At 62.3% G+C, this 112540-nt stretch carries 113 protein-coding genes and 2 tRNA genes (1 of these 115 cut by a window edge); 32 read left to right on the forward strand and 83 right to left on the reverse strand.

What is annotated here, in order from left to right; genetic code table 11:
* The 14 genes from F3K02_RS02025 to F3K02_RS02090 all read right to left on the reverse strand — a co-directional run.
* A partial coding sequence (locus tag F3K02_RS02025; protein WP_177132807.1) for a DUF4347 domain-containing protein occupies positions 1-1897 on the reverse strand: 1897 nt, incomplete at its 3' end.
* Between the two features lie 206 nt (positions 1898-2103).
* Positions 2104-2553 (reverse strand): dihydroneopterin triphosphate diphosphatase, encoded by a 450-nt coding sequence (gene nudB, locus F3K02_RS02030; protein ID WP_177132809.1) that lies wholly within the window; start codon positions 2551-2553, stop codon positions 2104-2106.
* Between the two features lie 11 nt (positions 2554-2564).
* Entirely contained in the window at positions 2565-2879 is a 315-nt protein-coding gene (locus tag F3K02_RS02035) for a YqjK family protein (RefSeq protein ID WP_177132811.1), read from the reverse strand.
* Positions 2880-2928: 49 nt separating this feature from the next.
* Entirely contained in the window at positions 2929-3303 is a 375-nt protein-coding gene (locus F3K02_RS02040) for a phage holin family protein (RefSeq protein WP_177132813.1), read from the reverse strand.
* 11 nt (positions 3304-3314) lie between these two features.
* Positions 3315-3635: an ElaB/YgaM/YqjD family protein gene (locus F3K02_RS02045; protein ID WP_177132816.1), complete on the reverse strand. Its 321-nt coding sequence runs from the start codon at positions 3633-3635 to the stop codon at positions 3315-3317.
* A gap of 157 nt (positions 3636-3792) precedes the next feature.
* Positions 3793-5595, reverse strand: coding sequence for an aspartate--tRNA ligase (aspS, locus tag F3K02_RS02050; RefSeq protein ID WP_177132818.1), 1803 nt, complete (start codon positions 5593-5595; stop codon positions 3793-3795).
* Positions 5596-5643: 48 nt separating this feature from the next.
* On the reverse strand, positions 5644-6324 hold the full coding sequence (locus F3K02_RS02055) for a DUF502 domain-containing protein (protein ID WP_177132820.1): 681 nt from the start codon (positions 6322-6324) through the stop codon (positions 5644-5646).
* Positions 6325-6335: 11 nt separating this feature from the next.
* Positions 6336-6698 (reverse strand): FmdB family zinc ribbon protein, encoded by a 363-nt coding sequence (locus tag F3K02_RS02060; protein WP_177132822.1) that lies wholly within the window; start codon positions 6696-6698, stop codon positions 6336-6338.
* A 191-nt stretch (positions 6699-6889) separates the two neighbouring features.
* Positions 6890-8455 (reverse strand): ubiquinone biosynthesis regulatory protein kinase UbiB, encoded by a 1566-nt coding sequence (gene ubiB / locus F3K02_RS02065; protein ID WP_177132824.1) that lies wholly within the window; start codon positions 8453-8455, stop codon positions 6890-6892.
* Complete coding sequence (locus F3K02_RS02070) at positions 8452-9108, reverse strand: ubiquinone biosynthesis accessory factor UbiJ (RefSeq protein ID WP_177132826.1); 657 nt, start codon at positions 9106-9108, stop codon at positions 8452-8454. The genes ubiB and F3K02_RS02070 overlap by 4 nt, the downstream gene beginning before the upstream one ends.
* Before the next feature lie 49 nt (positions 9109-9157).
* The gene (locus F3K02_RS02075) at positions 9158-10120 is read right to left on the reverse strand and encodes a Tim44 domain-containing protein (RefSeq protein ID WP_177132828.1); all 963 of its coding nucleotides are present in this window, start codon (positions 10118-10120) and stop codon (positions 9158-9160) included.
* Positions 10121-10157: 37 nt separating this feature from the next.
* Entirely contained in the window at positions 10158-10889 is a 732-nt protein-coding gene (gene ubiE / locus F3K02_RS02080) for a bifunctional demethylmenaquinone methyltransferase/2-methoxy-6-polyprenyl-1,4-benzoquinol methylase UbiE (RefSeq protein ID WP_177132829.1), read from the reverse strand.
* A 14-nt stretch (positions 10890-10903) separates the two neighbouring features.
* Positions 10904-11323: a gamma-butyrobetaine hydroxylase family protein gene (locus tag F3K02_RS02085; RefSeq protein WP_177132832.1), complete on the reverse strand. Its 420-nt coding sequence runs from the start codon at positions 11321-11323 to the stop codon at positions 10904-10906.
* 26 nt (positions 11324-11349) lie between these two features.
* On the reverse strand, positions 11350-15243 hold the full coding sequence (locus F3K02_RS02090) for a DUF3683 domain-containing protein (protein WP_177132834.1): 3894 nt from the start codon (positions 15241-15243) through the stop codon (positions 11350-11352).
* A 176-nt stretch (positions 15244-15419) separates the two neighbouring features.
* On the opposite strand from F3K02_RS02090, the gene ugpB reads away from it, so the two are divergent.
* From ugpB to ugpQ, 5 genes are all read left to right on the forward strand, one after another.
* Complete coding sequence (ugpB, locus tag F3K02_RS02095) at positions 15420-16736, forward strand: sn-glycerol-3-phosphate ABC transporter substrate-binding protein UgpB (RefSeq protein ID WP_177132836.1); 1317 nt, start codon at positions 15420-15422, stop codon at positions 16734-16736.
* 95 nt (positions 16737-16831) lie between these two features.
* On the forward strand, positions 16832-17719 hold the full coding sequence (gene ugpA, locus F3K02_RS02100) for a sn-glycerol-3-phosphate ABC transporter permease UgpA (protein WP_177132838.1): 888 nt from the start codon (positions 16832-16834) through the stop codon (positions 17717-17719).
* On the forward strand, positions 17719-18570 hold the full coding sequence (ugpE, locus tag F3K02_RS02105; protein WP_177132840.1) for a sn-glycerol-3-phosphate ABC transporter permease UgpE: 852 nt from the start codon (positions 17719-17721) through the stop codon (positions 18568-18570). Before ugpA ends, ugpE begins: the two co-directional genes overlap by 1 nt.
* 46 nt (positions 18571-18616) lie before the next feature.
* The gene (ugpC, locus tag F3K02_RS02110; RefSeq protein ID WP_177132842.1) at positions 18617-19630 is read left to right on the forward strand and encodes a sn-glycerol-3-phosphate ABC transporter ATP-binding protein UgpC; all 1014 of its coding nucleotides are present in this window, start codon (positions 18617-18619) and stop codon (positions 19628-19630) included.
* Positions 19627-20415 carry a glycerophosphodiester phosphodiesterase gene (ugpQ, locus tag F3K02_RS02115; RefSeq protein ID WP_177132844.1) on the forward strand — a complete coding sequence of 263 codons (789 nt, stop codon included), beginning with the start codon at positions 19627-19629 and terminating at the stop codon, positions 20413-20415. The genes ugpC and ugpQ overlap by 4 nt, the downstream gene beginning before the upstream one ends.
* A 21-nt stretch (positions 20416-20436) precedes the next feature.
* Here the strand turns inward: ugpQ and F3K02_RS02120 are convergent, their stop codons facing one another.
* Positions 20437-20706 (reverse strand): hypothetical protein, encoded by a 270-nt coding sequence (locus F3K02_RS02120; protein WP_177132848.1) that lies wholly within the window; start codon positions 20704-20706, stop codon positions 20437-20439.
* A 48-nt stretch (positions 20707-20754) separates the two neighbouring features.
* On the opposite strand from F3K02_RS02120, the gene hemA reads away from it, so the two are divergent.
* The 5 genes from hemA (at position 20755) to F3K02_RS02145 (ending at position 25629) form a co-directional block, all read left to right on the forward strand.
* Positions 20755-22047 carry a glutamyl-tRNA reductase gene (gene hemA, locus F3K02_RS02125; protein WP_177132850.1) on the forward strand — a complete coding sequence of 431 codons (1293 nt, stop codon included), beginning with the start codon at positions 20755-20757 and terminating at the stop codon, positions 22045-22047.
* An 89-nt stretch (positions 22048-22136) separates the two neighbouring features.
* On the forward strand, positions 22137-23225 hold the full coding sequence (gene prfA / locus F3K02_RS02130; RefSeq protein WP_177132852.1) for a peptide chain release factor 1: 1089 nt from the start codon (positions 22137-22139) through the stop codon (positions 23223-23225).
* Positions 23222-24067 (forward strand): peptide chain release factor N(5)-glutamine methyltransferase, encoded by an 846-nt coding sequence (gene prmC, locus F3K02_RS02135; protein ID WP_177132854.1) that lies wholly within the window; start codon positions 23222-23224, stop codon positions 24065-24067. The genes prfA and prmC overlap by 4 nt, the downstream gene beginning before the upstream one ends.
* A gap of 53 nt (positions 24068-24120) precedes the next feature.
* The gene (gene grxD, locus F3K02_RS02140) at positions 24121-24444 is read left to right on the forward strand and encodes a Grx4 family monothiol glutaredoxin (protein ID WP_177132856.1); all 324 of its coding nucleotides are present in this window, start codon (positions 24121-24123) and stop codon (positions 24442-24444) included.
* Positions 24445-24624: 180 nt separating this feature from the next.
* Positions 24625-25629: an AAA family ATPase gene (locus tag F3K02_RS02145; RefSeq protein WP_177132858.1), complete on the forward strand. Its 1005-nt coding sequence runs from the start codon at positions 24625-24627 to the stop codon at positions 25627-25629.
* A 37-nt stretch (positions 25630-25666) separates the two neighbouring features.
* Here F3K02_RS02145 and F3K02_RS02150 read toward each other — a convergent pair whose 3' ends face one another.
* Together F3K02_RS02150 and F3K02_RS02155 are read right to left on the reverse strand one after the other, a co-directional pair.
* Entirely contained in the window at positions 25667-26341 is a 675-nt protein-coding gene (locus F3K02_RS02150; RefSeq protein WP_177132860.1) for a lytic transglycosylase domain-containing protein, read from the reverse strand.
* The gene (locus tag F3K02_RS02155; protein ID WP_177132862.1) at positions 26338-28083 is read right to left on the reverse strand and encodes a proline--tRNA ligase; all 1746 of its coding nucleotides are present in this window, start codon (positions 28081-28083) and stop codon (positions 26338-26340) included. Before F3K02_RS02155 ends, F3K02_RS02150 begins: the two co-directional genes overlap by 4 nt.
* Before the next feature lie 184 nt (positions 28084-28267).
* On the opposite strand from F3K02_RS02155, the gene F3K02_RS02160 reads away from it, so the two are divergent.
* Positions 28268-28930 carry an RNA pyrophosphohydrolase gene (locus F3K02_RS02160; protein WP_177132864.1) on the forward strand — a complete coding sequence of 221 codons (663 nt, stop codon included), beginning with the start codon at positions 28268-28270 and terminating at the stop codon, positions 28928-28930.
* A 22-nt stretch (positions 28931-28952) separates the two neighbouring features.
* Here F3K02_RS02160 and proB read toward each other — a convergent pair whose 3' ends face one another.
* The 4 genes from proB to rplU all read right to left on the reverse strand — a co-directional run bounded on the left by proB (position 28953) and on the right by rplU (position 31934).
* Positions 28953-30116, reverse strand: a complete 1164-nt coding sequence (gene proB / locus F3K02_RS02165) for a glutamate 5-kinase (RefSeq protein ID WP_177132866.1) — start codon at positions 30114-30116, stop codon at positions 28953-28955.
* A gap of 38 nt (positions 30117-30154) precedes the next feature.
* A complete protein-coding gene (gene cgtA, locus F3K02_RS02170; protein WP_177132868.1) occupies positions 30155-31228 on the reverse strand; it encodes an Obg family GTPase CgtA in 1074 nt (357 codons plus the stop codon).
* 123 nt (positions 31229-31351) lie between these two features.
* Positions 31352-31609 (reverse strand): 50S ribosomal protein L27, encoded by a 258-nt coding sequence (gene rpmA, locus F3K02_RS02175; protein WP_177132869.1) that lies wholly within the window; start codon positions 31607-31609, stop codon positions 31352-31354.
* Positions 31610-31622: 13 nt separating this feature from the next.
* Complete coding sequence (gene rplU / locus F3K02_RS02180) at positions 31623-31934, reverse strand: 50S ribosomal protein L21 (protein WP_177133160.1); 312 nt, start codon at positions 31932-31934, stop codon at positions 31623-31625.
* Positions 31935-32170: 236 nt separating this feature from the next.
* On the opposite strand from rplU, the gene F3K02_RS02185 reads away from it, so the two are divergent.
* The 8 genes from F3K02_RS02185 to F3K02_RS02220 all read left to right on the forward strand — a co-directional run bounded on the left by F3K02_RS02185 (position 32171) and on the right by F3K02_RS02220 (position 38887).
* Positions 32171-33133: a polyprenyl synthetase family protein gene (locus F3K02_RS02185; RefSeq protein WP_177132871.1), complete on the forward strand. Its 963-nt coding sequence runs from the start codon at positions 32171-32173 to the stop codon at positions 33131-33133.
* A gap of 53 nt (positions 33134-33186) precedes the next feature.
* Positions 33187-33263 (forward strand) — tRNA-Pro (locus F3K02_RS02190).
* Positions 33264-33424: 161 nt separating this feature from the next.
* Positions 33425-35164, forward strand: coding sequence for a type IV-A pilus assembly ATPase PilB (gene pilB, locus F3K02_RS02195; RefSeq protein WP_177132874.1), 1740 nt, complete (start codon positions 33425-33427; stop codon positions 35162-35164).
* Positions 35165-35194: 30 nt separating this feature from the next.
* Positions 35195-36412 carry a type II secretion system F family protein gene (locus tag F3K02_RS02200; RefSeq protein ID WP_177132876.1) on the forward strand — a complete coding sequence of 406 codons (1218 nt, stop codon included), beginning with the start codon at positions 35195-35197 and terminating at the stop codon, positions 36410-36412.
* Positions 36412-37272 (forward strand): prepilin peptidase, encoded by an 861-nt coding sequence (locus F3K02_RS02205; RefSeq protein WP_177132878.1) that lies wholly within the window; start codon positions 36412-36414, stop codon positions 37270-37272. The genes F3K02_RS02200 and F3K02_RS02205 overlap by 1 nt, the downstream gene beginning before the upstream one ends.
* A 2-nt stretch (positions 37273-37274) precedes the next feature.
* Positions 37275-37883 carry a dephospho-CoA kinase gene (coaE, locus tag F3K02_RS02210; protein ID WP_177132880.1) on the forward strand — a complete coding sequence of 203 codons (609 nt, stop codon included), beginning with the start codon at positions 37275-37277 and terminating at the stop codon, positions 37881-37883.
* A 43-nt stretch (positions 37884-37926) separates the two neighbouring features.
* Positions 37927-38682 carry a cell division protein ZapD gene (gene zapD / locus F3K02_RS02215; protein WP_177132882.1) on the forward strand — a complete coding sequence of 252 codons (756 nt, stop codon included), beginning with the start codon at positions 37927-37929 and terminating at the stop codon, positions 38680-38682.
* Positions 38683-38689: 7 nt separating this feature from the next.
* Complete coding sequence (locus F3K02_RS02220; RefSeq protein ID WP_177132884.1) at positions 38690-38887, forward strand: DNA gyrase inhibitor YacG; 198 nt, start codon at positions 38690-38692, stop codon at positions 38885-38887.
* Positions 38888-38914: 27 nt separating this feature from the next.
* Here the strand turns inward: F3K02_RS02220 and F3K02_RS02225 are convergent, their stop codons facing one another.
* From F3K02_RS02225 to F3K02_RS02245, 5 genes are all read right to left on the reverse strand, one after another.
* Positions 38915-39367: an NUDIX domain-containing protein gene (locus tag F3K02_RS02225; protein ID WP_177132886.1), complete on the reverse strand. Its 453-nt coding sequence runs from the start codon at positions 39365-39367 to the stop codon at positions 38915-38917.
* A 20-nt stretch (positions 39368-39387) separates the two neighbouring features.
* Positions 39388-40269, reverse strand: coding sequence for an ATP-binding protein (locus tag F3K02_RS02230; RefSeq protein WP_177132888.1), 882 nt, complete (start codon positions 40267-40269; stop codon positions 39388-39390).
* Between the two features lie 111 nt (positions 40270-40380).
* Entirely contained in the window at positions 40381-41628 is a 1248-nt protein-coding gene (argJ, locus tag F3K02_RS02235; protein ID WP_177132889.1) for a bifunctional glutamate N-acetyltransferase/amino-acid acetyltransferase ArgJ, read from the reverse strand.
* 127 nt (positions 41629-41755) lie between these two features.
* A complete protein-coding gene (gene secA, locus F3K02_RS02240; protein WP_177132891.1) occupies positions 41756-44515 on the reverse strand; it encodes a preprotein translocase subunit SecA in 2760 nt (919 codons plus the stop codon).
* Between the two features lie 169 nt (positions 44516-44684).
* Positions 44685-45635 carry a peptidoglycan DD-metalloendopeptidase family protein gene (locus tag F3K02_RS02245; protein ID WP_177132893.1) on the reverse strand — a complete coding sequence of 317 codons (951 nt, stop codon included), beginning with the start codon at positions 45633-45635 and terminating at the stop codon, positions 44685-44687.
* 45 nt (positions 45636-45680) lie between these two features.
* On the opposite strand from F3K02_RS02245, the gene F3K02_RS02250 reads away from it, so the two are divergent.
* On the forward strand, positions 45681-45995 hold the full coding sequence (locus tag F3K02_RS02250; RefSeq protein ID WP_177132895.1) for a DciA family protein: 315 nt from the start codon (positions 45681-45683) through the stop codon (positions 45993-45995).
* 57 nt (positions 45996-46052) lie between these two features.
* On the opposite strand, the gene F3K02_RS02255 is transcribed toward F3K02_RS02250, so the two are convergent.
* From F3K02_RS02255 to petA, 6 genes are all read right to left on the reverse strand, one after another.
* Positions 46053-46128 (reverse strand) — tRNA-Thr (locus F3K02_RS02255).
* Between the two features lie 19 nt (positions 46129-46147).
* A complete protein-coding gene (locus F3K02_RS02260) occupies positions 46148-46669 on the reverse strand; it encodes a ClpXP protease specificity-enhancing factor (RefSeq protein WP_177132897.1) in 522 nt (173 codons plus the stop codon).
* Between the two features lie 55 nt (positions 46670-46724).
* Positions 46725-47336, reverse strand: coding sequence for a glutathione S-transferase N-terminal domain-containing protein (locus F3K02_RS02265; RefSeq protein ID WP_177132899.1), 612 nt, complete (start codon positions 47334-47336; stop codon positions 46725-46727).
* 121 nt (positions 47337-47457) lie between these two features.
* Positions 47458-48216: a cytochrome c1 gene (locus tag F3K02_RS02270; protein WP_177132901.1), complete on the reverse strand. Its 759-nt coding sequence runs from the start codon at positions 48214-48216 to the stop codon at positions 47458-47460.
* Between the two features lie 31 nt (positions 48217-48247).
* The gene (locus F3K02_RS02275; protein WP_177132903.1) at positions 48248-49657 is read right to left on the reverse strand and encodes a cytochrome b; all 1410 of its coding nucleotides are present in this window, start codon (positions 49655-49657) and stop codon (positions 48248-48250) included.
* Between the two features lie 36 nt (positions 49658-49693).
* Positions 49694-50299, reverse strand: a complete 606-nt coding sequence (gene petA, locus F3K02_RS02280) for a ubiquinol-cytochrome c reductase iron-sulfur subunit (RefSeq protein WP_177132905.1) — start codon at positions 50297-50299, stop codon at positions 49694-49696.
* A 251-nt stretch (positions 50300-50550) separates the two neighbouring features.
* Here petA and mscL point away from each other — a divergent pair, with 251 nt between their 5' ends.
* Positions 50551-50979: a large conductance mechanosensitive channel protein MscL gene (gene mscL / locus F3K02_RS02285; RefSeq protein ID WP_281362701.1), complete on the forward strand. Its 429-nt coding sequence runs from the start codon at positions 50551-50553 to the stop codon at positions 50977-50979.
* Positions 50980-51036: 57 nt separating this feature from the next.
* Here the strand turns inward: mscL and pdxA are convergent, their stop codons facing one another.
* The 3 genes from pdxA to F3K02_RS02300 all read right to left on the reverse strand — a co-directional run bounded on the left by pdxA (position 51037) and on the right by F3K02_RS02300 (position 53164).
* Positions 51037-52044, reverse strand: coding sequence for a 4-hydroxythreonine-4-phosphate dehydrogenase PdxA (pdxA, locus tag F3K02_RS02290; protein WP_343066951.1), 1008 nt, complete (start codon positions 52042-52044; stop codon positions 51037-51039).
* A 68-nt stretch (positions 52045-52112) separates the two neighbouring features.
* The gene (locus F3K02_RS02295; RefSeq protein ID WP_177132909.1) at positions 52113-52889 is read right to left on the reverse strand and encodes a Nif3-like dinuclear metal center hexameric protein; all 777 of its coding nucleotides are present in this window, start codon (positions 52887-52889) and stop codon (positions 52113-52115) included.
* Positions 52890-53014: 125 nt separating this feature from the next.
* Positions 53015-53164 carry a DUF3149 domain-containing protein gene (locus F3K02_RS02300; protein ID WP_177132911.1) on the reverse strand — a complete coding sequence of 50 codons (150 nt, stop codon included), beginning with the start codon at positions 53162-53164 and terminating at the stop codon, positions 53015-53017.
* Positions 53165-53345: 181 nt separating this feature from the next.
* Between F3K02_RS02300 and F3K02_RS02305 the strand changes: the two genes are divergently transcribed.
* Positions 53346-54491, forward strand: coding sequence for a S1C family serine protease (locus tag F3K02_RS02305; RefSeq protein WP_177132913.1), 1146 nt, complete (start codon positions 53346-53348; stop codon positions 54489-54491).
* 58 nt (positions 54492-54549) lie between these two features.
* Here F3K02_RS02305 and tatC read toward each other — a convergent pair whose 3' ends face one another.
* The 7 genes from tatC to hisI all read right to left on the reverse strand — a co-directional run bounded on the left by tatC (position 54550) and on the right by hisI (position 57843).
* Entirely contained in the window at positions 54550-55344 is a 795-nt protein-coding gene (gene tatC / locus F3K02_RS02310; RefSeq protein ID WP_177132915.1) for a twin-arginine translocase subunit TatC, read from the reverse strand.
* A complete protein-coding gene (gene tatB / locus F3K02_RS02315; protein ID WP_177132917.1) occupies positions 55344-55835 on the reverse strand; it encodes a Sec-independent protein translocase protein TatB in 492 nt (163 codons plus the stop codon). The genes tatC and tatB overlap by 1 nt, the downstream gene beginning before the upstream one ends.
* Before the next feature lie 89 nt (positions 55836-55924).
* Positions 55925-56167: a Sec-independent protein translocase subunit TatA gene (gene tatA, locus F3K02_RS02320; protein ID WP_177132920.1), complete on the reverse strand. Its 243-nt coding sequence runs from the start codon at positions 56165-56167 to the stop codon at positions 55925-55927.
* A gap of 125 nt (positions 56168-56292) precedes the next feature.
* Entirely contained in the window at positions 56293-56655 is a 363-nt protein-coding gene (locus F3K02_RS02325; protein ID WP_177132922.1) for a histidine triad nucleotide-binding protein, read from the reverse strand.
* A 12-nt stretch (positions 56656-56667) separates the two neighbouring features.
* Positions 56668-57057 carry a DUF4870 family protein gene (locus F3K02_RS02330; RefSeq protein ID WP_177132924.1) on the reverse strand — a complete coding sequence of 130 codons (390 nt, stop codon included), beginning with the start codon at positions 57055-57057 and terminating at the stop codon, positions 56668-56670.
* 10 nt (positions 57058-57067) lie between these two features.
* Positions 57068-57439: a phosphoribosyl-ATP diphosphatase gene (locus tag F3K02_RS02335; RefSeq protein WP_177132927.1), complete on the reverse strand. Its 372-nt coding sequence runs from the start codon at positions 57437-57439 to the stop codon at positions 57068-57070.
* Positions 57440-57444: 5 nt separating this feature from the next.
* A complete protein-coding gene (hisI, locus tag F3K02_RS02340; protein WP_177133164.1) occupies positions 57445-57843 on the reverse strand; it encodes a phosphoribosyl-AMP cyclohydrolase in 399 nt (132 codons plus the stop codon).
* A gap of 107 nt (positions 57844-57950) precedes the next feature.
* Between hisI and F3K02_RS02345 the strand changes: the two genes are divergently transcribed.
* Positions 57951-58448 carry a lipopolysaccharide assembly protein LapA domain-containing protein gene (locus tag F3K02_RS02345; RefSeq protein WP_177132929.1) on the forward strand — a complete coding sequence of 166 codons (498 nt, stop codon included), beginning with the start codon at positions 57951-57953 and terminating at the stop codon, positions 58446-58448.
* An 11-nt stretch (positions 58449-58459) separates the two neighbouring features.
* Here the strand turns inward: F3K02_RS02345 and hisF are convergent, their stop codons facing one another.
* From hisF to F3K02_RS02495, 30 genes are all read right to left on the reverse strand, one after another.
* Positions 58460-59239 carry an imidazole glycerol phosphate synthase subunit HisF gene (gene hisF, locus F3K02_RS02350; RefSeq protein ID WP_177132931.1) on the reverse strand — a complete coding sequence of 260 codons (780 nt, stop codon included), beginning with the start codon at positions 59237-59239 and terminating at the stop codon, positions 58460-58462.
* Between the two features lie 2 nt (positions 59240-59241).
* Positions 59242-59982, reverse strand: coding sequence for a 1-(5-phosphoribosyl)-5-[(5-phosphoribosylamino)methylideneamino]imidazole-4-carboxamide isomerase (gene hisA, locus F3K02_RS02355; RefSeq protein ID WP_177132933.1), 741 nt, complete (start codon positions 59980-59982; stop codon positions 59242-59244).
* 26 nt (positions 59983-60008) lie between these two features.
* Complete coding sequence (gene hisH / locus F3K02_RS02360; protein WP_177132935.1) at positions 60009-60671, reverse strand: imidazole glycerol phosphate synthase subunit HisH; 663 nt, start codon at positions 60669-60671, stop codon at positions 60009-60011.
* Between the two features lie 22 nt (positions 60672-60693).
* Positions 60694-61311 carry an imidazoleglycerol-phosphate dehydratase HisB gene (gene hisB, locus F3K02_RS02365; protein ID WP_177132937.1) on the reverse strand — a complete coding sequence of 206 codons (618 nt, stop codon included), beginning with the start codon at positions 61309-61311 and terminating at the stop codon, positions 60694-60696.
* Positions 61312-61316: 5 nt separating this feature from the next.
* Positions 61317-62417 carry a histidinol-phosphate transaminase gene (gene hisC, locus F3K02_RS02370; protein ID WP_177132938.1) on the reverse strand — a complete coding sequence of 367 codons (1101 nt, stop codon included), beginning with the start codon at positions 62415-62417 and terminating at the stop codon, positions 61317-61319.
* Positions 62414-63757: a histidinol dehydrogenase gene (gene hisD, locus F3K02_RS02375; RefSeq protein ID WP_177132940.1), complete on the reverse strand. Its 1344-nt coding sequence runs from the start codon at positions 63755-63757 to the stop codon at positions 62414-62416. The genes hisC and hisD overlap by 4 nt, the downstream gene beginning before the upstream one ends.
* Positions 63754-64407: an ATP phosphoribosyltransferase gene (gene hisG / locus F3K02_RS02380; protein WP_177132943.1), complete on the reverse strand. Its 654-nt coding sequence runs from the start codon at positions 64405-64407 to the stop codon at positions 63754-63756. The genes hisD and hisG overlap by 4 nt, the downstream gene beginning before the upstream one ends.
* A gap of 115 nt (positions 64408-64522) precedes the next feature.
* On the reverse strand, positions 64523-65791 hold the full coding sequence (gene murA / locus F3K02_RS02385) for a UDP-N-acetylglucosamine 1-carboxyvinyltransferase (protein WP_177132945.1): 1269 nt from the start codon (positions 65789-65791) through the stop codon (positions 64523-64525).
* A 130-nt stretch (positions 65792-65921) separates the two neighbouring features.
* Positions 65922-66158: a BolA family protein gene (locus tag F3K02_RS02390; RefSeq protein ID WP_177132948.1), complete on the reverse strand. Its 237-nt coding sequence runs from the start codon at positions 66156-66158 to the stop codon at positions 65922-65924.
* Positions 66159-66172: 14 nt separating this feature from the next.
* A complete protein-coding gene (locus tag F3K02_RS02395) occupies positions 66173-66928 on the reverse strand; it encodes an ABC transporter permease (RefSeq protein ID WP_177132950.1) in 756 nt (251 codons plus the stop codon).
* Positions 66925-67944: an ABC transporter ATP-binding protein gene (locus F3K02_RS02400; protein WP_177132953.1), complete on the reverse strand. Its 1020-nt coding sequence runs from the start codon at positions 67942-67944 to the stop codon at positions 66925-66927. The genes F3K02_RS02395 and F3K02_RS02400 overlap by 4 nt, the downstream gene beginning before the upstream one ends.
* Positions 67945-68105: 161 nt before the next feature.
* Positions 68106-68402, reverse strand: a complete 297-nt coding sequence (locus tag F3K02_RS02405; RefSeq protein ID WP_246309100.1) for an STAS domain-containing protein — start codon at positions 68400-68402, stop codon at positions 68106-68108.
* A gap of 4 nt (positions 68403-68406) precedes the next feature.
* The gene (locus F3K02_RS02410) at positions 68407-69042 is read right to left on the reverse strand and encodes an MlaC/ttg2D family ABC transporter substrate-binding protein (RefSeq protein WP_177133168.1); all 636 of its coding nucleotides are present in this window, start codon (positions 69040-69042) and stop codon (positions 68407-68409) included.
* 110 nt (positions 69043-69152) lie between these two features.
* Positions 69153-69914, reverse strand: a complete 762-nt coding sequence (locus F3K02_RS02415) for an MlaA family lipoprotein (protein WP_177132955.1) — start codon at positions 69912-69914, stop codon at positions 69153-69155.
* A 43-nt stretch (positions 69915-69957) separates the two neighbouring features.
* On the reverse strand, positions 69958-70437 hold the full coding sequence (gene mlaD / locus F3K02_RS02420) for an outer membrane lipid asymmetry maintenance protein MlaD (protein ID WP_177132957.1): 480 nt from the start codon (positions 70435-70437) through the stop codon (positions 69958-69960).
* Positions 70438-70455: 18 nt separating this feature from the next.
* A complete protein-coding gene (gene mlaE, locus F3K02_RS02425; protein WP_177132959.1) occupies positions 70456-71235 on the reverse strand; it encodes a lipid asymmetry maintenance ABC transporter permease subunit MlaE in 780 nt (259 codons plus the stop codon).
* Complete coding sequence (locus F3K02_RS02430) at positions 71232-72047, reverse strand: ABC transporter ATP-binding protein (RefSeq protein ID WP_177132961.1); 816 nt, start codon at positions 72045-72047, stop codon at positions 71232-71234. The genes mlaE and F3K02_RS02430 overlap by 4 nt, the downstream gene beginning before the upstream one ends.
* Positions 72048-72124: 77 nt before the next feature.
* Complete coding sequence (locus tag F3K02_RS02435) at positions 72125-73591, reverse strand: glutamate synthase subunit beta (protein WP_177132963.1); 1467 nt, start codon at positions 73589-73591, stop codon at positions 72125-72127.
* Between the two features lie 32 nt (positions 73592-73623).
* A complete protein-coding gene (locus tag F3K02_RS02440; RefSeq protein WP_177132965.1) occupies positions 73624-78402 on the reverse strand; it encodes a glutamate synthase-related protein in 4779 nt (1592 codons plus the stop codon).
* 190 nt (positions 78403-78592) lie between these two features.
* On the reverse strand, positions 78593-79297 hold the full coding sequence (locus F3K02_RS02445; protein WP_177132967.1) for a transposase: 705 nt from the start codon (positions 79295-79297) through the stop codon (positions 78593-78595).
* 97 nt (positions 79298-79394) lie between these two features.
* A complete protein-coding gene (locus F3K02_RS02450) occupies positions 79395-80627 on the reverse strand; it encodes an MFS transporter (RefSeq protein ID WP_343066963.1) in 1233 nt (410 codons plus the stop codon).
* Positions 80628-80629: 2 nt separating this feature from the next.
* Positions 80630-81796 carry a deoxyguanosinetriphosphate triphosphohydrolase gene (locus tag F3K02_RS02455; protein ID WP_177133172.1) on the reverse strand — a complete coding sequence of 389 codons (1167 nt, stop codon included), beginning with the start codon at positions 81794-81796 and terminating at the stop codon, positions 80630-80632.
* Positions 81797-81866: 70 nt separating this feature from the next.
* On the reverse strand, positions 81867-82988 hold the full coding sequence (gene aroB, locus F3K02_RS27385; RefSeq protein ID WP_177132970.1) for a 3-dehydroquinate synthase: 1122 nt from the start codon (positions 82986-82988) through the stop codon (positions 81867-81869).
* A 72-nt stretch (positions 82989-83060) separates the two neighbouring features.
* Positions 83061-83615, reverse strand: a complete 555-nt coding sequence (locus F3K02_RS27390) for a shikimate kinase (protein ID WP_177133174.1) — start codon at positions 83613-83615, stop codon at positions 83061-83063.
* A 122-nt stretch (positions 83616-83737) separates the two neighbouring features.
* Complete coding sequence (locus F3K02_RS02470) at positions 83738-84145, reverse strand: hypothetical protein (RefSeq protein WP_177132972.1); 408 nt, start codon at positions 84143-84145, stop codon at positions 83738-83740.
* A gap of 16 nt (positions 84146-84161) precedes the next feature.
* Positions 84162-86330: a type IV pilus secretin PilQ gene (locus tag F3K02_RS02475; protein ID WP_177132974.1), complete on the reverse strand. Its 2169-nt coding sequence runs from the start codon at positions 86328-86330 to the stop codon at positions 84162-84164.
* Positions 86327-86890, reverse strand: coding sequence for a pilus assembly protein PilP (locus F3K02_RS02480; protein ID WP_425485556.1), 564 nt, complete (start codon positions 86888-86890; stop codon positions 86327-86329). Before F3K02_RS02480 ends, F3K02_RS02475 begins: the two co-directional genes overlap by 4 nt.
* Positions 86887-87579, reverse strand: coding sequence for a type IV pilus inner membrane component PilO (locus tag F3K02_RS02485; protein WP_177132975.1), 693 nt, complete (start codon positions 87577-87579; stop codon positions 86887-86889). Before F3K02_RS02485 ends, F3K02_RS02480 begins: the two co-directional genes overlap by 4 nt.
* A gap of 11 nt (positions 87580-87590) precedes the next feature.
* The gene (locus tag F3K02_RS02490) at positions 87591-88214 is read right to left on the reverse strand and encodes a PilN domain-containing protein (RefSeq protein WP_177132978.1); all 624 of its coding nucleotides are present in this window, start codon (positions 88212-88214) and stop codon (positions 87591-87593) included.
* Positions 88211-89290 carry a pilus assembly protein PilM gene (locus F3K02_RS02495; RefSeq protein ID WP_177133178.1) on the reverse strand — a complete coding sequence of 360 codons (1080 nt, stop codon included), beginning with the start codon at positions 89288-89290 and terminating at the stop codon, positions 88211-88213. The genes F3K02_RS02490 and F3K02_RS02495 overlap by 4 nt, the downstream gene beginning before the upstream one ends.
* A 270-nt stretch (positions 89291-89560) precedes the next feature.
* On the opposite strand from F3K02_RS02495, the gene F3K02_RS02500 reads away from it, so the two are divergent.
* Positions 89561-91975: a penicillin-binding protein 1A gene (locus F3K02_RS02500; protein ID WP_177132980.1), complete on the forward strand. Its 2415-nt coding sequence runs from the start codon at positions 89561-89563 to the stop codon at positions 91973-91975.
* Here the strand turns inward: F3K02_RS02500 and cyaY are convergent.
* Positions 91965-92294 (reverse strand): iron donor protein CyaY, encoded by a 330-nt coding sequence (gene cyaY / locus F3K02_RS02505; RefSeq protein ID WP_177132984.1) that lies wholly within the window; start codon positions 92292-92294, stop codon positions 91965-91967. The genes F3K02_RS02500 and cyaY overlap by 11 nt on opposite strands.
* A 15-nt stretch (positions 92295-92309) precedes the next feature.
* On the opposite strand from cyaY, the gene F3K02_RS02510 reads away from it, so the two are divergent.
* Positions 92310-92525 carry an LptM family lipoprotein gene (locus F3K02_RS02510; RefSeq protein WP_177132985.1) on the forward strand — a complete coding sequence of 72 codons (216 nt, stop codon included), beginning with the start codon at positions 92310-92312 and terminating at the stop codon, positions 92523-92525.
* 101 nt (positions 92526-92626) lie between these two features.
* On the opposite strand, the gene F3K02_RS02515 is transcribed toward F3K02_RS02510, so the two are convergent.
* The 5 genes from F3K02_RS02515 to F3K02_RS02535 form a co-directional block, all read right to left on the reverse strand.
* Complete coding sequence (locus F3K02_RS02515) at positions 92627-93241, reverse strand: protein-methionine-sulfoxide reductase heme-binding subunit MsrQ (RefSeq protein WP_177132986.1); 615 nt, start codon at positions 93239-93241, stop codon at positions 92627-92629.
* Between the two features lie 118 nt (positions 93242-93359).
* Positions 93360-94358, reverse strand: a complete 999-nt coding sequence (msrP, locus tag F3K02_RS02520) for a protein-methionine-sulfoxide reductase catalytic subunit MsrP (RefSeq protein ID WP_177132987.1) — start codon at positions 94356-94358, stop codon at positions 93360-93362.
* A gap of 145 nt (positions 94359-94503) precedes the next feature.
* Entirely contained in the window at positions 94504-95865 is a 1362-nt protein-coding gene (gene ccsB / locus F3K02_RS02525) for a c-type cytochrome biogenesis protein CcsB (protein WP_177132988.1), read from the reverse strand.
* Positions 95862-97994: a cytochrome c biogenesis protein ResB gene (locus F3K02_RS02530; RefSeq protein ID WP_177132989.1), complete on the reverse strand. Its 2133-nt coding sequence runs from the start codon at positions 97992-97994 to the stop codon at positions 95862-95864. The genes ccsB and F3K02_RS02530 overlap by 4 nt, the downstream gene beginning before the upstream one ends.
* A 173-nt stretch (positions 97995-98167) precedes the next feature.
* The gene (locus F3K02_RS02535; RefSeq protein ID WP_177133180.1) at positions 98168-98782 is read right to left on the reverse strand and encodes a c-type cytochrome; all 615 of its coding nucleotides are present in this window, start codon (positions 98780-98782) and stop codon (positions 98168-98170) included.
* Positions 98783-98879: 97 nt separating this feature from the next.
* Here F3K02_RS02535 and yihA point away from each other — a divergent pair, with 97 nt between their 5' ends.
* Positions 98880-99665 (forward strand): ribosome biogenesis GTP-binding protein YihA/YsxC, encoded by a 786-nt coding sequence (yihA, locus tag F3K02_RS02540; RefSeq protein ID WP_177132990.1) that lies wholly within the window; start codon positions 98880-98882, stop codon positions 99663-99665.
* 71 nt (positions 99666-99736) lie between these two features.
* Here yihA and F3K02_RS02545 read toward each other — a convergent pair whose 3' ends face one another.
* Both F3K02_RS02545 and F3K02_RS02550 read right to left on the reverse strand, forming a co-directional pair.
* Positions 99737-100663 carry a lysophospholipid acyltransferase family protein gene (locus F3K02_RS02545; RefSeq protein WP_177132991.1) on the reverse strand — a complete coding sequence of 309 codons (927 nt, stop codon included), beginning with the start codon at positions 100661-100663 and terminating at the stop codon, positions 99737-99739.
* Between the two features lie 28 nt (positions 100664-100691).
* The gene (locus F3K02_RS02550; RefSeq protein WP_177132992.1) at positions 100692-101573 is read right to left on the reverse strand and encodes a lysophospholipid acyltransferase family protein; all 882 of its coding nucleotides are present in this window, start codon (positions 101571-101573) and stop codon (positions 100692-100694) included.
* Between the two features lie 231 nt (positions 101574-101804).
* Between F3K02_RS02550 and metK the strand changes: the two genes are divergently transcribed.
* From metK to F3K02_RS02565, 3 genes are all read left to right on the forward strand, one after another.
* Positions 101805-102986, forward strand: a complete 1182-nt coding sequence (gene metK / locus F3K02_RS02555; protein WP_177132993.1) for a methionine adenosyltransferase — start codon at positions 101805-101807, stop codon at positions 102984-102986.
* A gap of 272 nt (positions 102987-103258) precedes the next feature.
* Positions 103259-105334, forward strand: coding sequence for a PAS domain-containing sensor histidine kinase (locus F3K02_RS02560; protein WP_177132994.1), 2076 nt, complete (start codon positions 103259-103261; stop codon positions 105332-105334).
* A 48-nt stretch (positions 105335-105382) separates the two neighbouring features.
* A complete protein-coding gene (locus F3K02_RS02565) occupies positions 105383-106198 on the forward strand; it encodes an SDR family oxidoreductase (RefSeq protein ID WP_343066955.1) in 816 nt (271 codons plus the stop codon).
* Between the two features lie 48 nt (positions 106199-106246).
* On the opposite strand, the gene ccoG is transcribed toward F3K02_RS02565, so the two are convergent.
* Positions 106247-107680, reverse strand: a complete 1434-nt coding sequence (gene ccoG / locus F3K02_RS02570) for a cytochrome c oxidase accessory protein CcoG (RefSeq protein ID WP_177132995.1) — start codon at positions 107678-107680, stop codon at positions 106247-106249.
* A 398-nt stretch (positions 107681-108078) separates the two neighbouring features.
* Between ccoG and F3K02_RS02575 the strand changes: the two genes are divergently transcribed.
* Positions 108079-108369 carry a co-chaperone GroES gene (locus F3K02_RS02575; RefSeq protein WP_068174446.1) on the forward strand — a complete coding sequence of 97 codons (291 nt, stop codon included), beginning with the start codon at positions 108079-108081 and terminating at the stop codon, positions 108367-108369.
* Positions 108370-108414: 45 nt separating this feature from the next.
* Positions 108415-110061 carry a chaperonin GroEL gene (gene groL / locus F3K02_RS02580; protein ID WP_177132996.1) on the forward strand — a complete coding sequence of 549 codons (1647 nt, stop codon included), beginning with the start codon at positions 108415-108417 and terminating at the stop codon, positions 110059-110061.
* 204 nt (positions 110062-110265) lie between these two features.
* On the opposite strand, the gene tal is transcribed toward groL, so the two are convergent.
* A complete protein-coding gene (gene tal / locus F3K02_RS02585; RefSeq protein ID WP_177132997.1) occupies positions 110266-111207 on the reverse strand; it encodes a transaldolase in 942 nt (313 codons plus the stop codon).
* 70 nt (positions 111208-111277) lie between these two features.
* Here tal and F3K02_RS02590 point away from each other — a divergent pair, with 70 nt between their 5' ends.
* Positions 111278-112126 (forward strand): MurR/RpiR family transcriptional regulator, encoded by an 849-nt coding sequence (locus F3K02_RS02590; RefSeq protein WP_177132998.1) that lies wholly within the window; start codon positions 111278-111280, stop codon positions 112124-112126.
* 251 nt (positions 112127-112377) lie between these two features.
* Here F3K02_RS02590 and F3K02_RS02595 read toward each other — a convergent pair whose 3' ends face one another.
* On the reverse strand, positions 112378-112540 hold the final stretch of the coding sequence (locus tag F3K02_RS02595) for an ABC transporter ATP-binding protein (RefSeq protein ID WP_246309105.1). The gene runs 929 nt beyond the window's last position; 163 of the gene's 1092 nt are visible here — the last part of the coding sequence; the start codon falls outside the window, past its right edge; it ends in the stop codon at positions 112378-112380.

The following is a 112540-nucleotide window of genomic DNA, read 5'->3' on the forward strand; positions in this document are numbered from 1 at the left end:
TGGTCCCACCTGCGGTGGTCGCGAACGTTCCGGGCACCACGGTCAGGCTGTCGCCATCCAGGTCGGTGTCGTTGGCGTCCAGATCCACGATGGAAGTGAACGGCGTGTCTTCGGCAACGGTGATCGCATCGTCCACCGCCAACGGTGGGTCGTTGGCCGGCGTGACCGTGATGGTCGCCGTGGCCGTGCTGGTACCACCGTCGGCATCGGTTATGGTGTAGGTAAAGCTGTCCGTACCGTAGAAGTCGACGTTGGGCGCATAGGTGAAGCTGCCGTTAGGGTTGACGACGACTGTGCCGTTGGCCGGATTGGTGTGAGCCGTCACCGAGAAGCTGTCGCCATCAGGGTCCCTGTCGATCCCATTGCCGTTGTTGGCAAACAGGTTGCCGCTGACTGTCACGTCTTCATTTGTCGTGAAGGCATCGTTCTGGGCCACCGGTGGACGCATGAGCACGAAGTCAACCCGGTTGACCAGGTAGTCGTCTTCGGCGAACGCGTTGCTGGTGGGAACCGTGAACACCATCCGATCGAACGGAACACCTCCCGTTGCAGTCATCGTGAACGGTCCGTCGATCGTATCGGTACCACCGGTTCGTGACCACGAACCAACCAGGGTTGTACCCCTGTAGAAGTTCACCAGAGCGGATTCGCTGGGGTTCTGCCAGGCCAACCAAACGTTCGCGCTGGTTACCGTGCCCGCGAAAGTGATCTCAAGGCGCTCAGCTTGCCCACCCTGCTCACCGATCTCTGCCGGGTCTCCACTGAGTTGGGTAGCAGCCACCCCGAAGCCGGGGGGCGTGCCGGTTCTCACAGCAACCGTTCCCACCGAACCGTCCCGGTTGTAGGCAACGGTGGTAAAGCCCAGCCCGGTGTTGGTGACATTGGCGCCCGTGATGGAGATCGATGTGCCCAGCAAACCTTGCCAAGCCGCAATGTCCAGGGCGTCCGTATCAATCTGACCGGCTTGGGCCTCAAGCACCCAGTCACCACCCAACTCCGCCGCCCCGGTCGCATCGGTGGACGCGGCCACATCGGCACCCGTTGCATCGGACAAGCCCTGCATCAGCTCAACACCTGCCTCGGTGGACGCCACGTCACAACCGTAGATCAGGATGTCCGCGTCATCACTCAGGGCCGCGGCTATGACATCCATTTCATCGCCGTAGGCGTTCGCGAGGGTGCCCGTGTTCAGCGTGCCAGATCCCAGGAAAAGCTGCCCATCGGTTCCATGACTGACGATATGGATCGCGTCCACCCCTTCCCGGTCTCGCAAAATTTCGGCAATCTGCTCAACACCGTCACGATCCGGATCGAGCACATAGACCTCGCCGGGATGCGTGTCCAGGTATTCCGTGACGCCCTCGGCGATCGAATCGACAAAAATGATCTCCGTACGCTCGGGTTCAACCGCCTCGGCCATTTCAGTTTCAGTGACGCCATCCAAAGGCTCCTCCGCCACCGGCGCCTCGAGACTGTCGTCAATCGCTGCTTCGGACCCAGTCTCGGCAACCGCCACGGCCTCCCCTGTCTCTGCCTCATCTTCATCCACCGCGGCTGCGGCTTCCGGCCCATCAGAAACCGGTTCGGTTGTCTCCACCGCCGCCTGCACAGCAGCAGCGTCAACCTCCGCGTCTTCAGCCTCCAGTTGATCCAGCTCAGCCAGCACAGGATCCGGTCCCGCCGCGTTTTCGGCCTGGGCCTCCACCAACGTGGCTGGCAGGGCCGCATCAAAAACAATGCGCTGCTCCAGCGCCAGCTGACCCGCATGTGCTCGCAGTGGAACGCGCCGCGCCTTGCGACCGGACGATGTCTTTCGTCCCGTGGCATTGGCGGTTTCCGCCGCAGCCACGTAGGTTCCCAAGGATTCGTTCCAGATCGATTTGTGTGACTTGTTCATGCTGCTCAGTGGAGGTTCTAGCGCAACCAAAAGTAACTAGTAGTCCTATTTGTTACTTTAGTTTTGGGTGCGAGGTTACCAAAAGAGGCACCAGGCGGCGCCAACTGAAGCAGTAAAGTTCAAATTTTTAAGGTTTTTCGTAACTTTTGACTCAGTGACGTGCGCATCGCACCGCGCTGCCAAGTCCTTACGCCCAGTCCATTGATTCAGCACAGTCTGGATCGCAAGCACAACACCGCTTCGGCGTTGGACGGCGAAAAGCAGAGGTCGGCGGCCTCCAGCAGCGGCAACCAGCGCTGCGCACGGTGTTCCCGCGGATTGAGGTTCACGGTCACTGGCTGCGGAATGCACAGGCCGAAGACACGCTCTGTGTTGTGCGTCACCCCCGGCGCGTAACGGTGAAGCCACTGCGGGTAGATCTCATAGACGTTTTCCAGCGCCCAGTCCGTCAACACATGACCGGGAGCACGCGCATCCAGTCCGGTCTCTTCCCATACCTCGCGCACCGCCGTGGCCTCGAACGGCTCGTCTTCGGCATCTTTTGAACCCGTGACCGACTGCCAGAATCCCGACGCGTCGGCGCGTTCGATCAGCAGCACCTCCAGCGCCGGTGTGTGGATCACGACCAGCACTGATTGGGGAATCTTCGGGCGCATCAACGCGCGGGTCAGAGCAGGCTGAGTGACGCGTTGCCGACCGAGCGGGCGCGCCGCAACAGCCGCCACGCCGACCACACCTTCAGTGCCAGCGCCAGTGAGCGACGCGGTCGCCAAACCGCAACAGTCAGCGCGGCGCCCGCCACCGCCAGCGGATTCGCGCGCAACCAACGCCAAGCGTCCTGCAGGCGGTCGGCCCACATCAACGCGGGCTCCACCACCTGCAGTTGTTCAACCACCTCCCGGCGCAGTTGCCCGGACCGCTGCACCAGCAACTCGCGCCTGCGAGCCAGCTGTTCGCGGCGGTCGGGCTCGTTGGCGTTCATGGAAGCGCCTTCGTTCTGCGAGCTTGCTTGGGGCAACCCGGCACGGTGCTCATGAGCGCAATCCCTCGCGGTCTTTCTTGAGTTCTACGACGGTGGCCGAAAACAGCTTGGTGCCGGTGCGCACCCGCTCGCGAGCCAGCCAGGCCGCAACGCCGCCGAAGCCGAGAAACAGCCCCGCGAACACCGCCAGTGGCAGCAGGCGATGGGTGTCCCATAGCGCCACCGTGATCAGCATGGCCAGAAAGCCCAGCCCCAGACTGAGGAAGGCCACCGCCACGGCGCCGTAGACCAGCAGGCCACCAACGCGCAGCACCTCCTCTTGCGCTTCCACACTGAGCAACTCCAGCCGCAGCTGGAGCAGTTCCAGCACGGTGGCGGTCAGCCCCTTGAGCGAGGCCGACAAGCGGGTCGGAGGTGCAGACATGCCCCTTCCGTTCAACGCCGGCTGATCAACAGGCCGATCACCAGGCCGATGCCAGCGGCAGTGCCCACGGCTCGCCAAGGGTGTTCGTGCACGTAGTCGTCGGTGGCGCGCGCCATCTCGCGGGTCTTTTCCTTGATCGCATCTTCAGCGTCCAGCAGCTTGTGGCGGGCCTGGCGCAGGTTTTCGTTGATGCGCTCGCGCAACTCCACCACCTTGCCTTCGGTCTGGTGGGCGGTAGCCGCCATCAGTTCTTCAGCGTCGGTAATGACGCGCTGCAGGTCAGCGACCAGCTTCTCTTTGTTGGCCAGGGTATCTTGGGCGTTCTTGCTCATGGATAGGCTCCTTTCAAAAAGCCATCCTAACAAACCCCCAACCAAGTGGAGCGGTGCCGTACGTTTCGATACAGCACCTGCAACAGGCGGCATCACCGAAAACCCGAAAAGAAAGGCGGCCTGTGCCGCCCTTCTTTCCTGCTGACGCGTCCAGGGATCAGGCCGGCTTGGCCAGGTCCACGTTGCGCAGGCGGATGTGCAGTTCGCGCAGCTGCTTTTCATCCACCAACGATGGCGCCTGCGTCAGCAGACACTGGGCGCGCTGGGTCTTGGGGAAGGCGATCACGTCGCGGATCGAGTCGGCGCCAGTCATCAGCGTGACGATGCGGTCCAGACCGAAGGCCAGGCCACCGTGAGGCGGTGCGCCGTACTGCAGCGCGTCGAGCAGGAAGCCAAACTTGATCTGCGCTTCTTCGGGCGTGATCTTCAGCGCGTCAAACACCTTCTGCTGCACCGCGGCGGTGTGGATACGCACCGAGCCACCACCGATTTCCCAGCCGTTGAGCACCATGTCGTAGCCCTTGGCGATGCACTTCTCGGGCGCGGTGACCATCCAGTCTTCATGGCCGTCTTTCGGCGCGGTGAAGGGGTGGTGCACAGCGGTCCAGCGGTCGGCTTCTTCGTCGTGCTCGAACATCGGGAAGTCCACCACCCACATCGGGGCCCAGCGGGCTTCGAACAGGCCGTTTTTCTTGCCCAGTTCGCTGTGGCCGATCTTCAGGCGCAGCGCGCCGATGGCGTCGTTCACCACCTTGGCCTTGTCGGCACCGAAAAAGATGATGTCGCCGTCCTGCGCACCAGTGCGTTTCAGGATTTCGGCCACGGCTGCGTCGTGCAGGTTCTTCACGATCGGGCTCTGCAGGCCATCGCGGCCCTTGGCCACTTCGTTGACCTTGATCCAGGCCAGGCCCTTGGCGCCGTAGATCTTGACGAACTCGGTGTAGGCGTCGATCTCGCTGCGGCTGATTTCGGCACCGCCGCGCACGCACAGGGCGACCACGCGGCCGTTCTTCATGGTGGCGGGTGCACTGAAAACCTTGAAGTCCACGTCGGCCATCACGTCGGTGAGCTCGGTGAATTCGAGTTTGACGCGCAAATCAGGCTTGTCGGAGCCGAAGCGGTGCATGGCTTCGCTGTAGGCCATGACCGGGAACTCACCCAGGTCCACGCCCAGGGTGTTCTGGAACACGGTCTTGATCATGCCCTGGAACATGTCGCGGATGTCTTCCTCGGTCAGGAACGAGGTCTCGATATCGATCTGCGTGAACTCGGGCTGGCGGTCGGCGCGCAGGTCTTCGTCGCGGAAGCACTTGGTGATCTGGTAGTAGCGGTCGAAGCCCGCCACCATCAGCAACTGCTTGAACAGCTGAGGCGACTGCGGCAGCGCGAAGAAGTGACCGTCGTGCACGCGGCTGGGCACGAGGTAGTCGCGCGCGCCTTCGGGTGTGCTCTTGGTCAGCATCGGGGTTTCGATGTCGATGAAACCGTTGGCGTCGAGGAACTTGCGCACTTCCATCGCCACGCGGTAGCGCAGCATCAGGTTGTTCTGCATGTAGGGGCGACGCAGGTCGAGCACGCGGTGCGTCAGGCGTGTGGTTTCGCTCAGGTTGTCGTCGTCCAGCTGGAATGGGGGCGTGACGGATGGGTTGAGCACCTTGAGCTCGTGGCAGAGGATTTCGATCTTGCCGCTCTTCAGGTTGTCGTTGGTGGTGCCCTCGGGACGTGCGCGCACCAGGCCGGTGACCTGCACGCAGAACTCGTTGCGCACGTCTTCGGCGGTCTTGAACATCTCGGCGCGATCCGGGTCGCAGACCACCTGCACATAACCTTCGCGGTCGCGCAGGTCGATGAAGATCACACCACCATGGTCGCGGCGGCGGTTGACCCAGCCGCAAAGTTGCACGGTTTGGCCCAGCAGGGCTTCGGTCACCAGACCGCAATAGTGGGAGCGCATGGCCATATCGGTTCTTCTTTCAGCAGGTTCGCCGTGTTGCACGGCGGGGAGTCATCAGGTCGGGTGGGTGGTCGCGCCGGGCGCTGCCACTTTGGGGAAGGTGTTTTTGGGGGCACCGGGCGCGATCACGCCCATGGAGACGATGTAGGTCAGCGCTTCGTCCACGCTCATCTGCAGCTCCAGGCAATCGCTGCGGCGCACCATCACGAAATAGCCGCCCGTGGGATTGGGCGTGGTGGGCACAAACACACTCAGGAATTCGTCGTGATCGCCGATGCGGCCCGGCTGGGACTGCAAGTGTGCAAGGACCTCGCCACTGGGCGCACCGGTCTGGAAACCGATGGTCCACATGCCGGCATGCGGCCACTGGACCAGCACCGCTTTGCGAAACGCATTGCCCTTCTCGGAAAACAGCGTGTCGGAAATCTGCTTGACACCGGAATAGATGGATCGCACCACCGGAATGCGGTGCAGCAGCGCGTGCCACCAGTCCACCAGCTTGTTGCCGATGATGTTGGAAGCCAGCGCCCCGATGGACAGCACCACCACCAGCGCGAAGATCACACCCAGGCCAGGGATGTGAAAGCCGAACAGCTGGTCGGGTTGCCAGCTCTGCGGCAGGATGTGCAGCGTCTGGTCGAGTGTGCCCACCACCCAGTCCAGCACCCACAGGGTGATGATCAGGGGCACCAGGACCAGCAGGCCAGCCAGCAGCCATTTGCGCAAGGAAGGCATTGCGAGCGAACTCAGGTCGAAGAGGTGGGGGTCGAGCTGGCTGCCGGAGCCGCAGCGGGTGTCGTTGTGGTCGCTGTGCTGGTGGCGGGTGCCGGACTGGCGACGGCCTCACCCGCCGGTTTGGCAGCCGTGTCCGGTGCGCTGGCACCACTGTCGGCCCCCGCCACGGCCGGTGCGGCCTTGCCGCCGTTGCCTCCGCGGAAGTCGGTCACGTACCAGCCCGAGCCCTTGAGCTGAAAGCCGGCGGCGGTGACCTGCTTCTGGAAACTGGCCTGGCCACAGGCCGGGCAGACGCTCAACGGGTCGTCGGACATCTTTTGCAGCACGTCCTTGGCATGGCCGCAGGACGCGCACTTGTAGGCATAAATCGGCATGGCGGAACCTGTAGGTGACCGGCTGCATGAGAGCCGGGATCGCTTCGGAGGACAAACGGGCAGCGGGTGGGAATCACACCCGGCCCGTCGAGCCCGATCCGAAGGGTAGAAGAACAAAACCCGTCATTATAAATTGGGGGTGGTTTCCGGATGCACAAGGACCGCAAAACCAGGGCCACCACCGGCAGCGTCTACCAGAGTCGCACCCGCGTGAGCACCTGCATCAACAGCAGACCCATCAGGAAGCCCACCCCGCCCCAGACGATCCCCTGCAGCAAGCGGTTGGTGCGGCGCTGTTCGGCCAGCAGCTCATCGAGTTCGCGCCGCAGTTCGTGCGGCTTGTGCTGCAGGAAGTCGTGCACCAGCCGCGGCAGCGCAGGCAGCAGCTTGGCGTAGTGCGGCGCCTCGGCCTTGAGCTGCTGCAACAGCTTCTGCGGTCCGACCTGCTCCACCATCCACTTTTCCAGAAACGGCTTGGCGGTGTTCCAGAGGTCCAGCTCCGGATCCAGATCGCGGCCCAATCCCTCGATATTCAACAGCGTCTTCTGCAGCAACACCAGTTGCGGCTGGATTTCCACCTGGAAGCGGCGCGAGGTCTGGAACAGGCGCATCAGCACCATGCCCAGCGAGATTTCTTTCAGCGGGCGGTCAAAGTACGGCTCACAGACCGCACGGATCGCCGACTCCAGCTCGTCCACCCGGGTGTCTGCCGGCACCCAGCCACTTTCGATGTGCAGCTCGGCGACGCGCTTGTAATCGCGCCGGAAAAAAGCCGTGAAGTTCTGCGCCAGGTATTCCTTGTCGAACTCGGTCAGCGTGCCAACGATGCCGAAATCGAGCGAGATGTAGCGTCCGAACGTGGCCGGATCGACGCTGACCTGGATGTTGCCCGGGTGCATGTCGGCGTGAAAGAAGCCGTCGCGGAACACCTGGGTGAAAAAGATGGTGACGCCGTCACGCGCCAGTTTCGGGATGTCCACACCCCGGCGGCGCAACTCGTCCACCTTGTTGATCGGCAGGCCATGCATGCGCTCCATCACCATCACTTCGGTGTGGCAGTAGTCCCAGAGCATCTCCGGGATCAGCACGAGGTCGAGCCCCTGCATGTTGCGCCGCAGCTGGGCGGCGTTGGCGGCTTCGCGCAGCAGGTCGAGTTCGTCGTGCAGGTACTTGTCGAACTCGGCCACCACCTCGCGCGGCTTGAGTCGCTTGCCGTCGGCCGACAGCTTTTCGACCCAGCCCGCCATCGTGCGCATGAGGCTCAGGTCTTTTTCAATCACCGGCCGCATGTTGGGTCGCAGCACCTTCACCGCCACCTCGCGCCCACCATGGCGGCCATCGCGCAAGGTCGCGAAATGCACCTGCGCGATGGAAGCACTGGCCACCGGCACCTGCTCGAAGTGGGTGAACACAGCGTCCAGCGGCTTGCCGAACGCGCGCTCGATCGTGGCCACCGCCACGGCGCTGGGGAAGGGCGGCACGCGGTCCTGCAGGCGGGCCAGTTCGTCGGCAATGTCAGGCGGCAACAGGTCGCGCCGGGTCGAGAGCACCTGGCCAAACTTGACGAAGATCGGACCCAGCCGCTCCAGCGCCTCGCGCAGCCGCTGGCCGCGAGGGCTGTCCAGGTTGCGGCCGATGGAGACGAGGCGGGTCAGCAGCCGCAGCGTGGGGTGCCGGAAGCTGGACAGCACGAGCTCATCGAGCCCGTAGCGCAGCACCACCCAGACGATGAAAGCGCCGCGAAAGAGACGCGTCATGCGGCACCACCGCCACCGCCCGGCGTACCCGCATTCGCTGCCGGCGCGGCCGCTTCGGGCGCGGAGCCAACTGGCGATGCGAAGGGCGGACGTGGCGGGAAGCCTTCGGGCAGGCGCGCGGCAAAAGCCTTCACAGCCTGGGCACCTGCGCGCGCAAACCGGCTCAGCGTGTGCGCGGTGGCGTCGCCCACCACGCGGGACAGGTCTTCTTCCAGTTCCCAGCGCACGTTGTCCACCAGCCAGGCGACTTCGGCGGCGAGCTGCACGTCACCCTGGATGTCCACGCCCGGCTTGTCGCCCGCGATCACGCTCTGGGCCAGCGCAAACGGCGAGGTCTGGGTCAGGGTCACCGTGAGCTCAGGCTGGGCACCCGCGACCGGACGCTCCAGCAGACCGGCGGGCGTGGCGGCGAGCGTGAGGTGGAAGTCGCCCCACTGCACCCGCACCGGTTTGCCCTTCTGGCGCTTGAGACGTTCTTGCGCCTGCGGCTCCTGCATCAGCACGTGGTTGAGGAACAGCACCAGGCGGTTCTGCAACTCGTCCACCACCCAGTCGGGCGGACGGATGCTGCCCAGCAGGGACTGCAAAAAGCCCAGTGGCGATCGGCTGCCGCTGTCGGCGCCGGACGAAAAATCGGGGGGTACATTTTTCATGACCCCCCGATTTTGACGGATAACGCGGGACCATCCCGCCAAGGCGCCGTTATTGAAGCGCCTGAACCCCGGCCACCAGCCAGCCGCCCGAACCGCTCTTGGGCCGGGTGATGTTCCAGACTTCGCGGAACGGATTGGGGCCGGCCGAAGCGTCTTCCCGGATCATCCCGGAAAACTCCACACTCGCCATGTAACCGTCGTCCAGTTCCTCAATGCCCAGCAACTGGGCTTCGAGCATCACGACATCGGTCTTGTTGACGCTGCTGCCGCTGGTCTGCTCGCGTTCGGCCAGCTGGCTCTTGATCTGCTCCAGCATGCCGTCGGTCATCATGGCCCGCAGGCTGCGAATGTCGGACCGGTCCCAGGCATCCTGCAGGTTCACGAAGTTGGTCTTGGACGCCTTGAGAAAACCTTCGACGTCGAAGTCGCTGGGCACGCCCCAGGAGGGGGAACCCGCCAGCGCCGAACCGATCATGGAACCACCAGCACCCGCCGGGCCACCGCTCTCCCAAGGACGGGCCGACGCGTCATTGCCCACGTTCTGCGGGCTGTAACCCCGCGGCGTCGCCGCCAGGTCCGAGGCACCCGCACCCTGGTAGACCAGCCCGGACGGTTTGGCGGCCGCTGAACCCCGGCGCATCACCATGCGGATCACGGCGATCACCACCACCGCCAGCAAAGCCAGCATGAGGAACTGGGCAAAGCCCTCACCCAGGCCCAATGAGGAAGCCAGCCAGGCCAGGCCGAGACCGGCGGCCAGGCCACCCAGCATGGCGCCCCAGGGGCGCTTGGGGGCGGCTGCGGCGGGCGCCGGTGTGGTGGGTCGGGTCGCTGCGTTTTGAGCGGGCGCCTGCTGCGGCGTGACTGGCTGGGTCGCAGGCACCGAGGAGCGCTGGGTCACATTGCCCGACTGTTTGCCGATGGACAAACCACCTCCCATGCGCTTGGCCGAGGCGTCATGCGCCCCCAGCGCCATCGCGCAGACCAACAGTACCGACCACAACCTGCTCATTGTTCCATCCCTCAATTGACGTAAAAAACCCACTGAATCAACACTTGATGCCCACGTGCAAGGCCACCACACCGGCGCTGAGGTTGTGCACGTCCACATGCCCGAATCCCACCGACTTCATCATCTGTCGCAATTCCTCCTGCCCCGGGTGCATGCGGATGGACTCGGCGAGGTAGCGGTAGCTGTGCTCGTCGTTGGCCACCAGCTTGCCCAGCTTCGGCAGGATGTTGAACGAGTACCAGTCATAAGCCTTCTCCAGCGGTTTGGCCACCCGGGAAAACTCCAGCACTAGCAATTTGCCACCCGGTTTCAGGGTGCGATGCATCTCGGCCAGTGCAAGTTCCTTGTGCGTCATGTTGCGCAGGCCAAAGGCCACCGACACAAAATCGAACGACTCGCTGGCAAAGGGCAGCTTCTCGGCATCGCACACCATGGTGGGCAGCACGACCCCTTTGTCCAGCAGGCGGTTGCGGCCTTCGCGCAACATGGCCTCGTTGATATCGGTGTGCACCACGCGACCTGTAGGGCCAACCTTGGCGGCAAAAGCCAGTGACAGGTCACCCGTACCGCCCGCGATGTCCAGCACCTGCTGGCCTGGCTGCGGGTTGGCCACGGTGAGGGTGTAGTGCTTCCAGATGCGGTGCAGGCCGGCCGACATGAGGTCGTTCATCACATCGTATTTGGGTGCGACCGAATCGAACACGCTGCGCACGTGCTGCGCTTTTTCACGCTCGTCAACCGTCTTGAAACCGAAATGGGTAGATGCCATGGCGCAATCCGTTCCTAGTGTGAGTGGCTTCCGCAGGCCGAGCCTGCTTTCTCCGGCATGGCGGCGTCGCGGTCAACCCCCGCCTGGAGGAGGCGTTGCTGGTAGTCGGCCCACAGCGCGTCTTGCTGGCTGCCCAGGAAATACAGGTAGTCCCACGAATAAATACCGCTGTCGTGACCGTCGCTGAACGTGGGCTGCACCGCGTAGTTGCCCACAGCCTCCAGCGCCAGAATGCCGACCTCGCGCTTGCCGGTCTGCAGCACTTCCTGGCCCGGGCCGTGGCCCTGGACTTCGGCCGAAGGCGAAAACACCCGCATCAGTTCGAACGGGATGCGGAAGTCGCTGCCATCTGAAAAGCTCACCTGCAGCACGCGCGACTGGCTGTGCACCGTGATGTCCTGCGGTGTCGGGGTGTTTTTGTCGAGTCCTGCCATGGCTGTCTCCGGTTGGTTGACTGTGATCAGACCAGCACGCGTTCGATGCCGCCCTGGTTGGCTTGCGCCACGTATTCGGGCAACCAGTCCTTGCCCAGAATCTGGTTGGCCATCTCGACAACGATGTAGTCGGCTTCGAGCAGGCCGTTGTTCAGGTCGTCGCCGTAGCGCGTCAGGCCCTGCAGGCAGCTCGGGCACGAGGTCAGCATCTTGATGTTGGCCTGGGCGCCCACGGTACCGGCGGCGCGCAGCTGCGCCTCGCCCTTCTTGATCTCTTCCTCCTTGCGGAAGCGGATCTGGGTGGAGATGTCGGGCCGGGTCACACCCAGCGTGCCGCTCTCGCCGCAGCAGCGCTTGCTCTCGACCACGTTGTCGCCCATCAAAGCCTTGACCGTTTTCATCGGGTCCTGCAGCTTCATGGGCGTGTGGCAGGGGTCGTGGTACAGGTAACCGCCCTGCCCGGCCGGCAGCGTGATGCCTTTTTCCAGCAGGTATTCGTGGATGTCGATGATGCGGCAGCCGGGGAAGATCTTGTCGAACTCGTAGCCCTGCAGCTGGTCGTAGCAGGTGCCGCAACTCACCACCACGGTCTTGATATCCAGGTAGTTCAGCGTGTTGGCCACACGGTGGAACAGCACCCGGTTGTCGGTGATGATCTTCTCGGCCTTGTCGAACTGTCCCGAACCGCGCTGCGGGTAACCGCAGCACAAATAGCCCGGCGGCAGCACGGTCTGCACGCCCGCGTGCCAGAGCATGGCCTGCGTGGCCAGCCCCACCTGGCTGAACAGGCGCTCCGAGCCGCAGCCGGGGAAATAGAACACCGCCTCGGTCTCGGCCGTGGTGCCCACCGGGTTGCGGATGATGGGCACGTAGTCCTTGTCCTCGATGTCCAGCAGCGCGCGCGCCGTCTTCTTGGGCAGGCCGCCCGGCATCTTCTTGTTGATGAAGTGGATCACCTGCTCCTTGATCGGCGCGGGCCCGAGCGTGGCGGGCGGTGCGCTGGTCTGCTTGCGCGCGGCGAGCTTCAGCACGTTGTTGGCCATGCGCTGGGCCTTGAAGCCCACGCCGACCATGGCCGAGCGCATGAACTTGATGGTCTCGGGGTTGGTCGCGTTCAGAAAGAACATGGCCGCGGCGTTGCCCGGGCGGAAGCTTTTCTGCCCCATCTTGCGCAACAGGTTGCGCATGTTCATGGTCACGTCGCCGAAGTCGATCTTGACCGGGCACGGGCTCAGGCACTTGTGGCAGACCGTGCAGTGGTCGGCCACGTCTTCGAACTCTTCCCAGTGCTTGATGCTGATGCCGCGGCGCGTCTGCTCTTCGTACAGAAAGGCCTCGACCAGCAGCGAGGTCGCCAGGATCTTGTTGCGCGGGCTGTAGAGCAGGTTGGCGCGCGGCACGTGCGTGGCGCAAACCGGTTTGCATTTGCCGCAGCGCAGGCAGTCCTTGACCGAATCGGCGATGGCGCCGATGTCGCTCTGCTGCATGATCAGCGACTCGTGGCCCATCAGGCCGAAGCTGGGGGTGTAGGCGTTGGAGAGGTCGGCGCGGCGCAGGCTGGTGTCAGCGGCGAGGCCTTGCACGCCCGACAGGTCACGCAGCAGCTTGCCCTTGTTGAAGCGGCCTTCCGGGTCCACCTTGGCCTTGTACTCGGCGAAGGGACGCAGCTCGTCGTCGGTCAGGAATTCCAGCTTGGTGATGCCGATGCCGTGTTCACCCGAGATCACCCCGTCCAGGCTGCGCGCCAGCACCATGATGCGACCCACCGCTTCGTGCGCGGTCTGCAGCATCTCGTAGTCGTCGCTGTTGACGGGGATGTTGGTGTGCACGTTGCCGTCACCGGCGTGCATGTGCAACGCCACCCAGACCCGGCCCTTGAGCACGCGCTGATGGATGGCCGTGCATTCGGCCAGGATCGGACCGAACGCTGCGCCGGTGAAGATGCCTTGCAGGGGCGCGCGGATCTGCGTCTTCCAGCTCGCGCGCAAGCGGTGGTCCTGCAACTGCGGGAACAGCGTTTCCACGTCGCGCAGCCAGCCGGCCCAGAGCGAGCGCACTTCGCGCACCAGCGCCAGCGCCTGCTGCACACGGTCTTCCAGCAACTCGGCGCTGGGAATGTCGTTGGCGTCGTCGGTCTTACCCAGCGGCAACTGGCCGCGGGTGAAGAAAGCTTCCAGCGCTTCGCAGAGCTTGAGCTTGTTGCGCAGCGAGAGCTCGATGTTGATGCGCTCGATGCCCTCGGTGTACTCGCCCATGCGCGGCAGCGGGATCACCACGTCTTCGTTCACCTTGAAGGCGTTGGTGTGCTTGCTGATGGCCGCGGTGCGCTTGCGGTCGAGCCAGAATTTCTTGCGCGCTTCGGCGCTGATGGCCACGAAACCTTCACCGCTGCGGCCGTTGGCCAGGCGGATCACCTCGCTGGTGGCGCGGGCCACGGCATCGGCGTCGTCGCCCACGATGTCGCCCACCAGCACCATCTTGGGCAAGGTGCCGCGCTTGCTCTTGGTGGCGTAGCCCACGGCCTTGAGGTAACGGTCGTCCAGGTGCTCCAGGCCGGCCAGGATGGCACCACCGGGGCGTTTCATCTCGCCGAACATGAAGTCCTTGATGTCCACGATGGACGGCACGCAGTCCTTGGGGTTGCCGAAGAACTCCAGGCACACGGTGCGCACGTGCTCGGGCATGCGGTGCACCAGCCAGCGCGCGCTGGTGATCAGGCCGTCACAGCCTTCTTTCTGGATGCCCGGCAGGCCGGCGAGGAACTTGTCGGTCACGTCCTTGCCCAGGCCTTCCTTGCGGAAGGTCGAGCCCGGGATCACCAACTGTTCGGTGCGCACGTGCGTCTTGCCGTTGGCCTCGAAGTACTTCAATTCGAAGGTGGCGACCTCGGCATCGTGAATCTTGCCGCGGTTGTGGTCCAGGCGCGTGACTTCCAGCCACTGCGCCTGCGGCGTCACCATGCGCCAGCTCACCAGGTTGTCCAGCGCCGTGCCCCAGAGCACGGCCTTCTTGCCACCGGCGTTCATGGCGATGTTGCCGCCCACGCACGAGGCTTCGGCCGAGGTCGGGTCCACCGCAAACACATGGCCGGCGCGCTCGGCCGCATCGGCCACGCGCTGCGTCACCACGCCAGCCTCGGTCCAGATCGTGGGCAGTGGCTCGGCGTGGCCGGGCACGGCCACGAACTCCACCTCGGTCATGGCTTCGAGTTTTTCGGTGTTGATCACCGCGCTCTTCCAGGTCAGCGGGATCGCGCCGCCGGTGTAGCCGGTGCCGCCGCCGCGCGGCACGATGGTCAGACCGAGTTCGAAACAGCCACGCACCAGCTCGGCCATCTCGGCCTCGGTGTCTGGGGTGAGCACCACGAACGGGTATTCCACACGCCAGTCGGTCGCATCGGTCACATGCGAGACACGCGAGAGGCCGTCGAATTTGATGTTGTCCTTGGCCGTCAGCCGGCGCAGCGCCTTGGTGGCGCGCTGGCGCAAGGCGGCCATGTCCTCGAACGAGCGGGCGAAGCTGTCGACCGCGGCCCGGGCGGCGCTGAGCAGCTCGGCCACCAGGGTGTCGCGCGCGGCATCGTCCTGCGGCGTGCGCCGCTTCTGCACCTCACCCAGGCGGTGGTGCAAAGCCTCCACCAGCGCGGCGCGGCGCTTGGGGTTGTCCAGCAGGTCGTCCTGCAGATAGGGGTTGCGCTGCACCACCCAGATGTCGCCCAACACCTCGTACAACATGCGTGCGGAACGCCCGGTGCGGCGCTCGGCGCGCAACTCGTCCAGCAGCCCCCAAGCCCGCTCGCCCAACAACCGCAGCACGATTTCTCGGTCCGAAAAGGAGGTGTAGTTGTACGGAATCTCGCGCAGGCGTGGCGCGTCGTCGGCGGCGGTAACGAGGAGCGAAAGCGGCGTGGGAGCGTTCATGTGTGTGGCAGTCGCCAGCATGACAGTACAGAACCCAAGATGGTACCGCAGCGCAACATACACCCACCCCCCTCGTGGAAACCCCTGTTGTCACACCCTGGAAACGCATGTGCAATGGTTTTGTCACACGGGGCCGATACCCTGCGGCTTTCCGTACGCCCAAACAGGAGCACTTCATGCGCAAGCCATTCATCCCCCTCTCCGGCCTGCTGGCCCTCGCCACCCTCATGAGCGGCCCAGCCCACGCGCAGACCGAAATCCAGTGGTGGCATTCCATGACCGGCGGCCTCAACGACTGGGTGCTGGACCTCTCCAATGGCTTCAACGCCAGCCAGAAGGAATACAAGATTGTGCCCACGTACAAGGGCACCTACGACGAAACCATGCCGGCCGCCGTGGCGGCCTTCCGCGCCGGCAATGCGCCGCACATCCTGCAGGTCTACGAGGTCGGCACCGCGACCATGATGGCCGCCAAAGGCGCCATCGTTCCGGTGGGCAAGGTCCTGGCCGATGCCGGCTACAAGTTCGACCCCAAGGCCTACATCCCGGCCGTGGTGGGCTACTACACCGCCCCCAATGGCCAGATGCTGAGCTTCCCGCTCAACAGTTCGACCACCGTCTTCAACTACAACAAGGACCTGTTCAAGAAGGCCGGCCTGGACCCGAACAGCCCGCCCAAGACCTGGCCCGAAGTGGTGCTGGCCGCCGCCAAGCTCAAGGCCTCGGGCGTGAGCTGCCCCTTCACCACCAGCTGGCAGGGTTGGACCCAGCTGGAGAGCTTCTCCACCTGGCACAACACCGAGTTCGCCACCAAGGGCAACGGCTTTGGCGGCACCAGCGCGCGCCTGAACTTCAACAGCCCGCTGCACGTGCGCCACATCGAGAACCTGGCCAACATGGCCAAGCAGGGCCTGTTTGTGTACCGCGGCCGCGGCAACGCCGCCGACGCGCCGTTCTACTCGGGCGAGTGCGCCATGGCCACCGCCTCGTCGTCGACCTACGCCAGCATCAAGAAGAACGCCAAGTTCGACTTCGGCATTGCCCCGCTGCCGTACTACCCCGACGTGGCCGGCGCGCCCCAGAACACCGTGATCGGCGGCGCCTCGCTGTGGGTCATGGCCGGCAAGAAGGCGCCCGAATACAAGGGCGTGGCCGCGTTCTTCAACTACCTGACCAACGCCGAGATCCAGGCCAAGAGCCACCAGCGTACCGGCTACCTGCCGATCACGCTGGCCTCGTTCGAAGCCACCGAGAAGGCGGGCTTCTACAAACAGAACCCTGGCACCGACGTGGCCGTGAACCAGATGATCCGCAAGACCACGGACAAGTCGCGCGGCATCCGCCTGGGCAACTTCGTGCAGATCCGCGCGATCGAGGACGAGGAGCTGGAGCAGGTCTGGGCCGGCAAGAAGTCCGCCAAGGAAGCGCTGGACAGCGCGGTCAAGCGCGGCAACGAGCTGCTGGTGCGATTCGAGGCGGCCAACAAGAACTGAGTCCTGCGGGCGGCCTGCACCGCCGCCCCCCACTCCCTCGCGTCCGTTGACAGTGCGCGGGGCGATCCAACCCAACCACCTGCACCACGGCCCGCATGGCTTCTGAAAAACGCGTCGTGTTCCGCTCCGGCTGGCTCCCCTGGGCGCTGCTGGCGCCCCAGGTGATTGTCATCCTGGTGTTCTTCTTCTGGCCGGCAGCGCAGGCGCTGCTGCAGTCGTTCCAGCAGTCCGATGCCTTCGGCATCTCGACCGAGTGGGTGGGGCTGCAGAACTTCGAAAACCTGCTCAAGGACGACACCTACCTGGCCTCGTTCCAGACCACCGCGGTGTTCTCCGTGCTGGTCGCGGGGCTGGGCATCGGCATCTCGCTGGTGCTGGCCGTGTTCGCCGACCGCGTGGTCAAGGCCACGCTGATCTACCGCACGCTGCTGATCTGGCCCTACGCGGTGGCCCCGGCCGTGGCCGGTGTGCTGTGGCTGTTCATGCTGGCGCCGTCCATCGGCGTCGTGTCGTACGCGCTGCGCGGCCTGGGCATCGAGTGGAACAGCCTGCTCAACAGCACCCATGCCATGACCCTGATCGTGCTGGCCTCGGTCTGGAAGCAGATCTCCTACAACTTCCTGTTTTTCCTGGCCGGCCTGCAGAGCATTCCGAAGTCGCTGATCGAGGCCGCGGCCATCGACGGCGCGCACCCCTGGCGGCGCTTCTGGACCATCCAGTTCCCGCTGCTCTCGCCCACAACCTTCTTCCTGTTCGTGATCAACGTGGTCTACGCCTTCTTCGACACCTTCGCCATCGTGGACGCGGCCACCCAGGGCGGTCCGGGCAAGGACACCGCGATCCTGGTCTACAAGGTCTACTACGACGGTTTCAAGGCGCTGGACCTCGGCGGTTCGGCGGCGCAGTCGGTGGTGCTGATGGTGATCGTCATTGCGCTCACCGTGGTGCAGTTCCGCTTCGTCGAGAAGAAGGTCCAATACTGATGATCGAACGCCGCCCAGGCCTGACCGTGCTGTCCCACGCCGTGTTGATCCTCGGCGTGCTGGTGGTCGGCTTCCCGCTCTACCTGACCTTCGTGGCCTCCACCCAGACGGCCGAAGCCATCGTGCACGCGCCGATGTCGCTGCTGCCAGGCAACCAGCTGATCGAGAACTACACCGCCGCGTTGCAGGGCACCGGCATGGGCGCCGCCTCCAACGCGCCTGTGGGCCGCATGATGATGGTCAGCCTGATCACCGCGCTGGTGATCGCGATCGGCAAGATCGCCATCTCGCTGCTGTCGGCCTTTGCCATCGTCTACTTCCGGTTCCCGTTCCGCATGCTGTTCTTCTGGGCGATCTTCGTCACCCTGATGCTGCCGGTGGAGGTGCGCATCGGGCCGACCTACGCGGTGGTGGCCAGCCTGGGCCTGCTCAACACCTACGCCGGCCTCACGGTGCCGCTGATCGCCTCGGCCACCGCCACCTTCCTGTTCCGCCAGTTCTTCCTGACCGTGCCCGACGAGCTGGTGGAAGCCGCGCGCATGGACGGCGCGGGCCCGATGCGCTTCTTCAAGGACGTGCTGTTGCCGCTGTCCACCACCTCGATCGCCGCGTTGTTCGTGATCCAGTTCATCTACGGCTGGAACCAGTACCTCTGGCCGCTGCTGGTGACGACCGAAGAGAGCATGTACCCGGTGGTGATCGGCATCAAACGCATGATCAGCGGCGGCGACGCCGCCACCGACTGGAACATCGTGATGGCCACCGCCGTGCTGGCCATGATCCCGCCGGCGCTGGTCGTCATGCTCATGCAGCGCTGGTTCGTCAAGGGTCTGGTGGACACCGAGAAGTGAGCCACCCCGTCATCGAAGAACAACAGAGACAACAACAGAGATTTCCATGGCATCCATTTCCCTGCGCAACGTGATCAAGCGCTACCGCACCGGCAAGACCGAGCTGCAAGTGATCCACGGTGTGAACGCCGAGATCGCCGACCGCGAGTTCATCGTCATCGTCGGCCCATCGGGCTGCGGCAAATCCACGCTGCTGCGCATGGTGGCCGGCCTGGAAGACATCAGTGGCGGCGACATCTGCATTGGCGAACGTGTGGTCAACACGCTGGAGCCGGCCGAGCGCGACATCGCCATGGTGTTCCAGAACTACGCGCTCTACCCGCACATGACCGTGTTCGACAACATGGCCTATGGCCTGAAGATCAAGAAGGTGCCGATTGCCGAGATCAAGCAGCGTGTGGACAAGGCCGCCGGCATCCTCGAACTCGGTCACCTGCTGGCGCGCAAGCCGCGCGAACTCTCGGGTGGTCAACGCCAGCGCGTGGCCATGGGCCGCGCCATCGTGCGCCAGCCCCAGGTCTTCCTGTTCGACGAACCGCTGTCCAACCTCGACGCCAAACTGCGCGCCCAGACCCGGCTGGAGATCCAGAAACTGCACCGCGAACTCGGCATCACCTCGCTGTTCGTGACCCACGACCAGGTCGAAGCCATGACGCTGGCGCAGCGCATGATCGTGATGAACGCCGGCAGGATGGAACAGTTTGGCACCCCCGAAGAGGTCTACACCCGCCCGGCGACCACCTTCGTGGCCAGCTTCATCGGGTCGCCGCCCATGAACCTGCTCCAGCACGCGCCGGGCGGGCGCCCGGGCAGCCTGCTCGGTATCCGCCCCGAACACATCGACATCGGTGACAGCGGCTGGGCGCTTCAAGTGGAAACGGTGGAGCTGCTGGGGGCCGAACGCCTGGTGCACGCACGCCTGGGCGACGAAATGCTCATCATCCGCACCCACGAAGACCAGGGTGCGCCGGCCATCGGCAGCACCATCCATGCCCGGCCGCGCGAAGACCGCATGCACTGGTTCGACGCACAGACCGGCCAGCGACAATCCGGGGCATGACGACGCCCCACACCCCGTCCCCCGACGAGTGCCGCCCGGCAGCAAGGTCGCCCTGGCCCTACCCGCGCTGGATCGCCCACCGCGGCGCCGGCAAGCTGGCCCCCGAAAACACCCTCGCCGCCTTTCGCCTCGGCGCCTCCCACGGCTACCGCATGGCCGAATGCGACGCCAAGCTCAGCGCCGACGGCGTGGTGTTCCTGCTGCACGACGACACGCTGGACCGCACCACCAATGGCCAGGGCCTGGGCGGCGACCAGGCCTGGGTGGCGCTGAGCCGGCTTGACGCCGGCGGTTGGCACTCGCCAGCCTATGCGGGCGAGCCGCTGGCAACGCTCGAATCGGTGGCGCGTTTCTGCCTGGCCAATGGTGGGCTGCTCAACATCGAGATCAAGCCCACGACAGGTCTGGCGCGGGAGACCGGCCGGGTGGTCGCACTAGAGGCCGCCCGCCTGTGGGCGCAGCGCCCCGGGGCAGTTCCCCCCCTGCTCACCTCGTTTGAACCCGAAGCATTGCAGGGTGCGCGCGAGACCCAGCCCGAACTGCCGCGTGGCCTGCTGCTGGAAACCTTGTGGTCGGGCTGGCTGGAAACCGCCATCGAGCTCGAATGCCAGGCGGTGATCTGCGATCAGGACCTGTGGGAGGCCGGCAACGTGGCCCAGGTGCACCAGGCGGGTTTGCGCACCCTGGCCTACACGGTCAACGAAACAACCTCGGTGCAGCGGCTGCTGGCGCTGGGCATCGACGGCCTGATCACCGACCGGGTGGATGTCTTCCCGCCCGCCTGAAGCGCGGCGGGGGTGTTTCAGCTACCTGGCCCGCATCCACCAGGCCAGCGTGCCCTGGGCCAGCACCAGCGCGGCGTAGGTGAACATCTTGCCGTCGCGGCCAAACAGGATCAGCCCCCCCAGCAGCACGAGCACACCCGCCCCCGCCAGCACACCCACCTCGACCGCCGGCCGCCAGCGCACCGCGCGTTTGCCGCGACCGATGCGCGGCCCGAGCCACAGCAGGGCGGCCATCACCAGAGCCGGCGCGACGAAGTTGGCCAGGTGCCCAAGCAGGGCGAAAAATGTCATGTTGGGCATGCCGAAACGTCAAAGAGCCGGCAATTTTATAATCGGGCCATGTCTGTCTGGGCCCTCGGCATCAACCACCACACCGCTCCGCTCGATTTGCGAGGCCGGTTTGCCTTCGCGCTCGACCAGATCCAGCCCACGCTGAACGGCTACCGCCAGAGTCTGGCGCGCCAGCCCGAGGCCACGCTGCTCTCCACCTGCAACCGCACCGAGCTCTATGGCGCGGGCGATCAGGCCGCCGTGGAGCCCACGCTGGAGTGGCTCGCCCACACCGGCGGCGTGAGCACCCAGGTGCTGCGTGATCACGCCTATGTGCTGCGCGAAGACCAGGCCGCGCGCCACGCCTTCCGCGTCGCCAGCGGCCTGGACAGCATGGTGCTGGGCGAGGCCCAGATCCTGGGGCAGATGAAGGACGCGGTGCGCGCCGCCGACGAGGCTGGCGCCCTGGGCACCACGCTGCACCAGCTGTTCCAGCGCTCGTTCGCGGTGGCCAAGCAGGTGCGCACTTCGACCGAGATCGGCGCGCACTCCATCAGCATGACCGCCGCTGCGGTGCGACTCGCGAGCCAGCTGTTCGAAGACCTGAAAGACATCAAGGTGCTGTTTGTCGGCGCCGGCGAGATGATCGAACTCGCCGCCACGCACTTCGCAGCCAAGACACCCAAGGCCATGGCAATCGCCAACCGCTCGCTGGAGCGCGGTGAAAAGCTCGCCGGCCGCTTCGGCGCCGAGGTGATGCGTCTGGCCGACATTCCCGACCGCCTGCACGAGTTCGACGCCGTGGTCAGCTGCACCGCCAGCACCCTGCCCATCATCGGACTCGGCGCCGTCGAACGCGCGCTCAAGAAGCGCAAGCACCGCCCCATGTTCATGGTCGATCTGGCTGTGCCCCGCGACATCGAAATTGAGGTCAAAGGCCTGAGCGACGTCTACCTCTACACGGTGGACGACCTCGCCACCGTGGTGCAGACCGGCAAGGACAACCGCCAGGCCGCCGTGGCGCAGGCCGAGGCCATCATCGACGCGGGCGTGCTCAGCTTCATGCACTGGATGGAGCAGCGCAACCCGGCCAACGGCATGGTGCCGCTGATCCAGCAGATCCACGCCCAGGCCGACGCCTGGCGCAGTGCCGAAATGGCGCGCGCCAAAAAGCTGCTGGCCCGGGGCGAACCGGTCGACGCGGTGCTGGAAGCGATGTCGCGCGGCCTCACGCAAAAGATGCTGCACGGCACGCTGGCCGAACTGCGCGCGGGCGATGCCGACACGCGCGCCGCCACCGCGCAGACCGTCTCCCGCCTCTTCCTGCGCGACGACCCCGTCAAGCCACCGCGCAATTCCTAGCGCCCCGGCCTGCCGCCGCGCGCTGGCCGCCCCAGCGGGTCAGCCCCTCGCCACTTGAGCGGCACCCACGAACCTTTTTTCCCCGCTCCATGAAACCCTTCGTCCGTGACACCCTGATGCGCCAACGCGCCCGGCTCCACGAGCTGGACGCCCTGCTGGCCGCGCCCGACGTGGTCGACAGCATGGACCGCTTTCGCGCGCTCAGCCGGGAACACGCCGAGGTGGGCGCCGTGGTTGAAGTGTTCAACCGCTACCTGCAACGCGAAGCCGATCAAGCCTCGGCCACCGAGCTGCTGCAAGACCCGGACATGGCCGAGATGGCCGAAGAAGAAATCCAGAGCGCCCGTGCCGATCTGGAAACGCTCGACGCCGAACTGCAGCAACTGCTGCTGCCCAAAGACCCGGACGACGAGCGCAACGCCTTCATGGAAATCCGCGCCGGCACCGGCGGCGACGAGTCGGCCCTGTTCGCCGGCGACTTGGCGCGCCTGTACACCCGCTACGCCGAAGCCCAGCGCTGGACGGTCGAGGTGATGAGCGAGTCGCCCAGCGAACTCGGCGGCTACAAAGAAGTGGTGCTGCGCATCGTGGGCCACGGCGCCTACGGCAAGTTGCGCTTCGAATCGGGCGGCCACCGCGTGCAGCGCGTGCCGGTTACTGAAACGCAGGGGCGCATCCACACCAGCGCCGCCACCGTGGCCGTGATGCCCGAACCCGACGAGACCGAGGCCATCAAGCTCAACCCGAGCGAGCTGCGCATCGACACCTACCGCGCCAGCGGTGCCGGCGGTCAGCACATCAACAAGACCGATTCGGCCGTGCGCGTGACCCACCTGCCCACCGGCATCACCGCCGAATGCCAGGACGGCCGCAGCCAGCACAGCAACAAGGCCAAGGCGCTGCAGGTGCTGACCGCGCGCCTGCAGGAAAAGGACCGCAGCGAACGCGCCGCCAAGGAAGCCGCCACCCGCAAGGGCCTGATCGGCAGCGGCGACCGCAGCGACCGCATCCGCACCTACAACTTCCCGCAGGGCCGCCTGACCGACCACCGCATCAACCTCACGCTCTACAAGCTGCTGCAGGTGATGGAGGGCGACCTGGGCGACGTGATCCACGCCCTGCAGGTGGCACGCGGCACCGAGCTGCTGGCCGAGCTCGAACAGCGGAACAGCCTGTGAGCACCGAGCAGAACCTCCGCGAAGCTCTGACGCAAGCCCAGCAACAGGGCCTGGACCGGCTGGACGCCCAGATGCTGCTGCTGCTGGCGCTGGGCCGCGACCTGAATCACCGCGCCTGGCTGCTGGCGCACGACACCGACCCCATGCCCGCCGACGCCGCAGTCCGCTACGCCGAACTGGTGCGCCGCCGCCTGGCCGGCGAGCCGGTCGCCTACCTGGCGGGTGCCAAGGCGTTCTACGGCCTCAACCTGCAGGTGGACCCACGCGTGCTCGTGCCCCGGCCCGACACCGAAACCCTGGTGCATTGGGTACTGGACGTGCTGCCGTCATCGCCCGCCCACCCCCACTTTCTGGACCTCGGCACCGGCAGCGGCGCCATCGCCCTGGCGGTGAAATCGCAGCGGCCCGATGTGGCGGTTTCCGCCACCGATGCCAGCGCCGACGCCCTGACCGTGGCGCGCTCCAACGCAGAGCGCCTGGGTCTGGCGGTGGACTTCCATGCGGGTTCCTGGCTGCAGGCCGTGCCCGGGGAGCGCTTTGACGTGATCGCCAGCAACCCGCCCTACATTGCCGAAGGCGACCCGCACCTCGTCGCCCTCGGCCACGAACCCCTCAGCGCACTCACCTCGGGTCGCGACGGGCTGGACGACATCCGTGCGCTGATCGCCAGCGCGCCCACCGCACTGGCCGCGGGCGGCTGGCTGCTGCTGGAGCATGGGCACGATCAGGCCGCCGCCGTGCGCGCCCTGCTGGTGCAGCAGGGGTTCGGGCAAGTCGCCAGCCGCTGCGACCTCGCGGGCATTGAACGGTGCAGCGGCGGGATCTGGCCGCAACAGCGATAATTCGGGCTGTTTTCGGGCCGCGTCCGGCCCGCCCAGATCAGGAGTTATTTGCCATGAGCGACGCCCAGACCCAAATCGACCAGTTGGTCAAATCCAACGACATCGTGCTCTTCATGAAGGGCAATGCCAGTTTCCCCATGTGCGGCTTCTCCGGCCGAGCCATCCAGATCCTGAAAGCCTGCGGCGTCGACACCAAGACGGTGAAGACCGTCAACGTGCTGGAAGACGAAGGGATCCGCCAGGGCATCAAGACCTACAGCAGCTGGCCCACCATTCCGCAGCTCTACGTCAAGGGCGAGTTCATCGGCGGTTCGGACATCATGATGGAGATGTACGAGTCGGGCGAACTGCAGCAGGTCATCAACGGCCAGGCCTGAAGCCCCTTCGCCGCCCTGCCCAGCCACCTCCGGGTGGCTTTCTGCTTTCTGGCCTGCGCCTTTTGGCACGCTGACACCCGAAACGTCGTAAAGCGGTGTTTATTCCGGCTTTTCCTGCATTGAGCTCTGGCATGTCTTGTGCTTGAATGAAAGTGTCGCCGAACCCCACAGGAGAACCGCATGAGCTCACGCAGCCTGGTCGCTTCACCCTCCCTCGGACTGCCCATCGCCCGGATGCGCAGCGTGTTCAGCGCCGACGAGGTCGAGCGCAAGCTAGCCCACCTGCAGGCCAGCGGCAACGAACGCGAATACGAGGGCCTGCGCAACACCTGGCAACGCATGCTCGAACGCGGCCCCCAGCGCTTCGCCGTCAAACCTTCGGGCGTGCCCGACATGGCACCGCTGTACGACCTGCTGCCCAATTTTGGTGAGGTGCTGGACGACGTGAAGCGCCACGTGGCCCTCAGCCAGGACAGCCGCGACAGCCTGGAGGTGACCCCGATCCTGCTGCTCGGGCCACCCGGCGTGGGCAAGACGCATTTCGCCAAACAGATCGCCGACCTGCTGGGCACCAGCATGAGCCTGGTCCCGATGAGCTCGATGACGGCCGGCTGGCTGCTGTCGGGGTCCTCGTCGCAGTGGAAGGGCGCCAAACCCGGCAAGGTGTTCGAGGCCCTGGTGGACGGCCAGTACGCCAACCCGGTGATCGTGGTCGACGAGATCGACAAGGCCAGCGCCGACGCGCAGTACGACCCATTGGGCGCGCTCTACAGCCTGCTGGAGCACGACACGGCGCAGAACTTCGTGGACGAGTTCGCCGAAGTGCCGATCGACGCCAGCCAGGTGATCTGGATCACCACCGCCAACGACGAGCGCGCGATTCCGGAGCCCATCCTCAACCGCATGAACGTGTTCGAAATCGAAGCGCCCTCCCCCAAAGCGGCGCGCAAGATCGCAGCCCACCTGTACCGCAGCATCCTGGGCGAACACGACTGGGGCCTGCGCTTCGATCCGGAACCGTCAGACGATGTGCTGGACCAGTTGGCCTGCCTGGCGCCCCGCGAGATGCGCCGCGCCCTCGTCACCGCCTTTGGCAATGCCCGACTGGACAACCGCTACAGCGTGGCGGCAGACGACCTGCCGAAGGCGGGCGCGGGCAAGTCGCGGATCGGGTTTCTGCAGTAGGCGCCAACAGCGAACCAGGCCACACGAAGGCCCGGACTCAGGCGTCCGGGTGGATCCAGTTGCGGGCGGCGGCATAGACCGCGTTCGGGTACTCCGGCCGGCCGCGGCTGCCGTTGTAGCGGCCCAGCGCCAGGTAGGTGTCGCCGCGCTCACGGTCCAGGTAATGGCGCAGGATCACGCAGCCAAAACGCAGGTTGGTCTGCATGTTGAACAGCCGGGACGGATCACCGTCGCCAATCAGGCGCGACCAGAACGGCATGATCTGCATGTAGCCCCGCGCGCCCACGCGCGAAATGGCGAATTTGCGGAACGCACTCTCGACCTGGATCAGCCCCAGCACCATGGTGGTGTCCAGCCCGGCGCGGCGCGTTTCATACCAGACCGTCTGCAGAAACTCGATGCGGGTCTGGAAATCCGGTTTTTTCTTCTTGAGCCGGTCACTCATGGCACCGAGCCAGCGCAGGTGCGACAGCCGCTTTTCGGTATCGCTGAAATCCGGCACCGGTGGTGCGCTGTTGGCGATGGCCGCGCTGAGCACGGAACGCACCGAGTCGGCCAGGGGCTCCTCGACCTGGCGGCCGGCCCAGGCACTGCCGGGTGCGGCCAGCAGACCGAGACCACCCAAGCCCAGCGCCCCGGCGCCGACCAGCCAGTCGCGACGCCGCAGCGGATCGGTGTCGAACGGTGCCACAGGACCGACCCCAGCCTTCATGCAGCGATCCGGCCCTTCAAGAAGTCGAGCACCTCGGCCACGGCCACCTTGGTGGCAGCCGCATCGCGGCGGTGCTGGTACTCGATCTGGCCTTCCTTGATGCCACGGTCGCCGATGGTCACTCGGTGTGGCACACCGATCAACTCCCAGTCGGCAAACATCGCGCCCGGGCGTTCGCCTCGATCATCCAGCAACACATCCACGCCCGCGGCCACCAGTTGCTCGTGCAACTGCTCGGCAGCGGCTTTCACGTCGGGGCTGCGGTCCATGCCGATGGGACAGATCACCACAGTGAACGGGGCGATCGCATCGGGCCAGATGATGCCGCGTTCGTCGTGGTTCTGCTCGATGGCCGCCGCCGGCAGGCGCGTGATGCCGATGCCGTAGCAACCCATCTCGAAATGCGCGGGCTTGCCGTCTTCCCCAAGGAACGTGGCGCCCATCCCCTTGCTGTACTTGGTGCCAAGATAGAAAACGTGGCCCACTTCGATACCGCGCTCAATGGCCAGGGCGCCCTGGCCATCCGGCGAGGCATCGCCCTCCACCACATTGCGCAGGTCGGCCACCAGTTCGGGTTCGGACAGGTCGCGGCCCCAGTTCACACCGGTCATGTGGAAGTCGGGTTGATTGGCACCACAGATCCAGTCGGCCAACACCGCCACCTCGCGGTCCACCACCAGCTTCACGGGCAGCTTCAGGCCAATGGGCCCAAGGTAGCCGGGCTGGCAGCCAAAATGCGACTCGATCTCGGGGATGGTGGCGAATCGGAACCCGGCGTCCAGGCCCGGCACCTTGCCGACCTTGACCTCGTTCATGTCGTGGTCGCCGCGCAGCAGCAGCAGCCAGACCTGGCTCTTCACGATCTCACCGGCCTCGTTGAGCGTGTCGGTCGCCAGCACCAGCGACTTGACAGTCGTGGCCAGCGGCACACCCAGCAACTCGGCCACGTCGGCGCAGGTGCTCTTGCCCGGCGTCGGCGTCTTGACCATCGGATTGGCCGCGGTCGCGCGTGGCCCGGCAGGCGCCAGCGCTTCGGCTTTCTCCATGTTGGCCGCGTAATCGCTGGTGGGGCAATAGACGATGGCGTCTTCGCCCGTGGCGGCGATCACCTGGAACTCTTCGCTCAGGTCGCCGCCAATGGCACCGCTGTCGGCCGCCACCGCGCGGTAGCGCAAGCCAAAACGGTCGAAGATGCGGCGGTAGGCCGCGGCCATGACCTGGTAGCTCGCCTTGGCGGCGGCTTCGTCGCGATCAAAGCTGTAAGCGTCCTTCATGATGAACTCGCGACCGCGCATCAAGCCAAAACGCGGCCGGCGCTCGTCGCGGAACTTGGTCTGGATCTGGTAGAAATTTTTCGGCAACTGTTTGTAGCTGCGCAGCTCCTGTCGAGCGATATCGGTCACCACCTCTTCACTGGTGGGCTGCACCACGTAGTCCCGGCCGTGGCGGTCCTTGATGCGCAGCAGCTCGGGCCCCATCTTGTCAAAGCGCCCGGTTTCCTGCCAGAGCTCGGCCGGCTGCACCACCGGCATGGTCAGCTCGACCGCTCCAGCACGGTTCATCTCTTCGCGCACGATGGCTTCCACCTTCTGGATCACCCGCAAGCCCATGGGCATGTAGCTGTAGATGCCTGCGCCCAGTTTTTTGATCATGCCGGCGCGGGTCATGAGCTGGTGGCTGACCACCTCCGCATCGGCCGGGGCTTCCTTGAGGGTGGAAATAAAGAACTGGGAGGCTTTCATGGGTACGGCTGCCGTGGGGCAGTGTGGGTCGTTCAAACGGAATCGGTGGGGCCGGATCAGCGTCGGCGATGCCCGTCGGGCATCGGGATTTACCCCTCATTGCGATGCAACGGGTGGGCAATCACTTCGCAAGCCGCAAGGGGCGATGCATAATCCAGACAGTTCAAAAAATTTGGGGTTGATTATGCTTGACAGAGAAGGCTTCAGGCCCAATGTCGGCATCATTCTGCTCAACCAGAGAAACCAGGTGTTCTGGGGCAAGAGGATTCGCTCCCACTCCTGGCAGTTTCCGCAAGGTGGCATCGACCGGGGCGAAACGCCCGAACAGGCGATGTACCGCGAGCTGCACGAAGAAGTGGGCCTCATGCCCGAGCACGTGAGCATCGTCGCCCGCACGCGGGACTGGTTGCGCTACGAGGTGCCAGACCGATTCATCCGTCGCGATGCGCGCGGTCATTACAAAGGTCAGAAACAGATCTGGTACCTGTTGCGTCTGGTCGCACAGGACTGGCACCTCAACCTGCGAGCCACCAGCCACCCCGAGTTCGACGCCTGGCGCTGGCACGACTACTGGGTGCCGCTGGACGTGGTGGTGGAGTTCAAGCGTGGCGTCTACGAAATGGCGCTGACCGAACTCGCGCGCTACCTGCCCAGGAACGAGCACCGCAACCGCTACCTGCGGGGTGCCGGACGCCAACGGGGCTTGGATGATGGCCCCCATGCGGCGTATTCAAGCGGAGCGCCACCGTGCATGGAGTTGCCCCCGGGCGCGAGCTTCGACCCCGATCCGCAGGGCGATCTGCGCGCTGGCGATTCGAACAACGTCGACATGCCACGACCGCTGTGAAACGCAGCAGCGTCGCGCTGGGTCAGCCGCGTGACAGGACCAGGTTGTCGCGATGGATCATCTCGGATTCCGCCACGTACCCCAGCAAACGCTCAAAGTCATTTGAAGACTTGCGGCACAACAGGCGCGCTTCCGAGCTCGCATAGTTGGCAAGGCCGCGCGCGATCTCCTGGCCCGCACCGTCGCGCACCGCGATCACATCACCGCGGGAGAATTCGCCCTCGACGGCCGTCATGCCGATCGGCAGCAGACTCTTGCCTTCACCCAGGATCTTTTGCACAGCGCCATCGTCGACCCGCACCGAGCCGCGCAGCTGCAAGTGGTCGGCCATCCAGCGCTTGCGCGCCTGGTTCTTGGGTGTTCCCGCCACCAGACAGGTGCCGATGGCTTCTCCGGCGCACAGGCGCAGCAGCACCTGCGGTTCACGCCCCCAGGCAATGACCGTGGAAGCGCCCGATCCGGCCGCGCGCTTGGCGGCCAGGATCTTGGTGATCATGCCGCCTTTGCCGATGCCGGAACCTGCACCGCCGGCCATGGTTTCGAGCTCGGGGTCACCAGCCCGCGCCAGATCGACGAACCGCGCGCTTGGGTCGCGCCGAGGATCGGCCGTGTAGAGCCCCTTCTGGTCGGTGAGGATCACCAGCACATCGGCCTCGACCAGATTGGCGACCAGCGCTCCCAGGGTGTCGTTGTCGCCGAACTTGATTTCGTCGTTGACGACGGTGTCGTTTTCATTGATCACCGGCACCACACCGAGTTGCAGCAGGGTCAGCAAGGTTGAGCGGGCGTTGAGGTAACGCTCACGGTCGGCCAGATCGGCGTGCGTCAAAAGCACCTGGGCACTGCCCACGCCGCAGGCGCTGAGCTTGCTCTCGTACATCTGCACCAGGCCCATCTGGCCCACGGCGGCTGCCGCCTGCAATTCGTTGATCTCCTTCGGACGCTCGCTCCAGCCCAGGCGTTTCATGCCTTCGGCAACAGCGCCGCTGCTGACCATGATCAGCTCAAGGCCTTGCTGCACCAACGCGGCGAGCTGCTCGCTCCATTGGCCAATAGCCTCTTCGTCCAGGCCCCGGCCTTCGTTGGTGACCAGGCTGGAGCCCACCTTGACGACGATGCGCCGGGCGGACTTGAAAACCCCGGACTGATCGAGACTGGGGTTCAAACGGGTTTCAACTGCTGCCATGGGCTCGCTTCATCCATTGCGGTGGCGGAGGCGCGGTCTCAAAGACCGCGGGGATCTTCAACAAATCGGGGATCCACGTCCACCGGCGCCTGGTGCGACTGGAATTCCTTGGCCAGGTACTCATAGACACCCTGAATCAGGCGCTCGCATCCCTCACGCGTCAACGCGGAAATTTCGAACACCGGGCCTTTGTACTTGAGACGCTTGACGATGTCCTTGACCAGGGCTTCGCGCTGGTCCATGGGCACCATGTCGAGCTTGTTGAGCACCAGCCAGCGCGGCTTGGCATGCAGTTTGGGATCGAACTTCTTCAGCTCGGCGACGATGGCCTTGGCCTGCACCACCGGATCGACGCCGGCGTCAAACGGTGCCACATCGAGAATGTGCAGCAGCAAACGCGTGCGCTGCAAATGGCGCAGGAACTGGTGACCGAGGCCTGCGCCCTCGGACGCGCCTTCGATCAGACCGGGCACGTCGGCAACCACAAAACTCTTCTCCGGCGCCACCCGCACCACCCCCAGATTGGGATAGAGCGTGGTGAACGGGTAGTCGGCGATCTTGGGGCGCGCGTTCGAGATCGCCGCGATCAAGGTTGACTTGCCGGCGTTGGGCATGCCCAGCAGCCCCACATCGGCCAGCACCTTGAGCTCCAGTTTCAGCACCTTGCGTTCACCGGGCCAGCCCGGCGTCTTCTGGCGCGGCGAGCGGTTGGTCGAGCTTTTGTAGTGCATGTTGCCGAAACCACCATCGCCACCTTTGGCAATCGTGATCACCTCTCCCGGCACCAGCAACTCGTGCAACACCTCGCCGGTTTCGGCGTCGGCAATGATGGTGCCCACCGGCATCTTGAGCACGATGTCGTCGCCCTTGACGCCAAACATGTCCGAACCCTTGCCATGTTCGCCCCGTCCAGCTTCAAAGCGTCGCGTGTAGCGGAAATCGACCAGGGTGTTGAGACTGGCATCAGCCACGGCCAGCAGGTGGCCGCCGCGGCCGCCGTCGCCGCCGTCGGGACCGCCAAATTCTTTGTACTTCTCATGCCGGAACGACGCGCAGCCGTTGCCGCCATCACCGGCGGCGACTTCGATCGTGGCTTCGTCCACAAATTTCATGATCTGTATTCCTGCGATAAACAAACACAAAAGGCCCGCATGGGCGGGCCTTTTGCAATCAGGACATCACCTGCGCCTGGAGCACCGCCTGGAATCAATCCGGCAGCACCAGGACACCCCGCCTCAGACGGGCGTGATGCTCACCACGTGACGGTTCAACTCGCCCTTGATGGCGAAGTTGACATGACCGTCGGCCGTGGCAAACAGGGTGTGGTCTTTGCCCACGCCCACGTTCACACCGGGGTGAAACTTGGTACCGCGCTGACGCACGATGATGGAACCGGCGCTGACCAGTTCCCCGCCAAACGCTTTCACGCCGAGCATCTTGGGCTTGGAATCGCGCCCGTTTCGCGTTGAGCCGCCGCCTTTTTTCTGTGCCATGCTGACCTACTCCTCAGGCTGCGATCGACGAGATCTGCAGTTCGGTGAAATTCTGACGGTGACCCTGGCGCTTCTGGTAGTGCTTGCGACGGCGCATCTTGAAGATGTGAACCTTGTCGTGCCTGCCGTGAGCCAGAACCGTGACTGTGACCGTTGCGCCGGAAACCAAGGGAGTGCCAACCTTGATCTCACTGCCGTTGCCGACAGCCAGAACCTGGTCAAACACGATCTCTTGACCCACATCCGCAGCAATCTGTTCTACTTTAATTTTTTCGCCAGCAGCAACACGATACTGTTTGCCACCGGTTTTTATGACCGCGTACATATGAACCTCTTGAAAAATTTCCACGAATGGAATCCTGGAAGACGAAATTCTACCAAGCCCAATATTCTAGCATGACCAGCTTTTTCAATCAAGCACCTCCCACCTGAACGGACCCACGGCGATCATGGCGCCCTCATGGGTGCAAAACAGATCCCCTCGGTTTCTATAATCCCTGCCACCACCATCCCGCACCCAGCTCACCGCTCGCTCATATCTTGACCCACTCTGAAATCTCCATGAAAAACCCGCTGGACATCATCCAGGGAGACATGCAACGGGTCGACCAGGTGATTGGCGAACGTTTGACAACCGAAGTACCACTGGTCAGAGAGGTCGCCCAGTACATCATTTCAGCGGGTGGAAAGCGCCTGCGCCCCGCGCTGTTGCTGTTGATCAGCGGCGCCTTGAGCAGTCAGACCCCCCATCGCCACACGTTGGCCGCGGTCGTGGAATTCATCCACACAGCCACCTTGCTGCACGACGATGTGGTGGACGAATCCACCTTGCGGCGAGGCCGCGCAACGGCCAACGAACGCTTCGGCAACGCCCCCAGCGTGCTGGTGGGTGACTTCCTGTACTCACGCGCCTTTCAGATGATGGTGGACGTCAACGACATGCGCGTGATGCAAGTGCTCTCGGATGCCACCAACGTGATTGCCGAGGGAGAGGTGCTGCAGCTGGTGAACATGCGCGACGCCTCCCTGGACGAGGCTGCCTACCTGCGCGTCATTCGATCAAAAACGGCCAAACTCTTCGAAGCCAGTGCGCGACTCGCGCCCATCCTCGCAGGCTCGGACGCCCGGGTCGAGGCGTTGTGCGCCACCTATGGACAAGCACTGGGCACCGCTTTTCAGGTTATTGACGATGTCCTGGACTACGAAGGCAGCGCAGACCAGTTGGGCAAAAACCTTGGCGACGATCTGCGCGAGGGCAAAGTCACGCTACCCATCATCTGCGCCTTGCGCACAGCGAGCACCGCCGAAAAAGCGGTGCTTCGCAAGGCGATCGAAGAGGGCGACCTCACCCACCTTACTGATATTTTGACCATCATTGAGAAAAATGGCGCCCTGGAGTCCGCGCGTCAAAGCGCCATGATTGAAGCCCAGAGAGCCATGGACGCGGCGCGCATGTTGCCCGTCAATGACTACAGTGCGGCTTTGCTACAATTGCCCGCTGGCTTGATGGAGCGACGCTCCTGATCACAGCGAACGGTGGTACTTCAGCCGCCGGAAGATTGACCTGACAGGTCCATCGGGGTGTAGCTTAGCCAGGTAGAGCGCTACGTTCGGGACGTAGAGGCCGGAGGTTCGAATCCTCTCACCCCGACCACATTCGGTATCGGCACCAACGCCACAGCGACCTCCTCAAGGGTCGCTGCCGGTCGTTTCGCAACCTGGATACAACGACCACGGTGCCTGAATCGGCAAATTCAGCACAAGTTGCGTCAATATTGGCCGCCAAGTCATTGATTTACGATAGATTACGGCTCTATGGCGTCTGTTGATACAGTGATCCAGGATACCTCCACCATGGCTTTGCCAGGCTTGGGGCGCGCCTTGGTGTCCGCGGGAAAGCTGGGGCAAAAGGCTGCGGAAGACCTTTATAAGAAAGCGCAAAGTGGCCGAACCACGTTCATTGCTGAACTGACCGGCTCTGGGGCGGTGTCTGCCTACGATCTGGCGCACACCATGTCGACCGCGTTTGCAGCGCCGCTGCTGGATCTGGACGCCATTGACGTGCAGCGCCTGCCCAAGGACTTGCTGGACGCCAAGATCTGTGCGGACTTTCGCATCGTTGTGCTCAGCAAGCGCAACAACCGCCTTATGGTGGCCACCGCCGACCCAGCGGATCAACAGGCGGCCGAAAAGATCAAGTTCGCCACCCAGATGGGTGTCGACTGGGTGATTGCCGAGTTCGACAAGCTCAGCAAACTGGTGGAGTCCCAGTCGACCACGGCCAATGAGGCCATGGACAACATCATCGGCGGTGATTTCGAGTTCGACGAGATGGCAGCCGATGCGGCCGTCACCGAAACCAGTGACAAGACCCTGTCGTCTGAAGTCGATGACGCCCCCGTTGTCAAATTTCTTCACAAGATGCTGCTGGACGCGTTCAACATGCGCGCCTCCGATCTGCACTTTGAACCCTATGAGCACAACTATCGGGTGCGATTCCGCATCGACGGCGAGCTCAGGGAGATTGCTTCACCGCCCATTGCCATCAAAGACAAGCTGGCCTCGCGCATCAAGGTGATCTCCCGCATGGACATATCCGAGAAGCGAGTTCCCCAGGACGGGCGGATGAAGCTCAAGGTCGGCCCCGATCGGGTGATCGATTTCCGGGTCAGCTCCCTGCCGACCTTGTTTGGTGAAAAGATCGTGATCCGTATCCTGGATCCCAGCAGCGCCAAGGTGGGCATCGACGCCCTGGGCTACGAACCCGAAGAAAAAAAGCGCCTGATGGAGGCCATCGGTCGCCCTTACGGCATGGTCCTGGTCACCGGTCCGACCGGCTCCGGCAAGACCGTTTCGCTCTACACCTGCCTGAACATCCTGAACAAGCCGGGCATCAACATTTCCACGGCGGAAGACCCCTCGGAAATCAACCTGCCAGGCGTCAACCAGGTCAACGTCAACGAAAAAGCAGGCCTGACGTTTGCTGCAGCGCTCAAGGCCTTCCTGCGTCAGGATCCCGATGTGATCATGGTTGGCGAGATCCGAGACCTGGAAACGGCGGACATCTCCATCAAGGCTGCGCAAACGGGTCACATGGTGCTTTCGACCCTGCACACCAACGACGCCCCGACCACACTCACTCGCATGATGAACATGGGCATCCCCACGTTCAACATTGCCTCCAGTGTGATCCTGATTACGGCGCAACGCCTGGCGCGCCGGCTCTGCCCAACATGCAAAGCGCCGCTCGACGTGCCACGCAAGGCGCTGATCGACGCGGGGTTCAAGCCGGAAGACCTGGATGGCACCTGGACACCCTACAAGCCAGTGGGCTGCTCTGCGTGCAACAACGGCTACAAGGGCCGGGTCGGCATCTACCAGGTCATGCCCATATCTGAGGAAATCCAGCGCATCATCCTCAAGGGTGGCAGTGCACTCGACATCGCGCAGCAAGCAGGCAGAGAAGGTGTGCGGACCCTGCGTGAATCGGGGTTGCTCAAGGTACGGCAAGGCATGACTTCTCTGGAAGAAGTCTTGAGCGTCACCAACGAATAAGCCAGTACAGACCCACAACCCGAGGACCACATGGCAACCGCAGCATCCAAAAGCGTCAAGGACTTTGTTTTTGAATGGGAAGGCAAGGACCGCAACGGCAAGCAGGTGCGGGGAGAAACCAGAGCCGTTGGTGAAAACCAGGTTCTGGCGGCGTTGCGGCGGCAAGGCATTGTCCCCGGCAAGATCAAAAAGCGGCGGATGAGCTCCGGCAAGCGCATCAAGCCCAAAGACATAGCCATCTTCACCCGGCAACTGGCCACGATGATGAAGGCGGGTGTTCCCTTGCTCCAGTCATTCGATATTGTCGGCCGGGGCAACCCCAACCCCAGCGTCTCGAAGTTGCTCAATGACATCCGGTCCGATGTCGAAACCGGTACTTCGCTGAGTGCTGCATTCCGGAAAAACCCGCTCTATTTCGACAGCCTGTATTGCAACCTGGTTGAAGCGGGTGAAGCCGCCGGTATTCTGGAAGAACTGCTTGATCGATTGGCGGTCTACATGGAAAAGACCGAGGCCATCAAATCCAAGATCAAGTCGGCGTTGATGTACCCCATCGCCGTCATCATTGTGGCCTTCGTCGTCGTTGCGGTAATCATGATCTTCGTGATCCCAGCATTCGAGGAAGTGTTTACGGGTTTTGGCGCTGACCTGCCGGCGCCAACATTGCTCGTCATCGCAATTAGCAAGTTCTTCACTGAGTACTGGTGGCTGATTTTTGGTCTTCTGGGTGGCGGCACCTATTTCTTCATGCAAGCTTGGCGACGCAACGAAAAAGTCCAACATTTCATGGATCGATTGTTACTCAAGATGCCCATCTTTGGAGCCTTGGTCGAAAAATCCGTGATCGCCCGATGGACGCGAACCATGGCTACCATGTTTGCGGCCGGCGTCCCACTGGTCGAAGCGCTCGATTCAGTGGGCGGTGCATCGGGGAACTCGGTCTATGCGATTGCCACCGACAAGATCCAGCAGGAAGTCTCCACCGGCACCAGTCTGACGAACGCCATGACGAATGCCAACATCTTTCCCTCCATGGTCCTGCAGATGTGCGCCATTGGTGAGGAGTCCGGCTCCATCGACCACATGCTGGGCAAGGCAGCCGATTTTTATGAGGCCGAAGTGGACGACATGGTTGCCGGTCTTTCCAGCCTGATGGAACCCATCATCATCGTGATTCTGGGCACCATCATCGGGGGCATCGTGGTGTCGATGTATCTGCCGATCTTCAAACTGGGCCAAGTGGTTTGATGCTGATGGTGGAGGCGCTCGACGCCTTGGCGCTGGGTGCGCTCGGGCTTCTCGTGGGCAGTTTTTTGAACGTTGTGATCCACCGTCTGCCCAAAATGATGGCGCTGCGATGGGCGGCCGAATGTGCCGAGCTTCAAGGCCATTCATCCGAGGCACCTCCGACGGCGGAAGCGCCGCCGCGCTTCAACCTGATGACGCCCCGTTCGCGCTGCCCGCACTGCGGACACCAGATTCGTTGGTTCGAGAACATCCCGGTCCTGAGCTACATCGCCTTGCGTGGTCGATGCGCCAGCTGCGAAGCCCGTATCAGCCCACGGTACCCCATGATCGAATTGCTCAACGCAGCACTGTTTGCCTGGTGTGGCTGGCGCTGGGGACTGGGCTGGACCGCGCTGGCTTGGAGTGGTTTTGCAGCGGCTGTTTTGGCGCTGGCCTGCATCGACTGGGACACAACCCTGTTGCCAGACGACATCACCCTGCCCTTGCTGTGGGCCGGTCTTTGCGCGGCAGCGTTGGGGTTGAGCGGCACCACCCTGACCGATGCACTCTGGGGTTCGGTGGCTGGCTACCTCTCCCTGTGGATGGTGTATTGGGCCTTCAAACTGGCCACGGGCAAAGAAGGCATGGGCTATGGCGACTTCAAGTTGTTTGCCGCGCTCGGCACCTGGTTTGGCTGGCAGGCGCTGATCCCCGTCATCCTGATGGCATCGCTCATCGGCGCAGCCATCGGGATCGCACTCAAAGTGTTCAGCCAGCTGCGCGAGGGTGGCTACGTTCCGTTCGGCCCTTTTCTGGCGCTTGCCGGTCTGACGGCCATGATTTTCGGCCCCTCGTCCATTCTCGCCACCATCGGACTTTGAGCATGGCAGCCAAGCGTCCAGCGCTGCGACTGGGGCTGACGGGCGGTATCGGCAGCGGAAAAAGCACGGTGGCACAGCTGTTGCAGGAACGTGGTGCCACTGTCATCGATGCCGATGCCATCTCACGAGCGTGCACCCAACCCGGTGGCAGCGCCATGCCCGCCGTGATGCAATCGTTCGGCCCGGCTTTCATAACGCATGACGGTTCCCTGGACCGCCAACGCATGCGCGAACATGTCTTCACGAACCCGGATGCCCGTCGGTTGCTGGAGTCCATCGTGCACCCGTTGGTCGCTCAGGAAATCCAGCGCCAGGCGAAGGCCGCCACGTCCCACTGCCTGGTGTTTGACGTGCCGTTGCTTGTGGAATCGCCCCGCTGGCGGCCCCAGCTGGACCTCGTGCTGGTGGTGGATTGCGAGACAGCAACGCAGATTCGTCGGGTGGCTTCGCGCAGCGGCCTGGACCGGACAGCGATCGAAGGCATCATCAACAGTCAGAGTCCGCGCGAGAAGCGACTCGCAGCAGCAGACCTGGTGATCTTCAACAACGGCCATGAGACAGAGCCTTTGCGTCGAACCGTCGGGCAGCTCGCTGATCAGATCGGGCTATGATGAAAGGCCTGCCTACCAACGCCTTCTGCGAACCCCTGCCGCCGTGATCCTGTACGAATACCCCTTCAACGAACGCATTCGCACCTATCTGCGGCTGGAGCACCTGTTCCGGCGACTGGCGGAACTGCTGCCCCGCACGCAGGCGCTGGACCATCACTTTGCCATCCAGACCATTTTCGAGATCATGGATGTCGCATCCCGGGTCGACATGAAGTCGGATGTGCTCAAAGACATTGAGCGGCACAAACAACAGCTCAACAGCTACCGTGGCAACCCGGCGATCTCTGAGCGCGCTCTGGATGAAGTCATTGCGCAACTCGACACCTGCTTTGCCCAGCTCAACAACCTGCCTGGAAAAACCGGTCTGTCCTTGACCGAAAACGACTGGTTGATGAGCATCAGAAGCCGCATCGGCATCCCCGGTGGCACCTGCGAATTCGACCTCCCCGCCTACTTCCACTGGCAACATCACAGCGTTGAGCAGCGTCAAGCCGATCTGCAGCGCTGGGTCCAGACATTGGCCCCCCTGGCAGAAGCGGTTGTGCTGCTGCTGAAGATGCTGCGCGATTCAGGTTCACCGCAAAAGGTGGTGGCTCCGGGTGGTCAATTTCAACAGAATCTGCCCCAGGGTCGAACTTTTCAGCTGCTGCGTCTCGGCATCAATCCCTCATTCGGGTTGATTCCGGAAATCAGCGGCAACCGGCTGTTGCTGTCGGTTCGATTGATGCGCCAGGGCGACGACGAACGCCTGCATCTGGCCCAGGAAGATGCATCTTTCGAGTTGACGCTCTGCGCCTGAAGCATTGATGCCGGAACCCGAATTCACCGTGAAAACCGTTGCATGCCCGGCCTGCAACGGTCCCAGCATCTACGCTCCCAGCAACATCTACCGACCGTTCTGCAGTGAGCGCTGCAAGAACCTGGACCTCGGCGCCTGGGCCAGCGAACGCTTCAAACTGCCTGAACAAACCCCCAACATCGATCCCGATTTTGAGCAGATCTGACCTGGTCTGACGCCGCGTCTGACCGACTCAGGTGACCTGCTCTTCCATCAGCCATTCCAGCACCGGTACCGTGCCGGGCAGCACCGGTGAGCAGCGAACGGGCAAACGCTCCCAGGCAAACGCCTGGCCCTCGTGCATCTGCAACTCACCCGACCAGTCATGCACCTTGCAGAAGTGCAGCCGCACCAAGGCATGGGGATAGTCAACCAGTTTTTCGCGCCAAGGCAATGCGGCGCCGATCGTCAAACCGATCTCTTCGATCAACTCGCGGCGCAAGGCCTGCTCCACCGTTTCCCCAGCTTCCAACTTGCCGCCCGGAAACTCCCAATACCCTGCGTACACCTTGCCTTCGGGTCGGCTTGTGAGCAAGAATTCACCGCCGGGTGCGATCAACACCCCGACCGCCACGTCAACGATGGGACGCTCGGGCGACGCGTCGCGCGTGCGTTCCGCATCCACCACCAGCACCGGATCGTTCATGGTTTTGGCCCGGGCACCGGTCAGGTATTTCCTGCGGCATGGGTGCCCGCATAGTCGCGGGCAAACTGGTAGGCCACGCGGCCACTGCGGGACCCGCGCTCCAGTGCCCAGACCAGCGCTTGAGGCCGTGCCGCCTCAGTGTCAGTGGGCGAAATGCCGAACGCTGAAAGCCACTGAGCCACGATGCTCAGGTACTCGTCCTGACTGAACGGGTAGAAGCTCACCCAGAGACCAAAGCGCTCGGACAGAGAAATCTTTTCTTCCACCACCTCGCCCGGATGCACTTCACCATCGGGTGTGTGCGTGTAGCTGAGGTTTTCCTTCATGTACTCGGGCAGCAGGTGGCGGCGGTTGCTGGTGGCGTAGATCAGGACGTTCTGCCCGGCGGCAGATACCGAACCATCCAGAATCGACTTGAGCGCCTTGTAGCCGGGCTCCCCATCTTCGAAGCTGAGGTCATCGCAAAACACGATGAAGCGCTCGGGACAATCGGCCACCACATCGACGATGTCGGGCAGATCCACCAGATCGGCTTTGTCCACCTCGATCAGTCGAAGGCCCTGGCCCGCATACTCATTGAGACAGGCCTTGACCAGCGACGACTTGCCGGTGCCACGCGCCCCGGTCAGCAACACGTTGTTGGCTGGCAGGCCTTTCACGAATTGCAGGGTGTTTCGCTGAATCTTGTCTTTCTGGCCGTCAATTTCCTGGAGATCGTCCAGGCGCATGTGGGCCACATGCCGCACCGGCTCCAGCACACCGTGGCCACCGCTGCGTTTGCGGTAGCGGTAGGCCACCGAGGCCTTCCAGTCCGGCGCACCCAGCGGTTGGGGCAGTACCGTTTCGATGCGGGTGATCAGCTGTTCGGCCCGTTCGATCAGGCGTTCAAATTTTTCGTTCATCGCAAGCCCTCAGCGCACAAGGAAACCTTCCAGAGACATCGCAGAACCGGCCTTGCCGGGCTGCAGATGTCGCCCCCTGAGGGGGCCCGCGTACAGCGCGGCGGGAGAGGGTCAAGATCTGTAGTCGGCGTTGATCGTCACGTAATCGTGGCTGAAGTCGCACGTCCAGACCGTCTCCACCGCCGTCCCGCGGCCGAGACCAATGCGGACCAGGATCTCGGCTCCCTTCATCACACGCTGGCCGTCTTCCTCGCGGTAGTCCGGATGGCGACCGCCCGCCGTGACCACGTGCACGTCACCCAGGTGCAGCTCGATCCGGGTGGCATCCAGATCGGCAATGCCGGCGTACCCGACCGCCGCCAGGATGCGACCAAGATTCGGATCACTGGCAAAAAAGGCCGTCTTGACCAACGGCGAATGGGCCACCGCATAAGCGACCTGCAGACATTCGGCCGATGAGCCCCCACCCTCCACCCGCACGGTGATGAACTTGGTTGCGCCTTCGCCATCTCGCACGATGGCGTGGGCCAGAAACTGGGCCACCTCGGTCATTGCAACCAGCAAGGCCTGCCCCTCGGGGCTGTCCAGCGAAGTTACCAAGGCATTGCCGGCCTGGCCCGTGGCCACCACCACGAAGGAATCGTTGGTGGAGGTGTCTCCATCCACCGTCACGCGATTGAACGAACTGTCGGCCAAGCGCTTGGCCAGCGAGTTCATCAAGGCAGGCGCCACGGCTGCGTCGGTGGCCACGTAGCCCAGCATGGTCGCCATGTTGGGCCGGATCATGCCGGCGCCCTTGGCAATGCCGCTCACCGTCACGGTCTTGCCACCCACCACAGTCTGACGGCTGATGGCTTTGGGCTGGGTGTCGGTGGTCATGATCCCCTCAGCCGCCTTGAGCCATTGCGAACCGGTGGCACCCTCCGCGCCACCAGCATCCGACAACGCAGCAGGCAGTCCGGCCAGCAGACGGTCCAGAGGCAAGGGCTCCATGATCACGCCGGTGGAAAAGGGCAGCACCTGCTCGTGCGGCACGCCCAGAGCCAGCGCCAGGGCGTTGGCGGTCTGGCGCGCGTTCTGCAGCCCCGGCTCCCCCGTCCCGGCATTGGCGTTGCCCGTGTTGATGACCATGGCACGGATGCCCTGCCCCGCCGCCAAGTGATCCCGACACACCTGGACTGGCGCCGCTGCGTAGCGGTTTTGCGTGAAAACAGCGCCAACTGCAGAGCCCTCATCCAGGAGAAACACAGTCAGGTCTTTGCGATTGGCCTTGCGGATCCCCGCTTCGGCGACGCCAATGCGCACACCGGCAACCGGCAACAGATCCTCGGCTTGGGGTGCGGTGTAGTTCACAGCCATGGCAACAGACTCCAGATTGAGAAACGCAAAGATCGAAGGGTATTCACGCCAGAACCCCAAGGCACTGGCTTGGCCAGGCCGCGGGCCGCTGTCCCCCTGAGAGGGGGCGTCAGCCGCGCAAGGGGGATCAAGTCAGCAAACCGTGGCAGTGCTTGTATTTTTTTCCACTGCCACACGGACATGGGTCGTTGCGCCCAACACGGGCCACGGCAGGGTCACTGCCTGCAGGGCCTGCATCACCGGCGCCGGGCCGGCTCTCGACGTCGCCCGTTTCGGTGGGCGCGGTGTAGGTCACATTGGCGATCTGTTCGCCACGTGCTTCCATCTGCTCGGCCTCTTCAGTGATCTGTTCTGCCGACTGCACGCGCACATTCATGAGAATGCGGCTGACATCGTTCTTCACGCTGTCGAGCAACTGACCAAACAGCACAAAAGCTTCGCGCTTGTATTCCTGTTTTGGCTGTTTCTGCGCGTAGCCGCGCAGATGAATGCCTTGACGCAGGTAGTCCAGCGCGGACAGGTGTTCGCGCCATTGGCTGTCGATGGTCTGCAGCAGCACCATGCGCTCGAACTGGGTGAAGTTCTCCTCACCCACCATGCCGACCTTCTGATCAAACACGCCCTTGGCCGCGACCAGCACACGCTCGACAATTTCTTCGGCATCGATGGACTCGGCATCCGAAACCCACGAAGCGACAGGTGCATCGACCGACCACTGCTCGCGCAACACGCGCTCCAGACCCGGCAGATCCCACTGTTCTTCCACGCTGCCTTCGGGCACGTATTCGCGCACCAGGTCGGTGAAGCAGCCATCGCGCAACGAATCGATCTGGGCGCGCAGGCTTTCCGCGTCGAGGATGTCGTTGCGCTGCTGGTAGATCACCTTGCGCTGGTCGTTCGACACGTCGTCGTATTCGAGCAGCTGCTTGCGGATGTCGAAGTTGCGCGCCTCAACCTTGCGCTGCGCGCTCTCGATGCTGCGCGTGACGATGCCGGCCTCGATCGCCTCCCCCTCGGGCATCTTCAGGCGTTCCATGATGGCGCGCACCTTGTCGCCAGCGAAGATGCGCATCAGCGAATCGTCCAGGCTCAGGTAGAAGCGCGATGAGCCCGGGTCGCCCTGACGGCCCGAGCGCCCGCGCAACTGGTTGTCGATGCGGCGGCTCTCGTGGCGCTCGGTGGCGATGATGCGCAGACCACCCAGCGCCTTGACCTTTTCGTGGTCCAGCTGCCATTGCTGGCGCAGCGATTCGACGCGCGAGACCTTGGTCGCTTCGTCGAGCGACTCGTCGCCCTCGATGGCCGCGGTCATCTTCTCCAGGTTGCCGCCGAGCACGATATCGGTGCCGCGACCCGCCATGTTGGTGGCGATGGTGATGGCACCGGGGCGCCCGGCCTGGACAATGATGTCGGCCTCGCGGGCGTGCTGCTTGGCGTTGAGCACCTCGTGAGGCAGGTTTTCCTTCACCAGCAGCGCGGCAATGATTTCCGAGTTTTCGATCGATGAAGTCCCCACCAGCACCGGCTGGCCACGCTCATGGCACTCGCGGATGTCTTCGATGGCGGCGGCGTATTTTTCCGGTGTCGTCTTGTACACGCGGTCGAGCTGGTCGGTGCGTTTGCTGACCCGGTTGGGTGGAATCACCACCGTTTCCAGTCCGTAGATTTCCTGGAATTCGTAGGCTTCGGTGTCGGCCGTGCCGGTCATGCCCGAGAGCTTGCTGTAGAGGCGGAAATAGTTCTGGAACGTGATGGAAGCCAGCGTCTGGTTTTCCGGCTGGATCGCGACGCCCTCCTTCGCCTCCACCGCCTGGTGCAGGCCATCGCTCCAGCGGCGGCCCGACATCAGTCGCCCGGTGAACTCGTCCACGATGACGATCTCGCCACCCTGGTTCACATAGTGCTGATCCCGGTGATAGAGGTGGTGTGCTTTCAGCGAAGTCACCAGGTGGTGCATCAGGGCAATGTTCGCCGGGTCGTAGAGCGATGCGCCCTCGGGCAGCAGGCCGGCCTGGCTGAGCAGACGCTCGGCGTTCTCGTGACCCTGTTCGGTCATGTGGATCGCGTGCGATTTTTCATCAACCGTGAAGTCGCCCGGCTTGGTCACGCCCTCACCGGTGCGCGGATCGGCCTCACCCTCCTGTCGGGTCAGGTGCGGGATCAGTTGCTTGATCGCCATGTAAACCTGCGTCTGGTCTTCCGCCTGGCCGCTGATGATCAGCGGCGTGCGGGCCTCGTCGATCAGGATCGAGTCCACCTCGTCCACGATGGCGTAGTTGAGCCCCCGTTGCACGCGGTCACCGGCCTCGTAGACCATGTTGTCGCGCAGGTAGTCGAACCCGTACTCGTTGTTGGTGCCGTAGGTGATGTCAGCGCGGTAGGCCGCCTGCTTCTCTTCGCGCGGCGCCTGCGGCAAATTGATACCCACCGTGAGTCCGAGGAAGGTGTAGAGCCTGCCCATCCACTGGGCATCGCGGCTGGCCAGGTAGTCGTTGACCGTCACCACGTGCACACCTTTGCCGGTGAGCGCGTTCAGGTACACCGGCAACGTGGCGGTCAATGTCTTGCCCTCACCCGTGCGCATTTCAGCCACCTTGCCATGGTGCAATGCCAGGCCACCGACCAGCTGCACATCGAAATGGCGCATCTTCATCACACGCTTGCTGGCTTCACGCACCAACGCAAACGCCTCCGGCAACACCGACTCCAACGCCTCACCATCCGCTATGCGGCGCTTGAAAACTTCGGTCTGGGCCTTGATGTCTTCGTCACTGAGTTTTTCGAACTGCGGTTCAAGGCCATTGATCCGCTCCACCGTTTTGCGATAGGTCTTGAGCAAGCGGTCGTTGCGACTACCAAATATTTTGGTGAGAATGTTTGTGGCCATACATGCGGGCCTGCACCGACAACGTGCCAAGACGTGCCGGACAGGCAAAAGGGAATCGGAGGGCTCTTGCCAGCGGTTGCTGCACAAAGGCGGTAAACCCCTGATGTGCCTGCAAATGCTGCTCTTTCAAGAGCAAAGTGGGGATTTTAACTGGCGCACCAAGGCGCACTCACTGCTTGCGCGGACCTCTCGGTGCCAGCTGCGCTGCCGCGAGGTTTTCGCCTGCGTCCAGGAAACGCCTGGGATCTTGCACAACCCCTGATACCCAGACCTCAAAATGCAGATGAGGTCCTGTCGATCGCCCGGTGGAGCCAACCTCTGCGATCTTCTGCCCCCGCTTGACGATATCGCCCTTCCTGACCAAGACGCGGGAGGAATGTGCGTAGCGGGTGATCAGATCGTTGCCGTGATCGATTTCCACCATGTTCCCATACGCAGGGTGGACCTCCTGCACCACCACCACACCGCCTGCTGCAGCGAGGATCGGGGTTCCCGTGTCCGCGGGAAAATCCAGTCCCGTGTGCATGGCCGAACGCCCGGTGATGGGATCAATGCGGAAACCGAACGGAGAACCCACCTGGCCCCCCTGCACAGGCTCCTCGGTGGGCACCATGGTGCGCAGAATCTTCTGATCAAACAGGCGGGATTCCACTACGGTCAACCAATCGACTCTCGAACCGGTGTTGCGATCGAGCTGGTCCATGGCCGCCATCAGTTCATCGACTGTCAGATCACGACCGCCCACCAGCGCACCCCCTGAACCCGCGGGAAGCTTGAATTCCTGGGGATTGATGCCCGCCAGGCCCGCCACACGCTCGCCTAGCGATTCAATTTGCACCATGCGGCCTTGCATCTCGCCCAGCTTGCGCGCCATCGCATCCAGGTTCTCGCGCATGTAGAGTTCCTTGGAGTCGAGTTCGCCTTGTGTCACCAGACGCGCCACAGAACCAAAACCGGGCCAGCCCTGGCGAACACCTTCCAGAAAGACCCAGTGGTAAGCAGCCACCGCGCCCAGCATCATCAAGAGGGATGCGAACGCCCCCATGGCAACCAGTCTGATACCGTTCAGGTGCAACGCCCGACTCTTGGCGAGCCAGGCATCCGTGATAATGATGTGCACGTTTCAAACCTTTCTGACGGTAACGGGTCAGCCCCGAGATACCCCATGCCCGAACACCGATTTCAGACCCAGTTCAGCCTGGAGCAAGCGGCCAGTGCCGCCCCCACGCTGGCCGCATTGCGCGAACGAATCCGCGAATCCCAACAGTGCCTGGAACAGATCCAGCACCTGATTCCGGCTGCACTGCGGCGTCAGGTTCAGGCCGGCCCCATACATGAAACCGAATGGTGTCTGCTGGTCAGCAGCGCCGCCGCCTCAACCAAATTGCGCCAGTTGCTTCCTACCCTGCAGCAGACCCTCACGCACCAAGGTGCGCGCGTCAGCAGTATTCGAATCAAGGTACAGACACCTCAACGCTGAATCGTGCGCAGAGAGTAGCCCTGTCTCGCAACACCGAAACCCGAACACCCTTCAAAATGGTGCCGCTTGTCTGACTCGAACAGACGACCTATCGCTTACAAGGCGAGTGCTCTACCAACTGAGCTAAAGCGGCGGGTATTCAGCTGTTGATTTTACTTGACCCGTTTGAGCGTCGGACGCCCACCACCCTGGTTAGGACCACGGGGTGGCGGTTCATCCGTCGCCGCAGATGTGGCCTCTGCCGTTTGATCACTGGGCACCGCGCGCAGATTGGCCCGCTCGGCGTCTTCGCTTCGAACAGGCGCCAACACCGCTTCCGAAGACGGAAGGCCGGCAAAGCTGCCCGCAGCGGGTGCAGGAAACGCCATGCCTTGTCCATTTTCGCGCGCATAGATCGCAACAACGTGATCGATGGGAACCACGATCTCCCGCGCAACGCCACCAAACCGGGCCTTGAACTCGATGAACTCATTGCCCAAGCGCAACGAGCTGGTCGCGTCGAAACTCACATTGAGGACGATTTCGCCATTCTTCACAAACTCCATCGGTACCCTCACAGACCCATCCACCTGGACGGCGATGTAGGGTGAAAACCCGTTATCGACACACCACTCGTGCAACGCGCGGATGAGGTAAGGACGGGTGGAAGGGCTGTCCTGATCAGGGAGGCTCATGGATGTATGAAGGTCTGTCTCGTCAACAGGCCATGGCGAAAGCCGCCACGACCCATCACTTGCGCATGACCTTTTCAGATGGCGTCAGTGCTTCAATGTAGGCCGGGCGCGAAAAAATCCGTTCGGAGTACTTGAGCAGCGGCGCTGCATTCTTGCTCAGTTCGATGCCATAGAAGTCCAGACGCCAGAGCAACGGCGCGATGGCCACATCGAGCATTGAGAAGTTGTCACCCAGCATGAACTTGTTCTTCAGGAACACTGGCGCGAGCTGGGTCAGGCGGTCACGGATGTGGGCTCGTGCCTTTTCCAGCGCCTTGTCGTTGCCTTTCGTGCTGCGAGATTCCAGCACGGACACATGGGCAAACAGCTCCTTCTCGAAGTTCAGCAAAAACAGCCGCACGCGTGCACGATCCACCGGGTCACCGGGCATCAGCTGGGGGTGGGGGAAGCGCTCATCAATGTACTCGTTGATGATGTTCGATTCGTACAGGATCAGGTCACGCTCAACCAGAATGGGCACCTGGCCATAGGGGTTCATGACGCTGATGTCTTCGGGCTTGTTGTACAGGTCCACATCGCGGATCTCGAAATCCATGCCCTTCTCAAACAGGACAAAGCGGCAGCGGTGGGAATAGGGACAAGTCGTGCCCGAATACAAAACCATCATAGAGGAGTCTCCTTAATGCAAAAACAGTGGCCGACCTGACCGCTCGTGTGCGGCAACAGGCCAACCACTGTGGATTTTCAGGCCATTCGGATCAAACCGGAAGCCCGAAGCGGTGCGTGAGTTACTTAACGTCTTTCCAGAAAGAGGCATTCAGACGCCATGCCACCACGGTGAACAGCGCCAGAAAGAGCATCACCCAGACGCCCAGGCGCACCCGGGTATTTTGGGCTGGTTCGCCCATCCATTGCAGGTAGGCCACCAGATCGCCCACATTCTGATCGTATTCAGCTGCGCTCAAGGTACCCGCTTTGCCCGGCTCCCAACCCTTGAGGACGTCCACTTCGTGACCATGGCTGGTTACCTTTTCCATGACGGGCTTGCGCTCGCCCTGAAGCTCCCAGAGCGGATGGGGCATACCGATGTTCGGAAACACCAGGTTGTTCCAGCCAGTGGGCTTGGTTTCGTCGCGGTAATAGCTGCGCAGCAGGGTGTAGAGGTAGTCCGCACCGGAATAACCAGCACCGGAACGCGAGCGCGCGATCACGGTCAGGTCGGGCGGATTGGCACCGAACCACTCTTTCGCTTGGCGGGGATCGATCGAGGCCTTCATCGTGTCACCGATCTTGTCGGTGGCGAAAGTCAGGTTCTCCGCGATCTGTTTGTCGGTCAGGCCAATGTCGCGCAGCCGGTTGTAGCGCATGAAGGCCGCCGAATGGCAGCTCAGGCAGTAGTTGACAAAGATCTTGGCGCCGTTTTGCAGCGCGGCCACGTCGTTGGTTCGGTTGGGCGCCTTTTCAATTGGCACGCCAAAACCGCCTGCAGCCAGTGCGCTGGTCGAAAGCCCCAGAGCCAGTGCAAAGCCCAGAAGGATTTTTTTCATTTGCTTGATTCTCCGCTTGTGCTGGTGTGTCTCAGTGAGGCTTGAAGTTGATCCGGCTCGGCACCGGCTTGAACTCGCCGAGCCGACTCCACCAGGGCATCAGCAGGAAGAAGCCAAAGTAGAACAGGGTACCGACCTGCGAAACACGCTCACCCACGGGCGACGGCGGCAACACACCCAGGTAGCCCAGGATCAGGAAGTTGATGACGAACACGGCATACAACCACTTGTTCCAGTTCGGGCGGTAGCGGATCGACTTGACGGGGCTGTTGTCCAGCCAAGGCAGGAAGAACAGGATGATCACGGCGCCACCCATGGCGACCACACCCCAGAACTTGGCATCAATGGCCATCATCAGCGCCACGAGCACCACGGCACCACCCACCACAGCGCCCTTCATGATGAGGCTGAGTTTGGCTTTCGCCACGCCCAGCAACGCGCCCAGCAACACACAGGCGATCAGGGCATACATCATTTCACTGGTGATCGCACGCAGCATCGAATAGAACGGCGTGAAGTACCAGACCGGCGCAATGTGCAGCGGCGTCACCAGCGGATCGGCCGGGATGAAGTTGTTGAACTCCAGGAAGTAGCCGCCGAACTCGGGCGCAAAGAACACGATCGCCGAGAACACCATCAGGAACAACGACACGCCAAAGATGTCGTGCACGCTGTAATAGGGGTGGAAGGGAATGCCATCGACCGGATGACCATGGGCGTCTCTCGGCGCGCCGGGGCCCTTGATCTCTACGCCGTCCGGGTTGTTGGAACCCACTTCGTGCAGCGCAATGATGTGCGCCACCACCAAGCCCAGCAGCACCAGCGGCACGGCGATCACGTGGAAGCTGAAGAAGCGGTTGAGCGTGGCATCACCGACCACAAAGTCACCGCGGATCAGCAGAGCCAGATCGGGACCAACAAAAGGGATGGCCGAGAACAGGTTCACGATCACCTGGGCGCCCCAGTAGGACATCTGGCCCCAGGGCAGCAGGTAACCCATGAACGCTTCAGCCATCAGCACCAGGAAGATGGCGCAACCGAACACCCAAACCAGTTCACGTGGCTTGCGGTACGAGCCGTAAATCAGGCCCCGGTACATGTGCAGGTAGACCACGATGAAGAACGCCGATGCGCCCGTGGAGTGCATGTAGCGGATCAACCAGCCCCAGGGCACGTCGCGCATGATGTACTCGACCGAGGCGAACGCGAGGTTGGCATCGGGCTTGTAGTGCATCACCAGGAAGATGCCGGTGACGATCTGGATCACCAGCACCAGCAGGGCCAGCGAGCCAAAGATGTACCACCAGTTGAAGTTTTTTGGTGCGTAGTACTCGGCCATGTGCTCATTGAAGAGCTTGGACAGCGGGAACCGGTTATCGACCCAGTTCAGTGCTTTCTGGCCCAGCGGGGCGTCGGGGGAAATTTCTTTGAATTCAGCCATGGATTGCCTCTGTGGTCGGTTGCCTGCGGGTGCCGGTCAGGCCTTTTCTTCGCCAATCAGCAGCGTCGTGTCTGAAAGGTAGTAGTGGGGCGGCACTTCCAGGTTGTCAGGGGCCGGCTTGTTCTTGAACACGCGACCGGCCACGTCGAAAGTGGAACCATGACAGGCACACAGGAAGCCGCCAACCCAGTCGTCCGGCAGCGATGGCTGCGGGCCGGGCGTGAGCTTGTCGCCGGGCGAGCAGCCCAAGTGGGTGCAGATGCCGACACCGACAAAGACCTCGGGCTTGATCGAGCGGTGACGGTTCAGCGCGTACGCGGGTGTCGGAACCGACTTGCGCTCGGAATTGGGATCGGCCAGCTGCGGCTCGATTTTCTCCAGATCGGCCAGCTGCTTTTCGCTGCGACGCATGATCCAGACCGGCTTGCCGCGCCATTCGGCCACCATCTTGGTGCCGGGCGCCAGGCCGGAAATATCCACTTCAACAGCCGCCCCTGCCGCCTTGGCTCGTTCGGAAGGCTGAAACGTGCTCACAAAAGGAACGGCGACGGCAGCTGCTCCCACACCACCCATGGCGCAGGATGTGATCAGCCACGTGCGGCGGCTGTTGTCCACAGTCGCATCAACGGTTGCTTCACTCATGAGGATCTTTCAATGACGGTTCGTGACGGAAATACTAGGGGCAACCCTGCATTGTACCGGAGCGTAACAAGGCCATTTTTGGCTGCCCAAGGCACTTCGCGCCGTATTGTGGCTTCGCGCCGGAACCCGGCTGTTGACCTGAGTCAGTGGTTGGAATTGAAGGACCAGCACTTAAGCGCCCCATGGGAAAATGATTTCGCTGGCACAGGAAGTGGCCAGGCTGTTGTTCAACCATCTTCAGAGGTATCGGCATGGGCATGATGCAGGAATTCAAGGAGTTTGCCGTCAAAGGCAACGTGATCGACTTGGCGGTCGGCGTGATCATTGGTGGCGCGTTTGGCAAGATCGTCGGCTCCCTGGTGGAAGACGTGATCATGCCCATCGTGGGGTCCATCTTCGGCAAACTGGATTTCACAAATCTCTACGTCGCCTTGGGCACGGTGCCTGAAGGGACAGCACCCACACTGGCTGCGCTCAAGGAGGCGGGCGTGCCTACCCTGGCCTATGGAAACTTCATCACCGTCGCCATCAACTTCTTGATTCTTGCGTTCATCATTTTCGTGATGGTCAAACAGATCAACCGTTTGAAGCGTGACGAACCAGCTGCGCCAGCAGCACCTGCACCCACCCCCGAAGAGGTGGTGTTGCTGCGCGAGATCCGCGACAGCCTGCGCAAGTAAACGTCCGCGGGGAAACACAAAAGAGAGAAGCCGCGTCAACGCGGCTTCTCTCTTTTTTTATATAGAACTTGATGCAGTCATCTGCAGCGCGGCGTCGATCGCTGCCAACAGGCTGGCGGCACTCGCACGCCCGGTTCCGGCCAAGTCGAAGGCCGTACCGTGGTCGGGACTGGTGCGCACAAACGGCAGTCCCAAAGTGGTGTTCACACCGTGCTCCAGCCCCAGCAGCTTCACCGGAATGAGTCCCTGGTCGTGGTACATGGCCACCACCACATCAAAACCGCCCTGACGGGCCCGCATGAACACCGTGTCGGGTGCATGCGGCCCGCTGACCAGCATTCCTTCTTTCACCGCTTGTTGCACGGCCGGCGCGATGATGTCAAGCTCTTCCCCCCCAAACAGCCCGCCTTCACCTGCGTGCGGGTTGAGCCCCGCCACGGCGATGCGCGCCAGCGGCAGGCCGCACAGGCGAAAATGCGCGTGGGTGATCCTCAGCGTCTGCAAGATGCGCTCCACCGTCACCGCCTCCAGCGCCTGCCGCAGCGAAACATGGATGCTCACGAGCACCGTGCGCAGCCCGGGGCAACTCAGCATCATGCGCACCGGCAAGGCGTCAACGGACACACCTTGGTGCGCGGCAGCCAGCGCCTGAAGGAACTCTGTGTGGCCCGGGTGCGAGACCCCAGCCGCGGCCAGCGCCTCCTTGTGGATGGGTGCGGTCACCACCGCCCTGGCCGCCCCCTTGAGCGCCGCTTCGGCCGCAAACCGGATGCAATCAGCCGCCGCCCTGCCCGCCAGCGCGTCTATCCGCCCCCAGGCTACAGGCTGCTGCAACTTGCAGGCCTGAATGATAGACACATGACCCTCAGTCATTTCACCCCAGTGTGAGAGGTCGGGAATTTGAACAAAACCCAGCGTCGCACGATCATCATTCGCATCGGTTGCCAGTGCCGCGCGTTCCAGCGTCGCCATGTCGCCCACCACCACCAGTTGGCGCCGCAGCTCTGGCCGTTCGCGCAAAGCTTTTGCAATGATTTCGGGTCCAATGCCCGCGGGATCACCCATGGTCACCAACACAGGGATGTGCGGTGCGGTTGACACTTGCTCTGATGAATTCATACCGCCACCCAGGCTCAGGCCGGATTGGGAATGTCGATAAAGACGTGTTGCAAACCCAGCTCTGCGGCCACATGGCCTGCCACTGCCGGTGCGCCGTAACGTTCGGAGGCATGGTGCCCGCAGGCGATATAAGCCACGCCGCATTCCCGGGCATAGTGGGCTTGTGGTTCTGAGATTTCGCCGGTGATGAACACGTCGGCACCTGCCGCAATGGCGGATTCGAAATACCCTTGAGCACCGCCAGTGCACAGGGCGATCCGTTCAATGGGTCGGTCCGGCTCGGCCACCATGGTCACCGGCCGACCCAGCACCTGGGCGACATGCTCAGCCAGCGCGGACGCAGAAGCCATGGCGTGCCGGCCCAGGAAGCCCAGAGACTGCTCACCAAACCGGCTTTCGGGGCCCTCGTGCAGTTCAATGCCCAATTGCCGGGCCAACTGCGCATTGTTGCCCAGCACGGGGTGGGCATCGAGCGGCAAATGGTAGGCGAACAGGTTGATATCGTGCGTCAGCAAGCGAGCCAGGCGTTGCTTCATCCATCCGGTGACCCGCCCATCCTGCCCCCGCCAGAAAAGACCATGGTGGACCAGGATGGCATCGGCGTTTTCCGCGATGGCGGCATCGATCAAAGCCAGGCTCGCGGTGACACCGGAAACCAGCTTCCTCACTTCGCCTCGCCCCTCCACCTGCAGTCCATTGGGTCCATGGTCGCGAAACAATGCGGGCTGCAACAGCCCGTCAAAGGACGACAGCAGGGTCGTGCGAGTGACGTGAGATTCTGGGGAGTTCATGAGCAGGGGGTCAACAAAGGCACCTGTCTGGCAAACGCACGATACGTCTGCCAAGTACGGGCCTTATTCTGACAGCCCCTGTGTCAAGCGGCGCCCTGACGCGGGCCCACTCGGGAACGGGACGCTCAGCGCTGGGCGCCTTGAGCCCGCTCGGATTCAGCCATCTTTCGCATGAAAAAGCGGTAGAACCAGATCGCCATACCGATCATGAAAAGGATGCCGGCAATGCTGAACAGGCCGTAGTCGGTTGAAAAAAGATCCGCCATGGCTTTCATTGGGTACTCCATTCCTTGCTTGATAGACCTTCATTGCAACCGGTGTGGGCATCACCCGCATTGACGTGCATCAAGCGGGTTGAACTCTGAACACAAGATGCCATATGCAGCACAATGAGGTCAAGCGGCATGACTCACTCCCCAGTGGCCGCAACCCTAGACCTGAACTTCCTGATCCGACATGAAACGACTCTGGCTGGTTTTTGCCCAATCCGTGACCGTGTTGCTGGCAGCTCTTTTTGTAGTCGCCACGCTGAAGCCCGAGTGGCTAAACCGCAAACCCACATTCGCCTCGGTGGTCCCTGTGCTGGAAGCCCCCGCACCGAGAAATGCCCTGCCAGCGACCAACAGTTTCAGCGCTGCCGCACGCGCCGCCTCTCCTGCGGTGGTCAGCATCAACACCAGCAAAGCCGCCGAAGCCGGGAGCCAGAATGCGGACCCCTGGTTCCGCTTCTTTTTCGGTGAACAGGGGAAGGCGCAGCCCCAGGCGGGTCTGGGTTCCGGAGTGATTGTCAGCCCAGCGGGTTACATCCTCACGAACAACCATGTGATCGAAGAAGCCGACCAGATCGAGGTCATCCTCAACGATGGTCGCAAAAGTGCAGCTCAAGTGATCGGGACCGATCCGGAAACCGATCTGGCGATTCTGAAGGTCGACCTGAAGGATCTGCCCGTGATCACGCTGGGCGATTCCGATGCCCTTGCCATCGGCGATCAGGTGTTGGCCATCGGCAACCCATTTGGTGTGGGGCAGACCGTGACCAGCGGCATTGTCAGCGCACTCGGACGCACGCAGCTCGGCATCAACACTTTTGAGAACTTCATCCAGACCGATGCGGCCATCAACCCAGGCAACTCGGGTGGCGCACTGGTGGACACCAATGGCCACCTGATGGGAATCAATACCGCCATCTACTCGCGCTCGGGTGGCTCCATGGGCATCGGTTTTGCCATCCCGACGTCGACCGCGCGCAGCGTGCTGGACGCCATCGTGCGCGACGGTCAGGTCACTCGCGGCTGGATCGGCGTGGAGCCTCAGGACCTGACGCCAGAACTGGCCGAGAGCTTTGGTTTGGCGTCGGGCACGGGCGTCATCATCACCGGCGTTCTGCAGAATGGACCGGCTGCACAGGCTGGCATCCGGCCTGGGGACGTGATCGTGGGTGTGGCGGGTCGCAATGTCACCAATGTGGCGCAGCTGTTGTCTGCCGTTGCCGCGCTTCAGCCTGGCACACCGGCCACACTGGATGTCGTGCGCAAGGACGGCAAAAGCAGCGTTGACATCACCCCTGGAAAGCGCACCCCACCACCCCGACAGGTCGAGTGAATTCCAAGATTTGCACTGACCTCACCGATCAGACCGGGCCACCAAACAGAAAATCAACTCACTTTGCGGGTGCGTCTTCGGCTGGCGCTTCAGGCGCAGCGGTGTTCTTGATGAACCACTGCGCGCCCCAGATGCCCACTTCATACAGCAGGCACATGGGCACCGCCAGAGCGAGTTGTGAAATGACATCGGGCGGGGTCACCACCGCGGCGATGACAAACGCGACGACGATGAAATAGCCGCGGAACTCCTTGAGTTTCTGCACCGTCACCATGTTTGTCTTCACCAGCAACACCACCACGATGGGTACCTGGAACGCCAGACCGAAGGCCAGGTAAAGCGACAGAATGGCTTCCACGTACGACGCAATGTCGGGTGTGGCCGCGACGCTGGCGGGGGTGAACTGCTGGATGAAGCCAAACATCTTGTCGAGCACGAACAACTGCACAAAGGCAATGCCCACGTAGGCCAGCAGGCTGCCCAGCACGATCAGTGGGATCGCAAAGCGCTTTTCATGGCTGTAAAGGCCCGGAGCCACAAAGGCCCAGATCTGGTACATCCACCACGGCAACGACAGCAGGAGTGCCGCCATGGCCAGCACCTTGATGGGCACGAAAAACGGAGAAAACACGCCCACTGCGATCAGCTTGGCACCCGGTGGCATGTGGGCCCTGATCGGCGTCGCGATCAGGTCGATCAGCCCACTGGGGCCCGGCCAGAAGGCCAGCAGAGCCATGCAGATGGCCAATCCCACAATGCCGTAGAGCAGCCGATCACGCAGCTCCATCAGGTGCTGGACAAAAGGCTGCTCGGAACCGGCGAGTTCGTCGGTGGAATCTTTGGGGTCGGACATCAACGGGGAGCGGTAGTGGAGCGAGGACGGAAACGCGCCACGCGCGCGGCTCCCGACTGGGTGCGGGTACGGATGCCCGTGCGGGCCTTGTACCACTGGGGCATGGCTTTCTGCTTGATGCGCCAGTTCTTCTTGGGGTGCTTGTAAGCCGGGTGCAGGTCGGAGCCGATGGAGCCCAGCGCATCGTCGTAAGAGGCCGCGCCATCCAGGCCGGCGGTGGCTTCGGACCACGATTTCTCGAAATCACCGGCACCCGTCTGCACCGACGATTCGACATCACGAGCAGCGCTCTCGACCGACTCCTTCATCTTCTTGAGCTCTTCGAGTTCCATCGAACGGCTCACCTCGGCCTTCACGTCCGAGACGTAACGCTGGGCCTTGCCCAGCAAGGCGCCCACGGTGCGCGCCACGCGGGGCAACTTTTCAGGACCGATGACGATCAGCGCCACCGCCCCGATGAGGGCGAGCTTGGAAATGCCCAGATCAATCATGTGTCGGCCATCCGGAAATCAAGGCTGGCGCGGGTATACCCCGCACCGAGGTCACAGCGGTTCAGAGAACAACCGCGGGTGTCACAACTTCAGCTTTTTTGCTTGGCTTCGACGTCGATGGTGTTCTTGTCGGTCCGTGTGTCTTGCGTCACCTGGCCGGGAGGCGTCGGGGCGGCGTCGTTCGCGCTCTGGCCGCCCTCTTTTATGCCGTCTTTGAATCCCTTGACGGCACCACCCAAGTCCGAGCCAATGTTTTTGAGCTTCTTTGTCCCAAACACCATCACGACGATCAGCAGCACGATCAGCCAGTGCCAAATCGAGAAGGAACCCATAATTTTCTCCAGATATAGAAATAGAGCGTTGGACGCTGTGGGTGGGATTCTAAGCCCGGGTCAGAGTTCAGAAGTCCTTCAAAGGGAATTCCCGCGCCTCCGCCAAATACCCTCCCCGGCCGTTGTCAGCCCCGCAGCCAAGGACGTGGTCCGCCCATGATGTGCACATGCAGATGCCGCACTTCCTGTCCACCTTCGGTACCGGTGTTGCACACCATGCGGAATCCGCCATCGGGATACGGATTGCACCCCTGTTCCAGAGCGAGTTTCGGTGCGAGCACCATCATGCGCCCCATCAGGCGCTCGTGCTCGGGTGTGAGCTGGGCCATCGAAGCGATGTGCGTTTTGGGCACCATCAGAAAATGAACCGGCGCCCAAGGATGGATGTCATGGAAAACGAACAGGTCCTCGTCTTCGTACACCTTCTTCGAGGGGATCTGGCCAGCGATGATCTTGCAGAAAATGCAGTCCGGGTCGTGCGTGCTCATGGGTAGGAATGATCAGTCGGGCAGGGATTGGCTGGCGTTCATGCGCACCATGCCCTTGACGATGCGGTAGAGAAACCAGATGGAAATGATGGCCCAGGCGATCGCACCAGGCAGGTACAACAACAGAAACAGCGGGAACGTCACCACGTAGAGCACGCCAGCCCAGATCACGGTGCGGATGCGCCATGAGAAATGGCTGGCCTGCCAGGTGCCTTCGGCGTCGGACTTCTTCACCAGATCGATGATCAACGCAACGATCAGCAGTCCAGCGCCCACTTGCGCTCCAGGAATGACCGCGGCCACAGCCACGATCAGATGCAGCAGGTAGCTGACCCAGCCGATCGTCTTGAGCGCCTCGGCTTTTTCGCTGTCGACAGTTTTGACGTCGATGAAGTCGCTCATGTTGGACCTTTCAGGATTTGGACTCGGCTTCGCGCGCCACCGCCTTGCGCAGCGCTTTCTCTTCCAGGCCACTCAGGCCCTCGCGCCGCGAGAGCTCGTCCACCACGTCCGCGGGCGTCTTGCCGTAATGCGCCAAGGCGATCATGCAGTGAAACCAGAGATCGGCCACTTCATTGACCAGCTTCTGACCGTCACCACCCTGGTCGCAGTCCTTGGCAGCCATCACGGTTTCGGTGGCCTCTTCGCCGATCTTCTTCAGGAAGGCATCAGGACCTTTGTGCAGCAGGCGCGCGACGTAGCTCTTTTCGGGATCACCGCCATTCGCTGGTTTGCGGCTTTCAATCACGGCGGCCAGGCGCGCCAAGGCATCGGTGGAAGACATGGGGATCATTTGTAAATGGATTCGGGATCTTTGAGCACCGGATCGACCGCGTGCCATTGCCCGTTTTCATGGCGTTGGTAGAAGCAGCTGTGGCGCCCGGTGTGGCAGGCGATGCCCGGCTCATGGCCGAGTTGCGTGACCTTGAGCAGCACCACGTCGTTGTCGCAGTCGAGGCGGATGTCGTGCACCGTCTGCACATGGCCCGACTCTTCGCCTTTGAACCAGAGCTTGTTGCGTGAGCGGCTGAAATACACCGCGCGGCCGAGTTCGGCCGTTTTCTGCAACGCTTCGCGGTTCATCCAGGCGAACATCAGCACATCGCCGCTGGTCGCTTCCTGCGCGATCACCGGGACCAGCCCCTGGGCATCCCATTTCACTTCGTCCAACCATTTCATAGCGGGAATCTACCATGTGTGCGGCACCCGACAGAGGCGCAGGCCGAATGCCGGTAGGATGGTTTTTCTCAACACCTGTTCCATTCCGGGGCCGGGTTCACCCACAGGACACCGATATGAAGATCCGAACGCTCATCCTCATCCTGTTCATTCTGCTGATCGCCGGCTTCGTGGCCCTCAATGTCGAACAGATTCTGCAACCCACGGCGCTCAACTTCGGATTCACCCAGGTGCAGGCCCCACTGGGACTGGTGCTGCTGGGCATGCTGACCTTGGTGTTGGTGGTTTTTCTGCTCGCGCTGGTTTATTACCAGACGGTCCATCTCATGGAAGTGCGACGCATCACCCGCGAGGCAACCGAACAGCGCCATCTGGCCGACAAGGCCGAAGCGTCCCGTTTCACCGAACTGCGCCAGTACTTGCAAACCGAAATGCAGGCCGCGGCCGCGCGCGAACTGGAATTGTCGGAGAAAGTGCAGCAGAAGATGGAGCAATCACAGGCTGTGCTGACCCGGGTCATCGAACAATCCGGTAACGGTCTGGAGGCGAGCATCGGCGAACTGGAAGACCGGATGGAACGGCAGTGGCAGAACACCCCCCCGCGCCACACATGAATCGCTTGCGCTCAGATCCGCACCGGTATGCCGCGCTCGGCCATGCGCGCTTTGGCCTGGGCCACGGTGTATTCACCGTAATGGAAGATGCTGGCGGCCAGCACGGCGTCCGCCCCGCCCTGCTGCACGCCATCGGCCAGGTGGTCGAGGTTGCCCACGCCGCCCGAGGCGATCACCGGCACATTCACCGCATCGGCCACGGCCCGGGTGAGCGCCAGGTCAAACCCCGATTTGGTGCCGTCGCGGTCCATGCTGGTGAGCAGGATTTCACCGGCGCCGAAATCGGCCATCTGTTTCGCCCAGGCAATGGCGTCCAGCCCGGTGTTCTTGCGGCCGCCGTGGCTGTAGACGTCCCAGCCCTCCCCGCGAGCAGCCAGATCGTCGCCGTGGCGGCGCTTGGCGTCGATGGCGACCACGATGCACTGCGCACCGTATTTGTCTGACGCGTCGCGGATCACCTGCGGGTTGGCAATCGCCGCCGAGTTGAAACTGGTCTTGTCCGCGCCCGCGTTGAGCAGGCGGCGCACGTCTTCCACGGTGCGCACACCGCCACCCACAGTCAGCGGGATGAACACCTGCGAGGCCACGGCTTCGATGATGTGCAGGATCAGGTCGCGCCCGTCGCTGGTGGCGGTGATGTCGAGGAACGTGAGTTCGTCGGCGCCCTGCTCGTTGTAACGCGCCGCGATCTCCACCGGGTCGCCGGCATCGCGCAGCTCGACGAAATTGACGCCCTTGACCACGCGGCCACCGGTCACGTCCAGGCAGGGGATGATGCGTTTGGCGAGCATGCTCAGCCGTTCAACTCGTCAGCAAGATTCTGCGCGGCTTCGAAATCGAGGTCGCCGCTGTATATGGAGCGGCCACAGATCACCCCCTCGACGCCCTCGTCCTCGACGTCGCAGAGTTTGCGGATGTCTTCCAGGTTGGACAGCCCCCCCGAGGCGATCACGGGAATGGACAACGCCTGCGCCAGCTTGACGGTGGCTTCGATGTTGATGCCCGAAAGCATGCCGTCGCGGCCGATGTCGGTGTAGATGATGGATTCGACACCGTAGTCTTCGAACTTCTTGCCCAAGTCCACCACTTCGTGGCCGGTGAGCTTGCTCCAGCCATCGGTGGCGACCTTGCCGTCCTTGGCGTCCAGGCCCACGATGATGTGGCCGCCGAAGGCGGTGCAGGCGTCCTGCAGGAACCCTGGGTTCTTCACCGCGGCGGTACCGATGATCACGTAGCGCAGGCCGGCGTCAAGGTAGCGCTCGATGGTGTCGAGATCGCGGATGCCGCCGCCCAATTGCACGTCCACCTCCGAGCCGATGCTCTTGAGGATGGCGCGGATGGCCTGCTCGTTTTTCGGTTTGCCGGCAAATGCCCCGTTGAGGTCCACCAGGTGCACGCGGCGCGCACCTTTGTCGACCCAGCCCCGCGCCACGGCGGCCGGGTCTTCGCCGAACACGGTGGTCTGGTCCATGTCGCCCTGCTTGAGGCGAACGCACTGGCCGTCTTTGAGATCAATGGCGGGAATCAGCAACATGATGGTGTCAATACAAGCGGAAGGACTCAGGGATTCCAGTGGAGGAAGTTGCGGTAGAGCGCCAGCCCCTGATCGGCGCTCTTTTCGGGGTGAAACTGGGTCGCAAAGATATTGTCGCGGGCGATCGCCGCAGCGAACCGTCCGCCGTAGTCGGCCTCACCCACACAATGCTGCAGACTGGCCGGGTGCGCGTAGTAGCTGTGCACAAAATAGAAGTAGGCGCCGTCATTGATGCCGGCCCACAGCGGATGTGCCGTACCGCGTCCCAGATCGTGGAACACCTGGTTCCAGCCCATCTGCGGCACCTTGAACCGGCTGCCGTCGGCCTGCAGGCGACCTTCGAGGCGGAAACGCACCACTTCGCCCGGAATCAGGCCCAGGCCATCGGTCGGACCTTCTTCGCTGCGGTCGAGCAACATCTGCATGCCCACGCAGACACCAAAGAGCGGCTTGTTCGCCGCTGCGTGCAACACGGCCTCTTTCAGACCGGAAGCCGCCAGTTCGTTCATGCAGTCGGCCATGTGGCCCTGCCCGGGCAGCACCACGCGCTCGGCGTCGAAGACCGCCTGGGGATCGGAGGTGACGAGCACATCCAGACCGCTGCCCGCGGCCACATGCACCACGGCCTGCGACACGGAGCGCAGATTGCCGCTGCCGTAGTCCACCACGGCGACTGTCTTGGATTTCATCGGAACTGGGGCGAAGAAAAACTCAGAGCGAGCCTTTGGTCGAGGGAATCACATCGCCCAGGCGCGCATCGCGCTCCAGCGCCATGCGCAGCGCGCGGGCAAAAGCCTTGAACACGGTCTCGGCCTGGTGGTGGGCGTTCTCGCCGTGCAGGTTGTCGATGTGCAGCGTCACGCCGGCGTGGTTGACGAAACCCTGGAAAAACTCGAAGGCCAACTGGGTGTCGAAGCCTCCGACCATGCCGCTCTTGAACGGCACGCGCATGTGCAGGCCGGGACGGCCCGAGAAATCGACCACCACGCGCGACAGCGCTTCGTCGAGCGGCACATAGGCGTGGCCGTAGCGGCGGATGCCTTTTTTGTCGCCCACGGCCTTGGCAAAGGCCTGACCGAGCGTGATGCCCACGTCTTCCACCGTGTGATGGCCGTCGATGTGCAGGTCGCCCTGGGCCTGGATGTCCAGATCGATCAGCCCGTGGCGGGCAATCTGGTCGAGCATGTGATCGAAGAACCCGATGCCGGTGGACAGCTTGGATGCACCCGAACCGTCGAGGTTGATGCGCACGCTGATCTGCGTTTCCGCGGTGTTGCGCTGGACCTCGGCCACTCGGTCGGCGGCAGCGGCAGGGGAAACGGAGGACATGACGGTCATAGGGTTTGTTGCAGGGCGCTGATCAGCAACGCGGTCTCGGCGGGAGTACCCACCGTGAGGCGCAGGCAGTTGGCCAGCGATGGGTGCATTTTAGAAACATTCTTGACCAGAATGCCGCGCGCCTTCAGACCGTCGAAGCAGCGTTGTGCATCGGGCACACGCGCCAGCACCATGTTGGCGTCGCTGGGGAACGGCGTCACGCCCGGCATCCGGCCCAGCGCATCGATCAGCACCGCCCGCTGCTCGCGGATCTGCGCGGCTTGTTGCGCGAACACGTCGGCGTGCTCCAGCGCAAACAGCGCGCATTCGGCATTGAGCACGCTCACGTTGTAGGGCGGGCGCAGCTTGTCCACCTCGTGCACCAGCGTCTGAGGCCCGAGCATGTAGCCCAGGCGCACACCGGCGAGACCGAACTTGGAGAGCGTGCGCATGAGCAGCACGTTGGCGTTCGCCACCGGGTTGGCGCGGATCTCGTCGAGCCAGCTGCGGCTGGAGAAGGGCTGGTAGGCCTCGTCCATCACCACCAGACCGCCGAACGTGGCGGCCTCGGCGATCAGGCGGCGGATGACACCTGCGTCCCAGAGGTTGGCGGTGGGGTTGTTCGGGTAGGCAATGTAGGTGATGGCGGGCTGGTGCTCTCGCATGGCGGCCAGCATGGCGGCCTCGTCGAGCTCGAAGTCGGCCGTGAGCGGCACGCCGTGGAAAGCCAGGCCCTGCAGCTGCGCGCCCATGGCGTACATGACGAAACCGGGCATGGGCGACAGGACGGACGCACCGGGCACGTCGCAGGCCATGGCCAGCAGAGAGATCAGCTCGTCCGAGCCGTTGCCCAGCATCAGGCCACAGCCTTCGGGCAGGTCCACGTAGCGCGCCAGCGCCTGCTTCAGCTCGTCGATGCGGCCACCGGGATAGCGGTTGATCGCCACAGCACCCAAGCGCTCGCCGAGTTTCTGCTGCAGTTCGGGGGAGAGTGAAAACGGGTTCTCCATCGCATCCAGCTTGACCATGCCAGCCGACTCCTGGATGGCGTAGGCGTGCATGGACTGGATGTCCTGGCGGATGAAGCGCAGCGGGTTCGGAGTGTTCATGGCGTTCATTTCGCGACTCGCATGGGAGGAACATCGTTCAGACGCATCTCCGCAGCACGGGCATGCGCCTGCAGGCCTTCGCCATAGGCCAGCTCGGCGGCGATGGTGCCCAGCGTTTGTGCGCCAGCGGCGCTGACCTCGATCAGGCTGCTGCGTTTCTGGAAGTCGTACACACCCAGCGGGGAGGAAAAACGGGCCGTGCCGCTGGTGGGCAGCACGTGGTTGGGGCCGGCGCAGTAGTCACCCAGGCTCTCGCTGGTGTAGGCCCCCAGGAAGATGGCGCCCGCGTGCTTGAGCAGCGGTTCCCAGCGATGCGGCTCGGCGCTCGACACCTCCAGGTGCTCGGGCGCGATGCGGTTGCTGATGGCGCAGGCCTCCTCCATGTTGCGCGTCTGGATCAGCGCGCCGCGGTCGTTCAGGCTCCTGGCGATGATGGCTGCGCGCGGCATGGTGGGCAGCAGGCGGTCGATGGCGGCCTGCACGGCTTCGATGTAGGCCGCGTCCGGACACAGCAGGATGCTCTGCGCCAGCTCATCGTGTTCTGCCTGAGAGAACAGGTCCATGGCCACCCACTCGGCCGGTGTGCTGCCATCGGCCAGCACCAGGATTTCGCTCGGTCCGGCGATCATGTCGATGCCCACGGTGCCGAATACCCGCTTCTTGGCACTGGCCACGTAGGCGTTACCCGGGCCGGTGATCTTGTCGACTTTGGGCACGGTGGCCGTGCCGTAGGCCAGCGCGGCCACGGCCTGCGCGCCGCCGATGGTGAACGCGCGCGTGACGCCGGCCACGTAGGCGGCGGCGAGCACCAGCGGGTTCTTCTCGCCGCGCGGCGTGGGCACCACCATGATGATCTCGGCCACACCCGCCACGTGGGCCGGAATGGCGTTCATCAACACGCTGGACGGGTAGGCCGCCTTGCCACCGGGCACGTAGATACCCACGCGGTCCAGCGGCGTGACCTTCTGGCCCAACAGCGTGCCGTCTTCGTCGCGGTAACTCCAGCTCTCGCCGCTGGCCTTCTTCTGCGCCTCGTGGTAACTGCGCACCCGGCGTGCGGCGGATTCCAGCGCGTTGCGCTGGGCGGTGGGCAGGCCGTCGAAAGCGGCTTTGAGCTCGGACTGGGTCAGCTCCAGCGTCTTCAGGCTGTCCACGCTCAGGCCGTCAAAGCGCTCCGTGTACGCCAGCACCGCCGTATCGCCGCGTTGCTGCACATCGGCCAGGATGTCGGCCACGCGCTGCTCGATCGCGCTGTCCGTGTCCGCCGACCAATGCAGCCGGGCCGCAAACTGGGCCTCGAAATCGGCCGAGGTGGTGGACAGACGGAGGGGCGCGGCGGTGGGGCTCATGACAGAACGGCGTTCTTTGGAATGGCGTTGGAGAATGCGTCGAGGATGGGGCGGATGGCGGCCTGCTTGAGCTTGAGCGCGGCCTGGTTGACTACCAGGCGCGAGCTGATGTCCATGATGCGTTCGACCTCGACCAGCTGGTTGGCCTTGAGCGTGTTGCCGGTGGACACCAGATCGACGATGGCATCGGCCAGGCCGGTGAGCGGCGCGAGTTCCATGCTGCCGTAGAGCTTGATCAGGTCCACGTGCACGCCCTTGCTGGCGAAGAACTCGCGCGCGATCGTGGTGTACTTGGTGGCCACCTTCAGGCGTGAGCCCTGGCGCATGGCCGAGGCGTAGTCAAAGTCGTTGCGCACCGCCACGCTCATGCGACATTTGGCGATCTGCAGATCCAGCGGCTGGTACAGGCCCTGGCCGCCGTGTTCGATCAGTGTGTCCTTGCCGGTCACGCCCAGATCGGCGCCGCCGTACTCGACGTAGGTGGGCACGTCCGTGGCCCGCACCAGCACCACGCGCACACCGGGCTGGTTGGTCGGCAGGATCAGCTTGCGCGACTTTTCTGGGTCTTCGAGCACCTCGATACCCGCAGCAGCGAGCAGCGGCAGGGTTTCGTCAAAGATGCGGCCTTTGGACAGGGCTAAGGTAATCAAAACTTCACTCCAACAGACGTGACCCCGCCAACCCAGAACACCGCGGGACTGGCTTTGCCAGACCGCAGGTGTTGCCCCCTTGAGGGGGTCGCGCGAAGCGCGGCGGGGGTGGATTTCATTTGATGCGCTCGATGTCTGCGCCAATGCCGCGCAGCTTGGCTTCCATCTGGTCGTAGCCACGGTCCAGGTGGTAGATGCGGTCAACGATGGTCTCGCCCTCGGCCACCAGACCGGCAATCACCAGACTGGCGGAGGCACGCAGGTCGGTCGCCATGACGATGGCGCCTGACAGCTTGTCGGTGCCTTCAACCACCGCCACCTTGCCATCGGTCTGGATCTTCGCACCCAGGCGCACCAGTTCGTTGACGTGCATGAAGCGGTTTTCAAAGATCGTTTCGGTCACCTTGCTGGAACCGGTGGCGATGCAGTTGAGCGCCATGAACTGGGCCTGCATGTCGGTCGGGAAACCCGGGTATTCGGTGGTGCGGAAGCTCTGCGCTTTCAGGCGGCCCGAGGCGCGAACGCGGATGAAGTCGTCACCGGCCTCGATTTCGGCGCCCGCGTCGTGCAGCTTGTCGATCACCGCGTCCAGGTGTTCGGCCCGCGCGTGGCGCAGGATCACGTCACCGCCCGTGGCGGCCACCGCACACAAAAAGGTGCCAGCCTCGATGCGGTCGGCTACCACCTGGTGGGTGCAGCCGCGCAGACAGTCGACACCCTGGATGTGGATGCGGCTGGTGCCGTGGCCTTCAATCTTGGCACCCATGGCGATCAGCATCTCGGCCAGATCGGTGATCTCGGGCTCCTGGGCGGCGTTCTCCAGCAGGGTTTCGCCCTCGGCCAGCGCAGCGGCCATGAGGAAGTTTTCGGTGCCGGTCACGGTGATCATGTCGGTGGCGATGCGCGCACCGTGCAGGCGCGTCTTGCCCGCCGGCAGCTGCGCCACCATGTAGCCGTGTTCGACCAGGATCTCGGCGCCCATGGCCTGCATGCCCTTGATGTGCTGGTCCACAGGGCGCGAGCCGATGGCGCAGCCACCCGGCAGCGACACGCGGGCGCGACCAAAACGCGCCAGCAGCGGACCCAGCACCAGCACCGAAGCGCGCATGGTCTTGACCAGCTCATAGGGCGCTTCGGGCTTCAGCGAATCGGGCGCCTGGAAACTCATGCCACCGCGCTCGCCGTGCGTTTCGGACTGAACACCCATGTTGTCCAGCAGCAGCCGCATGGTGGCCACATCGCGCAGACGCGGCACGTTGGTCAGCGTCACCGGCTCGGCGGTGAGCAAGGTGGCACACAGCTCGGGCAGGGCCGCGTTCTTGGCGCCGGATATGGTTACTTCGCCATTGAGGGGGCGCCCACCGGTGATGCGCAGTTTGTCCATGGGGGAGATGTCTTTCAGTTAGTACCGGACAGCAACCACTGCACCGCGCGGGTCCAGGTCACCACAGAACCGGCTTCGCCGGGCTGCAGGTGCGCCCCCTGGGGGGTGACGCGAAGCGGTGCGGGGGGAGTCATTTCGCCGCCCATTCGGCGGGGGTGTAGGTCTTCATCGACAGCGCGTGCACTTCATCGCTCTGGATGCGCTCGCCCAGCGTGGCGTAGACCCGCTTGTGCCGGGCAATGGCGCGCATGCCCTCGAAAGCGGGGGACACGATCACGGCCGCCCAGTGGCGGCCATCGCCGGTGACTTCAAGGTGCTCGCAGGGCAGGCCCGCGGCGATCAGTTGTTGCAGTTGGTCAGCGGTCATGGCATTCGATGGAATCAGTGGCGGATTTTGTAGCCGATGCGCAGCAGGTGCAGCGCCACGGCACTGACCAGAACAAACGCACTCCCAACCAGACCCAGACTCAACCAGGGCGAGACGTCGCTGACGCCAAAGAACCCATATCGGAAGCCGTCAATCATGTAGAAAAACGGGTTGAGGTGGCTCACGGTTTGCCAGAAATCCGGCAGGGAATGGATGGAGTAGAACACGCCCGAGAGGAAGGTCATGGGCACGATGATGAAGTTCTGGAACGCGGCCATCTGATCGAACTTTTCCGCCCACAGGCCGGCAATCAGCCCCAGCGCTCCCAACAGGCCAGCCCCCAGGAATGCAAAAACGAGTATCCACAGCGGCTCCGCGAGGGTGGGCCGGGCAAACCACCAGGTCGCCAGCATCACTCCCGCTCCCACGGCCAGGCCGCGCGCCACGGACGAGCCCACATAGGCCACGAACCAGGCGCGGTGCGACAGTGGCGTGAGCTGCAAAAACACCAGATTGCCCATGACCTTGCTCTGGATCAACGAGCTGCTGCTGTTGGCGAACGCGTTCTGCAGCACGCTCATCATCACCAGACCGGGCAACAGGAACGCGGTGTAGCTGACCGACTCGTAGACCTGAACGCGGTCTTCGAGCACGTGTCCAAAGATCATCATGTACAGGATGGCGGTGATCACGGGGGCGGCCACCGTCTGGAAACCCACCTTCCAGAAGCGCAGGATCTCTTTGTAAAACAGCATTTGCCAGCCGGTCATGGTGAATTCGCCCCCACGCTCGGCATTGACGTGTCCTCGTTCCCTCCCATGGGGGCGGTTTCCGCCTTGGGACGGCCCGGCGGCGAAATCCCTTCCTGCGCACGGTGTGCCGAGTTGCTGCCTTCGATCACCTCAATGAACACGTCCTCCAGATCGGCTTTACGAATCTCGATGTCGTCCACATGCACACCGGCTTCGCGCACGCTGGCCAGAATGCGTTCGACCGCTTGCGCGTCGTTGGCGGGCAGTTGCACCACGCGCCCGGTGACCCGGGCCATCGCCGCGAGATCGTCGGGCAGCGTGTCATCCGTCTTGAAACGCAGCACGTTCGACGCCGCACGCCTGAGCAGTTCGGAGGTGCGGTCCAGCGCCACCACTTCGCCGCGGTTGAGCATGGCGATGCGGTTGCACAGCGCTTCGGCTTCTTCCAGGTAGTGGGTGGTCAGCAGCACCGTGCTGCCTTGTTTGTTGAGCTGGGAAATGAAATGCCACAGGGTCTGGCGCAACTCCACGTCCACGCCTGCGGTGGGCTCGTCAAGCACGATCACCGGCGGCTTGTGCACCAGTGCCTGCGCCACCAGCACACGGCGCTTCATGCCGCCTGAGAGCTGGCGCATGTTGGCGCTGGCTTTGTCGGTCAGGCCCAGGCCCGCAAGCAACTCGTCGATCCAGGCGTCGTTGTGACGAATGCCGAAATACCCGGACTGGAAACGCAGCGCTTCACGCACATTGAAAAAGGGATCAAACACCAGTTCCTGCGGCACCACACCGAGCGCACGGCGCGCAGCCTGGTAGTCGGTTTGAACATCGTGTCCTTTCACCAGCACGCGCCCACCGGTGGCGCTGGCCAGCCCGGCGAGGATGCTGATGAGGGTGGTTTTCCCAGCTCCGTTGGGGCCTAGCAACCCGAAAAATTCACCGGACTGGATATCGAATGACACCGCCTTGAGCGCATGCAGGTCGCCGCGGGAAGAAGGATAGATCTTGGAAACGTTCTGAAATGAGACTGCAGGCATTGCGGGTGCGGGACCACGAGATCACCGGCCCTGACCAGGACATCTGATCACGGCGGGACAGCCTTGTATTTTAAGCCTGCGCGCAACGACGCTGAGGGTACAGGGCCAACAGCCATGCCTTGTCCTCCCCCTGGACTAACCACGCACAGCCGCCAGCAACCTCAGCCGGGCAACAACTCGCTCATGCCGTACAGACCGACGAGATCGCGCAAACGTTGAGGAATGTGAGTGACCTGCAGGGTCTTGCCTTGCGCCAGCATTCGCCGACGGAGCTCCAGCAAAACCGCAACGGCCGATGAGTCACACACCTCCAGCCCGCTCGCATCGATCTGCAAGGTCGGTGCCGTCTGAGTGGCCAGCGCGGTGCCTAGCTGCTCCAGGGTCTGCACCGCCTCATTGAGGGTCAGCTGCTGCGGCAACCGGGCCGCAGCAGCCACCACCATGCTGTCGTCGCTCATGTGTTCAACCCGCTTTGGGAGCACTGGCCTTGTTGCGCTGGGTCAGCGTGGCGATCAGGCCATCAATGCCCTTGGCACCGATTTCCTGCGCGAACTGGGTGCGGTAGGTCTCGACGAGCCAGACGCCCAACACGTTCAGATCGTAAATCTTCCAGCCTTGCGGTGTCTTCTCCAGCCGGTAATCCAGCTGGATGGGTTCGCCCCGCCCACGGACTTCGGAACGCACCACGACCTCGGTATCTTCGGGCCTGGAACGCAAGGGACGGAAACTCAGCGTCTGGTCTTTGACTTCACCCAGTGCGCCCGCATAGGTGCGCACCAACAGGATCTTGAACTCGTCCTGCAGCTGCTTCTGCTGCTCGGGGGTGGCCTGGCGCCAATGGCGCCCCACGGCCGACGATGTCATGCGGGAAAAGTTGACGTTCGGCATGATCTTGGTGTCGACCAAGGTCACGATACGACCGATGTCCCCCTTCTGGATCGCGGCATCGGCCTTCACCGCATCCATGACCTCGCCGGAAATGCGCTTGACCAGCACATCGGGCGCTTCATCGGCGGCAAAAGCCTGTGTGGCAACTAGAGGGCTGGCCAGCAGCGCGCTGGTTGCGAGCAAACGGTATATCCATTGTCGACGTTGCATCATCTGAAATTCCTTCTTTGTAGCGGTGGTCCACCGGACTGGAGAACCGTCACCCCACGTGTGAGGGCACTTTAAGTCAGCGGTTCCGCGCTTGTGTATCCGGTGTGTAATTATTTGGTATCGGTGTGTTGTCCATCGCCGTTCTGCAAGCCGATGCCCTTGTCCTTCAGGTCTTCGATCTGACTCTCACGGCGCTGCAGGTACACATCGCGGGTGAAACTGTATTTGTCCAATGCGGCCCCATCGAGCATCGTGGTGGCCCGCAGCAGGTTTGCCCGCGTCTCCACAGCCCGCAGCGCGTACAGCGAATTGCGCAACGCCACATCCGAGAGGCCCTGCACGAAGTCCCCGCGTGCCTCGATGGTGAAACCCGCCGCATCCCGCACCGACGACGGCCCGAAGATCGGCAGCACCAGGTAAGGACCCGAAGGAATGCCCCAGCGGCCCAGCGTCTGCCCGAAGTCAAGCCGCGTGCGCTCGATACCCATCTCGGACGCGATATCCAGCACACCAGCGAGTCCGAAGAAGGTGTTGACATTGAAGCGCATGAAGTTTTCGACCGCTTCGCGCGGGCGCAACTGCAGCGACGCGTTGATGAACGACCAGCCGTCACGCAGGTTCTCAAAGAAGTTGCTCACGCCGGTCCGCACAGGGTCGGGCGTGATGTCACGATAAACGGTAGCGACCGGCTTGAGCACCGCGCCATCCACCGCGTCGTTGAACTCGGTCACCTGGCGGTTGAACGGCTCCCAGGGATCACGCGGATTTGCATTCGGCCCCGTGGCGCAACCGGCCAGCACCAGACACAAGAGGCCCCCAGACACCCAGCGGAGCAGCGCACCAGGAAGCTGTTCAGAGGTTCTGTTTTTCATGTTCTGTTTCCTCCTTCAGATGAAGCACCCGAACGGATCCTCATCAGGGGGCCTTGCTCTCACCACCATCAGCGGCCTTGTCGAACAGAAACTGTCCGATCAGGTTTTCGAGCACCACAGCGGATTGCGTCTGCGTGATCACGTCGCCGCTGGCAAGGTTTTTGGTATCGCCGCCGGGCTCAATGCCGATGTACTGGTCGCCCAACAGGCCGGAGGTGAGGATTTTGGCCGAGGAGTCCTTGGGAAACACCACGTTCTTGTTGATCTCCATGGTGGCCAACCCCTGGTAGGTCTGTGTGTCGAGCACGACGCTGGTGACACGGCCGACATTCACCCCCGCGGAGCGCACCGGCGCACGCGCTTTCAGCCCCCCGATGTTGTCGAACCGCGCCTGCACCACATAGGTCTCCCCTCCGTTGGAGAAGCTGCCCAGGTTGGCCGCCTTCAGGGCCAGGAAAAGCAGGCCCAGCGCGCCCAGCACGACAAACAGGCCAACAAGGATTTCAGTGCTTCTTTTGTTCATACGTAAACTGCTCAGTGATCAAGGGGTCGAGAACATCAGGGCGGTGAGGATGAAGTCCATCGCCAGCACGCCCAGCGAAGCCGTCACCACGGTGCGTGTGGTCGCGTAGGCAACGCCCTCGGGCGTGGCTTCGGTTTCATAGCCCTGGTACAAGGCCACGGCCGTGCAGATGACGCCAAACACCGCGCTCTTGACCACGCCATTGCCGACATCGCGCCACACGTCCACACCGTTTTGCTGGATCGACCAGAAGTTGCCCGCATCGATGCCGATCAAACCCACGGCGACAACCCAGGCACCCAGAATGCCGATCGCGGAAAACAATGCCGCCAGCAAGGGCATCGCAATGACACCGGCGATGAAGCGCGGCGCCAGCACCCGCTTGCGCGGATCGATCGCCATCAACTCCATGGCCGCGATTTGTTCGCCCGCTTTCATGAGGCCGATCTCGGCGGTGAGTGAGGTGCCTGCGCGGCCGGCAAACAGCAGCGCCGTGACCACGGGCCCCAGTTCGCGCACCAGCGAGAGGTTGACCACCAGGCCCAGCGACTCGGCGGCACCAAAATTGGTCAGGGTGTTGTAGAGCTGCAGGGCCAGCACAAAGCCGACCGCCAGGCCAGAGGCCAGGATGATGACCAGCGAACGGTTGCCAATGGCGTGGATCTGCGTCACGACCAGGCCAAAACGGGCCAGTCCAGCGGGCACCGCCTTGATCAATTCGATAAAAAAAACAGCGCCGTGACCCCAGGCTGCGAACACATCCAGGGCTCGACGACCCACATACTGAAGCGGGTTCATCGCGAAGCCTCCAGACCGAAATCGACCGCCACCGGCGGCGCCGGGTAGTGGAACTTGACCGGGCCATCGGGCTCGCCGCGCACAAACTGCCGCACCTCGGGTTCGGTGCTGGCCATCAGCTCGGCCGGCGTGCCCTGGGCCACGACGCGTCCGCCGGTGGCCATGAGCACCACCCAGTCGCTGATCGCCATGCACTGGGGCACATCGTGCGAAATCAGCAGTGTGGTCGCACCCGTCACGTCGGTGAGCGTGCGGATGAGCTTGGCCGCTACGCCCATGGACACCAGGTCCAGCCCGGCGAAGGGCTCGTCGTACATGATGAGCTCGGGGTCCAGCGCAATGGCCCGCGCAAGAGCGATGCGCCGCGCCATGCCGCCCGACACCTCGCTGATGCGCAACCCCGCCGCCCCCCGCAGACCCACCGCATTCAGCTTCATCAGCACGATGTCGCGGATCAGCGGCTCCGGCAGATCGGTCATCTCACGCAGCGGAAAGGCCACGTTGTCGAACACCGAGAGGTCGGTGAACAAGGCGCCGAACTGAAACAACATGCCCAGTCGGCGGCGCAGACGGAACAGCTGGCGCTTGTCACCGGTGTTCACGATTTCGCCATCAAACACCACGCGCCCGCTGTTGGGGGCATGCACGCCGCCAATCAGGCGCAACAAGGTCGTCTTGCCGCAGCCGGAACCACCGAGCACCGCCGTGACTTTTCCGCGCGCAAACCGCAGAGAGAGGTCGTTCAGGATGATTCGGCGGCTGTCGTAGCCAAACGTCACATGATCTATATCAATGAAGGTGGAGTCGCTCATGGGGCCAGGAAAAATGACTGCGCATTGTCGCATGCGGGTCGATCTCTTCCTTTTTCATAGCGAGGAAACCCTAGGGATCAACGTGGCAGGTCGGAGAACCCCATCAGGAACTCGTCCACCGAACGTGCGGCTTGACGGCCTTCGCGGATCGCCCAGACCACCAGGCTCTGGCCTCGGCGCATGTCGCCGGCTACAAACACCTTGGGCACATTGGTGACGTAGCCACCGGTGAAATCGGTGCTGGCCTTGGCGTTGCCGCGGGCATCTTTCTCGACCCCGAAGCCGTCCAGGATGCTGGCGACCGGGTTCACGAAGCCCATCGCCAGCAGCACCATGTCGGCCTTGTAGTCCTTCTCGGTGCCGGGGATCTCAACCAGCTTGCCGTCTTTCATTTCGACGTGCACGGTGGTCAGGCCGGTGACTTTGCCCTTCTCGCCCTTGAAGGCCTTCGTGGAGATGGCGAACTCGCGGGTGCAACCCTCTTCGTGGCTGGAGCTGGTGCGCAGCTTGAGCGGCCAATAGGGCCACACCAGGGGTTTGTTTTCCACTTCGGGCGGCTGGGGCATCACCTCGAACTGGGTCACGCTGACCGCGCCGTGGCGGTTGCTGGTGCCCACACAATCGCTGCCGGTGTCGCCACCACCGATCACGATGACGTGTTTGCCATCGGCGCGCAACTGGCCCTTGAGCTTGTCGCCCGCGTTGACCTTGTTCTGCTGCGGCAGGAACTCCATGGCGAAATGGATGCCGTCCAGGTCGCGGCCCGGAACCGGCAGGTCGCGGCTCTGCTCGGAGCCTCCGGTCAGCAGCACGGCGTCAAAATCTTTCTGCAGCTGTTCGGGCGTGATGGTTTCCTTGGCCCAGTTGGTGACCTTGCTGTCCTTGGGCAGCTCGCCGACCATGACGCCGGTGCGGAACACCACGCCTTCGGCCTTCATCTGCTCGACACGGCGATCAATATGGCTCTTCTCCATCTTGAAGTCGGGGATACCGTAGCGCAGCAGGCCACCGACGCGGTCGTTCTTCTCGAACAGGGTCACATCGTGACCCGCGCGCGCCAGCTGCTGGGCGGCGGCCATGCCAGCCGGGCCGGAGCCGACCACGGCAACCTTCTTGCCGGTCTTGATCCTGGCCGGCTGCGGCTGCACCCAGCCTTCGGCCCAGGCCTTGTCGATGATGGCGTGTTCGATGGACTTGATGCCCACCGCCTCGCCATTCACATTGAGCGTGCAGGCGGCCTCGCAGGGCGCGGGGCAGATGCGGCCGGTGAACTCGGGGAAGTTGTTGGTGCTGTGCAGCACGGTGATCGCGTTCTTCCAGTCGGCCTGGTAAACCAGATCGTTGAAGTCCGGAATGATGTTGTTGACCGGGCAGCCGCTGTTGCAGAACGGCGTGCCGCAGTCCATGCAGCGCGCGGCCTGCACCTTGGCCTGGCTGTCATCGAGGCCGACGACGAATTCCTTGTAGTGCTTCAGGCGCTCGGGCACGGGCTTGTAGCCCTCTTCCAGACGCTCGTATTCCATGAAGCCGGTGACTTTTCCCATGATGTTGGTCCTTCGTATCCGTGTGTCTGGGCTTATTTGGCGGCGGCCGTGGCCTGCTTCGCCGTGCCTTGGGCTTTGGTGGTGGCGGTGGCGGCCGTCTTGCGGGCGTTGATCTCGCCCAGGGCACGCTTGTATTCGTTCGGGAACACCTTCACGAACTTGCCGCGCGACTCGACCCAGGTGTCGAGCAGTTCGCGTGCGCGCTTGCTGCCGGTCCAGCGGTTGTGGTCTTCGAGCAGCTTCTTCAGCTGCGCTTCGTCGCTCAGACCACGGTGCCAGATGGCCTTGTCCATCGTGGCTTCCTGCTCGGCCGTGCTCAGCACCTTTTCCATGCTGACCATGGCAGGGTTGCAACGCTTGGCGAACTGGCCGTCTTCGTCGTACACATAGGCCAGACCACCGCTCATGCCAGCGGCGAAGTTGCGCCCGGTCTTGCCCAGCACGGCCACGGTGCCGCCGGTCATGTATTCACAACCGTGGTCGCCCGTGCCTTCCACCACCGCGGTGGCACCCGAGAGGCGCACCGCGAAGCGCTCGCCGGCCACGCCGGCGAAGAAGGCTTCGCCGCTGGTGGCACCGTACATCACGGTGTTGCCCACGATGATGTTTTGCGTCGCCACACCGCGGAAGTCCAGGCTCGGGCGCACCACCACGCGGCCGCCGGAGAGGCCCTTGCCGGTGTAGTCGTTGGCTTCACCGATCAGGTACAGCGTGATGCCGTTGCACAGGAAGGCGCCGAACGACTGGCCGCCCGTGCCTTCGAGCTGGATGTGGATGGTGTCGTCGGGCAGGCCTTCGGCGTGCACCTTGGTCACGGCGCCGGAGAGCATCGCGCCGACCGAGCGGTTGACGTTGCGCGCTGCTTCCATGAAGCGCACCTTCTCGCCCTTGTCGATGGCGGGGCGGCTCTTGGCGATCAGGATGTTGTCAAGCGACTTCTCCAGACCGTGTTCCTGGTTCTGCGTGTGCAGGCGTGGCACGTCGGCGGGCACCGCCGGCATGGCCAGCAGGCGACTGAAGTCCAGGCCCTTGGCTTTCCAGTGCTCGATGCCTTGTTTGGTGTCCAGCAGGTCGGCACGGCCGATCAGGTCATCGAACTTGCGGATGCCCAGCTGCGCCATGATCTGGCGCGCTTCTTCGGCAATGAAGAAGAAATAGTTGACGACGTGCTCGGGCTTCCCGGTGAATTTCTTGCGCAGCACCGGGTCTTGCGTGGCCACGCCCACCGGGCAGGTGTTCAGGTGGCACTTGCGCATCATGATGCAGCCCTCAACCACCAGCGGCGCGGTGGCGAAGCCAAATTCGTCGGCACCCAGCAGGCCGCCAATGACCACGTCGCGACCGGTCTTCATCTGGCCGTCGGCCTGCACGCGCACGCGACTGCGCAGGCGGTTGAGCACCAGGGTCTGCTGGGTTTCGGCGAGGCCGATTTCCCAGGGCGAACCCGCGTGCTTGATCGACGACCAGGGCGAAGCGCCGGTGCCGCCGTCGTGACCGGCGATCACCACGTGGTCGGCCTTGCACTTGGCCACGCCCGCAGCGATCGTGCCGACACCGATCTCGGACACCAGCTTGACGCTGATGGAGCTGTGCGGCGCCACGTTCTTCAGGTCGTGGATCAGCTGGGCCAGGTCTTCGATCGAGTAGATGTCGTGGTGCGGTGGGGGCGAAATCAGGCCCACGCCCGGCACGCTGTGGCGCAGCTTGCCGATGTAGTCGGACACCTTGCCGCCAGGCAACTGGCCGCCTTCGCCGGGCTTGGCGCCTTGCGCCATCTTGATCTGGATCTGGTCGGCGCTGTTCAGGTATTCGGCGGTGACACCGAAGCGACCCGAGGCCACCTGCTTGATCTTGGAGCGCATCGAGTCGCCCTCCTGCAGCACGTAGTCGACCTCGAAAGTGTCCTTGCCCAGCAGGTCGGACATGGTCTGGCCCTGCTTGATCGGGATGCCTTTGAGTTCGTTGCGGTAACGCAGCGCGTCTTCGCCGCCTTCGCCGGTGTTGCTCTTGCCGCCGATGCGGTTCATGGCCACGGCCAGCGTGGCATGGGCTTCGGTGGAGATGGAGCCCAGCGACATGGCACCGGTGGCGAAACGCTTGACGATCTCTTTCGCCGGCTCGACTTCGTCGATGGAAATCGCCTTGCTGGGGTCGATCTTGAACTCGAACAGGCCGCGCAGCGTCATGTGGCGCTTGCTCTGGTCGTTGATGATCTGGGCGTATTCCTTGTACGTGTTCCAGTTGTTGGCGCGTGTGCTGTGCTGCAGCTTGGCGATGGCGTCGGGCGTCCACATGTGCTCCTCGCCGCGGGCACGCCAGGCGTATTCACCGCCGGTGTCCAGCATGGTGGCGAGCACCGGGTTGTCGCTGAAGGCCGCCTTGTGCATGCGGATGGCTTCTTCGGCGATCTCGAACACGCCGATGCCACCCACGCGGCTGGACGTGCCAGAGAAGTACTTGTCCACCGTTTCGCTGTTGAGGCCGATGGCCTCGAACAGCTGGGCGCCGCAGTATGACATGTAGGTGCTCACGCCCATCTTGGACATGATCTTGGACAGTCCCTTGCCGATCGCCTTGACGTAGTTGTAGATCGCCTTCTCGGCGCTCAGGTCGCCCGGCAGGTCCTTGCAGATCGCGGCCAGGGTTTCCATCGCCAGGTACGGGTGCACGGCCTCGGCGCCGTAGCCGGCCAGCACGGCGAAGTGGTGCACTTCGCGCGCGGTGCCGGTCTCCACCACCAGGCCTACCGAGGTGCGGAGGCCTTCACGCACCAGGTGCTGGTGAATGGCCGAGAGCGCCAGCAGTGCGGGGATCGCCACCTGCGTGGCGCTCACACCGCGGTCGCTGATGATCAGGATGTTCTGGCCGCTCTTGATCGCGTCCACCGCTTCGGCGCACAACGACGCCAGCTTGGCTTCCACGCCTTCGCGCCCCCAGAACACTGGGTAGGAGATGTCCAGCGTGTGGCTGCGGAACTTGCCCTGGGTCACGCCGTCGATGTCGCGCAGCTTGGCCATGTCGGCCACGTCCAGCACCGGCTGGCTCACTTCCAGGCGCATGGGCGGGTTGACGTGGTTGATGTCCAGCAGGTTGGGCTTGGGGCCGATGAAGGACACCAGCGACATCACGATCGCTTCGCGGATCGGGTCGATCGGCGGGTTGGTCACCTGCGCGAACAGCTGCTTGAAATAGTTGTAGAGCGGTTTGTCCTTGTCGGACAGCACGGCCAGCGGGCTGTCGTTGCCCATGGAGCCGATGCCCTCTTCGCCGTTGGCGGCCATGGGGCTGAGCAGGAACTTGATGTCTTCCTGCGTGTAGCCAAAGGCCTGCTGGCGGTCCAGCAACTCGGGGGTGACGCTCTCGGCGCCGGTGGACTGCGGTTCGGTCTGGCCGATGGGCAGCTCCTGTGCATCCTCACCGGCGACCGGTGTTTCCACGTCGTCCAGGCGGATGCGCAGGTTGTCGATCCACTGCTTGTAGGGCTTGGTGTTGGCGAGGTTGGCCTTGAGCTCCTCGTCGTCGATCATGCGGCCCTGCTCCAGGTCGATCAGGAACATCTTGCCGGGCTGCAGACGCCATTTGCGCACGATCTTGTTTTCCGGCACCGGCAACACGCCCGACTCGGAACCCATGATGACCATATCGTCATCGGTGATGCAGTAGCGCGAGGGTCGCAGGCCGTTGCGGTCCAGCGTAGCGCCGATCTGGCGGCCGTCGGTGAACACGATGGAGGCCGGGCCGTCCCAGGGTTCCATCATGGCAGCGTGGTATTCGTAGAAAGCCTTGCGGCGCACGTCCATGGTGGTGTGCTGCTCCCAGGGCTCAGGGATCATCATCATCACGGCCTGGGCCAGCGGGTAACCCGCCATGGTCAGCAGTTCGAGGCAGTTGTCGAAGGTGGCGGTGTCGGACTGGCCGGCGAAGCTGATCGGGTACAGCTTCTGCAGGTCGGCGCCCAGCACCGGCGAAGACATCACGCCTTCGCGTGCCTTCATCCAGTTGTAGTTGCCTTTGACGGTGTTGATTTCACCGTTGTGCGCCACGTAGCGGTACGGGTGGGCCAGCGGCCACTCGGGGAAGGTGTTGGTGGAGAAGCGCTGGTGCACCAGGCCCAGGGCCGAAACGCAGCGGGTGTCCTGCAGGTCCTTGTAGTAAGTGCCCACCTGATCGGCCAGCAGCAGGCCCTTGTAGATCACGGTGCGGCTGCTCATGCTGACCACGTAATACTCTTTGCTGTGCTTGAGCTTGAGCGACTGGATGTGACCGCTGGCGGTCTTGCGGATCACATAGAGCTTGCGCTCCAGAGCGTCCTGCACGATCACGTCGTTGCCGCGCCCGATGAACACCTGGCGCAGGATGGGCTCCTTTTCGCGCACGGTGGGCGACATCGGCATGTCTTTGTTGACCGGCACATCGCGCCAGCCCAGCAACACCTGGCCTTCGTCAGCGATGGCGCGTTCCATTTCCTGTTCACAGGCCAGGCGGGAAGCGTGCTCCTTGGGCATGAAGATCATGCCAACGCCGTACTCGCCGGGCGGTGGCAGCGTGATGCCCTGCGCCGCCATTTCCTCGCGGTAGAGCGCATCGGGCAACTGGATCAGGATGCCGGCGCCGTCGCCCATGAGTTTGTCGGCACCCACTGCGCCGCGGTGGTCCAGATTCTCAAGAATCTTCAGCCCCTGCTGCACGATCGCATGGCTCTTCTCGCCCTTGATGTGAGCGACAAAGCCCACGCCACAGGCGTCGTGCTCATTGGCCGGGTCGTACAGACCCTGTTGCTGGAGTTGCTGCTGTTCGGCTGCCGTGGTCATGGCGCTTCCTTCTCGGTTCGAGGGCATGAAAACAAAATTCGCGGGGTGCAGAGCTTAGTGCAATGCAACAAAAATGCCAAGTTGAATAATTAGGGTCAGGTTTATATTAAATACCATAAAGAAAACTGAATAGATAATAAGGGACATATCAAATCGAAACGCAAGCCGTTGATTTGATTGACCATCTTGATCAATCGCTGGCTGATGTGCGCCGCGAAGGGGGTCGACCCGGTTTGCCCTTGCTCACCCGTCTGTCGGTTTGCGCCTGCAGTGCGGCCATGAAGTCGGGCTCCCCAAGCGCCCACCCATGCAGCAGCGCGTTGGTGATCACGGTCAACTGCGCTGCGCTCAATCCGGAACGCACCAACTCGGCGTATGCCGCTTCCCGCGCAAAAGGCGTGTTGCCCAGGCGCCAGTAAGCCGGATGGGGGGTGATGCGCCGGTCGGAACCCTGCCCGATGTAATGCCTGTGGCTGGACCAGCCGTGGTGCACGGGATCGGTCACCAACCCGGCACGCACCGGATTCAGATCCAGATAGACCATGCAGGGCAGCAAATAGCGCTCCGCCTCCAGCAGAGTCGATCTGTAGCGGCCTTCCCACAGCGTTCCTGTGCGTCCATGTCTGGCATTGAAATGACGCACGTAACGCCGGCCGATGGCTTGCATCATGCGAGGCACGCCGTCTGCTGTCTCGGGTGTGAGCAGAAGATGAACGTGGTTGTCCATCAGCACATAGGCGTGTAACGCGACTTGGTACTTTTTGGCGTTCTCGGCCACCGCGTCAAGAAGCGCCGTGCGGTCGGCATCGTCCAGCACGATCGACTGGCTGTTGTTTCCCCTCTGGATCACATGGTGGAGGTGACCAGGCAGGGTGAGGCGAGGTAAGCGGGCCATTGCGCAATCCGGTCAACGAGGTGAACAGGGTGTAGATTCTGACCCCATTTTTTCATCTCACGGATGCCATGATCCGCCGTCAGCGGACGCCCTGCTGTCAGCGCAGGGCTCGATCCGCCCAGGCGCGCTGCAGCCAGGCAGCCAACGCGATGCCGAGCAATGAGCAACTGCCCGTCACCACCCAGGTCCAGTGCCACCCCCCTGTCTGCGTGGCTACCCATGCCACCAAGGGTGGCCCGAGAAACTGACCCAGTGCCGAGAACTGCTGCATCCAGCCCACGGTGGTGGAGACCGTTGCCTCCCCTGGCGCCAACACGACGGCCAAGCTGAACAGCGTGCCCGGGATCAGACCACCCACACCGGAGAACACCAGCACGGCCAGGTACTGCCACACCGGATGACCTTGCGCCCCGAAGGCCACGACAGCCCCCAGTGCCATGGCCAGGTAAGCCGTTGACAACAACACGCCGGGACGTATGCCTCGTGCCAGACACCGGCCGGCACCGATGTTCCCCACCATGTTGATGCCCGCGGCAAGCGCCGTCAGAACCCCAACCACCACGCCGCTGTAGCCTGCCTGGTTGTAGATGGTGGGCAAGAATCCCACCACCGCCAACCACTGCCCCGAATACAGAAAGAAAGCCAGCGCAACCAGCCAAGGCCCCGGGGCAACCAGCGTCTGTTGAACGCGGGTCCATGGACTCGGCGCTCTTCCGGCTACCAGCGAACTGGCACCCGTCGCACCTGCAGAGTCACCCGAAACCTGGGTGGCGAGTCCGATGGCGGTCAGCAACGTCAGCAGGGCCAACGACAGCCACACCGGACGCCATCCGATCAGCGCCAACAACGGTGCGCCACATAGAAGTGCTGTCGCCGTGCCCAGCGGCATGTAGGCCCCCCACCAACCGAGTGCCCGCGCGAGCGTTTTCGGATCATGGACCCGCCGGCGCAGCAGGCCCGGGGCGGGCAGCACCGCCAGGAGGAATCCCAGCCCTTCCAGCACCCGGGTCGCCAGCAGCCCACGAACCCCGGTCGACAAACCACCCAGCGCACTGCCCAATGCCAGCAAACCCAGACCCGTCAGCATCACACGCCGAGGGCCCAGATGATCTGCCATCAACCCCACGAGGAGGCCCAGCGTCATCCCGGCGAGCTGAACCAGTGACAACAAGAACCCTGCCTGAAGAAGACTGAGCCCCAAAGACGCCTGCAACACAGGAATGGCTACCGGAAGTTTGCCCACGTGCAGCGCGCAAACGACGCCAACCCCGACAACAACCGCCGCCAACACCACAGGATTGCGCTCGGGCACGAACGCGGATTCAGGCACTGTCAAGGAAAGAGCACCTTACCGCTCAGGCGCTCGTGTTCCCGGATCGCAAAGCGGTCGGTCATGCCAGCGATGTAGTCGGCAACGGCCCGCGCCCGGTGTGCGTCGGGCTGGTGACTCATTGGAGGCTCATGAGGCTGATCCAGGTAGAAGGCAAACAGCTCCGTCACCACACACCGGGCCCGTTCGGTTGTTTCCATCACCTGCGGATGCCGGTACAGATTGCGCAGGAGGAACTGCTTCAACTCCATGGACTGGTCACGCATCGCCGCTGAGAACGACACCAGGGTGCCATGTGCCCGCACGTCATCCACAGAGCCGACCTTTGATGTCTCGATACTTGTGCGCGAGGTGTCGATCACGTCGTACACCTGATCGCTGAGCATCCGCCGGATCACCTCGAACAACAGCCGGCGGCCGTCAAGTCGCGGGTGCTTCTCCAGAACCAGCCGGTGATACCGCGCAAACAGGGGGACGGCCTCAAGCTGCTCCATGCTCAGCAAACCGGAGCGCACGCCATCGTCGATATCGTGCGCGTTGTAGGCGATCTCGTCAGCCAGGTTGCACAGTTGTGCCTCCAGAGAAGGAGAACCACCGGTCAAGAACCGCACCGCCACCCCGGAGGCATCCTGGGCGCAGAGACGTTTTGCATTCGCCGGAGAACAGTGCTTCAGAATGCCCTCCCGGGTCTCGAAAGTGAGATTCAACCCGTCGAAATCGGGGTAGCGCTCCTCCAGCGCATCGACCACCCTCAAGCTCTGAAGGTTGTGCTCAAAGCCCGCCTGTTCACTCGCGTGAGGCGCATTCTGCAATGAAGGCTGGTTTTTCATGCAAGCGTTCAACGCATCCTGGCCCGCGTGTCCGAACGGTGTGTGGCCCAGATCATGCGCCAGCGCGACCGCTTCCACGAGGTCTTCGTTCAGCCCCAACGAACGGGCGATGCTCCGCCCCAATTGCGCGACCTCCAACGAATGGGTCAGGCGGGTACGGAACAGGTCGCCCTCATGGTTCAGAAACACCTGGGTCTTGTAAACCAGGCGCCGAAAGGCCGTGCAGTGGATGATGCGATCGCGGTCCCGTTGAAACGCTGTTCGCGTGGGTGCTTCGGGTTCCTTGAAACGCCGGCCCCTGCTGCTGTCGGGGTGACACGCGTACGGCGCGAGGCCCATTCCGTTGTTCATGTGCATCCCGAGGCCCTTGTCACCACCTGATCAGCCAGCACCTGCAGACGCCGGGTGTTCACTGGCGGCAACTGGCCTGGATCACCTCGGTCACCACGCTGTCCGGTGCGCTGCGGACGATCGCCCGTCCGGAACCGTCAATCAACACAAACTTGATCTCCCCAGCCTCTACCTTTTTGTCCACACGCATCAGCGCAAGGTAGCGGCCCGCGTTGTCCAGAGCATCCAGCACGGGCGCCACAACGGGCAGACCGGCGCGCTCAATCAAACGGGTCAGTCGATCCACATACGCTGCGTCGATCAAGCCCAAGCGCTGCGACAGGCGCGCAGCCATCACCATGCCACAACCCACCGCCTCACCATGCAACCATTGCCCATATCCCATGCCCGCCTCAATGGCGTGGCCAAAGGTGTGACCGAAATTCAGGATTGCTCGAAGACCAGCCTCTCGCTCATCAGCACCCACCACATGGGCCTTGATTTCACAGCTGCGTCGAATCGCAAAAGCCAACGCGACAGGATCACGGGCTCGCAGCTTGTCCAGATTGGACTCGATCCAGTCCAGAAAAACCGCGTCGGCGATGGGTCCGTACTTGATGACTTCGGCCAAGCCTGCACTCAGTTCTCGCTCAGGCAGCGTCTTGAGCGTATCCAGATCGCAGATCACCCGCTGCGGCTGGTAGAACGCACCAATCATGTTCTTGCCCAACGGATGATTGATGCCGGTTTTCCCCCCCACCGAGGAGTCAACCTGGGCCAGCAACGTCGTGGGGACCTGCACAAAAGGCACCCCTCGCATGTAGCTGGCTGCGGCAAAGCCGGTCATGTCCCCGACGACACCCCCACCCAGGGCAAACAACACCGTTCTGCGGTCGCACCCCTGTTCAAGCAAGGCATCGAATATCAGATTGAGAGTGGCCCAGGTTTTGTAAACCTCACCGTCAGGCAGAACCACCTGGCCCACCACCGGATACTGGCCTTTCAAGGCGTCAGCCAAGGTCTGAAGGTACAGCGGCGCTACCGTCTCATTGGTCACGATAAGCGCAGTCTTGGCGTGCGGAAGGCCGGCGTAGCTGTCTAGCGACCCAAGCAAGCCACCGCCAATGACAATGTTGTAGCTCCGCTCACCCAAGTGGATTTCAACGGGGGATAGCGTCGCTGATGGTGTGGTCTCATGCATGGGGCCAGAGTGTAGAGCCTCCCAGGTAGAAAGGAAGCCCATCGACGGCCCCACCCGCAAAGCGACCAGATGTCAGGTCTTTCTGGTGTCCTGCCTGGGTGTTAAAACATCTTTCACCACGCCGGCCAGTTCCAGTTGCATCATGATCATGTTGACAAGGGATGACACGGAAGGTCGCCCTGTTTCGATCACATAGTGCGCGGTCTCCCTGTACAGCGGATCCCGTTGCGCAAACAGATCCCGAAGCCGCTGCAGCGGGTCTGCAACCTGAAGAAGGGGCCTGTTCCGGTCGTGTCGCAAACGCCGAAAAACTTCCTCGGGTGAAGATCTCAAATACACCACATGACTGCGTTCGCGAAGACAAGTCCGATTCGCCGCTCGCAACACGGCGCCCCCACCGGTCGACAGCACGCAAGCCTCCCCCCGCGTCAACTCAGCAATCACAGCAGCCTCAAGATCACGAAAGCTGTCTTCGCCTTCTCGATCAAAATACTCGCGAATCGAACACCCGAGACGCTGCTCGATCACGTGATCAGAGTCGAAAAAAGGAACCGAAAGCCTGCGAGACAATTGGCGACCGACGGTTGTCTTGCCAGATCCTGGCAACCCCACCAAAGAAATCAACAATTGCATCAATAGCACGCAAAAGCGTAGATACCTCTACGGCGAACAAGCAAAAATCCCATAGAGAGATCCATCTCATGAGCATCCTAAACACCCGATGGCAACGATGCACCAGATGTTAAAGATCACTCAGTGATCTCGTCACCCTTCTCCACAGTGAAAGCGACCGTAGCAGAACGAGAATGCTGATCAAGGACAAGTATCGTTAGGTCCTCACCACAACCGGTGAGCGTTGTAACTTTGAACTTCGGATCCTGACCAGAAACCTCTGTACGATCAAGAAAGAGATACTGAGGAAAAGAATTTACAATCCGAAAAGGTGGCTGCCCTCCAACAATAGTAAAGGTTGTTTGAATTCCTGCCGTTCCTTGACAAGACAAATCCCCATCCCCCGCTTTGATATTCACAGCATCAGGAACAGCTGCAAACTCGGCAGAATCCCCAGCATCCCCGCCGCCCCCACCACAGGAAGCCAATGCAGCAACAACGCCAAAAAGACACACCGACCTCAAAGTGAAATTCATTTTACTCATATCAGTTTCCAATCATTTATCTAGCGACGCCACGGTCGCCAATGGTTCTTGGCGTGATGAAGATTAACAACTCAGATTTGTTTGAAGTCTTGTTTCTATTTTTAAATAGATTCCCAACAACTGGAAGATCCCCAAACAGCGGCACCTTAGTTACATCTTCTGTTTCATTTTGCTCAAAGATGCCACCGATGACGACCGTACCTCCATTTTCAACCAACACTTGAGTTTGAACATGCTTGGTATTAATTGCAATACCCGCAGCCACTGTTTCACCACGACTATCCTTATTGATATCGACATCAAGGATGATGCCCCCTTCAGGCGTGATCTGAGGTGTAACTTCAAGCTTCAAATTGGCCTTCCTGAAAGCTACTGAAGTAGCGCCACTAGAGGTTGCCTGCAAATAAGGATACTCCGTCCCCTGTTCAATCAATGCTTTCACTTGGTCTGCGGTCACAACTCGAGGACTCGAAACAATTTTCCCTCGACCATCGGCTTCAAGAGCTGATATTTCGAGATTCAAAAAGCGATTCGCTGCAGAACTAAAAAGCGATACAGCAAAGGCAGCAGGCAAAGAACCACCGATGCCAGCAGATGGCAAATTAACGAAACTGGTGTTGATGGTATCCAACACATTTTCTGATTCAGCAGTGGTACTCGAAACAGCGTTATAGCTACCTCCGATAGCAACGCGATTTTGTCCATTAACCGCATATCCGGCATCCCCACCGCGAACACCACGGAGATCACTCCCGCCCAATCGCACTCCCAAGGATCGTCCAAATCTGTCATCAGCCTCAACAATACGGGCCTCAATCAGTACTTGACGAATTGGAATATCCAGTTTTGATATTAGTTGTTGAACCTGCTCCAGTTTCGTTGGAACATCGGTCACGAACAGCTGATTTGTCCTTGGTTCAGCGATCACGCTACCCCGATTTGAAAGAATACGCGCGCCAACACCACCAGCCGAGCCTCCGGCAGCACCACCAGATCCGGTTAACTGAACAGCTACCTCGCTGGCTTTCGCATAATTCATCTGGAAACTTTGGGTACGCAACGTCTCCAGGCTTTCAATTGAGGCCTTAGCTTCCAACTCTTGCTTCTCGCGCGCTGCAATTTCATCTTGCGGAGCAATCCAGAGAACATTCCCACTCTTTCGCATCCCCAAACCCTTGGCCTGAAGAATAATGTCCAAAGCTTGATCCCAAGGAACATCCTTCAAACGCAGCGTCACGGCTCCACTTACTGAATCCGAGGTAACAATATTGAAGTTGGTAAAATCGGCAATAACCTGCAGCAGCGACCTGACTTCAATATTTTGGAAATTGAGTGACAATTTCTCACCGTTATAGCCAGGTCCTTGAGTAAGCTTGGATTCGTCAACCTTTTGTTCGCGAACCTCAAGCACAAACTGATTGTCACTCTGATATGCCGAGTGCTCCCAGTTGCCCTTGGGCGTAACCACCATGCGAACACGGTCGCCAATCTGACTGGTGACCACGCTCTGGACAGGTGTTCCAAAATCGGTCACGTCCAACTTGCGGTTCAATCCTTCTGGCAACGACGTTCGCAAGAAGTCCACAACAAGATCTTTGCCCTGCTGGCGGATGTCGACACCGACCTGGTTGCTCGCAAGATCAACCACCACCCGTCCTGAATTACCAACGCCTCTTCGGAAATCAATGTCTTTGAGTGCAACCGTGTGATCAGTTTGCACTTGGGCAAACACTGCAGGACCGCTTGGGGAAGGTGCCCCGGCTGATTCCGTCCGATCAAGAACCAGCAACAACGATTTGCCATCCAGTTTGGCTTGGTATGCAGCTGGTTGCTTCAGATTGATCACCACCCGGGTCCGATCTCCCGCCTGAACCACGTTGGCCGATCTCAAATTCCCTTGATTCAACTCCACGGTACTTTTTCCCATGGCATTCACCACACCCGGGAAGTCCAAGGCAATACGGGCAGGTGACTGGATCGTGAATCCGGTTGGCAATGCGGTCAAAGCCTCTGTCGTGTCAATACGCACAACCTCCACACCGGCCTGCATGCCACCAGTCAAAGACTGGATGGCATTTTGAGCATGGGCCAGAACCGAAGTCATGGCTAGGACAATGAACAGTGACAGCTTGCGCAGACTCCGCTCTTTTGACTCAGAGATGGTCACGCTATAAGATTTTGTCATTTGGAAACTTCCTCTTGTAACTGCAATGCCGCCGGACGCTCAATCCATTCACCCGCTGCATCCTGCACAATTTCGCGCAGGTTGATTTCATTTTCGGTAATTTTCAACACCCGTCCATAGTTCTGACCCAAGTAACTGCCCTGGGTTACTTGGTAAAGGAGTTGATCCACCTTCACCAAGGCAACGAGCTGTCCAGCACGATTCAGACTGCCAACCATCGACATGGTATCCAGCGGAAAAGCCTCCAACGGCTGTTTCCGGCGACTCATCTCTGCATCAATCAAAGCAGAATTCCCGGCGGGTAGCGCCTGTCCTCCGCGCAGAATGCTCGCCAATTTTTCGCTGCTGAAGGGCTCCACAAGGCGCTCACCTCCGTAAGCATATGGTTCAAATTTTGTAGGTTCCGGAATTGGCTTTACATCAGGCTTGATGGAGTTTCTCTCATTTTGCATCCAGAGGCTCAACTCTTCCTGCTCAGAGCTCCCACACCCCTGCAGCAAAACCGCGGCAAAAGTCAACAACACGATGCCCACTTTGTTATCTAGCTTGCACCGCATCATTGAGATACTCCTTTGGGTGCATTTTTGGTCGTCGCAGATTTCTGCTGCAGCTCAATTTCCTCTTGATCCAGATACCGGAATGTCTTTGCAGTGCAATCCATGGTAAGGATGCCATCCCTATCTTTTACAGGAGCAAGTGACAAATTGTTCAATGTGACAATACGAGACAAGTTGGCGATGTCTGCCGCGAACAATCCAATATCGTGATACCCACCTGTTACGCGAACAGAAATCGGAAGCTCTGCATAGTACTCCTTAACAGAGACTTGGCCTGGGCGAAACAATTCAAACTGCAAACTGCGACCCAAGCCGGCCTGATTGATATCAGACAGCAAGGCATCCATTTCTGCCTTGCTAGGAAGTTGTTTCTCCAACTGGTTAACGTACTGCTGAACCTGTTCAAGCTGCTTCTTCAACGCATCGAGATTGACTGCCTGAACAAGCTTTTTTCGATAGTCTTCTCGCAACTGCTGTTCACGGGTCTGCTCAGTCAACAACTCCTCATCAACAGCCTTGAGCCAAAAAAACCAAAGACCAGCAATAACAGCGGCGCAAACAAATATGTAAAGAAGATTCCGCGGCAGCGATGGCCAGGAAGAAGGATCATTGGGATCAAGGCCAGAGAACTGCCTCTGAAGCGTATCCTGAACCGATTTGAAATCGAGGTTGATGGTAGGTGATAGAGCCATGATTACCCCGATCAGACTTTTCCTGGTGCTGGAGACGTTGCTCCCGCAGCACCCTGTCCAGCGGCATTCGAACCAGTGGGGCGATTGAGAGCCACTCTGATCTTGAAATTCGATACCCTGCGTTGCTCGCGATTTGAACCGGTTGCGTTGGCTGCAACGATTTCGATCAACTCAGGTTTTCCAAGCCAAGACGAGTTGTTCGCTAGATTCCGCAACAACTCAGAAACCCGTTCTTGAGATTGGGCCACGCCCTCCAGCAAGACGCTTTGATTTTCTTGCTTCATGCTTTTCAGATAAATGCCGTCGGGCAGCTGCGCCACCAGTTCGTCAAGCAGGTGCACAGGCATGTTTCGATCCGCCTGCAGCCCCTCTACAGCGGTTTGCCTGGCCCGCAAAGAGGCAATTTGCGCCTGAAGGCTTGCAATATCCTTAATTTCAGCATCCAACTCTTTCGTCTTGCTTTGAAGAAACGAATTCCGCTGCTGCTGTTCTGCAATTTGCCCTTGATACCATGTGAATACCGCACCGCAGATGATGCCTCCAAGCAGGGCAGACAGCCCCAGCTGTGTAAAGAACTGCTCTTTCTGCTTTTTTCTCGCAGCCTCACGATGAGGCAGCAAATTGATCAAAATCATTGGTAAAACCTCCGCAACGCCAGACCTGTGGAGGTTAGATAAGATGGAGCTTCACGCGCGATCTTTCGTGCCTGTACGCTGGAGGCCATTTCCATGCCATCGAACGGATTGATCACCATGCAGGCAAACGAAGTCTGATGGGTGACCCCTTCGGTCAAGCCAGGCAATGCCGCACTGCCACCGGCCAGCAAGATGTGGTCAACCTTGTTGTAGGGGGTGCTGGTGAAGAAAAACTGCAGAGCGCGCCCGATTTCTTGTGCCATGCTTTCAATGAACGGATTCAGCACGGCCGATCGATAGTCATCAGGCAAGTCGCCCGATCGCTTCTTGGCCTCAGCCTCGTCGGCAGAAAACCCGTACTGACGCACGATCAACTGCGTCAACTGCGCGCCTCCAAAAGCTTGATCGCGCTCATACAGCACGTCATCATTGCGCATCACCTGCATACTGGTGGTCATGGCACCCACCTCAAACAATGCCACCAGTGAATCCACGCCTTGATTGGGCAGTGTTTCAATGACCCGCCCAGCGGCCATCCGAGAGGCGTAGGGTTCGACGTCCATGATGACCGGCTTGAGGCCTGCGGCTTCAGCGAGTCCCTGCCGATCAGACACCTTTTCCTTGCGTGAAGCCGCGATCAGAACCTCGGCATCTCCGACCGAATTGGCACTTGGCCCAACGACACAAAAATCGAGACTGACTTCATCGAGCGAGAAGGGGATGTACTGGTTGGCCTCCGACTCGACCTGCGCCTCAAGCTCTTTTTCAGACAATCCACCCGGGAGAACGATTTTTTTGGTGATCACGGCCGATGCAGGCAACGCCATGGCCACATTCTTGGTCTTGCTGCCGCTTTTGCGGACAACCCGGCGCACGGCCTCGGCGACTTCATCGAACTTTTCGATGTTCCCATCGGTGATCCACCCTCGCTCCAGGGGCTCGATGGCACAACGCTCCAACACCAGATCGCCAGAGCGATTCCGGCTCAACTCGACCAGTTTGACACTGGACGAGCTGACGTCGATGCCCAACAACGGCGCCGGATCACGGCTGAAAAACGACCCCAATGAGATCAAGGTGACCCCCAAAAAATAGAAGCGCGGCAAGGCGCCAGACTTAAGATTTCACTTGAATGCTAGCAGCAAGCCCCTTGTGCAGCAAAGATTTTCTACCTTTGACACAAAAGAGAACGTTGCCAAAAGCATACGCAAACCAGCCACTCCCGGCACACCGGCAGCACGCAGAAAGATAGGAAACACACAACAACTCACAATAACGGCTTCTGCTCTGACATCTTCACAACAGGCCGATTTTTATAATCAGCCTCCCTCGCCTTGACTGTTCGCATGCCTCAAAACGATCCCGCTGCCTCTCGCTCGTCCGAGCCCACCGACTCCCAGAAAGCGGGCCTGCTGGCGTGGCTTGGACGCGTGCTGGCAGGTCTGACAGGGCTGGTGCTGGCGGCCTTTGTTGCGCTCTTTTTGGGGGTGGGAATCGGACTGGCCGTGGCCTATCCCAATCTGCCCGATGTGGGCGCCTTGGCCGACTACCGGCCCAAGCTGCCCCTTCGGGTGCTCACTGCCGATGGCCTTGTGATCGGCGAATTTGGCGAAGAGCGCCGCAGCCTCCTGCCGATAAAAGACATCCCTGATGTCATGAAGAATGCCGTCCTCGCCATTGAGGACGCCCGGTTTTTCGAACATGGCGGCGTGGACTACCGAGGCATGCTCCGGGCGGTGCTGGCCAATTTGGGCCAGGCGAAAAGTCAGGGAGCATCCACCATCACGATGCAGGTGGCCCGGAACGTTTACCTGTCGGCAGAAAAGAGCTACACCCGCAAGATCTATGAGGTGCTGCTCACATTCAAGCTGGAATACCTGCTGACCAAAGAGCAGATCCTGGAGATCTACATGAACCAGATTTTTCTGGGTCAGCGAGCCTATGGCTTTGCCACCGCGTCGCAGACGTACTTCGGCAAGCCGCTCAAGGACGTGAGCATTGCCGAAGCCGCCATGCTGGCGGGCCTGCCCAAAGCGCCTTCGGCGTACAACCCCATTTCCAACCCCAAACGCGCACGTGCCAGGCAACTGCACATCATTGATCGCATGCTCGAAAACGGGTTCATCACCGCCGAAGAGGCCCAATCAGCCCGGGTCGAAGAACTCAGACTTCGACCTTTAGGAGGACCTGAACGGGTTCACGGTGAATTTGTTGCCGAGATGGTTCGCCAGTCCATGGTCGCCCAATATGGTGAAGAGGCCTACACCCGCGGCCTGACCGTCACCACCACGCTTCAGTCCAGCGAACAGCAAACCGCCTACCAGGCTCTGCGACGCGGCATCCTGACTTACGAAAGCCGACAGAGGTACCGCGGCCCAGAACTCTTCGTCAACCTCCCGGCAGACAAGGCCACGCGTGAAGATGTGATCGATAGCGTGTTGGCGGAGCACCCCGACAACGGTGACCTGCTCTCTGCCGTCGTGCTTGAAGCCGGTCCTCGCAAGGTGGTGGTGGTTCGACAGGATGGCGAACCCTTCGCCGTCACCGGCGATGGCCTGCGCCCCGTGCAATCAGGACTTGCGGAAAAGGCCGACCCTTCGATCAAACTCCGCCCGGGGGCCGTGGTTCGGGTGGTCAGGACTTCTGCCAACGGGTGGCGCATCAGCCAGTTGCCCGAGGTCGAGTCTGCCTTCGTGGCGATGGATCCCAACACCGGCGCGGTGCACGCGCTGGTCGGTGGCTTCGATTTCCAGAAGAACAAGTTTAACCACGTGACCCAGGCTTGGCGCCAGCCGGGCTCCAGCTTCAAGCCCTTCATCTACTCCGCCGCGCTTGAAAAAGGCCTGACGCCGATGACTGTGGTGAACGACGCGCCGCTTTTCTACAGCGCCGAGCAAACCGGTGGCAAGCCCTGGGAACCCAAGAACTACGACGGACAGTTCGAGGGCCCGATGTCGGTGCGCCGCGCGTTGGCCAAGTCCAAAAACATGGTGTCGATCCGCGTGCTACAGCTCGTTGGAACAAAAAGCGCCCAGGACTGGGTCGCCCGGTTCGGTTTCCCTCCGGAGAGACACCCTCCCTACCTGACCATGGCACTCGGCGCCGGTGCGGTCACTCCGATGCAGATGACCACTGGGTATGCCGTGTTTGCCAACGGCGGTCATCGCGTCACACCCGTCCTGATCACCCGCGTGGTTGAACAACGTGGAAAAGTGCTTTTTGATGAACCACCCAAAGCAGTGGACGCATCAAGCCAGGTCATCGACGAACGCAACGCGTTCATCATGAGCAGCCTGCTGCAGGAAATCACACGAACCGGCACGGCTGCGCGTGCCCAGGCAACGCTGAAGCGGCCGGACGTTTACGGCAAGACAGGCACCACCAACGACTCCATGGACGCCTGGTTCGTGGGCTACCACCCTTCCCTCGTGGCGACAGCCTGGGTGGGGTACGACACCCCACGCAATCTGGGTAGCCGCGAAACCGGTGGCGGCTTGAGCCTGCCGATCTGGATCGACTACATGGCCGAAGCGCTCAAAGGGGTACCCGTGGTTGAGTACAAACCGCCGTCGGGCGTGATTCGTGTCGGTGGCGACTGGTACTACGAGGAATTTGGCCCTGGCCAAGGTGTGCATGGTCTGGGCTTGCAGGATCCGTGGCCCGGTAGCCAGGTTGAAAGCGATGTCACGTCCCCAGAGGCCGCTACTCAGCCCAACACCACCGAAGACCGGCGCACCATCCTGGACCTGTTCAGGAACTGAACGTCAGCGGCTGGCCCGCCTGCTCGGTTGCACAACGGGACAGGTGCGAAAAAAACTCGCCCTGTCCTTTGCTGTCCATCCACTGAGCACCGTCGTACTTGTAGTGAAAGCCCCCCGCGCGAGCCGCCATCCAGACCTCCTGCAGCGGTTTCTGCAAATTCACGATGATCTGGCTGCGGTTGGCAAAGGTCAACGTCACCATGCCGCCCACGCGCTGGTTGTCAATGTCCGCGGCAGTCTCATCGTTGATGCGGTCGCAAGCCAGTTCTATGGCGCGCAGCAAGGCCTCGGCGCGATCCAGATATTCGATATCGGTCATTACAATGCACCCACTATGAAGATGCATCCAATTCTAGGCGGAGCGCTCGCCCATGTCCGTGTCGCTGGCGGCACGATCCTGATCGCCCTGAGTGTGGCGGGCGCCGGCTGCGGTCAAAAGGGTCCGCTGTACCTGCCCGGCGCGCAACCCGAAGCCCGGCCTGCAGCGCCGAAGCCAGCGGACACGGTACCCAACGCGACCGATTCGCTGGACGAGTCGCCGCAACGCTGAACTTGCTTTCGAAGCCGTCTATCCGGGGCCGCAAAGTTGCCTGGTCGTGGCCGCGATCGTGAAAGCGCTGCCCAGCAATCCGTTCGCCAACTCAAGCATATTCAACGCCCCAGATGGCCCTTGGGCCACCAGCGTTCCCATACACGCCAGCCCAGCAACAAGGCCAGCAGAACCGCGTAAACACCCACTTCCGCAAAGTCGTTCTTGCCGCTGCGCATCCAGAAGAAGTGCAGCACCGCCAGACAGGCCACGGCGTACACGCTGCGGTGAAGCAACCTCCAGCGCGCAGCCCCCAACGCCCGGATGGCCCGGTTGAACGAAGTGCCGGCCATGAGCAGCAGCAACACCCAGCAGAGGAAGCCGACCAGGATGAACGGTCGCTTGGCCAAATCGGCCAGCACCTCACGCCATTCAAAACCCATGTCAAACCAGGCGTAGGCCAGCAGGTGCAGACTGGCGTAGAAAAACACGAACAGCCCCAGCATGCGCCGCAACCGGGCCAACGCAGGCCAGCCCGCCATCACGCGCAACGGCGTCACCAGCAAGACCAGCACGAGTGCTCGAAGCGTCCAGTCACCCAGCGAGCGGATCAGGGCTTCGGCCGGATTGGCGCCCAGCTGGTCGTTCCAGGCGGCCCAGAACAGCCAGACAACCGGCAGGCTCCACAAAACAAACAGCAAGGGTTTGGCTGTGCGGTGCAAGAGCCACCGGTTCAAGCGCGACCCTGCCTTGCGCGGCGCGGTGACTGAGTCCACCGCACCAGATCGGACTGAAGGATCAGCGGAAAGTCGGGCGTCCACAAGCGCTGCGTTGCGAATGCAATGCCTGAAAAGTTCAGAAGAACTTGCGCAGGTCCATCCCCGCGTAAAGCTGCCCCACCTGGGGCTCGTAACCGTTGAACATCAGGGTCTTGCGGCGTTTGGCCAGCAGGCCGCCCTCTTCGCCAATGCGCCGCTCGGTGGCCTGACTCCAGCGCGGATGGGCCACGTCAGGATTCACATTCGAGAAAAAGCCGTACTCCTGAGGTGCCGCGATGTTCCAGGCCGTGCGGGGCTCCTTGTCCGTGAACCGGATCTTCACCAGCGACTTGCCACTCTTGAAGCCGTATTTCCACGGAACCACCAGGCGCACCGGCGCGCCGTTCTGGTTCGGCAACACCTCGCCATACATGCCAAACGCCAGCAGCGTCAGCGGATGCATGGCTTCGTCCAGGCGCAGGCCTTCGACATACGGCCACAGCAACACGCTGGAGCGCAGACCCGGCATGGTGTCCCGATCGGCCTGGGTCACGAATTCCACATATTTCGCGCTGCCCAGCGGCTGCGCCGCCCGGATCAACGCACCCAGCGAATAGCCCACCCAGGGAACCACCATGGACCAGCCCTCCACACAGCGCAGCCGGTAAATGCGCTCCTCCATGGGAGCCAGCTTGAGCAGCTCCTCTAGGCCATAGGTGCGGGGCTTGTTCACCAGTCCCTCGACCGACACCGTCCATGGGCTCGTCTTCAGCGACTTGGCGCGCGCCACGGGGTCCGACTTGTCGGTGCCGAATTCGTAGAAGTTGTTGTAGGTGGACGCGTGCTCGTAAGCGGTGACCTTTTCCACCGTTGATGCCCCAGGCAACGCGGAAGAGGCGCCCGCCAGCGCAGCGAGCTTGCCGGGTCGGGTCACAGCGGCGAGAGCGTCTCGTGATGCCCAACCAGCCAGCGCCGCACCGCCAGCGCCCAGAGCCAGGTGCTGCAGCCACTGACGACGCCCCAGATAAACGGAACGCGACGTGATTTCGCTCGATTGAGGATGGTGGTACCCGGTGTCGGCAGAACGGATGATCATGAGGGGCTCCTGTGGTTCAGGTCAGTCGTAGGAGCCGGGGATTTCTTACCAAGTTCCTGCCCACGTTATCGAGCCCCCGCTCGCACCGAATTCTGCGCCGCCCGCATCCCGGAGCGATGCGGGACACAGCAGGGGCCGCAAGACCTCACAGCTCGCCGTAGCTGTGCAAGCCCGAGAGGAACATGTTCACCCCCAGGAAAGCGAAGGTGGTGACCGCGAGCCCCACCAAGGCCCACCAGGCCGCCACGGTGCCACGCAGGCCCTTCATCAACCGCATGTGCAGCCAGGCGGCGTAGTTCAGCCAGACGATCAGCGCCCAGGTTTCCTTCGGATCCCAGCTCCAGTAGCCGCCCCAGGCTTCGGCGGCCCAGAAAGCGCCCAGCACCGTCGCGATGGTGAAGAAGGCAAAGCCCACCGCGATGGCCTTGTACATCACGTCGTCCAGCACCTCAAAACTCGGCAGTCGCTCCGCGATGCGGCGGCGGCCGAACAGGATGGTGGCCACGATCAGCGCCGAAATGCCGAAATACACGAACCAGTAGCTGCCGCCCTTTTCCGCGGCCGACGTGCGAAAGACGATGGGTTCAAAACACAGCACGATGCCCAGCAACCACAACGGCGCGAGCTTGTACCAGCGTGACTCGCTGGCGCTCTGCTTGATCAGGTAGGCAAACGCCAGCATCGCCGAGAGCGCAAAGGTTCCGTAACCAATGAAGTTGGCTGGCACGTGGAGCTTCATCCACCAGCTCTGCAACGCGGGCACCAGCGGCTGGATCTCGTGGGCTTCGCGCACCACGGTGTACCAGAGCAGAAAACCCACGGCAGCACTCACCACCAGCATCACGAAGGCGCCCATCGAACGGGTGTTGTACTGCTCTTCGTAATACAGGTAAAAGGCCGCCGTCATCCAGCAGAACAGCACAAAGACCTCGTACAGATTGCTCACCGGAATGTGACCAATGCCGACACCAATCTGGTGGCTCTCGTACCAGCGCACCATGGTGCCCACCAGCGCCAGCGTCACAGCCACCCAGGCCAGGCGCGACCCCAGGCTCTCGAACGCATTGCCCGCACGCGTGAACATCCCCACCCAATAGAAGATGGTGCTCATGAAGAACAGCACGCTCATCCAGAGAATGGCCGACTGGCTGGAGATGAAGTACTTGAGCATGAACACCTGGTCGGCGCGCGCCAGATTGGCCGTGCCTTCCGGCGTCTGGTACAGCGAGATGGCCAGCAAGGACAGCGCCGCCACCACCACCATCAGTGCACGCAGGGGTCGCCAGAACCAGCCCAGCCAGATGACCGCCGGGACCGCCCCCACCAGAATGGCCTTTTCGTAGACGTCCATGGCTGGGCTGTAGCGCATGAAACTCCACACTGCGCCCGCTATCACGAGAACAGCGAACAGCCAGTCCCACACATTGCGACGGGCGAAATAGCCGGGCTCCAAGCTGGAGCCGTTCTGGCCCCGCTTGAGTTCAAAGGTCTGGGTGGCGGTATTCATGAGGGCACCTTCAACAACTGGGACTTCAACACTTCAAACTCCTGATCGGCTTCCATCGTCTTGCGGTTGGACGACAGCGCCATCGTGGCCTGCGAATGCCCCGCGCCCGCAGGCGAGAGCCACACCCACACGCGGCGCTCGCGCACATAGAGCATGACAAAAACACCCAGGATCAGCAAGACGCAACCCAGGTACACGATGCTCTGGCCGGGCGCGCGCGCCACCTGGAACACACTGGCCTGCACATGCTCGAAATCCTTGAGCTGAAAGGTCATCGGGGCCGGGTAATAGAAAGCATCGCTCAAGCTCATGACGGCGTGCGTCATGAACTGCTGCGTGGCATCACTGCGCTCCAGCGGCTGCAGACCGGCCCGTTCGCGACTGACCTGCAACAGCTCGAACAGCGTTCCGTTGAGGATGCGCACCAGCACATCGCTGGCGCGCTCACGCTCTGCCTCAGGCACATTGCTTTCCAGAAACGCCGACACCGCCTGCAACCCCCCTTTGATGGGCGGATCACCTGCCGGGGCCTCGGTGGCTTCGGCGCCTGCAAACAGGCCAATCGCCCGACCGGCAGACGCCTGCAGTGCATCGGAGAGCTCGGTGCGCCCCGCTTCCACCGCCGAGACCGCGTAACGGCGCACGGCCAGTTCACGCAGCGCCGGATCGACGAGGGCCGCGCGCAGACGCACAAAACCATCGATGCTGTCCTGATCATCGGCGGGGATGCGCAGGTACCGGAAGGGCTCGGACGGCGTTTCACGCATGCCAAAGAGGAACATGCGCGAACCATCGATCTCCATGGGCAGCATGTAGTTGTTGTACTCCACCGCCTGACCCGCCGCGTCGCGCAGCTTGTAGCTGAAACTGGGGCCCACGTTGCGCAGGGTTTTTTCGGCGCCGGGCCTGTGACCCGAACCGAGGCGGCTCTCGATCGAGCTGCGCAGGTCGACCTTGCGCACATCCGTGCCCGAAGCTTCGCCCCCCTGGTTCGCAAAGTTCTCCACATTGATCACGCGCAGGCCGGTGTACTCCAGCGTGAGTTTCTGGTCCCCATTGCTCAGCGCAGACGTGCCACCGATCACGCCCGACACCTCGAACGCCTTGGCCGGCCCGTTGATGGGCACCGCCCGCAGATTGACGCGCGACCCACCATCGTCAAAACTGGACTGGTAGATGTTGATACCGCGGTGGCTGGCGGGATGGTTCACTTCAACCCGCGTGGCCTTCTTTTCGCCCGTTTCGTGGTCGTGGATCACGATGTCGCTGGCAAACAGCCTGGGCATGCCGGTGTCGTAGTACTCGACAATGAATTTCTTGAGTTCGACCGAAAACGGCAGATCCTGCAGCAGCACGCCATCGGACTGGGCCAGGATCGCGGTGCCCGCCGTGGTGCCCTCGGTCACCAGCAGGTTGCCCCGGAACGTCGGGTTGCTGGGAGAAAGGCGGTGCTGAGGGGCCACATCGGCAATCAGGCCGCCACCCGTGAACGGCGTCTTGCCGTTGAACCACATCTGGGCACGCACCACCAGATCGCCATCGAGCAGGCCACCGAGGCACACCAGCACAATCGCGCTGTGTGCCGCCAGATAGCCGATCTTGTTGGTCGATCCCGCCTTGGCGGCCACCATCCAGCCGGTACCGCCGGCGCTTTCCCGCGACTGCAGCTTGACCTTCCAGCCGGAACCCAGCAGGGTTTGACCGATGCGGTTGGCCGCTGATTCAGGCGTTTCAGGCAGTGCGCCTTCGGCCCGGTGCGGAAAAGCCTTGAGACTTTGCTCGCGGATGTTTTCCTTGTAGGCTTTGAAGTCCACCAGGATCTTGGGCGTGTTGCGCGCGATGCACAGGCTGGTACTGACCACCAGAAACGCCAGGATCAGCAGAAACCACCAGGCGCTGTAGACCGTGAACAGCCGGGCACTGCCAAACACATCGGACCAGAACGGGCCGAACTGGTTGACGTAGTTGTTCAGGGGTTCGTGTTGCTTGACCACGGTCCCGATGACCGACGCGATGCAGATCACCGTCAGAAGTGAAATCGCAAACCGCATGGACGACAACAGCTCAACCAGCTGGCTGGCGAAGCGCGACCCGGTGCGGATCTGCAAGCCTTGGGTAGATACGGTCATTTAGGCGTCGTAAAAAACAAACAGGGCGGATCTGGAACAACCCAGAACGCGCCCTGATGTGATGCTTTGTTCGTGTGGCGGTTCAATGCGAAGGAAGATAAACCCGCATTGTGACGCCAAATATTAACCAACGCTTATATCCCCGGAAACCCCGGGGCTAAGCACCTGCCCGGTCAGCGCAGGCCTGCGATGTAATCCGACACCGCCTGGATTTCGCGGTCGTTCAACTTGGCCGCCACACCGGTCATCTGGATGTGGTTCGCCCGCGTGCCGTCCCGGAACGCCTTGAGCTGGGCCGCCGTGTACCCGGCATGCTGCCCTTTCAGACGCGGATACTGCGAGGGAATGCCGGCGCCGGTGGGGCTGTGGCAACCGGCACAGGCCGCGATCTGGCGATCAGCGATACCGCCGCGGTAGATGCGCTCACCCAGCCGAACCAGATTCTTGTCCGTCGCGAAGCCTTCACGTGCCTTTTGATCGGCCAGCCACCAAGCGATGTTGCGCATGTCATCATCGGACAGCGCCGCGACCATGCCCTGCATGATCGGGTTGGCCCGTTTGCCAGACTTGAATTCCTGCAGCTGCTTGACCAAGTACTCTGGATGCTGCTGCGCCAACATCGGGTTCTCAGGAATCACCGAATTCCCGTCAGCTGCGTGGCAGGCCACACAAACCTGCCCGAAGGTGGCGGCGCCTTTGGCGGGATCGGGCTTGACCGACTGCGCATGGACACTGAACGACAGGGCTGCAGCGGCAGCCACGCAAAGGAAAGAAACGGGCAATTTCATGTCGGGGCGGCGTCGTTTGCGACGCGTCGGTTTGAAGAAGTTCGCGGCTTTCGGGCCGTACAGCATTCGATTTTACAATGCCTCACAGGATACCCAAATGACTCAAGTCAAGAATACAGCCACCGCGTCGGACACCACCCCATCCAGCACCTCCAACGTGCATGGGCCCGAGGGCGCCCAAAACGCAGCGCGTCCCGATATCAAGAGCCTGCACGGCTGGCTGCACACCGCCCGATTCCTCACGACGGCGCCCCAGCTGGAACACCTGCCCACGCTGGATGTTCCCGAGGTGGCTTTTGTCGGTCGATCCAATGCAGGCAAATCCACCTGCATCAACACACTGACTCAGCAAAAGCGCCTGGCCTTTGCGTCAAAGACGCCTGGACGCACACAGAGCATCAACCTGTTCTCGCTGGGCAAGCAGGGACAGACCGACGCCGTGCTGGCCGACTTGCCGGGCTATGGGTATGCGGCTGTGCCGCGCGAAGCCAAGCTGCGCTGGCAGCGCGTGATGGGCAACTACCTCATGACGCGCGAAAACCTCAAGGCCGTGGTGTTGCTGTGCGACCCCCGCCTGGGGTTGACCGAGCTGGATGAAATCCTGCTGGACGTGATCCGCCCCCGGGTGCAGAGCGGCCTGAAGTTCGTGATCCTCTTGACCAAGTCGGACAAGCTCACGCGTGCCGAGGCCAACAAGGCGCTCTCGATTGCGAAGCTGCAGTGCGGCGGTGGTGAGGCCCGCCTGTTCTCAGCACTGAAGAAGCAGGGGCTGGACGAAATGGCACTGCTCTTGTGGGACTGGACCCATGGCGAGGCTGTGGCGACCCTGGAGCAAGCCCCAGCGGTTGCGGAAGACAACGACGAGCCACCGGCACTGGACTGAGTTCAGCCGATCGGGCGGCACTCGCCGCCAGGCCAGTCGCCCGTCAGACGCTCACCGGGCTGCCGCCGTGCTCAACGTCGCCCATAGGGTGACGCTTCACCCGCCGGTCGCGTCTTGAAGCGCTTGTGCACCCAGTAGTACTGCTCAGGCATGGTTGCGATCATCTGTTCCAGGTGGTGGTTCATCAGCGCAGTGTCGGCCACCGCGTCACCGCCGGGATAGCCGTCCCAGCCCGGGAGCACCTCCACGTCGTAACCGCTGGGCGTCATCCGGCTGATGACCGGCACCACGCGCGCACGCCCCATCTGGGCCAGCCGCGGCAGGGTGGGCACGGTGGCGGTGCTCACCCCGAAAAATGGCACGAACACCGACTCCGCCGGCCCCATGTCCATGTCCGGCAAGAGGTACAGCACCTCCCCCGCTCGCAACGCCTGCACCAGCGAGCGCATGCTCTGGTGCTTTTCAACCAGCCTGACCGAGCCATACCGCAGCCGACCCGCCCGAATCCATTGATCCACGGCCACATTGCGTTGACGGGCGTACAGGCTGATGAACCTGCGCGGAAACCCCAGGGCCAGTGCGGTTCCGCCAGCGTCCAGTCCCACAAAGTGCGGAGCGAACACCAGAATCGGCCCGTCGGTGGCCAGTTCATGGACCGCCCCGACCAGCCTCAGGCGACGTCGGGTCACCGCTTCACTGGCTTCCCAGACCCAGCTCCGGTCCAGCCAGGATTGCGCGAAATACACAAAATGCCGGCGCACAGCGCGGTTGCGTTCAGCCTCGCTGTTCTGAGGGAAACACAGCGCCCAGTTGGTGCGAGCAATGTCCCGGCGCCGAGCGGCCACCAGATGCAGCACCTGCCCCGACAGCCAGCCCAGACCACGCACCCATGACAGGGGCAAACGGGCCAGCAAGCGCATGAAACCCACGCCCAGTCGACCACCCCAGGTTTTGGTGCCCGATGGACTGTGATGAGTTGGGGAGGGGATTGTGGACATGAATGACTGCGGTGAGCACCGGGCCGTTTCAGCGCTGGGGCGCGGCGCCGGTGTCCGGGGACTCGGGTTGACGGGGTTGCTTGTAGCGATCGTACGACCAGAGGTATTGGGCCGGCGATTCTCGCACCAGCATCTCCATGGCCTGGTTGATCTGTCTGGCAGCCGTCTGCGGGTCGCTGCTCAGACCCTCCTCAGCGAGACCCGGGAAGGGGCGCACATGCACCAGGAAGCCGCGCCCCCAGGAGAGCCGCTCGCCCCAGATCAATACCGGCTGCACGCCTGGCGTCCGTGCCAGGCGGGCCGACAAGGTCATGGTGTAGGCCTCACGCCCGAAGAACGGCGCCCACACGCCTAGGCCCGCGGGCGGCACCTGGTCCGGCAGCAGCCCCACGGCCTGCCCTGTCTTGAGCGCCTTGATGAGTTGCTTCACGCCGGCCAGCGTGGTCGGCGCCGTCAACAGGCCTGGGCGCTCACGGGAATGGGCCACCAGATCCCGCAGCCAGGGTTGACGCGACGGGCGAAACAACACTGTGGTGGTCATGCGCTCACCGAAGCGCTGCGCCACTGCCTGCGCCGTGATTTCAAAACAACCCAGGTGCGGCGTCAGGAACAGCACGCCCGAGCCGTGGGCCATCGCCGCTTCGATCAGGGAAGCCCCTTCCCAGCCCACCTTCATCGGGGCTCCCAGCCACAACCGGGTGGTTTCTACGGCCATCTTGCCCGCTTCGCCCACCGAAGCCAGCGCCACCCCACGGGAAAAACCGGCCTGGCGGACATGGGCCATCAGGCGTCGCCGGTAGCGGGGTGACAACAGGAAGCTGAGCCAGCCCACCACCCAGCCTGCTGCGTGCAGCACAGGCAGTGGCAGGTGTGAAAAAAGACGGAAAAGCAGTTGAAAGAGGACGGTCACGAAATGCTCAAGAGGCCTGTATGGCCGTCGAAATATACCGGTGGTGGGCGCACAACCGGTGTCGGCAACAGGTCTTGGTCTGCGGCACGGACATCCAGACCCACGCTTGCCCTAAAATCCTGTCATCGCCGAGTTATTGAACTAATTGCGGGGCGATTCACAAATTCCGCTAAAGCGTTCGCCGAACCCAGAAGACCGGCAACGCCGATCCACCAACTCTGGAGTTTATACATGGCGAACGACTTTCTCTTCACTTCCGAATCCGTCTCCGAAGGCCACCCCGACAAGGTGGCTGACCAGATTTCCGACGCGATCCTTGATGCGATCTTCAAGCAGGACCCACGCAGCCGCGTGGCAGCCGAGACGCTGACCAACACCGGCCTGGTGGTGCTCGCGGGTGAAATCACCACCAACGCGCACGTGGACTACATCCAGGTCGCGCGCGACACCATCAAGCGCATCGGCTACGACAACACCGACTACGGCATCGACTACAAGGGCTGCGCCGTGCTGGTGGCTTATGACAAGCAAAGCAACGACATCGCCCAGGGCGTGGACCACGCGTCTGACGACCACCTCAACACCGGCGCTGGCGATCAGGGTCTGATGTTCGGCTACGCCTGCGACGAGACGCCCGAACTGATGCCCGCGCCGATCTACTACGCGCACCGCCTGATGGAGCGCCAGGCCCAGTTGCGCAAAGACGGCCGCCTGCCCTTCCTGCGGCCCGACGCCAAGAGCCAGGTGACCATGCGCTACGTGGACGGCAAGCCGCACAGCATCGACACCGTCGTGCTGTCCACCCAGCACAGCCCGGACCAGAGCGAGAACCAGCACCAGATGAAGGCCTCGTTCACCGAAGCCATCATCGAAGAGATCATCAAGCCGGTGCTGCCCAAGGAATGGCTGCAGAACACCAAGTACCTGATCAACCCGACCGGGCGCTTCGTTATCGGCGGTCCGCAGGGCGACTGCGGCCTGACCGGCCGCAAGATCATCGTGGACACCTACGGTGGCGCTTGCCCGCACGGCGGTGGCGCGTTCTCCGGCAAGGATCCGAGCAAGGTGGACCGCTCGGCCGCTTACGCCGCGCGCTACGTGGCGAAGAACATCGTCGCCGCCGGTCTCGCCAAGCAGTGCCAGATCCAGGTGGCTTACGCCATTGGTGTGGCCAAGCCGATGAACATCACGGTCTACACCGAAGGCACGGGCGTCATCAGTGACGAGAAGCTTTCCGCGCTGGTGAACGAGCACTTCGACCTCCGCCCCAAAGGCATCATCCAGATGCTGGATCTGCTGCGCCCGATCTACGAAAAGACCGCGGCCTACGGCCACTTTGGCCGCGAAGAGCCCGAGTTCGCCTGGGAGCGCACGGACAAGGCGCAAGTGCTGCGCGCAGCGGCAGGCCTGTAAAACAGGCTTCTTCGACGCGTCCCATCAAGTCCATAACATGGGATGCGCCATGACGCTGTATGAGAAAGACCCTATATTTTCATTGGCTTTGTAAGCGAGCACCAACATACACCTCAAAGCCCCAGGCCTGCCGCTGGGGCTTTTTTTGACTCCAGAAATGGTGTTGCCCTGCTTGACCGGCACACACAGGCCTGAATTTTTCCTCCCGGTGTCCGATATGAACGGTACAGAATTGAACCGCTGTGCATCGCAACGACCTGGAGCTTTCAACCATGGATATCACTGTCGGCCTGGACCCGAACGACCTCGCCAACCCTGAACTTGAGCGGTTGGTGGCCCAGCGCACCCAGGAGCTGGAGCGCGCACTGGCACGTGCCCAGTCGCTCTACGAGCAGGCACCCAGCGGCCATCTGTCGCTGGACGCCGAGCTTCGCCTCGTCAACATCAACCAGACGCTGCTGAACTGGCTGGGCTATGCGCGCGAAGAAGTGATCAACGAACTAGATCTGTTCGCGCTGATCGACCCCTCGTGGCGCGGTCTGCTGCAGACGCGCATGGAGTCGCTGAGGCAATCGGGACGCACACTGCCCATGGAGATCGAGGTGCAACGCAAAGACGGCACCCGATTCCACGCCTTGTTCTCGTCGACCGCTGTCAACGACGAGCACGGCACCTTCCTGCACACCAACACCACCGTGCTCGACATCAGCGATCGCAAGGCCGCTGAACAGCGCGTGGCCGCTCACGACGGCTTCCTGCAGACCATCACCGACCGCATCCCGGTGCGGCTGGCCTACTACGACAAAGACCTGATCTGCCGTTTCTCCAATTCCGCGCACGCACGCCGCTACGGCAAGATGCCCAGCGAACTGGTCGGCACCCACCTGAGTCAGGTGGTGCGCGCCGAGCTGATGCCCGAGATCCTGCCGCACTTTGCCGAGGCACTCAGCGGTCAGCCGCAGAACTTCGAAGCCGAACGCCAGGCCCACGACGGCACCACCAGCTTCTATGAAATTCACTACATCCCCGACTTCCAGCACGGCATGGTCGAAGGCATCTTCATCGAAATGCACGACATCAGCGAACGCCGGCGCATTGAGGAGTTCGTGCTCGAAGCCAACCGCGATCTGGAAGAACGGGTGCGCGAACGCAGTGCCGAGCTGTTCCAGAGCGAGCAGCGTTACCGCCTGATGGTCGATGCGATACAGGACCACTGCATCTACTTCGTGGACGAAAACGGGGCGGTGACCGAGTGGACCGAGAGCGCCCAGCGCCTGCACGGCCATTCCCGCGCCCAGATGCTGGGCGAACCCTACACGATGCTGCTGGCCACCGACAACGCCGGCGAGGACGAGGTGAATCCGGAACAGGTCTTGCGCCTGGCCAAATCCCACGGTCAATGGGAAACCCGCGGCTGGCGGCTGCGCGACGACGGCTCGCGCTTCTGGGCCCACACCGTGCTGACCGCGCTGCGCAACGAAGCGGGTGAGCTGCAGGGGCTGTCCAGCATCACGCGCGACATGACCGCGGCGAAGAGTCTGGAGGACGTGATGAACGACCTCAACCGCGAACTTGAAAAGCGCGTGGCCGAGCGCACCCAGCAGCTGGTGGCGGCCAACAAGGACCTCGACGTGTTCTCGCACATGGTGTCGCACGACCTGCGCGCACCGCTGCGCCACATCGCCAGCTTTGTCAGCCTGCTGCAGGAGCAGATGGGTGAATCCAGCGACAGCCTGGCGCTGCAATACCTCAACTCGATTGCCAAGGCCAGCAAGCGCATGAGCATCATGATCGAGGGCCTGCTCGAATACGCCCGGCTCGGGCGGGTGACCATCGAGGCACAGCCGGTGCCGCTGGCGCCGCTGCTCAACGGCGTGATTGCCCACCTGAAGCAGGAGAATCCCCATCGCTCAATCGAATGGGTGGTGGAGGAAGACCTGCCGGTCGTGCGCGGCGATGCGATGTTGCTGGCCGAAGTGTTCAGCAACATGCTGAACAACTCCGTGAAATACACCCGCACCCGCGAACACGCCCGCATCGAAATTGGCTGGAAGGTCAACCCGGTGGGCGGACGCACCTTCTTCATCCATGACAACGGCGTGGGTTTCGATCTGGAAAAAGCCCACAACCTGTTTGTGATGTTCCAGCGGCAACACCACTCCATGGACTTCGAGGGCAATGGCACTGGCCTCGCGCTGTCCCAGCGCATCATCGAGCGCCACGCCGGCCGCATCTGGGCCGAAACCGCTCCCGGTGAAGGCTGCACCTTCTACTTCACCCTGCCTTTCGAGGGTCTGGAACACGAGCTGGACTTTCCCAAGTCGTCACTCGCGGAACTGGCGATCTGACGGCGCGCGATCCTGAAACCGACGGGTTCACGCCACCATAATGGGTGCGTGAACCCAGCCGATCCCACCGCGATTCCCCTTCCATCCGTGCAGCGCCTGTTCGCCCTGCATGGGCAAACCGCCATCGTCACCGGCGCCAGCCGTGGCCTCGGGCTGTCCATGGCCTGCGCTCTGGCGGCCCATGGCGCCAACGTGTGGCTCAATGGCCGCGATCCCATGAGCTTGCAGTCCGCGGTGGCCCGCTGCAACGACGCCGGTAAGGGCAACGGTGGCAGCGCCCACCCGCTGCCCTTTGACGTTGGCGACGAAGCCGCCGCCACCCGCGCCGTCTCACTGGTGCTGGCCACCACCGGCCGCATCGACATCCTGGTCAACAACGTCGGCCAGCGCCGACGCCAGCCCATGACCGAACTGCCTGCCCAGGCCCTGCGCGACCTGCTCGAAACCAACCTGGTTGCCGCCTGGCACCTGTGCCGGGAAGTCGCGCAACCGATGCGCGCCCAAGGTCGGGGTCGCATCATCAACGTGACCTCCATCGCCGGCCCCATTGCCCGCGCCGGCGACGCCGCCTACACCACCAGCAAGGGCGGCCTGGAAGCCATGACCCGCGCGCTGGCCGCTGAACTCGGGCCCGAGGGCATCAACGTCAACGCCATCGCACCGGGCTACTTCGCGACCGAAACCAACAGCGCGATGCAGCAAGACGCCCAGACGCTGGCCTGGCTGCGCCAACGCAGCTCACTCGGGCGCTGGGGGCAGCCCGATGAAATCGCCGGGGCGGCCGTGTTCCTGGCGAGTCCTGCGGCCAGTTACGTCACTGGCCAAGTGCTCGCGGTGGACGGCGGCTACCTCGCTCACTTCTGAGACCGGTGACTGGCCGTCCCCACAACAGACTGCCCGGCCCAGACGGTGTCAGCGCGGCACCAGGAAAACCGATTTTTCGTCGAGCTGGATCGCCGCCTCGGTGGTCGACTGCAGCTTGAACACGATGGGGTGCGAACCACTGGACGCACCCGGTGGCACCTGCACCCGCACAGCCAGGGTACGCACCTCGGTCGGCAACACCTCCACCCTGGCTTCGGAAGCGATCACGATGCCGTCCATGCCGTCCACGCCCAGTTGCACCACCTGTTTCGCTTCGGTGGCGTTCATGATCTGCAGCCGGAACACGTTCTCGATGCGGCCCTGCTCGACCATGCGGGCGAGTGCGCCACGGTCCCGGATCACGTCCACCTTCATCGGCACGCGTCTGTAGAGGCTCACACCGACGGCGATGGCGATGGCGGTCAGCACCGTGGTGTAGATCAGCACCCGCGGGCGCAGCGCCCGGCGGATGATCTGCGCCTTGTCCCAGCCACCGGTCATGGCGTTTTGCGTCGAGTACTTGACCAGGCCGCGCGCATAGCCAAATTTGTCCATCACTTCGTCGCACACGTCAGCACAGGCACCGCAACCGATGCACTCGTACTGCAAACCCTTGCGGATGTCGATGCCGGTGGGGCAGACCTGCACGCACAAGGTGCAATCCACACACGAACCCAGGCCCTTCTCCTTCGGATTCACCTTCTTGCCGCGCGAACCACGCGGTTCGCCGCGGGTGGTGTCGTAGGTGACGATCAGGGTGTCCTTGTCAAACATGGCACTCTGGAAGCGCGCATAGGGGCACATGTATTTGCACACCTGCTCGCGCATGAACCCGGCGTTGCCGTAGGTGGCAAAACCGTAGAAGAAGATCCAGAAGGTCTGCCAGGCGCCCAACGAACCGGACACCACGTCAGCCGCCTGACCCCGAATGGGGGTGAAGTAGCCGACGAAAGTGAATCCGGTCCAGAGCGCAAACAGGATCCACGCGGTGTGCTTGACGGCCTTGCGGCCAGCCTTGGCGCCTGACAGCGGCGCCTCGTCCATCCGGATGCGGGCCGAGCGATCGCCCTCGATTTTTTTTTCAATCCACAAGAAGACCTCGGTGTAGACCGTCTGCGGACAGGCGTAGCCGCACCACAGGCGCCCGGCCACGGCCGTGAACAGGAAAAGCGAGAGCGCCGCCATCACCAGCAAACCGGTGAGGTAGATGAAATCCTGTGGGTAGAGAACCAGCCCACCCAGGTAGAACCGGCGTGACAGCAGGTCAAACAGGATGGCCTGGCGGCCGTTCCAGTTCAGCCAGGGCAGACCATAAAAGACGATCTGCGTGACCCACACCATGGCCCAGCGCCAGCGGGTGAAGAAGCCCGAGACCGAGCGCGGGTGGATTTTCTTGTGCGACTCGTAGAGCGAAACCTCATGCTCGCTGGGCTCGTCCTCGGGCACGGGGCCCAGGGGCTGGTTGGCGGTGGTCGTGGACATAGGTGCTTTCTTGCGGGTGCCGCTGTGTGGGGTGTCTGGCGCCGAACGCCAGACTGGTGTGCGCACCGGCCCCTGTTCCAAGAACCGTGCCAGTCCATGAAATCACCAAGAATCAAGGACTTGCAGCACCCGCTGAACAATTTTCGGATCTGGAAATTCGGTAAAACTGCCAGATTCGACAGTTAAACGCCAGATATGACATCAGTTCATGAGACCCCCTGGACGGGGATAAAACCGATGCGCCCCTTGAAATACCACCGAAGCGCCCTTATCATTAGCACTCGCTGGAGTGGAGTGCTAACACTTTGCTCCAAGTCGATCAGCGGCCATACCCGACCCTCGCGGTCGGTCTTGACCGACTGACCCAACCCCTCATCCGTTCAATCTCAGGAGATGCAATGAACCTTCGTCCTCTCGCCGATCGCGTGATCGTCAAACGTATCGACAGCGAAACCAAGACCGCTTCCGGCATCGTCATCCCCGACGCCGCTGCTGAAAAGCCCGACCAGGGCGAAATCCTGGCCGTCGGTCCCGGCAAGAAAAACGACAAAGGCGAACTGTCTGCCATGAACGTCAAGGTCGGCGACCGCGTTCTGTTCGGCAAATACAGCGGCCAGACCGTCAAGGTCGATGGCAACGAACTGCTGGTCATGAAAGAAGACGACCTGTTCGCAGTCGTCGAGAAGTAATTCTTCTCTCATCCATCCCCATTTACTGAATCCGGAGAAATCAACATGGCAGCAAAAGACGTCATTTTCGGCGGCGAAGCCCGCGCACGCATGGTCGAGGGTGTGAACATCTTGGCCAACGCGGTCAAGGTCACCTTGGGCCCCAAGGGTCGCAACGTGGTGCTCGAGCGCTCGTTCGGCGCCCCCACCGTGACCAAGGACGGTGTGTCCGTGGCCAAGGAAATCGAACTCAAGGACAAGCTCCAGAACATGGGCGCCCAGATGGTCAAGGAAGTCGCTTCCAAGACCTCTGACAACGCCGGTGACGGCACCACCACCGCCACCGTGCTGGCCCAGGCCATCGTGCGCGAAGGCATGAAGTACGTGGCCGCCGGCATGAACCCGATGGACCTGAAGCGCGGCATCGACAAGGCTGTGGAAGCCCTGATCGAAGAGCTGAAGAAGGCCTCCAAGGCCACCACGACCAGCAAGGAAATCGCCCAGGTCGGCTCCATCTCCGCCAACTCCGACTCCAGCATCGGCGACATCATCGCCAATGCCATGGACAAAGTGGGCAAAGAAGGCGTGATCACCGTGGAAGACGGCAAGTCGCTGCAAAACGAACTCGACGTCGTCGAAGGCATGCAGTTCGACCGCGGCTACCTGTCGCCCTACTTCATCAACAACCCGGAAAAGCAAGCCGCCCTGCTGGACAACCCCTTCGTGCTGCTGTACGACAAGAAGGTCTCCAACATCCGTGACCTGCTGCCCACGCTGGAGCAAGTCGCCAAGGCCGGCCGTCCGCTGCTGATCATTGCCGAAGACGTCGAAGGCGAAGCCCTGGCGACGCTGGTGGTCAACACCATCCGCGGCATCCTGAAGGTTGTCGCCGTCAAGGCCCCTGGCTTCGGCGACCGCCGCAAGGCCATGCTGGAAGACATCGCCATCCTGACCGGCGGCAAAGTGATCGCCGAAGAAGTCGGCATGACGCTGGAAAAAGTGACCCTGGCCGACCTGGGCTCGGCCAAGCGCATCGAAGTGGGCAAGGAAAACACCACCATCATCGACGGCGCCGGCGCTGCCGCTGACATCGAAGCCCGCGTGAAACAAGTGCGCGTGCAGATCGAAGAAGCCACCAGCGACTACGACCGCGAGAAGTTGCAAGAACGCGTGGCCAAGCTGGCCGGCGGTGTGGCCGTGATCAAGGTCGGCGCTGCCACCGAAGTCGAGATGAAGGAAAAGAAAGCCCGCGTCGAAGACGCCCTGCACGCCACGCGCGCTGCGGTGGAAGAAGGCATCGTGGCCGGTGGTGGCGTGGCCCTGCTGCGCGCACGCCAAGCCGCTGGTGTCATCAAGGGTGACAACGCCGACCAGGACGCCGGCATCAAGCTGGTCCTGAAGGCCATCGAAGCGCCCCTGCGCGAAATCGTGGCCAACGCCGGTGGCGAGCCGAGCGTGGTGGTCAACGCCATCCTGGCCGGCAAGGGCAACTACGGCTTCAACGCCGCCAACGACACCTACGGCGACATGATCGAAATGGGCATCCTGGACCCGACGAAAGTGACCCGCACCGCGCTGCAGAACGCCGCTTCGGTGTCCAGCCTGATGCTGACGACCGAGTGCATGGTTGCTGAATCCCCGAAGGATGACGCACCTGCCATGGGTGGTGGCGGCATGGGTGGCATGGGCGACATGGGCGGCATGGGCATGTAATTGCGCCTTGCCTGAGACGCCATGCCGGCGTTGCAAGGGTTTGTCGTGGCGCTGCCACTGTCTACCCCCTTGCGCCTTGGCCTGGCGCCTCATGCTGCGTCGGATTGCATCACTGCACGCTGACGAAATCCCAAGAAAAAACCCCGCGAAGCGATTCGCGGGGTTTTTTCATTGATACCCCCAAACGAGGGGACTTCGGGTGGGTCAGCGCATCATGCCTTCGAGCTTGATCGTGTCCACCACGAACGCGCGGATGCCTTCGGCCAGCTTCTCGGTCGCCATCGCGTCTTCGTTCATCGCAAAGCGGAAACCGGCTTCGTCGTAAGTGACAAAGGGGATGTCCATGGCCTTGGCAGCGCCTGCATCCAGTGCCTTCGCCAGCGGCGCTTCGCTCGCCGCCAGCTGCGCCAGCAGGTCCGGGCTGATGGTCAGCAGGTCGCAACCGGCCAGCGCCGTGATCTGGCCCACGTTGCGGAAGCTCGCACCCATCACCTCGGTGGCGATGCCGTGCTTCTTGTAGAAGTTGTAGATTGCGCGCACCGACTTCACGCCTGGATCGTTCGCGCCCGCCATCGCTGCTTCGTCCCAGCTCGCGCCGGCGTTCTTCTTGTACCAGTCGTAGATACGGCCGACGAAAGGCGAAATCAGCTGCACCTTCGCCTGACCACAGGCCACGGCCTGGGCGAACGAGAACAGCAAGGTGAGGTTGGTGTGGATGCCATCGCGCTCCAGGCGGGCAGCGGCTTGAATGCCTTCCCAAGTGGACGCGATCTTGATCAGCACGCGGTCGATGTGCACGCCCTCGCCCTGGTAAAGATCGATGATGCGACGCGCGCGGGTCACGGTCGCTTCGGTGTCGAAGCTCAGGCGCGCGTCCACCTCGGTCGACACGCGACCGGGGATGTGTTTTAGGATCTCGCAGCCGAAGCTCACGAGCAGGCGGTTCATCACCTCGTCCAACCCTTGGGCACCGTATTTCGCCACCGCCTCCTTGAGCAGGTGGGCGTATTCGGGTTTCTGCACCGCCTTCAGGATGAGCGACGGATTGGTGGTCGCGTCGCGGGGCGAGAAGGCTGCGATCTGGTTGAAGTCCCCGGTGTCGGCGACCACGGTGGTGAGCTGTTTGAGTGCGTCAAGCTGGTTCATTTCGCCATTATCGGGTGTAATAAGGTTTCACGATCTCCATGTAACCTGTTTCGTAACCCGATTGTTCCTCATGCTCGACCGCATCAAAGCCTCCCTGCCTTCTCTGGCACCCGCCGAACAACGGGTGGGCAAACTCGTGCTGCTCGATCCACGCAGTTTTGCCAGCCTGCCGGTGTCCGAGCTGGCCGAACGGTCGCACGTGAGCAAACCGACTGTGGTGCGCTTCTGCCGCAGCATGGGCTACGACGGCCTGTCGGACTTCAAGCTCAAGCTGGCCGGCACGGTGAGCGAGGGTGTGCCCTTCATCCACCGCAGTGTGGACGTGGACGACAAGGTGGGCGACGTGCTGGTCAAGGTGATCGACAACACCGTGGCGGCGTTCCTTAAATACCGCAACGACGCGTCCACGCACTCGATCGAGAAGGCGGTGGATGCGCTGCTGGCCACCTACAAGAACCGGGGCCGCATCGAGTTCTACGGCGCGGGCAATTCGGGCATCGTGGCGCAGGACGCGCAGCACAAGTTCTTCCGCCTGGGCATCAACGCCATCGCCTACAGCGACGGCCACATGCAGGTCATGAGCGCCTCGCTGCTGGGGCCGGGCGACTGCCTGGTGATCGTGTCCAACTCGGGCCGCACGCGCGACCTGATGGACGCGGCCGACATCGCCCGCAAGCACGGCGCCACGGTCATCGTGATCACCGCCAGCGGCTCACCACTGGCGGCAGCGGGGCACATCCACCTGTCGGCGGACCACCCCGAAGGCTATGACCGCTACAGCCCCATGACCTCGCGACTCATGCACCTGATGGTGATCGACGTGGTCGCCACCTGCCTCGCACTGCGCATCGGGGGCAGCAAACTGCAGCCGCTGCTGAAGGAAATGAAGAACAACTTGAGAAGCAAGAGATACGCTTGACCGTGCGCGTTGAGGGCTGAACATTCCCCCCTGCGCCGCTGACGCGGCTTCCCCCAGAGGGGGACGATGCCTGTGACCCGGCAAAGCCGGTTCCACGGCATCCTTGGGTTTGGAGGCACGTGGGCCGAACAGGCCTGAGGACAACGGGTGTTTCCCGCAGCGAAGTCAAGGAGGAGGCCTGCGCAGCAGGCCGGGGGACATTCGCGGAGGGGAGCGCCCGTTGTCCGAGCCAACACCAACACTTCACCCCGTCAGATCCGGCCTTCTTCGACAGCGTGACACGCCACTCGAACACCGCCAATCGTCTGCAACACCGGCCTCTCATTCCGACACCGCTCATTCACATGAGGGCAGCGCGGGTTGAACGCGCAACCGCTGGGCGGATTCAGCGGGTTGGGCACTTCGCCGGAAACC

This window comes from Hydrogenophaga aromaticivorans, assembly GCF_013387465.1.
GTDB lineage: Bacteria > Pseudomonadota > Gammaproteobacteria > Burkholderiales > Burkholderiaceae_C > Hydrogenophaga > Hydrogenophaga aromaticivorans.

What these genes read in the sequence shown, in the direction of transcription:
- nudB (WP_177132809.1), bottom strand. Translation starts at nt 2,553, where the DNA reads ATGCGCCCGAAGATTCCCCAATCAGTGCTGGTCGTGATCCACACACCG.
- F3K02_RS02035 (WP_177132811.1), bottom strand. Translation starts at nt 2,879, where the DNA reads ATGAACGCCAACGAGCCCGACCGCCGCGAACAGCTGGCTCGCAGGCGC.
- F3K02_RS02040 (WP_177132813.1), bottom strand. Translation starts at nt 3,303, where the DNA reads ATGTCTGCACCTCCGACCCGCTTGTCGGCCTCGCTCAAGGGGCTGACC.
- F3K02_RS02045 (WP_177132816.1), bottom strand. Translation starts at nt 3,635, where the DNA reads ATGAGCAAGAACGCCCAAGATACCCTGGCCAACAAAGAGAAGCTGGTC.
- aspS (WP_177132818.1), bottom strand. Translation starts at nt 5,595, where the DNA reads ATGGCCATGCGCTCCCACTATTGCGGTCTGGTGACCGAAGCCCTGCTG.
- F3K02_RS02055 (WP_177132820.1), bottom strand. Translation starts at nt 6,324, where the DNA reads ATGCCTTCCTTGCGCAAATGGCTGCTGGCTGGCCTGCTGGTCCTGGTG.
- F3K02_RS02060 (WP_177132822.1), bottom strand. Translation starts at nt 6,698, where the DNA reads ATGCCGATTTATGCCTACAAGTGCGCGTCCTGCGGCCATGCCAAGGAC.
- ubiB (WP_177132824.1), bottom strand. Translation starts at nt 8,455, where the DNA reads ATGACGCGTCTCTTTCGCGGCGCTTTCATCGTCTGGGTGGTGCTGCGC.
- F3K02_RS02070 (WP_177132826.1), bottom strand. Translation starts at nt 9,108, where the DNA reads ATGAAAAATGTACCCCCCGATTTTTCGTCCGGCGCCGACAGCGGCAGC.
- F3K02_RS02075 (WP_177132828.1), bottom strand. Translation starts at nt 10,120, where the DNA reads ATGAGCAGGTTGTGGTCGGTACTGTTGGTCTGCGCGATGGCGCTGGGG.
- ubiE (WP_177132829.1), bottom strand. Translation starts at nt 10,889, where the DNA reads ATGGCATCTACCCATTTCGGTTTCAAGACGGTTGACGAGCGTGAAAAA.
- F3K02_RS02085 (WP_177132832.1), bottom strand. Translation starts at nt 11,323, where the DNA reads ATGGCAGGACTCGACAAAAACACCCCGACACCGCAGGACATCACGGTG.
- F3K02_RS02090 (WP_177132834.1), bottom strand. Translation starts at nt 15,243, where the DNA reads ATGAACGCTCCCACGCCGCTTTCGCTCCTCGTTACCGCCGCCGACGAC.
- ugpB (WP_177132836.1), top strand. Translation starts at nt 15,420, where the DNA reads ATGCGCAAGCCATTCATCCCCCTCTCCGGCCTGCTGGCCCTCGCCACC.
- ugpA (WP_177132838.1), top strand. Translation starts at nt 16,832, where the DNA reads ATGGCTTCTGAAAAACGCGTCGTGTTCCGCTCCGGCTGGCTCCCCTGG.
- ugpE (WP_177132840.1), top strand. Translation starts at nt 17,719, where the DNA reads ATGATCGAACGCCGCCCAGGCCTGACCGTGCTGTCCCACGCCGTGTTG.
- ugpC (WP_177132842.1), top strand. Translation starts at nt 18,617, where the DNA reads ATGGCATCCATTTCCCTGCGCAACGTGATCAAGCGCTACCGCACCGGC.
- ugpQ (WP_177132844.1), top strand. Translation starts at nt 19,627, where the DNA reads ATGACGACGCCCCACACCCCGTCCCCCGACGAGTGCCGCCCGGCAGCA.
- F3K02_RS02120 (WP_177132848.1), bottom strand. Translation starts at nt 20,706, where the DNA reads ATGACATTTTTCGCCCTGCTTGGGCACCTGGCCAACTTCGTCGCGCCG.
- hemA (WP_177132850.1), top strand. Translation starts at nt 20,755, where the DNA reads ATGTCTGTCTGGGCCCTCGGCATCAACCACCACACCGCTCCGCTCGAT.
- prfA (WP_177132852.1), top strand. Translation starts at nt 22,137, where the DNA reads ATGAAACCCTTCGTCCGTGACACCCTGATGCGCCAACGCGCCCGGCTC.
- grxD (WP_177132856.1), top strand. Translation starts at nt 24,121, where the DNA reads ATGAGCGACGCCCAGACCCAAATCGACCAGTTGGTCAAATCCAACGAC.
- F3K02_RS02145 (WP_177132858.1), top strand. Translation starts at nt 24,625, where the DNA reads ATGAGCTCACGCAGCCTGGTCGCTTCACCCTCCCTCGGACTGCCCATC.
- F3K02_RS02150 (WP_177132860.1), bottom strand. Translation starts at nt 26,341, where the DNA reads ATGAAGGCTGGGGTCGGTCCTGTGGCACCGTTCGACACCGATCCGCTG.
- F3K02_RS02155 (WP_177132862.1), bottom strand. Translation starts at nt 28,083, where the DNA reads ATGAAAGCCTCCCAGTTCTTTATTTCCACCCTCAAGGAAGCCCCGGCC.
- F3K02_RS02160 (WP_177132864.1), top strand. Translation starts at nt 28,268, where the DNA reads ATGCTTGACAGAGAAGGCTTCAGGCCCAATGTCGGCATCATTCTGCTC.
- proB (WP_177132866.1), bottom strand. Translation starts at nt 30,116, where the DNA reads ATGGCAGCAGTTGAAACCCGTTTGAACCCCAGTCTCGATCAGTCCGGG.
- cgtA (WP_177132868.1), bottom strand. Translation starts at nt 31,228, where the DNA reads ATGAAATTTGTGGACGAAGCCACGATCGAAGTCGCCGCCGGTGATGGC.
- rpmA (WP_177132869.1), bottom strand. Translation starts at nt 31,609, where the DNA reads ATGGCACAGAAAAAAGGCGGCGGCTCAACGCGAAACGGGCGCGATTCC.
- rplU (WP_177133160.1), bottom strand. Translation starts at nt 31,934, where the DNA reads ATGTACGCGGTCATAAAAACCGGTGGCAAACAGTATCGTGTTGCTGCT.
- F3K02_RS02185 (WP_177132871.1), top strand. Translation starts at nt 32,171, where the DNA reads ATGAAAAACCCGCTGGACATCATCCAGGGAGACATGCAACGGGTCGAC.
- pilB (WP_177132874.1), top strand. Translation starts at nt 33,425, where the DNA reads ATGGCGTCTGTTGATACAGTGATCCAGGATACCTCCACCATGGCTTTG.
- F3K02_RS02200 (WP_177132876.1), top strand. Translation starts at nt 35,195, where the DNA reads ATGGCAACCGCAGCATCCAAAAGCGTCAAGGACTTTGTTTTTGAATGG.
- F3K02_RS02205 (WP_177132878.1), top strand. Translation starts at nt 36,412, where the DNA reads ATGCTGATGGTGGAGGCGCTCGACGCCTTGGCGCTGGGTGCGCTCGGG.
- coaE (WP_177132880.1), top strand. Translation starts at nt 37,275, where the DNA reads ATGGCAGCCAAGCGTCCAGCGCTGCGACTGGGGCTGACGGGCGGTATC.
- F3K02_RS02220 (WP_177132884.1), top strand. Translation starts at nt 38,690, where the DNA reads ATGCCGGAACCCGAATTCACCGTGAAAACCGTTGCATGCCCGGCCTGC.
- F3K02_RS02225 (WP_177132886.1), bottom strand. Translation starts at nt 39,367, where the DNA reads ATGAACGATCCGGTGCTGGTGGTGGATGCGGAACGCACGCGCGACGCG.
- F3K02_RS02230 (WP_177132888.1), bottom strand. Translation starts at nt 40,269, where the DNA reads ATGAACGAAAAATTTGAACGCCTGATCGAACGGGCCGAACAGCTGATC.
- argJ (WP_177132889.1), bottom strand. Translation starts at nt 41,628, where the DNA reads ATGGCTGTGAACTACACCGCACCCCAAGCCGAGGATCTGTTGCCGGTT.
- secA (WP_177132891.1), bottom strand. Translation starts at nt 44,515, where the DNA reads ATGGCCACAAACATTCTCACCAAAATATTTGGTAGTCGCAACGACCGC.
- F3K02_RS02250 (WP_177132895.1), top strand. Translation starts at nt 45,681, where the DNA reads ATGCCCGAACACCGATTTCAGACCCAGTTCAGCCTGGAGCAAGCGGCC.
- F3K02_RS02260 (WP_177132897.1), bottom strand. Translation starts at nt 46,669, where the DNA reads ATGAGCCTCCCTGATCAGGACAGCCCTTCCACCCGTCCTTACCTCATC.
- F3K02_RS02265 (WP_177132899.1), bottom strand. Translation starts at nt 47,336, where the DNA reads ATGATGGTTTTGTATTCGGGCACGACTTGTCCCTATTCCCACCGCTGC.
- F3K02_RS02270 (WP_177132901.1), bottom strand. Translation starts at nt 48,216, where the DNA reads ATGAAAAAAATCCTTCTGGGCTTTGCACTGGCTCTGGGGCTTTCGACC.
- F3K02_RS02275 (WP_177132903.1), bottom strand. Translation starts at nt 49,657, where the DNA reads ATGGCTGAATTCAAAGAAATTTCCCCCGACGCCCCGCTGGGCCAGAAA.
- petA (WP_177132905.1), bottom strand. Translation starts at nt 50,299, where the DNA reads ATGAGTGAAGCAACCGTTGATGCGACTGTGGACAACAGCCGCCGCACG.
- mscL (WP_281362701.1), top strand. Translation starts at nt 50,551, where the DNA reads ATGGGCATGATGCAGGAATTCAAGGAGTTTGCCGTCAAAGGCAACGTG.
- pdxA (WP_343066951.1), bottom strand. Translation starts at nt 52,044, where the DNA reads ATGGGTGATCCCGCGGGCATTGGACCCGAAATCATTGCAAAAGCTTTG.
- F3K02_RS02295 (WP_177132909.1), bottom strand. Translation starts at nt 52,889, where the DNA reads ATGAACTCCCCAGAATCTCACGTCACTCGCACGACCCTGCTGTCGTCC.
- F3K02_RS02300 (WP_177132911.1), bottom strand. Translation starts at nt 53,164, where the DNA reads ATGAAAGCCATGGCGGATCTTTTTTCAACCGACTACGGCCTGTTCAGC.
- F3K02_RS02305 (WP_177132913.1), top strand. Translation starts at nt 53,346, where the DNA reads ATGAAACGACTCTGGCTGGTTTTTGCCCAATCCGTGACCGTGTTGCTG.
- tatC (WP_177132915.1), bottom strand. Translation starts at nt 55,344, where the DNA reads ATGTCCGACCCCAAAGATTCCACCGACGAACTCGCCGGTTCCGAGCAG.
- tatB (WP_177132917.1), bottom strand. Translation starts at nt 55,835, where the DNA reads ATGATTGATCTGGGCATTTCCAAGCTCGCCCTCATCGGGGCGGTGGCG.
- tatA (WP_177132920.1), bottom strand. Translation starts at nt 56,167, where the DNA reads ATGGGTTCCTTCTCGATTTGGCACTGGCTGATCGTGCTGCTGATCGTC.
- F3K02_RS02325 (WP_177132922.1), bottom strand. Translation starts at nt 56,655, where the DNA reads ATGAGCACGCACGACCCGGACTGCATTTTCTGCAAGATCATCGCTGGC.
- F3K02_RS02330 (WP_177132924.1), bottom strand. Translation starts at nt 57,057, where the DNA reads ATGAGCGACTTCATCGACGTCAAAACTGTCGACAGCGAAAAAGCCGAG.
- F3K02_RS02335 (WP_177132927.1), bottom strand. Translation starts at nt 57,439, where the DNA reads ATGTCTTCCACCGATGCCTTGGCGCGCCTGGCCGCCGTGATTGAAAGC.
- F3K02_RS02345 (WP_177132929.1), top strand. Translation starts at nt 57,951, where the DNA reads ATGAAGATCCGAACGCTCATCCTCATCCTGTTCATTCTGCTGATCGCC.
- hisF (WP_177132931.1), bottom strand. Translation starts at nt 59,239, where the DNA reads ATGCTCGCCAAACGCATCATCCCCTGCCTGGACGTGACCGGTGGCCGC.
- hisA (WP_177132933.1), bottom strand. Translation starts at nt 59,982, where the DNA reads ATGTTGCTGATTCCCGCCATTGATCTCAAAGACGGCCAGTGCGTTCGC.
- hisH (WP_177132935.1), bottom strand. Translation starts at nt 60,671, where the DNA reads ATGAAATCCAAGACAGTCGCCGTGGTGGACTACGGCAGCGGCAATCTG.
- hisB (WP_177132937.1), bottom strand. Translation starts at nt 61,311, where the DNA reads ATGTCCTCCGTTTCCCCTGCCGCTGCCGCCGACCGAGTGGCCGAGGTC.
- hisC (WP_177132938.1), bottom strand. Translation starts at nt 62,417, where the DNA reads ATGAACGCCATGAACACTCCGAACCCGCTGCGCTTCATCCGCCAGGAC.
- hisD (WP_177132940.1), bottom strand. Translation starts at nt 63,757, where the DNA reads ATGAGCCCCACCGCCGCGCCCCTCCGTCTGTCCACCACCTCGGCCGAT.
- murA (WP_177132945.1), bottom strand. Translation starts at nt 65,791, where the DNA reads ATGGACAAACTGCGCATCACCGGTGGGCGCCCCCTCAATGGCGAAGTA.
- F3K02_RS02390 (WP_177132948.1), bottom strand. Translation starts at nt 66,158, where the DNA reads ATGACCGCTGACCAACTGCAACAACTGATCGCCGCGGGCCTGCCCTGC.
- F3K02_RS02395 (WP_177132950.1), bottom strand. Translation starts at nt 66,928, where the DNA reads ATGACCGGCTGGCAAATGCTGTTTTACAAAGAGATCCTGCGCTTCTGG.
- F3K02_RS02400 (WP_177132953.1), bottom strand. Translation starts at nt 67,944, where the DNA reads ATGCCTGCAGTCTCATTTCAGAACGTTTCCAAGATCTATCCTTCTTCC.
- F3K02_RS02405 (WP_246309100.1), bottom strand. Translation starts at nt 68,402, where the DNA reads ATGAGCGACGACAGCATGGTGGTGGCTGCTGCGGCCCGGTTGCCGCAG.
- F3K02_RS02410 (WP_177133168.1), bottom strand. Translation starts at nt 69,042, where the DNA reads ATGCAACGTCGACAATGGATATACCGTTTGCTCGCAACCAGCGCGCTG.
- F3K02_RS02415 (WP_177132955.1), bottom strand. Translation starts at nt 69,914, where the DNA reads ATGAAAAACAGAACCTCTGAACAGCTTCCTGGTGCGCTGCTCCGCTGG.
- mlaD (WP_177132957.1), bottom strand. Translation starts at nt 70,437, where the DNA reads ATGAACAAAAGAAGCACTGAAATCCTTGTTGGCCTGTTTGTCGTGCTG.
- mlaE (WP_177132959.1), bottom strand. Translation starts at nt 71,235, where the DNA reads ATGAACCCGCTTCAGTATGTGGGTCGTCGAGCCCTGGATGTGTTCGCA.
- F3K02_RS02430 (WP_177132961.1), bottom strand. Translation starts at nt 72,047, where the DNA reads ATGAGCGACTCCACCTTCATTGATATAGATCATGTGACGTTTGGCTAC.
- F3K02_RS02435 (WP_177132963.1), bottom strand. Translation starts at nt 73,591, where the DNA reads ATGGGAAAAGTCACCGGCTTCATGGAATACGAGCGTCTGGAAGAGGGC.
- F3K02_RS02440 (WP_177132965.1), bottom strand. Translation starts at nt 78,402, where the DNA reads ATGACCACGGCAGCCGAACAGCAGCAACTCCAGCAACAGGGTCTGTAC.
- F3K02_RS02445 (WP_177132967.1), bottom strand. Translation starts at nt 79,297, where the DNA reads ATGGCCCGCTTACCTCGCCTCACCCTGCCTGGTCACCTCCACCATGTG.
- F3K02_RS02455 (WP_177133172.1), bottom strand. Translation starts at nt 81,796, where the DNA reads ATGGGCCTCGCGCCGTACGCGTGTCACCCCGACAGCAGCAGGGGCCGG.
- aroB (WP_177132970.1), bottom strand. Translation starts at nt 82,988, where the DNA reads ATGCATGAGACCACACCATCAGCGACGCTATCCCCCGTTGAAATCCAC.
- F3K02_RS02470 (WP_177132972.1), bottom strand. Translation starts at nt 84,145, where the DNA reads ATGAGTAAAATGAATTTCACTTTGAGGTCGGTGTGTCTTTTTGGCGTT.
- F3K02_RS02475 (WP_177132974.1), bottom strand. Translation starts at nt 86,330, where the DNA reads ATGACAAAATCTTATAGCGTGACCATCTCTGAGTCAAAAGAGCGGAGT.
- F3K02_RS02480 (WP_425485556.1), bottom strand. Translation starts at nt 86,890, where the DNA reads ATGATGCGGTGCAAGCTAGATAACAAAGTGGGCATCGTGTTGTTGACT.
- F3K02_RS02485 (WP_177132975.1), bottom strand. Translation starts at nt 87,579, where the DNA reads ATGGCTCTATCACCTACCATCAACCTCGATTTCAAATCGGTTCAGGAT.
- F3K02_RS02490 (WP_177132978.1), bottom strand. Translation starts at nt 88,214, where the DNA reads ATGATTTTGATCAATTTGCTGCCTCATCGTGAGGCTGCGAGAAAAAAG.
- F3K02_RS02500 (WP_177132980.1), top strand. Translation starts at nt 89,561, where the DNA reads ATGCCTCAAAACGATCCCGCTGCCTCTCGCTCGTCCGAGCCCACCGAC.
- cyaY (WP_177132984.1), bottom strand. Translation starts at nt 92,294, where the DNA reads ATGACCGATATCGAATATCTGGATCGCGCCGAGGCCTTGCTGCGCGCC.
- F3K02_RS02510 (WP_177132985.1), top strand. Translation starts at nt 92,310, where the DNA reads ATGAAGATGCATCCAATTCTAGGCGGAGCGCTCGCCCATGTCCGTGTC.
- msrP (WP_177132987.1), bottom strand. Translation starts at nt 94,358, where the DNA reads ATGATCATCCGTTCTGCCGACACCGGGTACCACCATCCTCAATCGAGC.
- ccsB (WP_177132988.1), bottom strand. Translation starts at nt 95,865, where the DNA reads ATGAATACCGCCACCCAGACCTTTGAACTCAAGCGGGGCCAGAACGGC.
- F3K02_RS02530 (WP_177132989.1), bottom strand. Translation starts at nt 97,994, where the DNA reads ATGACCGTATCTACCCAAGGCTTGCAGATCCGCACCGGGTCGCGCTTC.
- F3K02_RS02535 (WP_177133180.1), bottom strand. Translation starts at nt 98,782, where the DNA reads ATGAAATTGCCCGTTTCTTTCCTTTGCGTGGCTGCCGCTGCAGCCCTG.
- yihA (WP_177132990.1), top strand. Translation starts at nt 98,880, where the DNA reads ATGACTCAAGTCAAGAATACAGCCACCGCGTCGGACACCACCCCATCC.
- F3K02_RS02545 (WP_177132991.1), bottom strand. Translation starts at nt 100,663, where the DNA reads ATGTCCACAATCCCCTCCCCAACTCATCACAGTCCATCGGGCACCAAA.
- metK (WP_177132993.1), top strand. Translation starts at nt 101,805, where the DNA reads ATGGCGAACGACTTTCTCTTCACTTCCGAATCCGTCTCCGAAGGCCAC.
- F3K02_RS02560 (WP_177132994.1), top strand. Translation starts at nt 103,259, where the DNA reads ATGGATATCACTGTCGGCCTGGACCCGAACGACCTCGCCAACCCTGAA.
- ccoG (WP_177132995.1), bottom strand. Translation starts at nt 107,680, where the DNA reads ATGTCCACGACCACCGCCAACCAGCCCCTGGGCCCCGTGCCCGAGGAC.
- F3K02_RS02575 (WP_068174446.1), top strand. Translation starts at nt 108,079, where the DNA reads ATGAACCTTCGTCCTCTCGCCGATCGCGTGATCGTCAAACGTATCGAC.
- groL (WP_177132996.1), top strand. Translation starts at nt 108,415, where the DNA reads ATGGCAGCAAAAGACGTCATTTTCGGCGGCGAAGCCCGCGCACGCATG.
- tal (WP_177132997.1), bottom strand. Translation starts at nt 111,207, where the DNA reads ATGAACCAGCTTGACGCACTCAAACAGCTCACCACCGTGGTCGCCGAC.
- F3K02_RS02590 (WP_177132998.1), top strand. Translation starts at nt 111,278, where the DNA reads ATGCTCGACCGCATCAAAGCCTCCCTGCCTTCTCTGGCACCCGCCGAA.